This is a genomic window from Rhizobium sp. Leaf306 (assembly GCF_001423425.1).
Taxonomy (GTDB): Bacteria; Pseudomonadota; Alphaproteobacteria; order Rhizobiales; family Rhizobiaceae; genus Neorhizobium; species Neorhizobium soli.
Genome location: NZ_LMNX01000006.1, coordinates 57,672 through 158,295, shown reverse-complemented (window position 1 = coordinate 158,295; position 100,624 = coordinate 57,672). Strand labels below are relative to the sequence as shown.

Genomic DNA, 100,624 nt, shown 5'->3' with positions numbered 1-100,624 from the left:
GAGAACTCTCTCGATTAATTCCCGCATCACTGCGAAAACCAATCTGGTGTTCTCATATCAAAACGTGACCGTCATTTGTCTTCTAACAGATGAACCTAAGTCCATCYTGCGAGACCGCCGACCACGTTTCTCTTTCTTCTCATATTCAATTGTCAAAGAACCGACATTCCCACCTCAAAAGGCTAAAACGTCAAAAACCCAAGAGCCAAACCGYAACCCGGCCCCAATCAGCATCTGCCAATCTTTTTAGGTTTTCACCGAAACGAAGAAGTCCGTCGCTAGCAGCGCCGCCGCCCTCGTTCAGTGAGCGGGTTATAGATCCNCCAAGAGCCAAACCGTAACCCGGCCCCAATCAGCATCTGCCAATCTTTTTAGGTTTTCACCGAAACGAAGAAGTCCGTCGCTAGCAGCGCCGCCGCCCTCGTTCAGTGAGCGGGTTATAGATCCGAGGCCCAGAACAAGTCAACAGGGGTTTTTCAAAAATGTCATTTTTCTTTCACAAGTCAGCGGAAGCCTCTGATACGGCTTAGAATTTGGGCAGTGATGACAAAGAAGGCAACGCTTCCTCGATGGCCTGTCTTTGTCGAAGGGGCTATCCATTCTTAAGGACGGGTAGCTAGAAGAGGTCCGGCCCGGCCCGGCCGCCTCTGGTGCCTATAGGGGCTTCGCAGGCTAAGCGTCCGCTTTCGTGGCGCGTATCTGTCTCTATATAGAGAGCGGTCAAAAGCGAGTTCAGGAATGTCTGCGTCATTACCTTCTGCATCGTCAGGTGCGGCCCTCATCGCGGGACTGCCGAAGCTTCCGGTCTCGGATGTGCTTCCTCAGATCCTGTCGGCGCTCAGCAACGGCAACCGGGCCGTCATCTCCGCGCCACCCGGCGCCGGCAAGACGACACTGGTTCCGCTGGTACTTCTCTTTGAACCGTGGTGCGGGGGCAAGATCATCCTGCTTGAACCGCGGCGGCTTGCGGCGCGCGCCGCAGCAGCACGCATGGCGTCTCTTATAAGAGAAGAGGTGGGCGGTCGCGTCGGTTACCGGATGCGGCTCGACAACCGGGTGTCTTCGGCAACCCGGATCGAGGTAGTCACCGAAGGCGTGTTTGCACGCATGGTCCTCGACGATCCCGAACTTGCTGGCGTCTCCGCTGTCATCTTCGACGAATTCCACGAACGCTCGCTCGATGCGGATTTCGGGCTGGCGCTTGCGCTCGATGTCCAATCGGCGCTGCGGGAAGACCTTCGCATCCTCGTGATGTCGGCGACGCTCGATGTCGAGCGGGTCGCCGGGCTGCTTTCCGATCCGCCCGTTATAGTCAGCGAGGGACGAGGCCACCCGATCGAGATCCGCCATCAAGACAGGCCGGCGGGCGAGCGGATCGAGGATAAGGTCTCGCGCGCGATCATTGAAGCGCACCGATCGGAAACCGGCTCCATCCTTGTCTTTCTGCCGGGCCAAGGGGAAATCCTGCGCACGGCTGAGCGGCTGCAGGGTCGTTTCGGCCCGGAAACGCTGGTCGTGCCGCTCTACGGCAATCTTTCTCAGCGCGATCAGGATCTGGCGATCCGGCCCTGCCCTGCCGGACAGCGCAAGATCGTGCTCGCGACCTCGATCGCCGAGACCTCGATCACCATCGACGGGGTGCGCCTCGTGATCGACAGCGGTTTGCAGCGGCTGCCGGTGTTCGAGCCCTCGACCGGCATTACCAGACTGGAAACCGTGCGGGCTTCGCGCGCCTCGGCGGATCAGCGGGCCGGACGCGCCGGGCGAACCGAACCGGGTATCGCCATTCGTCTGTGGCATCCCGGCCAGACGGCGGCCCTGCCGGCATTCACGCCACCGCAGATCCTTGCGAGCGATCTCTCTAGCCTCGTCCTCGACCTTGCCCATTGGGGCGTGGAGGATCCGGCATCGCTGGCGTTTCTCGATCCGCCGCCTGCGGCCGCCTTCAAGGAAGCGAAAAGCCTTCTCACCCAGCTCGGGGCCTTCGATGAGCAGGGTCGGCTGACAGCGCGCGGCAAGACCATGCGCGACATGGCGCTGCCGCCGCGGCTTGCGGCGATGACGATTTCGGCGGCAGACGACGGCCATGGCCGTCAGGCTTGCCTGCTGGCAGTGCTCCTGACCGAACAGGGGCTTGGCGGATCGGATGTGGACCTCGATGAAAGACTGAGACGGTTCCGCAATGAGAAAGGTGAGCGTGCCGACGCCGCAAGGCGGCTTGCGGAGCGGATCGCCTCAGGCCTGCCCCGCAAGACGCAACCCGGTTTGCCAGCAACAGCCGGCCAGCTTCTGCTGCATGCCTATCCGGACCGGGTGGCGATCCAGCGCGGCGGGCGCGGGCGGTTCGTGATGGCAAACGGCCGGGGGGCGGAACTGCCGGAAACCGAGCGGCTTGCGGGTGCAACGATGCTTGTCATTGCCGATCTTTCCGGGCGGGCCGTCAAGGCGCGGATCCTTGCGGCGGCCGAAACCAGTCGTGCCGAGATCGAGGCCGAGCTCGACGATCTGATCGTGCGCCAGGACGAGACGGTGTTCGACCGCCAGAGCCTGAAGCTGCGGGCCCGCAAGGTGACGCGGCTTGGCGCCATCGTGTTCGAGGAAAAGCCCCTGCCCCGCAAAACGGGCGAAGCCGCTGCCTTGGCACTTGCCGAGGGTGTGCGGGAGCTTGGGCTTCAGGTCCTGCCGTTTTCCAAGGACGGCGCGCAGCTGCGCGAGAGGCTGGGCTTTCTTTACCGGACGATCGGAGCACCCTGGCCTGATATGGATGACGCGGCACTGCTCGATCGGCTTGCCGAGTGGTTCGTTCCGTTTCAGGGACAGGCCTCCGGCATCGATACGATCCAGCCCGGCAGTCTTTCGGACGGGCTGCGCTCGCTTGTTCCCTACGACATCCTGCAGGAGCTCGGCCGCTTGGCGCCGACGCATTTCGAAGCGCCGACCGGGCAGCGTCATCCGATCCGCTATTATGGAGACGAGCCGACCCTGTCGATCCGGGTTCAGGAACTGTTCGGACTGAAGACCCATCCGGCCGTGGCCGGCGGGCGCCTGCCGCTGCTGCTCGAACTGACATCGCCGGCGCACCGGCCGATCCAGACGACAAGAGACCTGCCCGGTTTCTGGTCAGGATCGTGGAAGGATGTGCGCGCCGACATGCGCGGACGCTATCCGAAACATCCGTGGCCGGAAGATCCGGCAGAGGCTCTGCCGACGGCGCGGGCGAAACCGCGCCGGACATGATAGGCAGACGTGACAGAATGCCGCCTGCGACCAAGAGGTGCGGCGCGCTATGAAAAGCGTCGTGACAGTCGAAGCGGAAAGCGGGACATAGAAGAGATGGCGACCAGAGACATGTCCGGCGACGAGATGGCGACCAGCGAAAGCGGCGTCATCGCCCTTTCCGATGCGGTGCGCAGCCGATCCAGCCGGCGGATGCGCCTGCAGACGCTGGTGCGGCTGCGCTGGCTTGCGGTTGCCGGACAGACGGCAACGGTGGTGATTGTCGCCTTCGTGCTGCAGTTCCCGCTGCCCCTGATGGAGGCCGCAATCCTGATCGCGGCGCTTGCCGTGGCAAACCTCACTCTGTCTGCTTGGTTTCCCGCGACGCATCGGCTCGGACCGCGGTCCGTCATTGCGCTTCTGGGCTTCGATCTTCTGCAGATGGCCTCGCTCCTGTTTATCACCGGTGGCCTTGCCAATCCCTTTGCGCCGCTGATCTGCGTGCCGGTGATCATTTCATTTGCGTCGCAACCCTTGCGCCATTCGATCATGCTGATCGTGTTTGCCCTGATCTGCACCACCACCATCGCCTTTTCGCCGTTCGACGTGCCCTGGTATGCGGGCCAGACGCTGGAGACGCAGCCGGTGATGCAGATTGGCGTCTGGTGCGCGATCGCCTCGATGATGATGTTTGCGGCCTTTTATGCCTACCGGGTGTCGAGCGAGGCGGCGCTGCTGGCGGATGCGCTGGCCGCGACCGAACTGGTGCTGGAGCGGGAAAAGCACCTCTCGCAGCTCGACGGACTGGCGGCAGCGGCCGCGCACGAGCTTGGAACGCCGCTTGCCACGATCAGCGTCGTTGCCAAGGAAATGCTGCGCGACCTGCGCGAAGACGACCGGTTTCGCGAGGACGTGCTTTTGCTGCGCAGCCAGAGCGAGCGCTGCCGCGATATCCTGCGCCGGCTGACATCGCTGTCGACCGAGAGCGAGGAGCATATGCGCCGTCTGCCGCTGTCGTCGCTAATCGAGGAAGTGATTGCGCCGCATCGGCAATTCGGCATCGATGTGGAACTCGTCGAAAATAGCGACATTGCCGGCGAGCCGGTCGGCAATCGCAACCCGGCAATTCTCTATGGTCTCGGCAACCTCGTCGAGAATGCCGTCGATTATGCCAGAGAGAAGGTCACGGTGACCACCGAACACACGGCTTCGCGGGTTGCCATCACGATCGAGGATGATGGTCCCGGTTATGCGCCGGATATACTCGCCCATATCGGCGAGCCCTATATGACCACGCGGTCTCGCGAAGACGAAAGCGCGGGTGGGCTCGGGCTCGGGCTCTTCATCGCCAAGACGCTGCTGGAGCGATCGGGGGCATCGCTCAAGTTCGGCAACCGCGATGCCGGCAAGGCAGGCGCCCGGATCCGGATCGAATGGCCGCGCAGCCTGATGGACCGGCCGGCGATAAAATGAGTGGCCGCTTTGCCAACGCGACCCATATTGAAGTGCAGCAACGGACCGTTGTCCGTGGAGACAGACGATGGATACGAATTCTGAAAACATGCCCGCCCTCGACGATGCTCAGCTCGGAGACGATCCGTTCCTGCTTCTCGTCGATGACGACGGTCCGTTCCTGCGGCGTCTGGCGCGCGCCATGGAAAGCCGCGGCTTTATCGTGGATGCAGCGGAATCGGTCGCCGAAGGGATCGCCAAGGCCGAAGCCCGGCCGCCGAAATATGCCGTGGTCGATTTGCGGCTGGGTGACGGCAACGGTCTCGATGTGATCGAAGCCATCCAGAAGTCCGGTTCGGACACCAAGATCGTGGTGCTGACCGGCTACGGCAATATCGCGACCGCGGTGACGGCTGTTAAGCTTGGAGCGCTCGACTATCTGTCCAAGCCTGCGGATGCGGACGATGTGTTCAACGCCTTGATGCAGCGCCCGGGCGAAAAGGCGGATGTGCCCGAGAACCCGATGTCTGCCGATCGGGTGCGCTGGGAACATATCCAGCGCGTCTACGAGGCCTGCGAGCGCAATGTTTCGGAAACCGCAAGGCGGCTGAACATGCACCGGCGTACGCTGCAGCGGATCCTTGCCAAGCGCGCACCGAAGTAAGTCTCGCCGGTCAGATGTCGTCGAAGCTTTTGCCGGTCGCCCATTCGGCCAGCATCAGCCTTCGCGCGGCGAGGCGGGAGAAATTCAGCATGATCGATTTGCGCGATGCCGGCGCCAGTCTGTGTTCCGGTGCCTCGCGCATCTGGTGCGCGCCGTAGCCATCGGACAGGAACAGGCCGCAATCCTCCGGGAAGATATCGAGCGGAACATCCTTGTGGGTGGCGAAGAACAGCCGGTCGCAGGAGGCACGGTAATCAGGCCATTTGCGATCCACCCGGAAGTCCTCGATGGACGTCTTGATCTCGATGATCCAGATCTCGCCCTTCTCCGACACCGTTATCAGATCGGCGCGGCGACCATTGGAAAGCGCCATTTCCGGAAGAATGGCGTGCCGCATGTCATGGAGCAGGATCTGCATGCCGCGGCGGACCATCATGGCCCGCGACGACTGACGGCCGTCGACCAGCGGGTTATTATTGGCAATGTTCAATATCGTCATGCACTTGACCTGTCACAGCCCCTCCGGGGGGTTACGGATGTTGCAAAAAGGACATTGCCTTTTGCATTCGTGGAAGCGCGATCCCCTGGCTCACTGCTATCGCTTGCCAAGCGCTGCGCTATGGAAAATAACGGGTCCGAAGGCGCCTGAGCGCCCATTTCAATCGATTCGTACATCAAGAGACATCCATGCGCTTTCGCAACAGCATGCTCGCATTCGGCCTGTTGGCAACCTCTGCCCTGACCGGCTGCTCCACCACGTCCGACACACCCCGGACGGTCGCCCAGGCCGATGCTCCGGTCCGTATCGAGACGGCGCAGATCTTTACCGATTCGTATGGGTCGATCACCGATGCAGGTTACACCCTGCCGGCGATCCCGATCAACCGGGTGAAGCCTCAGTTCGTTCGCCAGGTCGTCAATTACGAGACGAACGAACGCCCGGGCACGGTCATCGTCAATACCCGCGAACGTCATCTCTATTTCATCCTGCCGGGTGGTCGTGCGATGCGCTATGGTATCGGCGTCGGAAAGCAAGGCTTCGCATGGTCGGGCACAGCCTATGTTGCCTGGAAGCAGGAATGGCCGAACTGGCATCCGCCGAAGGAAATGGCAGTGCGCAAGCCGGACATCGCCCGTTATGTCGAAAACGGCATGGGCCCCGGTCTGTCGAATCCGCTTGGTGCACGCGCCATGTACCTGTTCAACGAAAAAGGCCAGGACACGCTGTTTCGCCTGCACGGCACGCCGGAATGGGCCTCGATCGGCACCGCCGCTTCGTCGGGCTGCATCCGTCTGATGAACCAGGACGTGATCGACCTCTACAGCCGCGTCCGTCCGGGCCGCAACACCAAGGTCGTCGTGATCCAGTAACGGTTCAACGCCTGCAAATGCAAAAGCCGCCGAGGATTTCCCGGCGGCTTTTTTGTGTCTGGGCGACGGGCCGGATTAACCGGCCTTTGCCTTGAGTTCCAGCCGGCGGCGATGCAGGACCGGTTCGGTATAGCCGTTCGGCTGTTCGCGACCCTTGAGCACCAGTTCGAGCGCTGCCTGAAAGGCGACCGAGGCTTCGAAGTTAGCTGCCATCGGCGTATATAGTGGATCGCCTTCGTTCTGGCCATCGACCACAGCCGCCATCCGCTTCAGCGTCTCGACGATCTGCTCTTCGGTGACGAGCTTGTGGTGCAGCCAGTTGGCCATATGCTGTGACGAGATGCGCAGGGTCGCCCGGTCTTCCATCAGCGCGATGTCGTTGATATCGGGCACCTTGGAGCAGCCGACGCCCTGGTCGATCCAGCGCACGACGTAGCCGAGAATGCCCTGCGCGTTGTTGTCGAGTTCGTGCTGGATTTCTTCCGGCGTCCAATTCGGCCGCGAGGCGACTGGCACCGACAGGATATCGGAGAGTTTTGCACGGGTGCGGGTCTTCAGCGCGTTCTGGACCTCGGCGACATCGACCTTGTGATAATGCGTGGCATGCAGGGTCGCCGCCGTCGGCGACGGCACCCAGGCGGTGTTCGCGCCCGCTTTCGGGTGACCGATCTTCTGCTCCAGCATCGCCGCCATCAGATCCGGCATGGCCCACATGCCCTTGCCGATCTGGGCATGGCCAGACAGGCCGCAGGCGAGGCCGATATCGACATTCCAGTTCTCATAGGCCGCAATCCAGGCTGCCTGCTTCATGTCGCCCTTGCGGATCATCGGGCCGGCTTCCATCGAGGTATGGATCTCGTCGCCGGTGCGGTCGAGGAAGCCGGTGTTGATAAACACGACGCGCTCCTTTGCGGCGCGGATCGCTTCCTTGAGGTTGATCGTGGTGCGGCGCTCTTCGTCCATGATGCCCATCTTCATGGCATTGTCGGCAAGGCCGAGCGCCTGTTCGACGCGCGTGAAGATCTCGGCTGCGAAGGCCACTTCTTCCGGCCCATGCATCTTCGGCTTGACCACATACATGGAACCGAGCTTCGAATTCTTGCGGCGGCCGGTGATCCCGCCATCCTTGCGACCGATGTCGTGAATGGCGATCAGGGCGGTTACGACAGCATCCATGATGCCTTCGGGCACTTCATGGCCGTCGCGATCGAGAATGGCCGGGTTGGTCATGAGGTGGCCGACATTGCGGATCAGCATCAGCGAGCGGGCTTTGACCTCGACGGTCGAGCCATCAGGCGCCGTATAGTCGAAATCCGGGTTGAGCGTGCGCAGGAAGCTCTTGCCGCCCTTGGCAACCTCTTCCGCGAGATCGCCCTTCATCAGGCCGAGCCAGTTGCGATAGACGGCGACCTTGTCCTCAGCGTCGACCGCGGCGACGGAATCCTCGCAGTCCATGATCGTAGTGATCGCGGATTCGATTCGCACATCGGAAATATGGGCCGGATCGTCCTTGCCGATCGCGGTTGCCGGATCGATGACGATTTCGACATGCAGGTTGTTGCGCACAAGCAGGATCCGGTTCGGTTCGCCCAGATAGCCGGCAAACTGCGTCGGATCGGTCAGGCCTGTCACTTCGCCGTTCGACAGCGTCACGAACAGGGCGGCATCTTCCACCTTGAAGGAGGCTGCATCCTTCCAGCTGGCACCGGAAAGCGGGGCCGACTGATCGAGGAAGTCGCGCACCCAGGCAATCACCTGTTTGCCGCGGACCGGATTGTAGCCCTTGCCCTTATCGGCACCATTGGCTTCCGGGATGGCGTCCGTGCCATAAAGCGCATCATAGAGCGAACCCCAGCGGGCATTGGCGGCGTTTAGTGCATAGCGTGCATTCATCACGGGGACGACGAGCTGCGGGCCGGCGATGCCGGCAATTTCCGGATCGACGTTTTCCGTCGAGACCCGGAAATCGGGTCCTTCGGGAAGAAGATAGCCGATCTCGCGCAGGAATTCCTCGTAGGCAGCCAGGTCGTTCGGTGCACCGTGCTTGCGGTACCACTCGTCGATCTCGAGCTGAAACGCATCGCGCCTGGACAGAAGCGCCCGGTTCTTCGGCGCAAGGTCGTGAACGATCGCGGAAAACTCGGCGAAGAAATGGTCGGCATCAATACCGGTCTCGGGAAGCGCTTCCGTAACCAGAAAGTCGTGCAGCTTCTGATCGATCTGCAGTCCGTTTTTTTCGATGCGAGTCATGCCGCGCCTCCCGTATGATTTTTTGGTGACATGCAGATTGCCCGCAAGACCCTGTCTGTCAATCGCCGACGATGCCATCGACCAGGAAATCATTGGCCGATATGGACCGCCTACAAGAGGTGTTTCACGTGGAGCGCCGACGGACCACCTTCATGGGTATTCCGTCCTGCGGCTGAGTGGTCAGTTTCTGGACGGGCCAGACCTTGGTGCCCGGAACCACATCGAACCGGTAGCGCTTCATCAGCACGGCAAGCGCGATCACCGCCTCCTGCATGGCAAAGACCGCACCGATACAAGTGCGCGGCCCCGCCCCAAACGGCAGGTACTGGAAGCGATTGATATTGCCGCGGTTTTCCGGAAGGAAGCGTTCCGGCATGAAAGCACGCGGCTTTTCCCAATAGAGTTCATGCCGATGCAGTGTCCATGGCATGACGAGAACCGTCACGCCCGCATCGATGGTCACGGTCTCGCCCGTCGGGCTGGTCCAGCGATCGCCACGGATTGCCGCGCGGTTGATGGAGGGCGCCGGCGGATAGAGCCGCAGCGCTTCCTCGAAAGCGGCTCTCACCCAGGGCATTCTCTCCAGCCAGTCGACCGGTTCGGCCCCTTCGCTCAAGACCTGATCGATCTCCGTTTCCATCGCATCGCGCACATGCGGCGACTGGCCGACGCAATACAGCGTCCAGGCGAGCGCCCTCGCCGTCGTTTCGTGGCCGGCGCCGATGAAGGTCAGGATATTGTCTTCGATTTCGGCCATCGTCAGGCCGTCGGGCCCTTCGAGCTGCAGCAGCAATGTTAGAAAATCCTGCGGTACGGCATCCGGCGTCTCGCGGATCCGCTTCTGGCGCTGGATCATGGTATCGGCGACGACCTTGCGGAACTTGTCCAGCACGCGCTGGCCACCGATCCGCGTCACGCGCGGTACCCAAGGAGGGGCGCGCAGAAGATCCATCGGATCGACACGGCCCATGCGATGCAGCAGGCTGTCGACGTCATCGGAAAATTTCTCGCTCTCGGTGACGATCTCGCCGGAAAACAGTGTCTCGGAAAGGATGGCGAACGCAAGTTCCGTCATGTCGACCGAGATGTCGTGGACCGCGCCCGAAGGATGGTCGGCCGCATACTTCTCGACATACTCCTCCGACTTCGCCAGCATCTGGCCGGCAAAACCGCGGGAGTGGCGCGGCGTGAACACCGGTGCCATCGCCTTGCGCGAGCGCTTCCACACGGGCCCTTCCGCCGTCAGCAATCCGTCACGCAGGATCGGCCGCAGGATGAGCTGACGGATCTCCGACATCTCGTAATTGGCGGAATTATCGACAAGAATGTGCCGGATAAGGCCCGGATCGTTGACGATGAGGGTGCGTTCCTTGAGGAACTTCGTCTCGATCCAGGGAAGCGTGTAGGACGGCTTTCCCCACAGTTCGAGCGGATTGCGCATCACGGTGCGGATGACTTCCAGCCGCGACGGCGGGACGGTGCGCGGCTCCGGTGCCGGTGGCACGAAAGGTTCGGGGCGCATGTCCATATGAAGGGTCCTCATCTTTAAGAGATGAAGAACATATCAGAACTCAGAAGAGCGATTTCAACTCGGCGATCTTGTCGTTGACCAGCCAGCCGTAATAATTCTCTTCCGGCAAACCGCCGCGCGCCCTCAAGGCTGCCGCCCGTTGTGCCGAGCCGCCGGTGTTATAGAGAGTGGCTGTGATGCCGGGATTGCGGGAGATATCGACATTCGCAATCGTCTTGTAGTCGTCGATCGAACGGCGGATGTTCGCCGCCATGTAGGCGAGCGATTTGTCCGGGTCCATGATCGCGTCATAGACTTCCGATGCCTTGTTCTCGTCCAGCTTCGGGTAACCGGAAACGCGGGCGACGGTGTCTGAAAACATCATCGCCGTCAGCGGATTGAGCTGGCCGAGGCCGAAGGTCTGGCCGGCATAGAAGGGCTGGAAGAAGACCGCGCTGAAACGATTGTCCGGAAACGCCTTGCCATCGACCTTGCGTCCCCGGAAAGCGTCTTCCCAGACATTTTCCCGGCAGGTCCAGAGACGGTAGGAGTCGAGCCCCGTGCTGCATTTTGCAAATTGCGGGCGGTCGAGAAAATCCTTGATCGATTCGTCGTCGTAGCCGAAGCGGAAACTGTTGCCGGCATAGGCGGCGGCCTTGATGTAATAGGTCTGCAACCGGTCATAGGCATCGACATTGTAGGTGTGCTCACCAACGATCGCGCCGACGATATGGATCGGATCGAAGCCGTAGGCCGCTGCCGCAGATCTGATCTTGCCGATCAGTTTCTTGTCGGTTGCGAGCAGATCGCGGATCTTTTCATACTTGTCGTCGAACGTGGTGCGGCCGGCGCGGGTTCGGCGCACGGAGGCACCCGGCACTTTCGGCTGCACCGTATTGCGGTTGCCTTCCGGCACGATGGTCACCGCGGCCGCGTAGGTCGTGGAAGCGGCCGTCCATGCGACGGTCATCAGAAATGCAAGCAGGAGGCGTTTCAAAATTGTCGTGTCCCAATTACGGTCTGCACCGATAACGCTCCAGACGCCGAAACAGTCAGGCGGTGGAGAACGGCGCATCACGAAAGCGCGTCACCCTTACGTGAAGAGATGCTGTAATGTCGAGAGAGTGGCATTCAAAATAGCGTCACTGCCAAGGCGAGCAGCAGCCGGACGTTGCCCGGCTGCCACGAATTCAAGGTCAGAGGATGTAACGCGACAGGTCGGTATCGTTTGCGAGATCGCCGACATGCTTGCGGACATATTCGGCATCGATCGTGATCGCCGTGCCGCCCTGATCGGGCGCGGTGAACGAAATCTCGTCCAGCACGCGCTCCATCACCGTCTGCAAGCGGCGGGCACCGATATTCTCGACGGTGGAGTTGAGATGCACCGCGACATCGGCCAGCGCGTCGAGCGCGTCATCGGTAAAGTCGAGCGTCAGATCTTCCGTGCCCATCAAGGCCTTGTACTGCCGGATCAGGCTTGCCTCGGTTTCTGTCAGGATGCGGCGGAAGTCTTCCTTGGTCAGCGGCTTCAGCTCGACGCGGATCGGCAGGCGGCCCTGCAGTTCCGGCAAAAGGTCCGATGGCTTCGACACATGGAAGGCACCGGAGGCGATGAACAGGATATGATCGGTCTTTACCGGTCCGTATTTGGTCGAGACCGTGGTGCCTTCGACGAGCGGCAACAGGTCGCGCTGCACGCCTTCACGTGAAACACCGGCACCCATGCCGCCGTCGCGGGCAGCGATCTTGTCGATCTCGTCGAGGAACACGATGCCATCATTCTCGACCGAACGCACCGCTTCGCGCTGAATCACCTCGTTGTCGATCAGCTTGTCGGATTCGTCGCGCACCAGTTCGCCGTAGGACTTGGCAACGGTGGTTTTCACCTTCTTGGTGCGCCCACCCATCGCCTTGCCGAACATGTCGGAGAGGTTGAGAACGCCGATATTGCCGCCCGGCATGCCGGGAATGTCAAAGCCGGGCATGCCCGAGCTGGTGTCGGCCACCTCGATCTCGATTTCCTTGTCGTCAAGCTCTCCGCTGCGCAGGCGCTTGCGGAAACTGTCGCGGGTGGCAGGAGAGGCCGTCGATCCAACGAGCGCATCGAGCACGCGCTCCTCGGCACTTGCCTGCGCCTTCGCCTGCACTTCGGTGCGTTTTTTCTCACGGATCAGGCCGATGCCGATCTCCACGAGATCGCGGATGATCTGTTCGACGTCACGTCCGACATAGCCGACCTCGGTGAACTTGGTAGCTTCCACCTTGATGAAGGGAGCGCCGGCAAGCTTTGCCAGGCGACGGGAGATCTCCGTCTTGCCGACGCCGGTCGGCCCGATCATCAGGATGTTCTTTGGCATGACTTCGTCGCGCAGGCTCTCATCTAGCTGGTGACGGCGCCAGCGGTTTCGAAGCGCAATGGCAACGGCGCGCTTGGCGTCGTGCTGGCCGATGATGTGGCGATCGAGCTCGGAAACGATTTCCCGGGGAGAAAAATTGGTCATGAGTTCCTCTTGGCGTCCCTCGTCAACCGTCCTGTCAGGCCCGGCCCGTGAGAGATCCTCTGGCTAGGATGGCGTTATTCGGCGTCGAGCGTTTCGACGACGAGATTGTGATTGGTGTAGACGCAGATATCGGCCGCGATATCGAGCCCCTTGCGGGCAACCTCTTCGGCCGACATGTCCGTGTCCATCAGTGCGCGGGCAGCGGCATAGGCATAGTTTCCGCCAGAGCCGATGGCGATCGTGCCGTGTTCGGGCTCCAGCACATCGCCGTTGCCGGTGACGGCGAGCGTAATCGACTTGTCGGCAACCAGCATCATCGCTTCGAGATTGCGCAGATACTTGTCGGTGCGCCAGTCCTTGGCAAGTTCGACGGCGGCGCGCATCAGCTGGCCGGGATACTGCTCGAGCTTCTTTTCGAGGCGGTCGAGAAGCGTGAAGGCATCGGCAGTGGCGCCAGCGAAACCGGCGATCACGTCACCGGTCTTGCCGATGCGGCGCACCTTGCGGGCATTGCCCTTCATCACCGTCTGGCCGAGGCTCACCTGACCGTCACCGGCCATCACCACCTTGCCGCCCTTTCGGACCGTAATAATCGTTGTCATTTCATCTACCTCTAAAAGCCCCTGGAGGGCGCCTTCGATTGCGAGCCCCAGCGACGTTCATGGCGGCTCCGTTGAGCCCTATGTAAGTGGGCATCCGCCGAATACAATCTTGCCGAAACGGCACAGCGTACCGGCCGCGCTTCGGCCGTGCTTTTGCTGGATATTTGATCTGCCGCCTGATATGGAGCGCGCAGAATAAGCATGGGTGACCTGATGGGCGATACGACAGCCACACGCACGGGAAGCGTTTCCCGCAAGACCAACGAGACCTCCGTTTCGGTTTCCGTCAATCTTGACGGCACCGGCACGTCAAAGATTTCGACGGGCGTCGGGTTTTTCGACCATATGCTGGACCAGCTGTCGCGCCATTCGTTGATCGACATGGAGATCGACGTGAAGGGCGACCTGCATGTCGACGATCACCATACGGTGGAAGACACCGGCATCGCGATTGGCCAGGCCATTTCCAAGGCGCTCGGCGACAGGCGCGGCATTGCCCGCTATGCCTCGCTCGATCTCGCCATGGACGAAACGATGACGAAGGCTGCGGTCGACGTATCGGGCCGGCCGTTCCTGGTCTGGAACGTCTCGTTCTCGGCCCCGAAGATCGGCACGTTCGATACGGAACTGGTGCGGGAATTCTTCAACGCGCTGGCGCAGAATGCCGGGATCACGCTGCATATCCTCAACCATTACGGCGCCAACAACCATCATATCGCCGAGACCTGCTTCAAATCCGTGGCGCGCGTGTTGCGCATCGCGACAGAAATCGATCCGCGGCAGGCCAATCGCGTTCCTTCGACCAAGGGTACGCTTGCCTGACGCTTCCAGGAGTTTCATCCTTGAGAAGCTATCTCGTTCTGACGCCGAAAAATGGCCCCGACAGGGAGCACCGTTCCACCATTATCATGACGGACGGATTTTCATGGCCGGCATTCCTGCTCTCCTGGATCTGGCTGTTCTGGCACCGGATGTGGATTGCCGGCGCGATTGCCCTTGCGATCCAGATCGGCAGCGGCGTTCTTTCGACCATGCCGGGCTTCGCGATCGGTGGCTGGCTGCTCGGCTTTGCGATGAACCTCATCGTTGCGCTGGAAGGCCGGCATCTCTATTCGCAGTCTCTGCAGCGCCGCGGCTACACGCTCGAAACCGTTGTGTTTGCGCAGGACAGAAGCACGGCCGAGGAGATGTATTTCTCCAATCTGCCGCAGCCGGAACCGAAGGCCATGCCTAGTCTTTCCGAGTGGGCGCCACAGACGAACACCCCTTCCCCCGCCGCTGCCGGATGGCAGAGTTCCGGCGCCGGACTTTTCGATCACGGAGGACGCTGATGCGCGTCGCAATCATCGACTACGGATCCGGCAATCTCCGATCCGCTACCAAGGCTTTCGAACGCGCCGCCCGCGAGGCCGGCATCGACGCTGAAATCGACCTTACCGACAAGCCTGACGCCGTCGCCTCGGCTGACCGCGTCGTTCTTCCAGGCGTTGGCGCCTATGCCGATTGCCGGGCGGGGCTTGATGCCGTTTCGGGGATGCACGAGGCGCTGATCGAAGCCGTCGAGACAAAGGCGCGGCCCTTCCTCGGGGTCTGCGTCGGCATGCAGTTGATGTCCTCGCGCGGGCTCGAAAAGACCACCAGCGAAGGGTTCGGCTGGATCAAGGGCGACGTCGTCGAGATGACGCCGTCCGATCCCGGCTTGAAGATCCCGCAGATCGGCTGGAACACGCTGGAGCTCGTCAACCCGCATCCTCTGTTCGATGGCATTCCGACCGGACCGGACGGGCTGCACGCCTATTTCGTGCACTCCTACCATCTGGCCGCCGCCAACCCTTCCGACGTGATTGCCACAACCGAATACGGTGGCGCGATGACGGCATTCGTCGGACGCGACAACATGGTGGGGGCGCAATTCCATCCGGAAAAGAGCCAGACACTTGGCCTCGCCCTGATTTCCAACTTCCTGCGCTGGAAGCCCTGAACATGATTCTTTTCCCGGCTATCGATCTCAAGGACGGCCAGTGCGTGCGTCTCAAGCTTGGCGACATGGAGCAGGCAACCGTCTACAATCCGGACCCTGCCGACCAGGCCAAGGCCTTTGAGGACCAGGGTTTCGAGTGGCTGCATGTGGTGGACCTCAACGGCGCCTTTGCCGGCGAAAGCGTCAATGGCGCGGCCGTCGATGCGATCCTGAAGGCAACGAAGAACCCGGTGCAGCTCGGCGGCGGTATCCGGACGCTCGAGCATATCGAGGCATGGCTCAGCCGCGGATTGGCGCGTGTCATTCTCGGCACTGTTGCGGTGCGCGATCCCGCCCTCGTCATCGAGGCATGCGAGAAGTTTCCGGGCCAGGTCGCCGTCGGCATCGATGCCAAGGGTGGCAAAGTGGCGGTGGAAGGCTGGGCTGAGGCGTCCGAGCTAGGCGTCATCGAGCTTGCGAAGAAATTCGAAGGCGCCGGTGTTTCGGCGATCATCTATACCGATATCGACCGCGACGGGATCCTGGCCGGCATCAACTGGGCCTCGACGCTGGAACTGGCGGATGCAGTTTCCATTCCCGTCATCGCGTCGGGCGGTCTTGCCTCGATGGACGATATCCACCGCATGCTGCAACCGGATGCAGCCCGTCTCGAAGGCGCGATTTCCGGGCGGGCGCTCTATGACGGCCGTATCGATCCTGACGAAGCGCTGTCGCTGATTCGCGCCGCGAGAGGAGAAGCCGCATGACGCTCAAAGCCCGTGTCATTCCCTGCCTCGACGTGAAGGACGGCCGTGTCGTCAAGGGCGTCAACTTCGTCGACCTGATCGATGCCGGCGATCCGGTCGAGGCCGCTAAGGCCTATGATGCTGCCGGTGCCGACGAACTCTGCTTCCTCGACATCACTGCTTCGTCAGACAATCGCGACACGATCTTCGACGTCGTCGCGCGCACCGCCGAACACTGCTTCATGCCGCTGACCGTCGGCGGCGGCGTTCGCGCCATTGCCGATATCCGCAAGCTGCTGCTGGCCGGGGCCGACAAGGTTTCGATCAACTCCGCTGCCGTGAACAATCCGGATTTCGTCTACGAAGCTGCCAACAAGTTCGGCAACCAGTGCATCGTCGTGTCGATCGATGCCAAGCGGGTGTCCTCCGCCGGCGAGAGCGACCGCTGGGAGATCTTCACCCATGGCGGCCGCACGGCAACCGGCATCGATGCCGTCGAGTTTGCGCGAAAAATGGTCGAGCGCGGCGCAGGCGAATTGCTCGTGACCTCGATGGACCGCGACGGCACGAAGATCGGCTACGATCTGGCGCTGACCCGCACGATTGCCGATTCGGTTCGCGTTCCCGTCATCGCCTCGGGCGGCGTCGGCACGCTCGACGATCTCGTTGCAGGCGTGACAGAGGGCCATGCGACGGCCGTTCTCGCCGCCTCGATTTTTCACTTCGGGACCTATTCGATTGGCGAAGCAAAGCGCTATATGGCCGACCATGGCATCGCCATGCGGCTCGACTGATATTCGGGACGGGAGGAGACGGTTTTGAGTGAATTCACCCTCGGCGATCTCGAGAAGATCGTTGCGCAGCGCGCGAAAGCCCCGCCGGAGGAATCCTGGACTGCGAAGCTCGTGGCGGCCGGCCAGACCAAGGCTGCCAAGAAGCTTGGCGAAGAGGCCGTGGAAACTGTGATCGCCGCGGTGGCGCAGGACCGGCACGACCTTGTGTCTGAAAGTGCCGACCTCCTCTATCACCTGATGGTCGTATTGAACATTGCCGACATCCCGTTGCAGGATGTGCTCGCTGAACTTCAGCGCAGGACAGGCCAGACAGGCCTGCAGGAAAAGGCGAGCCGAGCTCCTTGATGAACATCGTTTCGACGCCTGAAAAGCATGATGTGGATAGTCCGGAGAGCGGTGTGAACGCGGAATACTACTCGCCTTACCACCACTTCACCGCCGAGGAATGGGCGAAGTTCCGGGCCGATACGCCGCTGACGCTGAAGGCCGAGGAAATCGCCCGGCTGCGCTCGCTGGATGACCCGATCAACATCGACGAAGTCCGGCGCATCTATCTGTCGCTGTCGCGCCTGCTTTCGACCCATGTCGAGGCCTCGCAGCGGCTTTACCGGCAGCGCAACCGCTTTTTGACCCTGCCGGATGTATCAAAGACGCCGTTCATCATCGGCGTTGCCGGTTCGGTCGCGGTCGGCAAGTCGACCACCGCACGCGTGCTGAAGGAACTGCTTGCCCGCTGGCCGGCAAGCCCCAAGGTCGATCTCATCACGACCGACGGGTTTCTTTATCCCAACGCCGTCCTGCAGCGTGAGGACCTGATGCAGCGCAAGGGTTTTCCGGAGAGCTACGATATCGGCCAGATCCTGCGGTTTCTTTCGGCAATCAAGGCCGGCGAGAAAAACGTCAAGGCGCCGCGCTACTCGCATTTGACCTATGACGTGCTGCCGGACGAATACACGCTGGTCGACCGTCCCGACATCCTGATCTTCGAAGGCATCAATGTGCTGCAGTCGCGCGCATTGCCTGTTGATGGCAAGATCGTGCCGATTGTGTCTGACTTCTTCGACTTCTCGATCTATATCGATGCCGACGAGGAGCAGATCCACCAGTGGTATGTCCAGCGGTTCATGAAACTGCGGCAGACGGCCTTTCGTGAGCCGACATCCTTCTTCAACAAGTATGCGGCGATCAGCGAAGCGGAGGCGCTTGCGGTCGCCGAAGGGCTCTGGGAGAATATCAATCTCAAGAACCTGCGCCAGAACATCATCCCGACGCGGCCGCGTGCGGATATCATTCTTCGCAAGGGTCGCGACCACTTCATCGAGACGGTCGCCCTGAGAAAACTGTAGGCTGTCGATCGATACCCATCCTGCGATGGATCTTCGATCGTTAGCTATTGACCCTTCGCAGCGTCAGATTGATGCGGCCGCCGTTCTTGAGAAGCGTCGATGTGCCGGGATAGATCCGATCGACCCCGTGAAACGCCAGCCGCCCTTCCCCACCCAGCACCACGATATCGCCGCTCGACAGCTTGAATGAGCCCGTCGGATCCTTGCGGTCGACCCCACCGACCCGGAACAGGCAAGTATTGCCGAGCGAGATGGAAAGTACCGGCGCGTTCAGGTCTGATTCGTCCTTGTCCTGATGCAGGCCCATTTTCGCATCGTCGGAATAGAAATTGACGAGACAGGCCTGCGGCGGCTTGTCATAGCCGGCAAGGGTTTCCCAGAGCTCCAGCAGTTCCGAGGGAATGGCGGGCCATGGCCGGCCGGTCTGTGGATGGGTCTCCTGGTAGCGGTAGCCGCGCTCCTTGTCTGTCACCCAGCCGAGCTCGCCGCAATTCGTCATCCGGACCGACATCGGTTTTCCGGTGCCGGGCATGGCCGGGACGTAGAGCGGTGCCTGGGCGACGATGGCGCGGATGATCTCGACCAGACGTTCCTGGGCGGCGCGGTTCAGAAAGTCCGGCAGATGCCGGATGCCGTTTGCCAAAGTCGCCATATCGTTCCTCCCGTAGACCTGCCCGTCAGTCGCCGCTCGGCTTACCGCGCATCTTCTTGACATCGGAGCGGCCGGATTTTGCCTTGAGCCGCCGCTCGACCGAGCCTTTGGTGGGCTTGGTTTTCCGGCGTGGCGGTGGTGGCGGCTCGGCTGCCTTAAGGATCAGTTCCTTCAGCCGGTCGCGGGCATCTTCGCGGTTGCGCTCCTGGCTGCGAAACCGGTTGGCCTCTATCATCAGCACGCCGTCCTTCGACACTTTCCGGCCGGCGAGCTTGATCGCGGCTTCCTTAATCCGCTCGGGCAGCGACGGGGAATTGACGAGATCGAAGAACAGCTGGACCGCCGTCGAGACCTTGTTGACGTTCTGGCCGCCCGGCCCCCCCGCCAGCACGAACTGCTCGGTGAGTTCCCATCCGGCGATGGTGATGCGGGTGTTGATCTCGAGAGGACTGCTGGCCATGGCCGTATTTCCCACAAACCGGAGCAAAAGAAAACCGCCGGCTCAAGGAGAGCCGACGGCTATAATGTTCCACGTGAATCCTTAGGGTCCAGCTGGGACCAAAGGATTACTCGGCGGCGATCTTCAGGCCAGGTGCTGCGTCGCGGACCTTGCTATCGACATAGTCTTCGAACTTCTCAAAGCTCTTGATGAACATCGAGACCAGCTTGGCTGCCTGGTTGTCGTAGGCCTGGCCATCGGACCAGGTCGAACGCGGATCGAGAATGGACGTTTCGACGCCGTCGACGGCGACCGGAACGGCAAAGCCAAAATTGGCATCCGTGCGGAACTCGGCATCCTTCAGGCTGCCGTTCAAGGCTGCTGCCAGAAGCGCGCGGGTGGCCTTGATCGGCATACGACGACCGGTGCCGTATGCGCCGCCCGTCCAGCCGGTGTTGACCAGCCAGCAATCGACGCCGTGCTTGGCGATCAGGTCCTTCAGGAGGTTGCCGTATTCAGCTGGATGGCGGGGCATGAATGGCGCGCCAAAGCAGGTCGAGAACGTCGCTTCCGGCTCCGTGACACCCTTTTCCGTACCAGCCACCTTGGCTGTGTAGCCGGACAGGAAGTGGTACATGGCCTGTTCCGGGGACAGCCTCGCGATCGGTGGCATCACGCCGAACGCATCTGCCGTCAGCATGATGATCGTCTTCGGGTGCGGCGCGAGACCGGTTTCCGATGCGTTCGGAATGAAATGCAGCGGATAGGCACTGCGGGTGTTTTCCGTCAGCGAATTGTCGTCGAAATCGGGAACGCGGTTGTCGTCGAGCACGACGTTTTCCAGGACCGTGCCGAAACGGCGGGTTGCCGCGTAGATTTCGGGTTCGGCTTCAGCGGAAAGCTTGATCGCCTTGGCGTAACAGCCGCCTTCGAAGTTGAAGACGCCGTTTTCGCCCCAGCCATGCTCGTCGTCACCGATCAGCGTGCGGGTCGGGTCGGCGGAAAGCGTGGTCTTGCCGGTGCCCGAGAGACCGAAGAACACGGCGGTATCGCCTTCGCTGCCAACATTGGCGGAGCAATGCATCGGCATCACGCCCTTGGCCGGCAGGAGATAGTTGAGAACGGTAAAGACCGACTTCTTGTTTTCGCCGGCATAGGACGTGCCGCCGATCAGCACGAGACCGTTTTCCAGATCGCAGGCGATCACGGTTTCGGAGCGGCAGCCGTGACGGGCCGGATCGGCCTTGAAGCTCGGCAGGTTGATGATCGTCAGCTTCTGTTCGAAACCTTCCAACGTATCGCGCTTGGGGCGGATGAGGAGGTTGCGGATGAACAGCGCATGCCAGGCAAGCTCTGTGACGACGCGGGTCGGAAGCGCGTTTTCCTGGTCGGCGCCGCCGATCAGATCCTGGACGAACAGGGTCTTGCCGCTGGCATGGGCCAGCATGTCAGCCTTCAGCACGGCAAAGTGCTCGGGCGACATCGGCTTGTTGTTGTCCCACCAGATCTTGTCTTCGGTACCCGCGTCGCGGACGACGAATTTGTCCTTGGGCGACCGGCCGGTATGCTGTCCGGTGCGAGCCCTCAACGCGCCGTCGATCGTCAGATCGGCTTCGCCCCGGCGAATCGCTTCTTCGTAAAGCTCGACTTCGCTGAGATTGTAATTCACACGCGATGCATTGCCGAGACCGATGTCTGCGAGCCCGTTCGATGGGTTGTGAAGTCCAAACTGCTCCATACGCGCGCTCCTTTTTGTGGATTGAACCTGCGCGGAACCTAGAGCGGGTTTTTAAAAAGGGCAAGATAATTCTGAAATAGCGTAATAATATCAGTTATTTAATCGATTTAAAAAATTTTATTCTCGATTAAATCGGTTTACGAGGGTTTTCTGTTCGCCGTTTCTGAGGGTCTTTCACGACCTGCAGACTGTGTTTGGCTCATTGGGACAAAGGTCCCTACCGACCGTGCGCCTCTTGGCGTTGCCACAATTTGTTCCACCTTTATACTGAAGAAGCGCATGGCTTTCGCCAATTCTGGCTGGGGACATCCAGGAGATGCGCCTATATGACGATGGAGACGGAGAGAATGCAGACAATCGCGCTCGTAGATGACGACCGCAATATCCTGACTTCGGTGTCGATTGCACTGGAAGCCGAAGGGTATAAGGTCGAAACCTATACCGATGGCGCCTCCGCGCTCGACGGGCTGATCGCCCGCCCCCCGCACCTGGCCATCTTCGATATCAAAATGCCGCGCATGGACGGAATGGAGCTGTTGCGACGCCTGCGACAGAAATCCGATCTGCCTGTGATCTTCCTCACCTCCAAGGATGAAGAGATCGACGAGCTGTTCGGCCTCAAGATGGGCGCAGACGATTTCATCACCAAGCCGTTCTCGCAGCGATTGCTGGTCGAGCGCGTAAAGGCGATCCTGCGCCGCTCCAGCGCACGAGAAGCCCAGCAGGCAAGTGGCGGCGTCAAGCCGACCCCGGACCAGTTGGCGGCCCGCACACTGGAACGCGGCCAGCTGGCGATGGACCAGGAACGCCACACCTGCACCTGGAAGGGCGAAGCGGTAACCCTGACAGTCACGGAATTCCTGATCCTGCATTCGCTGGCGCAGCGTCCGGGCGTCGTAAAAAGCCGTGACGCGCTGATGGATGCCGCCTATGACGAACAGGTCTATGTGGACGACCGCACCATCGACAGCCACATCAAACGCCTGCGCAAGAAGTTCAAGATGGTTGACACGGATTTCGACATGATCGAGACGCTGTACGGCGTTGGCTACCGATTCCGCGAGGCTGCGTAACGGTTGCCAGCTCCGAGACCCGGGAGCCTCTAAAAATTCGATCGTGCGGATGCGTAACTTGAAGCCACCGCGGCACAGGGCTTAGACTGTAAGCTCTCTGGAAGGACTGCACGTGGCAGACCGATTGCATGAAACCGGAACGACCAGACCCGCGAGTGCCGGAATACGCCGCGCCTCACGGCGCTTCTGGTCGCGACCGTTCACGCTCATTCGCCGGGTGTTCGGCCACGCGGTGTTTTCCAGCCTCACCCGCCGCATTCTGTTCTTCAACATCGCGGCGACCGTCGTTCTCGTCGCCGGCATCCTCTATCTCAACCAGTTTCGCGAGGGGTTGATCGATGCCCGCGTCGAGAGCCTGCTGACCCAGGGCGAAATCATTGCCGGCGCGATCTCCGCATCCGCCTCCGTCGATACCAATTCGATCACCATCGATCCGCAGAAGCTTCTCGAACTGCAGGCGGGCCAGAGCATCACGCCGGTGCCGAACGACGAGGACCTCGATTTCCCGATCGACCCCGAGCGGGTCGCGCCCGTGCTGCGGCGGCTGATCTCGCCGACCCGCACCCGCGCCCGACTGTTCGATGCAGACGCAAACCTGCTGCTGGACTCGCGCCACCTCTATTCGCGCGGCCAGGTGCTGCGCTTCGATCTGCCGCCGGTTGAAGATCAGTCGCAGACATGGAGCGAATGGGTTGCCGGCCTGTTCAACCGTATGCTGCAGCCCGGCAACCTGCCGACCTACAAGGAAGCGCCCGGCGGCGATGGCTCGATCTATCCGGAAGTGATGAACGCGCTCACCGGCGTTCGCGGCGCGGTCGTGCGCATTACCGATCGCGGCGAACTGATCGTTTCCGTCGCAGTCCCGGTCCAGCGGTTCCGTGCCGTGCTCGGCGTCCTGCTTCTTTCCACCCAGGCCGGCGATATCGACAAGATCGTGCATGCGGAGCGGCTGGCGATCATGCGCGTCTTCGGTGTGGCGACGCTCGTGAACATTCTCCTGTCGCTGCTTCTATCCTCCACCATCGCCAATCCGCTGCGCCGGCTTGCGGCCGCTGCCGTTCGGGTGCGTCGCGGCGCCAAGCAGCGTGAAGAGATCCCGGACTTCTCATACCGCCAAGACGAGATCGGCAACCTTTCGATCGCGGTGCGCGACATGACCAACGCGCTCTACGACCGCATCGACGCGATCGAAAGTTTTGCAGCCGACGTGAGCCATGAGCTGAAGAACCCGCTGACGTCGTTGCGCAGCGCCGTCGAGACGCTGCCGCTCGCCAAGTCCGAGGCCTCGAAACAGAAACTCACCGATATCATTTTCCACGACGTCCGCCGACTCGACCGGCTGATCAGCGATATCTCCGATGCATCCCGGCTCGACGCGGAGCTTGCCCGGACCGATTCGGCACCTGTCGGCATGGATACGCTGCTCGGCAACCTCGTCGATATTTCCAGACAGATCCGCACCGGCCGCAAACCGGTCGAGATCGATCTGGTCATCGACGCGAAGGGCGGGCAGAAACCAAACTACCTCGTCAACGGCCACGACCTGCGGCTTGGCCAGATCATCACCAACCTTATCGAAAATGCCCGCTCCTTCGTGCCGGAAAAAGGCGGTCGCATTGCCATCCGCCTCGCCCGGGTCAAGGACAAGGTGGTCGTCACCGTGGATGACAACGGTCCGGGCATTCAGGCCGAAAACATCGATCGCATCTTCGAGCGGTTCTACACCGATCGCCCCGATGGCGAGAGCTTCGGCCAGAATTCGGGCCTGGGACTGTCGATCAGCCGTCAGATCGCCGTGGCGCATGGCGGCTCGCTACAGGCGGAAAACCTTGTCGATCCCCAGACGGAGACGCTCAATGGTGCGCGCTTCACGCTGTCGCTTCCTTCGGGCGAAGAGCCATGAGCGACACGCAACGGGTCAATATCCATGCCACGGCGATCGTCGTCGGGACCCGCGGCATCCTCTTCACCGGTCCTTCCGGCAGCGGCAAATCCATGCTGGCGTTTGCCTGTCTAAGTGCCGCCAGACGCCAGGGCGTCTTTTCGGCGCTGGTGGCCGACGACCAGGTGTTTGTCTCGCGCGAGAATGATCGCCTCGTCGCACACCGGCCGCAGACGATCGCCGGCCTCATCGAATTGCGCGGCAGTGGCATTATCGAAGTAGACTCCGCCCCGTCAGCTGCCCTCGATCTTGCCGTGCGCGTCCTGTCGTCTCCGAACGACGAACGGTATCCGCCGGACAACGAACGCTTTGCGCTTTTGGGTCTCGGAGACATTCCACTGGTGAGATTATGGTCGCTCTTTCCGGAGCCACTTTCCGCGCTTTCCGGCCTTTTCCCGGCATTTCGAGGGGAGCGACCCTTCTGACCCGATCCGGCTCGCGATTTTTTAACTTGAACTTGATGCGGACATGGCGAAGATGGCTCCCCACCGCTGGACGCCTGTATTGCGTTGCGATATTGGCCGCAAGTTTCCATAGCAGGGGGCAGTTTTCATGATCGGAATTGTGCTTGTCACTCATGGCAAGCTGGCTGAGGAATTTCGACAGGCCGTCGAGCACGTCGTCGGACCTCAGAAATTCATCGAAACCATTTGCATCGGCCCCGAAGACGATATGGACCAGCGGAGGCAGGATATCGTCGATGCGGTCGCGAAGGCCGATGACGGATACGGCGTCATCATCCTCACCGACATGTTCGGCGGTACGCCGTCGAACCTTTCGATCTCGGTGATGGAAAGCGGCAAGACGGAGGTCATCGCCGGCATGAACCTGCCGATGCTGATCAAGCTTGCCGGCGTCCGAAGCGACAACAACATGGAGCGCTCGCTGGTGGAGTCCTCCGAGGCCGGCCGCAAATATATCAACGTCGCAAGCCGCGTGCTCAGCGGAAAATAAGAAAGCACTGCAAACGCATGTCTCCCCTTGCCCCACGGCATTTCACAATCGTCAACAAGCGTGGTCTCCACGCGCGAGCATCGGCCAAGTTCGTGCAGATGGTGGAAAGTTTCGAAGCCGATGTGAAGGTTTCAAGGGATGGATCGACAGTCGGCGGCAATTCCATCATGGGCCTGATGATGCTAGCCGCCAGCACCGGCTGTTCGATCGAGGTTTCCGCAAGCGGCCCGCAGGCTGTTGAAGCGCTCGACGCTCTGGAGGCGCTGGTTGCCAACAAGTTCGGCGAAGAAGCTTGATAACCATAGCAACCGAACGGACATAAACATATAAAGACGTCTTTATGTGTTGGTTGCAAGTCAGCCCCAAGCCTGTTACACCGCTGGCGAGATTTTTCGTCGACGCCCGGATGAACGGAAATCCGTTCCCCTGCCTTCGACACACCACGCGGAGAGCTTTATGAGCACTGACAAGGATTACATCGTCGCGGATATCGAACTTGCTGCCTACGGCCGCAAGGAGCTCGACATCGCCGAAACCGAAATGCCGGGCCTGATGTCGTGCCGCGAGGAATTCGGTGCATCGCAGCCGCTCAAGGGCGCCCGCATCTCCGGTTCGCTGCACATGACGATCCAGACGGCGGTTCTGATCGAGACGCTGAAGGAACTCGGCGCCGACATTCGCTGGGCCTCCTGCAACATCTTCTCGACCCAGGATCATGCCGCTGCTGCCATTGCAGCGTCCGGCATCCCGGTATTTGCCGTGAAGGGTGAATCGCTCACCGAGTACTGGGAATACACCGACAAGATCTTTCAGTGGACGGATGGCGGCTTCTCCAACATGATCCTCGATGATGGTGGCGACGCCACCATGTACATCCTGCTCGGCGCCCGCGCCGAAGCCGGTGAGGACGTTCTTTCCGTGCCCACATCGGAAGAAGAAGAGATCCTGTTCGCGCAGATTAAGAAGCGTCTTGCCGCTTCGCCAGGCTGGTTCACCAAGCAGCGCGATGCGATCAAGGGTGTGACCGAAGAGACCACCACAGGCGTTCACCGCCTTTATGATCTTTCCAAGAAGGGCCTGCTGCCCTTCCCGGCCATCAACGTCAACGACTCCGTCACCAAGTCGAAGTTCGACAACAAGTACGGCTGCAAGGAATCGCTGGTCGACGGCATTCGCCGCGGCACCGACGTGATGATGGCCGGCAAGGTCGCCGTCGTCTGCGGTTACGGCGATGTCGGCAAGGGTTCGGCTGCTTCGCTCCAGGGCGCCGGTGCTCGCGTCAAGGTCACTGAAGTCGATCCGATCTGCGCCCTGCAGGCTGCCATGGACGGGTTTGAAGTCGTCGTGCTCGAAGACGTCGTCGCCTCGGCCGATATCTTCATCACCACTACCGGCAACAAGGACGTCATCCGCATCGAGCATATGCGCGAGATGAAGGATATGGCGATCGTCGGCAATATCGGCCATTTCGATAACGAGATCCAGGTTGCGGCGTTGAAGAACCTGAAGTGGACCAACGTGAAGCCGCAGGTCGACATGATCGAGTTCCCGAAGGGCAACCGGATGATCCTTCTGTCGGAAGGTCGCCTTCTCAACCTCGGAAATGCTACCGGCCATCCGTCCTTCGTCATGTCCGCCTCGTTCACCAACCAGACGCTGGCCCAGATCGAGCTGTTCACGAAGCAGGGCGAGTACAAGAACGAGGTCTATATCCTGCCCAAGCACCTCGACGAAAAAGTTGCCCGTCTTCACCTCGGAAGGCTCGGCGTGACGCTGACCAAACTTTCTGACGAACAGGCTGCTTATATCGGCGTCTCGTCGCAGGGTCCGTTCAAGGCTGAACACTACCGCTACTGATCCGTAGCCGAACAATCCACAACATCTTGTGGCCGCAGCCTTGACAAAGGCTGCGGCTTCTTTTTTGGCCCCGCGCCTTCCCGCTCTCTGCCGCGGCAGGTATTGTTACAGCTCTTGATTCGTACTCGTTCGAGCCTCCGGCTTCGGGCAAGGTGCGATGTGGTATGTCTTGTCGATAAGCGGCAATTGGACGGAGACAGACCGGTCATGTCGGTAAGAAAAACGAGCCTGCGAAAGCAGGCCGATCTCATTTGTGGCGTGGCGATGAGCTGCGGCCTGGACGCCTGCAAAGAGGCGGCAAATGGGCGGTGGAAGAAAGACCTTGCCCGGCTTGCGCCGGTGAGCTTGGCACGTCCGGCTGCAGCGTTCCTGGCGGGGACGGTGCTCTCAGGCGTGGCTGGGATGGCGCATGCACAGGAGGCCGGCACGGTCGGTCCGCACATGTTCTCGTCGACCCAGGTGATCTGGTCGTCGCTGCTGCTTGGCGCGCTGGGGGCTGCCCTGCTGTCGGCCGTCTGGCTGGTTCGCCAGCGCGGCAACATGGAAGCCGAAACCCAGGATATGCGCAGCGCGCTTTCGGATGCGCAGCAGCGGATTTCCAAGTACGAAGCGCTGATCGCCGACAAGAACCGCCGCATCGTGGTGTGGGAAAGCGGCTACTCCAAACCTGAGTTCCTGGGCCAGCTGCCGGCTGAAACCGGTGCGCCGCAGCAGGATCGCGATTTTCTCGCCTTCGGCCGCTGGCTGCGCTCTTCCTCGGCAATCGAGCTGGAAAAGGCGATCGACGCTCTGCGCGGCGAAGCCCGCAGCTTCGATCTGGTTCTTGAAACCAACCGCGACGAAATCCTTGAGGTGCAGGGCCGCGTTTCGGGCGGAAAGGCGTTTGTCCGCTTTATCGCGCTCAACAACCTGCGCGCCGAGCTTGCCGAACTGAAGATCGAACGCGAACGGCTGACCCACTCCATCTCGCTTTTCCACTCGCTGCTTGACACGATCGAACAGCCGGTCTGGCAGCGCGACGCACAGGGCAGGCTTGCCTGGGTCAACCACGCCTATAGCGATGCCGTCGAAGCCAAGGTTCCGACGCAGGCCGTTGACGAAAGCCGCGAATTCCTGGGCACGATCGCGCGTGAGAAAATCCGCGCCGTCGCAACAGCCAACTCGCCTTTCCACGACCGCATCTCCACTGTCGTGCGGGGCAATCGTACCGTGTTCGACGTTGTCGATGTCGTAGCAACGAACGGTTCCGTCGGCATTGCGATCGATGTGTCGGAAGCCGAATCGGTGCGCGAAGAGCTGAAGCGGACGCTCAACAGCCACGCCGAAACGCTGGACCACCTCGCGACACCCGTCGCGATCTTCGACGGCGAACGGCGGCTGCAATTCTACAACCAGGCCTTCGTCCAGCTGTGGGGCCTTTCCCTGCCCTTCCTCGAATCGCGGCCGGATAATTCCGAACTGCTCGACAAGCTGCGCGCCAACGGCAAGCTGCCGGAAGAGCTCAGCTGGCGCAACTGGAAGGAATCGGCGCTGTCGATCTACCAGGCGCTCGATACCAAGACCGATACCTGGCATCTGCCGAACGGCCAGACGCTGCGCGTCATCGCCACCGCGCACCCTCGCGGCGGCGCCACCTGGGTGTTCGAAAACCTCACCGAACAGGTCGATCTCGAAACCCGTTACAACACGCTGGTCAAGGTTCAGGGCGAAACGATCGACCACCTTGCAGAAGGCGTGGCCGTGTTCGGCCCGGACGGCCGAATCACACTGTCCAACCCCGCTTTCCGTGCGCTCTGGGGCGTGACCGCCGACGAGACCAAGCCGGGCACCCATATCAAGGCGATCGAGAAAGCCTGCGCGCCATCCTATGACGAGCCGGACGGCTGGCGTCATTTCGGGCAGATGCTGACCAATTTCGATGACGAACGGGCCTCGATTCAGGGAACGTTCGAGCTCTATTCCGGCCTGATCCTTGATTATGCCGCGACGCCTTTGCCGAATGCCCAGACGATGTTCACCTTCGTCGACATGACGGCCAGCGCGCGCGCCGAGCGGGCACTCAAGGAAAAGAACGAGGCGCTGCAGAAGGCAGACGAGCTGAAGAACGATTTCGTCCAGCATGTTTCCTACGAGCTGCGCTCGCCGCTGACCAACATCATTGGCTTCACGGATCTCCTGAAGACGCCCGGCATGGGCGAATTGAACGAGCGACAGGCCGAATATATCGACCACATCTCCACGTCCTCGTCGGTGCTTCTCACCATCGTCAACGATATCCTTGATCTCGCGACCGTCGATGCCGGCATCATGCAGCTGAACTATTCGCAGCTGGCCGTGGACGAGCTTTTGGACGACGTAGCGATGCAGATCGCCGACCGGCTCCACGAAAATACGGTGACGCTGGAAATCATCGCGCCGACGGCACTCGGAACCGTGTTTGCCGACGAGCAGCGGCTGAAGCAGATCCTGATCAAGCTTCTGATGAACGCCACCAATTTTGCGCCCGAGGGATCCGCAATCTCGCTGAATTGCTGGCGCGACGAGAGCAACGTGTTCTTCTCGGTAACTGACAGAGGCCCCGGCATTCCTCCTGACATGCTGAAAACGGTGTTTGACCGGTTCGAGGCAAACGCCAAGGGCGGCAAGCGCAGCGGTGCGGGCCTTGGCCTTTCGATCGTCGAAAGCTTTGTGACCCTCCACAACGGCGACGTCTCGATCGACAGCCGGGCCGGACAGGGAACGGTTGTCACCTGTCGCATTCCGGTTGGAGCCCGCACCCGATCGGTCGCTGCCGAATGATCGCTGCGCCTGGCGATAGCATTGTCGTGACACTGGCCGACGAGGCCGAGACAATTCTGTTCGGCGAGGATCTGGTGCTGGCGCTGAAGGCCGGCGACTGCCTGGCTCTTTCGGGCGATCTCGGCGCCGGCAAATCGACGCTGGCGCGGGCCTTTCTTCGGGCCATGGCGGACCAGGACGATCTGGAAGTGCCAAGCCCCACTTTCACGCTGGTCCAGATCTATGAACTGCGCATTCCCGTGGCGCATTTCGATCTCTATCGGCTGGCCGATCCGTCTGAGCTCGACGAACTCGGTTTCGACGAAGCGCTTTCTTCCGGTATCTGCCTTGTCGAATGGCCGGAAATGGGCGGCGACCTCCTGCCCGCGGATCGCATCACGCTGACGCTCGAGCATGAGACGAGCGGCCGACGGGCGACGATTACGGCACCGGAAGCAGCCCTTGCCCGCATTCGCCGGGTGATCGCCATCCGCGAGTTTCTGCGCACTCACGGTCATGCCGATGGCCGACGCCGGTTCCTGACCGGCGATGCCTCGATGCGGGCCTATGAAACCGTTCTGACCGAATCAGCCGAAAAGGTGATCCTGATGGACTGGCCGAAGCGGCCAGAGGGTCCGCCGGTTCTCGACGGCAAGCCCTATCCAAAAGTGGCGCATATCGCCGAGGACGCCTATCCCTTCGTGGCGATCTCCGACTATCTACGCGGCATAGGTCTTTGCGCCCCTGAAGTGCTTGCCGTGGATTACGACCAAGGCATTCTTCTCATCGAGAACCTCGGCCAAGATGGTGTGCTCGACGAAGACGGGCAGCCGATCGGCGAACGCTACCGCGAAAGCGTCGTGGCGCTGGCCTATTTGCACGGCCATGAGATCCGGCAGGACCTTCCCGTCGACGGCTCCCAGACGCATCACATCCCGGATTTCGATCCGGTCGCGATGAAGATGGAAGCACGGCTTCTTCTTGACTGGTATCTGCCGTGGAAGCGCGGCGGGCAACCTGGAGCGGACGAGCGAGAGGAGTATCTCTCGATCTGGGACGGGCTGATCGCAGAGCTCGGAAGCGCGGAGAAAAACCTGCTGCTGCGCGATTTTCATTCCCCGAACATCATCTGGCGTAGCCAAGCCTCCGGCGTGCACCAGGTGGGCCTGATCGATTTTCAGGATGCGATGATCGGCCCGACGGCTTACGACCTCGCGTCACTGGTTCAGGACGCCCGCGTCGATATTCCCAAGGTTCTGGCCGATCAGATGATGATCGACTACCTGACGCTGCGCCGCGCACTGGGCGGATTTGACGAAGCGGGTTTCCTCAAATCCTGGGCGATCATGGCGGCACAGCGCAACTGCAAGCTTGCCGGGCTCTGGGTTCGACTGCGCGAACGCGACGGCAAGCCGCAATATATGAAGCATATGCCGCGAACATTGCGCCATCTTTCGACGGCACTCGCGCATGAAGCACTCGCGCCCTTGCGCGATTGGTGCCACAGGGCTGGTATAGAGCTTCCCGAATCATAAATACGGTTGCATGGACATGACCAACACCCCGATCACGCAGGCTATGGTGCTGGCGGCAGGGCTCGGTACCCGGCTTCGCCCGATCACCGATACGATGCCGAAGCCACTGGTGCCCGTTGCCGGAAAGCCGATGATCGATTACGGGCTCGATGCCCTGGCCGACGTCGGGGTAACGCATGCGGTCGTCAACGTCCATCACTTCGCCGACCGGATGGAAGCGCATCTCGCCGCCTATCCGCGCCTTGAAATCATCGTGTCCGACGAGCGGGCGCAGCTGATGAACTCGGGTGGTGGCTTGAAGCAGGGTCTGTCCCTGCTTCAACGAGGCTTTGTCTTCGTCATGAACGCCGACCTGTTCTGGATCGGTGAAAAGCCAGGCGAGCCCACAAACCTTGAGCGTTTGGCCGAATTTTTCGATGCTGAGCGCATGGATATGGCGCTGCTTTGCGTGCCGCTGGAGTGCACCACCGGACACAACGGCAAGAAGGATTTCCAGCTTTCCTCCGACGGAAGACTGTCGCGCTACACCGAAGGGCAAGACAACCCGGTCGTCTATGCGGGTGCGATCGTCATGCACACGTCGCTTCTCGACGACGCGCCTGATGATGCCTTCAACCTCAACATCTATTTCGACCGCGCCATCAAGAACGACCGGCTGTTCGGCCTCGTGATGGATGGCGAATGGATCACCGTCGGCACGCCGGAAGCGCTGCCTGAAGCCGAAGCCGTGATTGCCCGCCACAAAGCAGGGGCCTGATCCGATGTCGGATGCATCGCCGAACCGCCTCTTCTCCATCCCGTCAGGTGCGCCTTTCCTGAAGACGCTAGCCGCAGCACTCTGCGACGGTCGGCTGAACGAGACGTTTCGCTATAACCCGGACAATCCGCTCTCGCTGGCCGATGTCACCATTTTCGTGCCGACCCGACGTTCGGCCCGCGTGCTGCGCTCGGAATTCGTCGATCTTCTCGGCGGTCGCGCCGCGATCCTGCCGGTCATCCGGCCGCTTGGCGAAACCGACGACGATCAGGGGTTTTTCGATCTCGTGGCGCCCGAGGAAATGGATCTGGCCCTGCCGATCGGCGGCACGGCGCGACTGCTCGAACTCGGCCGGCTGATCCTAGCCTGGCGCAACCAGTTGCCGAAGATCGTGCTGGATGTGCATTCGGAATCGCCGCTTGTCGCGCCCGCAAGTCCTGCGGATGCGATCTGGCTTGCCCGTGCGCTGGCGGAACTGATTGATGCGATCGAAACCGAGGAACGCGACTGGAAGGATCTCGACAATCTCCAGACCGGCGAACATGCGCTGTGGTGGCAGCTGACCGCCGAATTTCTGAAGATCGCCAGCGGCTTCTGGCCGACGCGGCTTGAAGAGCTGAAACGCTCTTCGCCGGCAAAGCATCGCGCTTCGATCCTGCGCGGCGAAGCGCGACGGATTACCGAGCGGGAGCACAAAGGCCCCGTGATCGTTGCCGGCTCCACCGGGTCGGTGCCGGCAGCGGCCGAGCTGATCGCAGCGATCTCCAGGCTTGCCGAAGGTACTGTCGTCCTGCCGGGCCTCGACATGACGATGCCGCAGGACCAGTGGGACATGGTGGGCGAGGAAACCTTCGACGGCAAGCCCGACCCTTCGAGCCGCAGCCATCCGCAATTCGGTTTGTCCCGCCTGTTGAAGAAGATCGGTGCCACGCGCGAGGATGTCACTGTCATCGGCGAGACAGAGGCTGATCTTGCCTTTCGCGCCGAGGCGATCTCGCAGGCGCTGGTGCCCGCCAAGGCGACCGATCGCTGGAGTACATGGCGCCAGGAGGCCGACCCTGAAAGGCTGCGCGCGGCCTTTGCCGATGTTTCGCTGATCGAAGCTGCCAACGAGCGCGAGGAAGCGGTGGCGATTGCCATCGCCTTACGGCTGGCGCTGGAGAAACCCGGACGCAACGGTGGCGAGGCCCAGGCGGCGCTAATCACGCCCGACCGCGCGCTTGGCCGCCGCGTCACCGCAGAGCTTGCCCGTTTCGGCATCCTCGCCGATGATTCGGCCGGTTCGGCGCTTTCGGGCACGCCGCAGGGCACGTTGACCCAGCTTCTGCTGGAAGCGACGCTTCGGCCAGGCGATCCGGTGGCGATCGTCGGCCTGTTGAAACACCCACTGATACGGCTTGGCCTTCCGCCTGCCGAATTGCGCGCCGCGATCGATGCGCTGGAAGTGCTGGCGCTGCGCGGTGGCGTCGGCGACATGGATATCGCCGCTCTCGAGCCGCTTCTCGATGCACAGCTGACCGCAATCCTTGAAGATCGCCACATGCCGCATTGGCGCAGCTCGTTGCCTGAAGGTGCGGTTGCTCAGGCAAAGGATATCGCAAAGCGGATATCGGCGGCGGTGGAACCGCTGGTCAGCGCGTTTATCCGCCGCCGTCCCGATGGACGCGGGTTGACGGCAAGACTGACGCTGTCCGATTGGGCGACGCGCACCGGGCGTGCGCTCGAAGCCCTTTGCATCGACGAGCGCGGTGATCTCTCGGTACTCTGGTCCGGAGAGCCGGGCGAACGTCTCTCGGGCCTGCTCGGCGAAGTCATCGAGACGGAAGGCCAGATCGAGGCCGACGGACCGCAGTGGATCGACATCGTCATGGCGCTGACGACAGGCGAAGCGGTAAAGCCGCGGTCGCTGGCGCATCCGCGGGTGTTCATCTTCGGCACGCTGGAAGCGCGGCTGCAGAGCGTCGATACAATGATCCTCGGCGGTCTCAACGAAGGCTCCTGGCCGGGACAGACGGTCAACAATCCGTTCCTGTCGCGCTCGATGAAGACCGATATGGGGCTGGAACCGCCCGAACGTCGCATCGGCCAGCTGGCGCACGATTTCGAAATGGCCTGCGGCACCCGCAACCTGATCTTTTCCCGCTCCACACGACAGGGATCGACACCGACGGTCGCCTCCCGCTGGCTGCAGAGACTGCTGGCGCTGGGCGGCAAAAGTTTTGCCGACGAATTGAAGGCGCGCGGCAAGGATATCCTGCATTGGGCATCACTGATCGATCGTGGCGACAACCAGCAGCAGGCCAGGCGCCCTGCCCCCAAACCGCCGGCGGAGCTGCAGCCGGTCAAATATTCGTTCAGCGAAGTCGGACGGCTGCGTCGCGACCCCTATTCGATCTATGCACGGCGTATCCTCAAACTCGATCCGCTGGCGCCGTTCAACGAAGATCCGGGTGCGGCACAGCGCGGCACGCTCTACCACGCCATCATCGATCACTATACGCGCGAAGGACACAAGCCCGGCACACCGGTTTCACGTGAAGCAATGCAGCGCATCACGCGGGAGCTGTTCGACGCCGAACAGCTCCCGCCGCATATAGACCGGGTCTGGCGGCCGCGCTTTGTCGAGGTGGCGCGGGCCTTTCTCGACTGGGAAGAACGGCGCGCACCGGAAGTGCGCAGCAGCGTGACGGAAGCCGGTGCCGGTTTCGACGTCGAGAGCGCTGGCATTCGCGTTACCGGCATTGCCGACCGGATCGACATCAAGCGCTCCGGCGAGGCCGATATCATTGACTATAAGACCGGCCTCAACCCCTCAATATTGCAGGCGAGGTCGCTGCTCGATCCGCAACTTGCCTTGGAGGCAGCGGCGCTGCAGGCAGGCGCCTTCAAGACGATGGGCATCCAGCGGCCCGGCGATCTTCTTTATGTCCGGCTTCGACCCGGCGACCGGTTCAAGGAAGACCGGATCAACAATGAGGGCGCAACCGCGAATGCCAAACGCCAGCCGAAATCGGCGATCGATCTGGCGCAGGAATCGATCGACCAGTTGACCAAGTTCGTCATCAAGCTGCGTCAGGGCGATGCGGGGTTCGCCTCGCGGCTGGTGCCGTTTGCCCAGGGCGATTTCGGCGGCGAATACGATCACCTCGCCCGCGTTGCCGAGTGGTCGACCGCCGATGACGATGGAGAGGCAGACGCCGATGAGTGATCTTTTCACCGACCTTCCGGATAACCCGGCTTCGGACCTGCCGGATGGAGACGACCCGCTTCATTGGATCGACTGGACGACGGTTCAGCAATCGCGTGCCTCGGACCCGGCCAGTTCCGCCTGGGTGTCGGCCAATGCCGGCTCCGGCAAGACGCATGTGCTGACCCAGCGGGTGATCCGGCTTCTACTTGCCGGATGCCGTCCCTCCGCCATCCTCTGCCTCACCTATACCAAGGCCGCAGCGTCAGAAATGTCGAACCGTGTGTTTCAGCGATTGTCGGAATGGACGGTTCTTTCCGACGAGGAGTTGCGCGCGCGGATCGCGGCTATCGAAGGTCATGAGCCGGATTCCCTGAAGATTGCCGAGGCGCGGCGGCTGTTTGCGAAGGCGCTGGAAACGCCGGGTGGTCTCAAGATCCAGACGATCCACGCCTTCTGCGAAGCTCTGCTGCACCAGTTTCCGCTGGAGGCCAATGTGGCCGGCCATTTTTCGGTGCTCGATGACCGCGCCGCCACCGCCCTCCTCTCCGAAGCGCGGCGGTCGTTGCTGACGGCCACATCCGCCGAGGACGATCCGGATCTGGCGGAAGCCTTTGCCCACGTGCTCGATCTCGGCGACGAGTTCGGGCTGGAGACGCTGCTCTCCGATATCGTTGCCAGACGAACCGCGATCCGCAAGTTCACCGCGCAGGCGGAAAAGAACGGCGGCATCGGCCCGGAACTGAAGCGGGTCTTAGGGCTCGATCCTGCCGATAGCGAAGACAGCATTGCCGCTACCTATTGGCCGCTGCCCCAGCTTTCCGGCATCACGCTCGATCTCTATCTGTCGCTTGCCGATCAGAAGGGCGGCTCGACCGTGCATGAGGTGGCTTATGGTTTGCGCCTGGTCGCCAAGGAGACGGATGTCTTCAAGCGCGCCGCTTATCTCGATTCCATCTTCCTGACCGCCAAGGGAACGGTGAAGGCGGATCGCAGCCTGATCGCCAGCGCCATGACCAAGATCGCACCGGAGCTTGCCAACGCGATCGATGCGGCGCGGGAGCATGTTCTGAGCTGCCGGAACCGGTTGCGGCTGTTCCGGCTGTTTGCGGCCACCAAGGCGGCGCTGACACTTGCCGCACGTCTCACCGACGACTACGAGGACCTGAAAAGGGGCCGCAGCCTGCTCGATTTTGAGGATTTGATCGCCCGGACCGCAGATCTTCTGACGCGCGACGGCGTCGGCGCTTGGGTGCATTACAAGCTCGACCAGGGGATCGATCACATCCTGGTCGACGAGGCGCAGGATACCAGCCCGATCCAGTGGACCGTGATCAAGTCGCTGGCGGAGGACTTTTATTCCGGCAACAGCGCGCGCGATACACGTCGGACGATGTTTGCCGTCGGCGACGAGAAACAGTCGATCTATTCGTTCCAGGGCGCGCGTCCCGAGCGATTTGCCGAGGAACGCAGCGCGACGCAGAGGCAGGTTGCGGCCAGCGGCCAGCCGTTCCACGCGATCCGCCTGCCGCTGTCCTTCCGGTCGACAGCCGACATTCTTTCTGCCGTCGATCAGGTGTTCTCGATCGAGGAAAATGCCAAGGGCCTGTCCGCGATCGGCGATCCGGTGCAGCACCGTTCCAACCGCATGGGTCATCCCGGCGCGGTCGATCTGTGGGACGTGGTGGCGCCGGAGGTTTCCGAACAGGAAGACGACTGGACGGCGCCGTTCGATTCGACCCCGGACAAGGCACCGGCTGCCATTCTCGCCTCTCGCATCGCCGCCCGGATCGGCGAGATGATCGGCCGCGAGACGATCATCGAAAAGGGCGTGGAACGGCCGATCGAGCCTGGCGACATTCTCGTTCTCGTGAGAAAGCGCGACGCCTTCGTTAACGCGCTGACGCGGGCGCTGAAACGTCGCGACAACATTCCCGTAGCAGGCGCCGACCGGTTGAAGCTGACGAGCCATATCGCGGTGCAGGATCTGCTGGCGCTTGGCCGCTTTCTGCTTCTGCCGCAGGACGACCTGTCGCTGGCGGCGCTGCTCAAAAGCCCGTTGTTCGATCTGTCCGAGGAGGATGTCTTCGAGGTTGCGGCGCTCAGAGCCGAAGACGACAGCGCCTGGGCGCAGCTGAAGCGTCTTGCCGAGGAACAGCCGCTGCGGTTTCGTGATGCAGCGGAGCGATTGCAGCATCTGCTGACGCTGTCGCGCCTGCTCAGCCCGCATGATCTCTACGCCCGTATTCTCGGACAATATGGCGGACGGCGGAAGTTTCTCGGACGGCTCGGCACCGAGGCGGGCGATATTCTCGATGAATTGCTCACCTTCGCGCTCGATCACGAGACATCCGGCCTGCCTGGCCTGCAGGCTTTCGTATCCACGCTGGAGCTGGAAAGCCCCGAGGTGAAGCGCGAACAGGATGGTGGCCGCAACGAGGTGCGGATCATGACCGTACATGCTTCCAAGGGCCTCGAAGCGCCGGTCGTGTTCCTCGTCGACAGCAACTCAAAATCCTTCATTCCGTCGCATGTCCCGAAATTCCGGTTGCTGAAGACCGTCCATGGCGATGTTCCGGCCTGGCTTGCGGGAAAGACTTTGTCCAACCCGCTGACGGCGGCGGACGACGAGCGGTTGAAGACATCTGCCGAAGAAGAGTACCGGCGACTTCTCTATGTGGGTATGACCCGCGCTGCCGATCATCTGGTGATTTGCGGCTATCGTGGCAGCCGCGACAATCCTGACAGCTGGCAGGCGATGATCGCACGTGCCTTGTCGGCGAGCGGTCAGCATTGCAGCCCGACTACATTCTCCGGACCCGAGGGCGAGTGGAACGGCCTGTCCTGGCGTTTGCCCCAGGCGCCCGGCAAGGCTGCTGCCAAAGCGGACCACGCAGGTGCAGGCGGCTCGGAACGGGAGGCATTCGCCCCTACCCTGCCCACTGCCCTCTCCCGGCCGCTTCCCCCACGAAAAATCCTGCCGAGGCCACTTAGCCCGTCTGGTGCCGGCACGATGATCGATGACGACGATGATGATCTGATCGTCACATCGCCGCTGTTCGGCGACAAGGCGACCGGTAGCCTGGCGCTGCAAAAGGGCAAACTCGTGCATCGGATGCTGCAGATGCTGACCGACTTCCCGGACGGTGAACGCGAGGGTGCAGCCCGGCGTTATGCCGACCGCGCCGCCCGCTTCTGGCCGCCGGCTGAGCGACAGAAGCTAGTTGAGAGCGTCATGTCTGTTCTGTCCCTTCCCGAGCTCGCGCCGGTATTTTCTGCGCGCAGCCAGTCGGAGGTCTCGATCATGGGAACGCTGACGCTGGAGGGCCAGGACTACGCGATCTCGGGCCGGATCGACCGGCTGGTCGAGATGGAAGACCGCGTCATCATCCTCGATTACAAGACCAACCGCTTTCCGCCGGGCACTGCGGAAGACGTGCCATTGACCCACAGGGCACAGCTCTCCATCTACCGCGAAATCCTCACGCCTCTTTATCCGGGCAAAGCGATCGACTGCGTGCTCGTCTACACCGAGACGGCAAAGGTAATCCCGCTGGGTGTGGAGCTGATGTCCCGTTCGCTTGCAGAACTTAAGACAAAGTGACATGACGGACATTGAAAATAGTGAGTGCCGATCTCACATCTGGGTCAACAAGAATCGAAGGAGAGCCCAATGGCTACCGTGAAAGTCGATACAAACAATTTTCAGGCTGAAGTTCTGGACGCCGTAGAGCCGGTCGTCGTCGATTTCTGGGCCGAATGGTGCGGCCCCTGCAAGATGATCGCTCCGAGCCTTGAAGAAATTTCGACGGAACTCGCTGGCAAGGTGAAAGTCGTCAAGCTGAACATCGACGAGAACCCGGAACTGGCTGCCCAGTTCGGCGTGCGCTCGATCCCGACCCTCGCCATGTTCAAGGGCGGCGAAGTGGCCGACATCAAGGTTGGCGCTGCGCCGAAGACGGCTCTCGCAGCCTGGATCTCCAGCGCCGCTTAAGCGTCTGTTTCACGTGAATCCAAAAACCCGGCTGAGCGATCAGCCGGGTTTTTTGTTATCTGCTGTTGATAGATCCTGTCCGTTATCAGACCGGTGGCGTGCCATTGTCGGCCAGCACATTGCCGGCGAAATAGAGCGAGCCGCCGATCAGGATACGGGGTGGGGGACTGCCGGGCAGCTGGCGGCGGGTGATTTCCTGCAAGGCTTCGATGGTGGAACCCGCGGGCTCGGCCACCAGACCAGCATCGAACGCCGCATTGGCCAGCACGACCGGATCGAGGCCTGCCTCGCTATCGCGGATGCGGACGGTAAAGACGTGTTCGCCGAGATCCGCAAAGGCCCGGAAATAGCCGACGGGATCCTTTGTATTGATCATGCCGGTGACGAGGTAGAGCGGCCGGGGCTGGCGTTCCTCGAAGGCGGCCATGGCTTCGGCAATCACTTCGCCTCCGGCCGGGTTGTGCCCGCCGTCAAGCCAGATTTCCGAACCCGGGGGCGCGAATTCGAGCAGTTTGCCTTCGACCAGCTTTTGCAGGCGGGCCGGCCATTCGACCATGCCCATTGCCTTTTCCATCGTCGCATCCGTTACCGTGAAACCGGCGGCCTTAACGGCGCGGATGGCAGCAGCGGCGTTGGCGAACTGGTGGCGACCGGGAAGACGCGGCAGCGGCAGGTCCTGCAGGCCGTCTTCGTCCTGGTAGATTAGCCGGCCGAATTCCTCGTGAGCTGAGAAATCCTGGCCATAGATGGAGAGCGGACAGCCCAGCCGTTCGGCAGTCGCAACCAGAACCTCGCGGGCCGCGTCGAATTCCTGGGCGCCGACCACGACCGGGCGACGGCGCTTCATGATGCCGGCTTTTTCCGCTGCGATCAGTTCGACCTTGTCGCCCAGATAAGCTTGGTGATCGAGCGCGATCGGCATGATCACCGAGACGGCGGGGTCGGTGATGACGTTGGTCGCATCGAAGCGACCGCCTAAGCCCACTTCCAGCACTACGGCATCGGCGGGCTGCTCGGAAAAGATCAGGAAGGTTGCCGCTGTCAGGATCTCGAACACGGTGATCATCTGGCCGGCATTGGCATCGCCGACGCGGCGCAGCGCATCCGCCAGCAGGGCATCGTCGACAAGCTGGCCCCGGCCGCCCTTCACGCCGATGCGAAAGCGTTCGTGCCAGCGCACCAGATGCGGCGATGTGTGGACGTGCACGGCATAGCCACCCGCTTCGAGAAGCGCGCGGCAAAAGGCGGTGCAGGACCCCTTGCCGTTGGTGCCGGCCACATGAATGACCGGCGGCAGTTTCAGATGTGGATTGCCGAGCATCTCAAGGAGGCGGGTAATGCGCTCGAGCGACAGATCGAAACCCTTCGGGTGAAGGGTCATCAGCCGCTCGATTTCCTGCTCGGCCGCACTTGCCACGGGCTGGTTCATCGTCGTCATCCCGAAGCTCCGGCTCCGATCACGTTAGGTCAGAACCGGTGTTCAGGCGCTGACGGCGACAGGGGCGGGAAGGAATTCCTGATCAGGCTGTCTCATCAGCATCTTCAGGATCCGCGCCAGCGTTGCCGGGATATCGTGGCGCTTGACGACCATATCTACCATGCCATGCTCAAGCAGGTATTCTGCGGTCTGGAAGCCTTCCGGCAGCTTTTCGCGCAGGGTCTGTTCGATCACGCGCTTGCCGGCAAAGCCGATCTCGGCGCCCGGTTCGGCGATATGGACATCACCCAGCATGGCATAGGAAGCGGTCACGCCGCCGGTGGTCGGGTTGGTCAGCACACAAATATAGGGAAGGCCTGCTTCCTTCAGCATGTCGACGGCAACCGTGGTGCGGGGCAGCTGCATCAGCGACAGGATGCCTTCCTGCATGCGGGCGCCGCCAGAAGCCGGGAAGATCACCAGCGGGCACTTTTCCTTCAGCGCACGCTCGGCCGCCTTGACGATCGCTTCGCCGGCCGCCATGCCGAGCGAACCGCCGATGAAGTTGAATTCGTGCACGACGGCGACGAGTTTAACGCCATGGACGGAACCGAGACCGGCGAGGATAGTGTCCTCCTGATCGGTCTTGATACGGCTGTCCTTCAAGCGGTCAGCATATTTCTTGGAGTCGCGAAACTTGAGCGGATCCTGGGCGACCTTCGGCTGCACCAGCGATTCGAACTCGCCGTCGTCGAACATGTCTCTCAGACGCGCCTTGGCCGGCATCTTCATGTGGAAGCCGGAGGCGGGGATGACCCACTTGTTCTCTTCGAGATCCTTGTGGAAGACCATTTCCCCGGTTTCCGGGCATTTGATCCAGAGATTTTCCGGAACGTCCCGATCGGGACGGCCGAGCATGGAGTTGATGCGCGGCCGGACGTAATTGGTGATCCAGTTCACTGGGCGTACTCCGAGTTTGGACTTGTCAGGCCTATCTGGGCCAGTTATTCGGCGGCAACAAGGCGGGCGGAACGCACACCGGTGGCCAGGCCGCGGACGAAGGTGGAAACGGCAGATACCGTATCTGGTGTCGCAGCGCCATCCTTGGTGAGACTGCCGGCGACCTGCGCGACGATCGCGCTGCCGACGACAACACCGTCAGCCGCAGCGCCGATGGCTTGTGCATGGTCGGCAGTCTTGACGCCGAAGCCGACGCAGACCGGCAGGTCGGTATGACCCTTGATGCGGGAGACAGCGCCCGAGATCAGCGACAGATCCGGCAGAGCGGATCCGGTAATGCCGTTCATCGAGACGTAATAGACGAAGCCGGACGTGTTGTGCAAAACGGTCGGAAGGCGCTTTTCGTCCGTGGTCGGCGTGGTCAGACGGATGAAGTTCAGCCCCTTGGCGATCGCCGGGATGCAAAGCTCATCATCCATTTCAGGCGGCAGGTCGACGATGATCAGGCCGTCGATTCCGGCTTCCAGCGCGTCATCAACAAACCTGTCGACGCCGTAGATATAGATCGGATTGTAGTAGCCCATCATGACGATCGGCGTCGCGGCATCGGTCTTGCGGAATTCGCGGGCGAGATCCAGCGTCTTGGCAAGTGTCTGGCCGCCTTTCAGCGCGCGCTGCCCCGCCATCTGGATTGCCGGACCATCGGCCATCGGGTCGGAAAACGGCATGCCGAGTTCGATCACGTCGGCGCCGGCATCCGGCAGGGCCTTCATGATGGCCAGCGACGTGGCAAAATCGGGATCGCCGCCCATGAAGTAGGTGATCAGTGCCGGGCGGCCTTCGGCCTTCAGATCGGCAAAACGCTTGTCCATCCGTGCGGTCATGTTCAGAGCCCCATTCCAAGGATTTTGCCGACAGTGAAGATGTCCTTGTCGCCGCGACCGCACAGGTTCATGACGATAATTTCGTCCTTGGACATCTTTGGTGCGCGCTTCATGACTTCGGCCAGTGCGTGCGAGGGTTCGAGCGCGGGGATGATGCCCTCGGTGCGTGTCAGGAACTGGAAGGCTTCGAGCGCTTCTGTATCCATTATCGGGACGTATTCGACACGTCCCATGTCTTTCAGCCAGGAATGCTCCGGGCCGATGCCGGGATAGTCGAGACCGGCCGAGATCGAATGACCTTCCTTGATCTGGCCATCGCCATCCTGCAGCAGATAGGTGCGGTTGCCATGCAGAACGCCAGGCGAGCCTGCCGTCAGCGAGGCGCAGTGCTCCTCGCCGTTGAGGCCCTTGCCGCCGGCTTCGACGCCGACGATCTTGACGCTGTCATCATCGAGGAACGGATGGAACAGGCCGATCGCATTCGATCCACCGCCAACGGCTGCTACCAGCATGTCGGGCAGACGTCCCTCGGCTTCCAGCATCTGTTCCTTGGTTTCGCGACCGATGACCGACTGGAAGTCGCGGACCATTTCCGGATAGGGATGCGGACCGGCCGCGGTGCCGATCATGTAATAGGTGTCATCGACATTGGTGACCCAGTCGCGCAATGCCTCGTTCATGGCATCCTTGAGCGTGCCGTGGCCTGACGTGACCGGGATCACCTCGGCGCCCAAAAGCTTCATGCGGAAGACATTGGGTGCCTGGCGCTCGACATCTGTGGCGCCCATGTAGACGACGCAGGGCAGGCCGAAGCGGGCAGCGACCGTGGCCGAAGCCACGCCATGCTGGCCGGCACCGGTTTCAGCGATGATGCGGGTCTTGCCCATGCGCTTGGCAAGCAGGATCTGGCCAATGCAGTTGTTGATCTTGTGGGAGCCGGTATGATTGAGCTCGTCGCGCTTGAAATAGATCTTGGCGCCACCGAGTTCTGCCGTCATGCGCTCGGCGAAATAGAGCGGGCTGGGGCGGCCGACATAGTGTTTGCCGAGATCGGTGAGCTGCTTTTGAAATGCGGGGTCGGTCTTGGCCTTTTCCCATTCGCCCTGCAGATCCAGGATCAGGGGCATCAGGGTTTCCGCGACAAAGCGGCCGCCGAAAATACCGAAGAGGCCGTCCTCGTCGGGACCGGAACGGAACGAATTCAGTTTTGGGGTCTCGTTCACTTTCAACTCCTTCAGCGTTTCGTAGCGGCGTCTGCCGCATCGAAGAACGCATCGATCATGCCCAGATCCTTGGCGCCTGGCGCGCTTTCGACACCGGACGATACATCTATGCCGCTTGCCCGCGTCGATGAGAGCGCAGTCGCGACATTATCCTTGTTCAGGCCCCCGGAAAGCATGTAATCCACGCTCTGGTCAAGCGACGCCATGGCCTTCCAGTCGAAGGAAATGCCGTTGCCGCCCGGAAGATCGGAGCCCGCCGGTGCCTTCGCGTCGAACAGAAAACGGTCAGCTACACCTATATAGGCATCGACCCCTGCAAGATCATCCGCGGACTTGACAGAAAACGCCTTCATGACAGGCAGACCGTAGAGCGCCTTGACGTGCAAAATCCGTTCCGGGCTCTCGTGACCGTGGAGCTGAAGCATGTCCGGGCGAAGCAGCGAGACGATATCGTCCAGTTCCTCGTCATCGGCATCCACCGTGACCGCAACGATCTTAGCTCTGCCACGCACCCGGTCCGCCAGTTCGCCGGCGATCTCGGGCGCGATGTTACGCGGGCTCTTGGGGAAGAAGATAAAGCCGATATGGGTTGCGCCGCGCGTCACCGCACGATCGACCGCTTCTTCAGTCTTGAGGCCGCAGATCTTGATATCCGGTTTCATGTGCGCGGATTGGCACGAAACGCGCCCGGAGTCGAGCCCTTCAGCGGTTTGGTGGCGTGACAGTTCGGCACGGACTCCTCTTCTCAAGACCTCAGGCAATCTTCCGGGGTGTGATTCGGTTCTCCACCACGATCCTGCACGCGCAAGGACATGCTCGCCGACATCATCACAACCAGAACCTCGGGCAAAAGAGCAGGTTTTTCCGGAAAAATAGACGTTCTCGATTCAGGTTTGATTTATTAGGGTTTTGCCAGTAACTTATTCCACAGCAAATTGTTTCTTGAAATGTTTTCGCAGGGGGTAGTCATGGCGGCAAGAGGTGCGAACTTTGTGCGCGCTGCAATGTGCCTTGCCGCGGTGAGCGCTCTTTCAGCCTGCACTCAGACGACTGCGTCGCTCGATTCCAAGTCTTCGAAGACACGAACTGCCCAGGTCAATGTGGGTTCGGCAAAGCAGGTCTACACCTATTCGTCCAGCGACCGCGAATGCCTCAAGCGCGCGATGTATTTCGAATCAAGGCGCAGCAGCCCCGATGGTTTCATGGCTGTCGGCAGCGTCATCATGAACCGCCTGACCTCAGGTCTTTACCCTGAGACGATCTGTGGTGTCGTGGGGCAGGAAAGGCAGTTCGCGCCGGGTGTGATGACCCGCAAGATGGACGAAAACACTGCGCCGCAGCTGAATGAAGCAGCGGAAGCCGTGCTGAAGGGCAAGCGCCACCCCGATGTGAAGGAAGCGATGTTCTTCCACACGAAGGGCCTGCGTTTCCCCTACAAGAACATGCATTACGTGGCTGATGCCGGCGGCAACGTGTTTTACGAAAAGCGCGACGAGGACGGCAACTTGCAGACGCCAGAGCCGAAGCCTGCCGGGGCCTATGTCATGATGGCTGAAGGGACGATCGTACCAACGCCGGGAGCGATGAGCATGATCGCACGGGCCGAGCCTGTTCGTGAACAGACAACAAGCCCCGTTGCCGTTGCGTCCGCAGCAACGCAGCAGCCCTTGCCGGGCGTTGCCGCTGTCACAACGGTTGCCGACACATCTTCCGCCGCTGTCGCAACAGTGCAGCCTGTTTCCCATTCGCCCAGCATGATGCAGGCCTACCAGGCCGGCGCTGGCATGGATGCGGCAAGTGCCGCCATTCTTTCGACTGAAGCCTTGCCCAATAGCGGGCCTCTGCCGAAACGGCGCCCGGCGGGTGCCAAGACCGACACAGCCGGCGACATGGTAACGGTCGCGCCGACTCCGCGTCAGTTCCCGGCTCGCACAGCTACACCTTGATCTCTTCGTCCAGTTTCCGTTTGTTTTAGCCGGGCTTCAGCTGAAATCCAGCGCGTGAAGCTGCGAGCCATTCTGCTTCAGCCATTTGCGCGCCTCTTCCATCCTCGGGCAAAGCTGGTGGCAGAGAGCCCAGAACTTTGGCCCGTGGTTCATTTCCTTCAGATGCGCCACTTCGTGGGCTGCGAGGTAATCGATCACCAGCGGCGGCGCCATGACGATGCGCCAGGAAAAGCTCAGGTTTCCATCCCAGGAACAGGATCCCCACCGGCTTCTCGTGTCTTTCAGCGTGACTGATGCGACCGGCTTGCGGATCGATGCGGCATGGCGAAAAGCCAGCAACTCCATATCTCGACGTGCTTCCTTTTTCAGAAATGTCGCGACCCGCCGGCCGAGATGATCCTCCAGCCCGCTTACCCTTACCACCGGCACACCATCGACCACGGCGATTTCTGTCAGGCCGCGAAGCGTTCCGGTATGGTCGATGCGGTGCTGAACGCCGCGAATCGGCACGAAGCCGCCTGAGCGGATGGGATTGTCGGTGGAGAATTTCGAGAGCTTCGTGAGCAGCCAACCCTGATGGCGCTCGAGAAATTCCTCGATCTCGCTTTTCCGAAGGCCTGCCGGCACAGTGAGATTAAGCGCGCGGCCGCCGGGTTCGATGCGCAGCGTGATACGAGTGGCGCGACTGTTTTCCTTGATCGTCAGCGGCAAAGCGCGGTTTCCGACTTCAAGCGTGCGCTTCACGGTTTCGAGCGGTTTCGAGCGGGCGCGAAGGGGCTTTTTGAGGAGCGCGAACATGTAGCCTTTCTAGCCGATTCGAGAGCACCGTTCTCATGAAAAAGCCGGCGTCGCAAGGACGCCGGCTCGTTACGTTTTCAGAAGATCCGTTTGACCGATCAGACGTCGACGACCGGGTTCTGACCGGAAGCGTTGCTGTTACGGCGCTCGCGCATGAAACGATCGAACTCTTCCTGATCCTTGGCACGGCGAAGCTCGCGGGAATAGTTGTCGAACTCATCGCGCATCTCGTCGAGCTTGCGGCGTTCTTCATCCATGCGGTTGAGTTCGGCCTTGCGCCAATCGTCGAAGGCAACGTTGCCTGTCGAGAAATGCGTGTTGTAGCCAGCGGCGCGGCTTCTGGAAAACCATCGGCTGGTCCTGCCGGCCCATTCGTCGGCGCGATTGTTCGCATCGCGCTTGAAGCCGCGGAGCCGATCCCCGAAGATGATATAGGCAAGCATGGCAAGGCCAAGAGGCCAGAAGACCACGAAACCGAGCACCATTAAACCAATGGTGGCCGGCGTCCATTCCGGACGAATCAATGCAGACTGGTTCATGGGTTACACCCTTCAGTTCAATGCGGAGTGGCCTGATGCCAGCCCGATGATATCCGATTTGGTGAGCCTCAGACCCGCCTTCAAGAAGACAGGTCGCTAAATCCAAGAACATGCTGAAATACCTTGGAGAAATCCAGATACTGGCATCGAACCGGATCCACTCTCAGGTCGGCGAATCACCCTTGGTATTACGCTTCCGGGATGCGGGCTTGGCAGTCTTGGTATCGGCAATGGCATGCTTGCGGGTGAATTCGATGATGCGGGGGGCGATTTCACTGCGGAAACGCGAGCCGTTGAAGACGCCGTAATGCCCGACATCGGGCTGCATGTAATGCTGGCGCTTGTCATCCGGGATATTCGGACAGATCGTGTGTGCCGCCTTTGTCTGGCCGACGCCGGAAATATCGTCGTTTTCGCCTTCTACCGTCAAAAGAGCGACGGAGCGGATCGCCTTCGTATCGACAGGCATCGCGCGATGCATCATCTCGCCCTTCGGCAAGGAATGACGGATAAAGACGGCATCGACGGTCTGCAGATAGAATTCTTCCGTCAGATCCATCACCGCGAGATATTCGTCGTAGAATTCGCGGTGTTTTTCGGCGGGCTCGCCATCGTTCTTGACGAGGTGCTCGTAGAACTCCTTGTGAGCGGTGACGTGGCGGTCAAGATTCATCGACATGAAGCCGGAAAGCTGCAGGAAGCCCGGATAGACACGCCGCATGAAGCCCGGCTGCGGAAACGGCACGCTCATGATGACATTGTCGCGAAACCATTCGAGTGGGTGATCTCCGGCAAGTTTGTTGACGGCTGTCGGATTGCTGCGGGTATCGATCGGTCCGCCCATCAGCGTCATCGAGGCGGGCGCCATCCGATCACCGCGGGTTTCCATCACCGCAACGGCGGCAAGCACAGGCACCGACGGCTGGCAGACGCCGACCACGTGGGTGCCGGGACCGATCTGATGCAGCATCTCGATCAGGTAGTCGATGTAATCGTCGAGATCGAAGCTGCCCTCGGTGACCGGAACCATGCGGGCATCGATCCAGTCGGTGATGTAGAGATCCGCATGCGGAAGCAACGCCTCGACTGTGCCACGCAGCAAGGTGGCATAGTGACCAGACATCGGCGCGACGAGCAGGATCTTCTGGTCGGCCGGGCGCGCGGCGGGCAGATCGCGGCGAAAATGCAGGAGATTGCAAAAGGGCTTTGCCCAGACGATCTCTTCGGTGACCATGACCGGCTTACCGTCGATCACCGTTTCCGGAAGATTGAAGCTCGGCTTCCCATAGCGTCGCGTCATCCGCTCGAACACTTCGAGACTGGCCGACATGGAGCGACCAAGTGCTGTCTGGGCGAACGGGTTCATCGGATTGTCGGACATGAAGCGCATGGCATCTGCGGCGGCCCGGAACGGCGCCATGGCGGCATGGTTCAACTCATAGAGCTGGTAGAACATGAATTCGGGCTCTCCTCATCCCTGGTCCGATATCCGTCAAAGCGGTGGCGGGCAAAACGTTCCGCCATCGGAATGCAGCAAGGCTAGCACTTGTGGAGGGAGTTCTGAAAGGGCGGCCGTTTACCACCGCCCTTCCCTCGCTGCAGCACGCGTTGCCGATGCCCGCGATCGATCAGATATCGGCAACGAATGTCTGTTTCTGGGTTCCGAGACCATCGATTCCAAGTTCGACAACGTCGCCCGCTTTCAGGAAGCGCGGGGGCTTGAGGCCGAGGCCGACGCCCGGAGGCGTACCCGTGGAGATGACGTCTCCCGGATGCAGCGACATGAACTGGCTGAGATAGGAGACGAGGAAGGCGACGCCGTAGACCATCGTCTTGGATGAGCCGTTCTGCATCTTTTCGCCGTTGACCGTCAGCCACATTCCAAGGTTCTGCGGATCCGCGACCTCGTCCTTGGTGACAAGCCATGGGCCAATCGGTCCGAACGTGTCGCAGGACTTACCCTTGGTCCACTGGCCTGCGCGTTCCGTCTGGAAGGCGCGCTCAGAAACGTCGTTGGTGAGGCAGTAACCGGCAACGTATTCCAGCGCCTCGGCTTCCGACACGTATTTCGCGGTCTTTCCAATCACGACACCGAGTTCAACTTCCCAGTCGGTCTTTTCCGATGTGCGCGGAATGACGACGTCGTCGTTGGGTCCGACGATGGCGGAGGTGGCCTTCATGAAGATGATCGGTTCCGGCGGCACGGTGGCGCCGGTTTCGGCTGCATGGTCGGAATAGTTGAGGCCGATGCAGATGAACTTGCCGGTGCCCGTCACGCAGGCGCCGATCCGATCGCCAGACAGTTCCGGCAATGTCGACGCGTCGATCGCGGCAATCTTCGTCAAACCCTCGGGCGAAATCGCCTCCCCGCCGATATCCGCGACATGGCCAGACAGATCACGGATCTTGCCATCCTGATCGAGCAATGCCGGCTTCTCCTGGCCCACAGGTCCTACACGCATCAATTTCAAGGTCTTATTCCTCCAGTTGTCAGACAAGTGTTTATGCAAAAAAGAGTCGCGATTGTCACCCCTCTTTCTGCCATCTGCGGTTCATTGCAAAGCAGCCCTAACTGCCTAGATTGGGTAAGACCCAAACTTGAGAGGACACTATGACGACCAGCAACAGCCGGACCTCGGAATTTCCAATCGACGCTTTCTTTCTGGATCGCTGGTCGCCGCGGGCCTTCGAGAAGGAAGCCATCGATCGGGAAACGATGCTGACCATTCTGGATGCCGCGCATTGGGCACCCTCTTCCGGCAACAGCCAGCCTTGGCGCTTTATCTACGCGCTACAAGGCACCGAGGATTTCACCAGACTTGCGGATCTACTCGTTCCGGGCAATCGGCGCTGGGCAGAAAACGCGGGTGCGCTGGTCTTCTTCGTGTCGAAAACCTATCGCGTTTCCAAGGATGGCGAACGTCGCGAGGGCTATACGCATTCTTTCGACACGGGCGCCGCGTGGTTCTCAATCATCTGCCAGGCGATGAAGCTTGGGTATCATGCACATGGCATGGAAGGGTTCGACAAGGAAAAGGCTGTTGGCGAACTTGGACTTCCGGAAGGTTTCAGGGTCGAGGCTGCCGCGGCGATCGGGCGGATGGCCGCTAAAGATGCACTGCCGGAAGATTTGCGCGAGCGTGAAGTTCCCAGCCAGCGCAAGCCCGTCTCGGAAGTCGCTTTCGAGGGAAGGTTTGCCGGCGAAGAATAATGTTTCACGTGAATCCTCCATCCACAGGTAAGATTCACGTGAAACAGATTTCTAATGGACAAACAAAAACGGCGGCCGAGAGGCCGCCGTTTTTGCACGACGAAAGATTGCTAGATATCGAGGTTGGCGACGTTCAGCGCGTTCTCTTGAATGAACTCGCGCCGGGGCTCAACCTCGTCGCCCATCAGACGCGAGAACAAACCGTCTGCATCCGTCGCATCGGGAATCTTGACCTGAAGCAGCGAGCGAACGTTGGGATCAAGCGTTGTTTCCCACAGCTGCTCGGCATTCATTTCACCAAGCCCCTTATAGCGCTGCATGGACAGGCCCTTGCGTCCCGCCGCAAAGATCGCGTCGAGAAGGGCGCGTGGACCTGAAATATCCTGCTCGCTATCCTTGCGAGCGAGGACTGGCGACGTGCTGTAGATCTCCTGCAGACGCGACGACATCTGGTCGATATGGCGGGCATCGGCAGAGCCGATCAGGGCCACATCGATCACGGCGACTTCCTTGACGCCACGAACCATCCGCTCGAAGCGCATACCGCCTTCGTCGGTGACGTGACCCGACCAGCCACGCTCCGTTTCCTCAGCGATCATATCGAGACGCTTGGCGACTTCGTTAGCCGTCTGCTGGGCCCGTTCGGGATTGTCCGTCAGATCTGGATGAAGCGCGCCGGCAATGGCTGCCTGCTCGATGATCGAGCGGTTGTAGCGAGAATGCAGTCCCTCGATGATCGAGCGGATGCGCAATGCATCCTGGATGACTTCGCGCATATCCTGGCCGGCACGGACTTCACCGGAGCCGAGGGTCAGGGTCGTATCTTCCAGCCCCATGCCGATCAGATACTCTTCCAGAGCCTGCTCGTTCTTCAGGTACTGGATCGACTTGCCGCGCGTCACCTTATAAAGCGGCGGCTGGGCAATGTAGATGTGGCCACGCTCGATCAGTTCCGGCATCTGACGGAAGAAGAAGGTCAGCAACAGGGTTCTGATATGGGCGCCGTCGACGTCGGCGTCCGTCATGATGATGATCTTGTGATAGCGCAGCTTGTCAGCGTTGAACTCATCCTTGCCGATCGATGTGCCCAGAGCGGTAATCAGCGTGCCGATTTCCTGGCTGGACAGCATCTTGTCGAAACGGGCGCGCTCGACGTTCAGGATCTTGCCGCGGAGCGGTAGGATAGCCTGGGTATCACGCGAACGGCCCTGCTTGGCGGAACCGCCGGCGGAGTCACCCTCGACGAGGAAGACTTCGGACTTGGCCGGATCACGTTCGGAGCAATCGGCGAGCTTGCCGGGAAGCGAGGCGATATCGAGCACGCCCTTGCGGCGGGTGAGTTCACGAGCCTTGCGGGCCGCTTCGCGGGCAACGGCAGCTTCCACTACCTTGCCGACCAGGATCTTCGCTTCTGCCGGATGCTCTTCAAGCCAGGAGCTCAGCGCTTCGTTGACGAGGCTTTCGACAACCGGGCGAACTTCCGAGGACACGAGTTTGTCCTTGGTCTGCGACGAGAACTTCGGATCCGGCACCTTTACCGAAAGAACTGCGGTCAGGCCTTCTCGGCAGTCGTCACCGGTGAGCGAAACCTTTTCCTTTTTCATGATGCCGGACGAATCCGCATAGGATGTGATCTGGCGAGTCAGCGCACCACGGAAGCCTGCCATATGCGTTCCGCCATCGCGCTGCGGAATGTTGTTGGTGAAGCAGAGAACGTTCTCGTGGTAGCTGTCATTCCACCACATCGCGACTTCAACCGTCATGCCATCCTTCTCGCCCTTGATGGCGACAGGCTTTTCGACGAGCGGCTTCTTGGAACGATCAAGATATTTGACGAAAGCCTCGAGGCCGCCGTCATACAGCATTTCCTCTTCCTTCACGTCGGGCTTGCGCCGATCCGTGAGCCGGATTCGAACGCCGGAGTTGAGGAAGGCGAGTTCGCGAAGGCGGTGCTCGAGTGTGCCGTAATCGAACTCGGTCATAGTGAAGGTTTCGGTGCTGGCGAGGAAGGTAACTTCCGTGCCGGAGCGACCTTCATAATCCCCGATGACCTTCAGCGGCGCATCGGCGACGCCGTGCGTGAACGAGATCTCGTGAACCTTGCCTGAGCGACGGATCTTCAGCTTGAGCCAGACCGAAAGCGCATTGACGACCGAGACGCCAACGCCGTGCAGGCCGCCCGAGACCTTGTAGGAATTCTGGTCGAACTTACCGCCGGCGTGGAGCTGGGTCATAATGACCTCAGCTGCCGAGACGCCTTCGCCGGTGTGGATATCCGTCGGAATGCCGCGACCGTTGTCGGTGACGCTGACCGAGCCATCCGCATTGAGCGTGACCGTGACGATATCTGCATGGCCGGCCAAGGCTTCGTCGATCGCGTTGTCGACGACCTCGTAGACCATGTGATGCAGACCCGAGCCGTCGTCTGTGTCGCCGATATACATGCCTGGGCGCTTTCGCACCGCATCCAGGCCCTTTAGAACCTTGATGGAATCGGCACCGTATTCGGCACTCGCGCCGTGATCGCTGACGGGTGTGTCGGTCATTCAGTCTCTTCCAGTTGGTTAAAATACCGGCGAGCGAATCACCGGAGTCTCCGCCTTGAATATAGGGAATTCAGGGCGGTTTCTAAAGGTTGGTGCCTCGCAAAATGCCTGGAAAGGCGTGGATGCGCAGAGATTTCCAGGGCAATTCAAGCCTTTTGCAGAAGTCTTCGCATTTCCTCTAGCACGTCCGGCGGCAAAGAGCGAATCCGTGCCGCCAAGGCGTTGGCAAATGCGGTGTATGCAGGCGCCAGGCCTGTCGTGTCGAGGACCACTTTCGGGCGCGAGGCTTCTGCGACCTGAAACAATTCTTCCGCTTCATCCCAGATGATGTTGAAATAGCCGGTGATACGCTGGAGCAACTCAAATGTGGGCCGGCCCCGTTTGCCATGTTCCAAGGCCGACAGATAGGCAGGCGTAACCCCGATCGCCTCTGCCAGTTGCCTCTGGGTAACTCCCTTTTTGGCGCGCAGCTGTCGAAGGGCTTCACCAAAGGGCGTCACAGGACCGATCCCCTATAATCCGCACGGCTCTTCGAAAGCCGCACGTACATGGCGCCCTCGCCACCATGGTTTTGGGCTGCCCATTCGTAGGACGAGATCAGGAAACGAAATTCGGCCTTGGAGAACCAAAGTGGAACTGCACGGCGTAGGACCCCTTCGCCGCCTACAGAGCGGCCCTTGCCCGTAATAACAAGAACATGGCGCAGACCGCGATCATGGGCACTGTAGAGAAAATCGAGCAGCAGGTCGTGGGCGGCGTCCTGGTAGAGACCATGCAGATCGAGCCGCGCATCGATCGCAAGGCGACCCTTGGCGAGCTTCTTCCGGGTGGGTTTTTCCAGCGGATGATGAATGCCGGCAGGCTTTTTTACCTTCGGCGCGACTGCCGCGAAGGCATCGCTGACACGCTGGGTTGGCGGTACCGGGGGCTTGGAGACTTCATCCTCTGCCGCCAGTCGTGCCGCCATTTCCTCTTCGAAGGCAGCGATCTCTTTCATGCGCCCAGGCAGAGCACGGGCGGATTTCGCCACCTTGCCCCAAAGGATGCGTTCATCTGAACTGAGTTTTCGATCCTTCATGCGCCATATCCTACCCGGCATAACGGCCGGCGGCCGCGTTTGGAACGAGGATATAGAAATCCGCATCGTTTCGCACCGTGCCGGCAAGCTCGCCTGCGTGATAGCCGGAACCGGTGAAGATATCGCCCCTTGCAGGCCCAATAATGGCTGAACCCGTATCGAGCGCCAGCATCAGCCGCGCGAACGGCTTGCCGTCGTCGAGATGTGTCAGCCGTTCCGCACGGATGAAAAAGGGGTAGCCGAATGTGTGAATGGAGCGATCCACGGCGAGCGAGCGTCCCGCGATCAGCGGCACCTTGGCGGCAGCGATAGGACCGAGGTCAGGGTCGCTGACATCGGCCTCACGGAAGAAGATGTAGGACTTGTTGTGCCATAAGACTTCATCAACCTTAGCCGGATTCAACACCAGAGCTTCGGCGAGCCACGCCCGAATGCTCTGCATGGAAATGTCTTCGCGAGCGATTTCGCCACGATCGATCAGAAGCTTGCCGATCGGCGAAAACGGATGGCCTGCCTTTGCCGCGTAGGTGATGCGACGGACGCGGCCATCGGGGTAGACCAGCCGAGCTGCGCCCTGAACATGGGCAAAGAAGACGTCGATCCGCGACCGTGCAAAGGCTATCTCCAGCCCCCGGCCGTTGAGACAGCCGCGATCGATTTCACCGCGATCCGGATAAGCGACGATACCATCCGGCGTCTGACGGCCGAACATGTAGCCGGAGTCGAGATCCGCAGGGCGATTGCTGTCGTCGAGATCGACGAGATCGTCAGGCCGGAAATAGAAGGGATGGGTGAAAAGACCTTCGCTCACATCGGAGACGTCGACTTCCGGTTCGTAGAAGGCGGTGACGAATCCTTGTTCGTCATTGTGCTTCAGGATCCGGAAGGGTGTGCAGCGTTGTTCGAAGAAGGTGCGAGCTGCAGAGGCATCGGCAAATGGTGCGGCCTGCTCGAAGAGGTCCGCCAGTTCCATGGCCTCCAGGCCGAGAGAACCCTTGCGATAGGGCTTAACGTTGCGGATATGGGCCGCGCAAGCATGCATCGCCTCATACAGCGGGCTCGGATCGTCGGCAGCCCAACCGGGGAGATCCGCGAAGTCGACCCTCTCGAGGCGGAAGTCAGAGAGGGTCGGAGACGCGGAAATCATTGTTCGGATTCGGTGGCGACCAGCTTCCAGTTCGGGTCGCGGGAGCCGATGTCGCGGGCAAAGGTCCAGATGTCGATGACGTCGGCTACGGTTTCCTGATCGCCGTCGATCAGCGTGCCGGCCTTGTCGAAGGTTGCGGAGATCAACTGGCTGACAATGCGGACGGTAACCTGAGATTCGCCGTCCTTGATCGAAACCTGTGTCATGTCGCATTTGTCGATGCCGACAAAGGTGGACTTGATCACCTCGCCCTTGGCCTCGCGCTCGGCGATCGCCGCTTCGAAGCCGTCATAGACCTCATTGGAGAGAAGCCCCTTCAAGGTCTTCCGATCACCATCGGCAAAAGCCATGACGATCATTTCGTACGCCATCCGCACGCCGTTGAGGAATTCCTTCGGGCGGAACGACGGATCTTCCTTCACGAGGGCACGAAGCGATGCGTTGAGCGGCGTATCAGGCTTTGCGACGGCATCGATATCGGCATTGCGTTGTTCCTCATCGACATTGTCGCGGCGAGGAAGCGTCACTACCTTGCTATCGTCCTCGACGGGACCGCGGGCAACATCGCGAGGGCTGACTGTCTCAGTCGGCGGCTTCTCATGTCCCGTGCGCCGGCCGAGGACGCTGCGCAATTGCAGGAATATCAGCACTGCTGCGACGAGGAAAAACAGTGTTATCAAGTCGTTCGAGCCCATTTTATCCCGCAATTGTCGTTTAAAAGTTCTATGCAGCTTTTCATATAGTCTCCTACCGCCCATCTTCAAATAGCAACGGCGTGAGATGAACCCATATCCGCCAATTAGATACAGGCAATGATTATGCGCTTACCATTCCTTCCGGTTGTTCTCCTGGCTTGGCCGCTGGCCGAAATCGCTGGTTTTGTTTTGGTCGGAAGAGCGATCGGACTTTGGGGAACGCTTGGCCTCGTCCTCGGAACGGGCCTCCTGGGCGCATTGATGATCCGCGGCCAGGGGATGACTATGCTGCGGCGGCTTTCGACAGAAGGGCGCGAAGGTCGGATGCCTGCAGCCGAACTGGTGAGCGGAGCGATGGTCGTGGTGGCTGGCATCCTGCTGATGCTGCCGGGGTTTCTGACCGACATCGTTGGTCTCGCGCTGCTTGTGCCCTTTATCCGCAAGCTGATCTGGTCGGCCATCGGCAGCCGCGTGGTCGTCGTGAATTCGGGCGATCGCAGAAGCCCGGGCGGTTTTCGCGCCGGTCCCGGCCCTGGCCCCGGTCCTGCGCCTGTTCATCCGGTTGGATCCGGCCCGGTGGTCGATCTCGATGACGACGATTATCGCCGCGAACCGAACCCGTCCTCGCCTTGGGCGGACAAGGATAAGCGGATCGAACCTTAAGGCTAAGATCTCGCAGGGTTGTAAGCCCCGGAGCGAAATGTTAAGTGCCCCCAACGCTTTTCAGCCACCCTTTCCAGCCTTGAGGAATTTTTATGGCAGACGATAACGAACAGGCTTCCGCCCCCTCGCTCAATATTCTGGCGCAGTACACCAAGGATCTTTCGTTCGAAAATCCCGGCGCGCCACGCTCGCTGCAGTCGCGCGACAAGGCTCCAGCGATCAATATCAGCGTCAACGTCAACGCCAATCCGCTTTCGGAAAACGACTTCGACGTCGTTCTATCGCTCAGTGCCGAAGCCCGCGAAGACGACAAGATCGTGTTTGCGGCTGAGCTGGTATACGGCGGCGTTTTCCGCATCACCGGTTTCCCGCAGGAGCACATGCTGCCGCTTCTGTTTATCGAATGCCCGCGTCTTCTCTTCCCGTTCGCACGCCAGATCATTTCCGACGTGACTCGCAACGGTGGCTTCCCGCCGCTGATGATCGATCCGATCGATTTCGGTCAGATGTTCTCGCAGCGTATGGCCGAAGAACAGACCAAGTCGCAGGTTCAGCCGCTCAACAGCTGAGCGAGCAACGGATAGAATATAAAAAGCCCGGTCACAGCCGGGCTTTTTTCATGTTTGGACTTCAGCAGAAATCAGTCGGCTGCATATTTCAGCCAGACGGCCTTATCCTTCAGTCCAATCACCATCGCGGCATGGGCGGCGATGTCGTCTTCGCTGATACGCGGTGGCAAAGGGCGTGGCCGTGCGGCGATCGCGGTTACCACCACATCATCGATCTCGATGACGTTTCTCGGCTGATCAGCACCGACCAGACCGAGAGCCGCCTGCCGGCCGCCGGTCATCTCGATATACACTTCCGCCAGGAGTTCGGAGTCGAGCAGCGCGCCGTGCTTGGTGCGATGGCCATTGTCGATGCCGTAGCGACGGCACAGTGCGTCGAGGGAGTTAGGACCCATCGGATGCTTTCGGCGGGCCATCGAAAGCGTATCGACCACGTTTTCCGGTGGGACCGGCGGCAGGCCTATGCGTTCAAATTCGGCATTGATAAAGCCGATATCGAAATTGGCATTGTGGGCGATCCACCGGGCGCCATCGAAGAAGTCGATGATCTGTTGCGCCACCTGGGCGAAGGGCGGCTTGTCTTTCAGCGACTCATCGGTAATGCCATGGACGGCCAGCGCATCCGGATGAACCTTGCGATCGCCCGGGTTGATATAGAGGTGCAACGTTCTCCCCGTCGGGAAGTTGTTGATGAGCTCTATGCCGCCGATTTCGATAATCCGGTCGGCCTTGGATTCAAGGCCGGTGGTTTCGGTATCGAAGATGATTTCACGCATGGGTATTTCCGTTCCTGCTGCCGGCTTTTAGAGTGGCGATGATGTCGCGCACGCTTGATCTGGCTGGCTCCAGTCCGGCGCCGGTGTCGATGACGAAATCGGCACGCGCCCGCTTTTCGGCATCCGGAACCTGCCGCGCCAAGATCATCGACAACTTCTCCTCTGTCATGCCGGGCCGCGCAAGTACCCTCTGGCGCTGCACCTGTGGATCGCAGCTGACGACGACGACAAAATCGACCCTTTTCTCGCCGCCGGTCTCGAACAGCAAGGGAATGTCGAGCACGACGAGCGCTGCGCCGGCGCTTTTGTGTTTATCGAGAAATTCCGTTTCGCGTTTGCGCACCAGCGGGTGGACGATGGATTCCAGCAGTTTGAATTTTTCAGGTGCTACCGAAAGCTGGCGCGACAGTTCCTGTCGGTCGACGACACCGTCTCTGACCGCATTCGGGAACGCCTCCGCGATCGGATCGACCGCTTCACCGTGATAGAGATCGTGGACCACCTGGTCGGCATCGTTGACCGGGATACCCTCTTGCGCAAACATTTCTGCGGTGGTGGATTTCCCCATGCCGATGGAGCCGGTGAGGCCGATAACGATCATCCGTGAATATCCATATCTGCGATGACAAGATCCCGCAGCGTCTGATCGACGACAGGGCGGAGGCCGAACCATTTCTCGAAACCCGGCACGGCCTGATGCAGAAGCATGCCGAGACCATCCACGGTCACGAAGCCCTGCTCCTCAGCCTGTTTCAGAATGTCCGTTTGCAGCGGGATATAAACGATATCGGTAACGACTGCGTTCGTGAGCATGGTCGAGAAGTCGAACTGCGGTATCGGCGCGCGGTCCATGCCGAGCGATGTTGTATTCACAAAGAGACCTGCGCCGGACATGACCTCGCCCAGTGCTTCCATCGCATGCGCGTGCACGTTTTGTCCGAACCGGTCGGCAAGTTCTTGCGCACGCGCCACGGTCCGGTTGACGACGTGGATTTCTCCGACGCCCTGATCCCTGACGGCTTGAATGATAGCACGGCTGGCACCGCCGGCACCGAGAATGACGGCGCGATCGACATTTCCCCAACCGGGCGACTGTTCGTCGAGGTTGGCGGTAAAGCCGTAGACATCGGAGTTCGAGGCGTGAAGAACACCGTCCTCCATCCACAGCGTGTTGGCGGCACCGAGTTCTTCGGCGATCGCATCTGGACGATCAGCGAGCGCAAAAGCCATTTCCTTGTGGGGAATGGTGACATTGCCGCCGCGATAGCCCGATGATCCGTCTTTGAGCTTGCTGATGAAAGCTGGAAAATCCTCAGGTGCCACCGCTTCACGTGTGTAGCGGCCAGCAATACCGAACTTAGCCAGCCAATGACCGTGGATGATCGGCGAACGCGAGTGCTTGATCGGCCAGCCCGTTACGAAAGCGTTAACCAAAAGTGTTTCACGTGAATCAGCCATCGATCGCTCCGATCGCGCGCAAGGTGTCGAGAAGCGGCAGCATGGGTAGGCCGAGAATGGTAAAGTAATCTCCCTTGATCCGCGAGAAGAGCTGAATGCCCTCACCTTCCAACTGGTAGGCGCCGACGCTTCCGAACACGGTTTCGCCCACCCTATCCAGATAGCGATCCACGAATATCTCGCTGAGCGGTCTGACGGTAAGATCGGCGTGTGCAACATGCTCCCAAAGGGTTTCGCCATCGCGTACAAGAGCGACGGCGCTGTTCAGCCTATGCGTCCTATCCGACAGAGAGAGCAGGCTTTCGCGCGCCTCTTCCCGTGATTTCGGCTTGTGATAAACGCGATGATCAAGCGACATGGTCTGATCCGACCCGATGACGATGGCGGAAGGATAGTGTCTGCTGACATCGAGCGCCTTGGCCTTTGCCAAGGTCAGCGCGACGATATCTGGGCTGGCGCCCACCAGTCCCGCCTCGATCTGACGTTCATCGATATCGGCGGCCCGGCTTTCGAAACTCAGCCCCGCATTTTCCATCAACATGCGTCTGAACTTGCTGGATGAGGCCAGTATGAGTGGCCTGAAGTGAGACATTGTCACGGCAGATCTCCGGATGGAATTAGTGCCGAATTACCGTAGCTTCGGGCGGAGCGCAACGATGGCCGCCGCCGTCTCCTCGATCGACCGACGGGTGACGTCGATGACCGGCCAGCCGTGGCGCGAGCAGAGCGCTCGTGCATATTTCAGTTCCTCGTTGATCGTTGCCCGATCCGTATAATGACCGCGATCGAAATTTTGCGTGGTTCCGAGTTCGCGGTGTTCGCGCACCTGTGAAATGCGGTCCGTCGTCGCGACCAGCCCGACGATCAGGGGCCGGGTTGCAGACAGAAGTGCGTGCGGAAGGTCGACGCCCGGCACGATCGGGATATTGGCCGTCTTGATTCCGCGGTTGGCGAGATAGATGCTGGTCGGCGTCTTCGAGGTGCGGCTGATCCCGACCAGTACGACATCGGCCTCGTCGTACCCTTCGGGCATCTGGCCATCGTCATGATCCATGGTGAAGTTCAGCGCTTCGATGCGGGCGAAATATTCCGCGTTGAGCGCATGCTGCGCGCCGACGCGGTATTTAGACGGTGCTCCGAGATAGGTCTGGAATGTCGCCATAACCGGTTCCAGCACGTTGACGCACGGTGTTCCTATCTGACGGCAGCGGTCGTCCAGCAGTTTCGCAAGCTCGCGATCAACGATCGTATAGAGGACGATCCCCGGTTCACGATCGATCGCCTCCAGCACGGCGAGAACCTGCTTGCGGTTTCGCACCAGCGGATAGACGTGCTCGACGGCGAGCGAGGTCTGGAACTGGGCTGCCGCCGCGCGTCCTGTCGAGATCAGGGTCTCGCCGGTGGAGTCAGATATGAGGTGGAGATGGAAGAAGTTTTTTCTGTTCTCCACGTTGTTCTTCGTCCTCTGTTGATAACCGGGGAGAGACTGACCGCCTTTCGAGGGCCGAGCCAGACTCCTGGGATAACCTCCGAGTTGTCCACAATCGCATATTTCGAGGAAGCCGTTTCAGGCCCCCTGTTCAAAGCGGGGATAACCGGATGAACCTATCGCTGGATTCACAAGATATCCACAAGAGAGCTTCACCAAGCGCCAGGCACAAGCGATTGATATCCCTGATCGAAATATGGTTATCCAGAAGCTCTGCCAAGAATGCCCGGAAGTTTTCCTTTTCAACGGTACGGAGCGGCAGATCGTCGCGTCTTCTGTGCAGGAGTTTTAATCCTTGCTACTCACCGACTCTAAGAAATAGAAGATCTTAAGAATCTTATTTTCTTTATTTGGAGAACCCATTGGCCGGTCCGACCAGGAAGATCGTTGAGGTGCTGAACGGCAGGACGATCACCCCACCGCCGATATGGCTTATGAGGCAGGCAGGTCGATATCTGCCCGAGTACCGCGAAGTCCGTGCGGCAGCCGGTTCGTTTCTCGATCTCTGTTATACGCCGGATCTGGCTGTCGAAGTGACGCTTCAGCCTATCCGGCGCTACCAGTTCGACGCAGCCATCCTGTTTTCCGATATCCTCGTCATTCCCGATGCCTTGAAGCGCAATGTTCGCTTCGTGCAGGGAGAGGGTCCAAGGATGGATCCGATCGACGAAGCAGGGATTGCAGCGCTCGATGGCAGCACGATGCTTTCCCACCTTGCACCGGTGCTGGAGACGGTTCGGAGGCTTCGGCTGGAGCTACCCCCTGAAACTGCCCTGATCGGCTTCTGCGGGGCTCCCTGGACCGTTGCGACCTATATGATCGCCGGTCAGGGAACACCGGACCAAGCGCCGGCACGTCTGTTCGCCTACCGCTACCCCGAGGCCTTCGACAAACTGCTGGCTCTGCTGGCGGAAATGTCTGCCGAATATCTGATCGGTCAGATCGATGCGGGCGCAGATGTCGTGCAGATCTTCGATTCCTGGGCCGGCGTGCTCGGGGAGAAGGAATTCGAGGAATTTTCGATCAAGCCCGTGCGGCGGATCATCGATATCATCAAGGCAGCGCGACCTGGCGCGAAGGTGATTGCTTTCGCCAAGGGTGCAGGCATGAACCTCAAACACTACCGGGCCCGGACGGGCGCAGATGCAATCGGGCTCGATTGGTCGGTGCCGATGTCGTTTGCGCAGGAGCTGCAGAAGGACGGGCCCGTCCAGGGCAATCTCGATCCAATGCGCGTGGTGGCGGGCGGAAAGTCCCTAGACGACGGGATCGATGCTATCCTCCAGGGGCTTGGACAGGGACCGCTGATCTTCAATCTCGGCCACGGCATCACACCGCAGGCGGATCCGCAGACTGTTGCGCATCTTGTGAAACGGGTCAGAGGATCGGGCGTATGACGCCGGACGACCGCACCGGTGCCGGAAATGGGCGGCGTGTCGCGTTCCGGGCGGGGACGGCGCTTTCGGTTTTCGTCGTCGTGCTGTTTTTTATCTACTGGCTGCGGCCGGATGATTTCCTGCTCTACATCAAGGCCTTTCACGTCATCGCCGTGATTTCCTGGATGGCCGGGCTGCTCTACCTTCCCAGGCTTTTCATCTATCACACGGAAGCCGAACCCGGCTCCGCCCAGTCGGAAACCTTCAAAGTGATGGAGGGGCGGCTCCTGAAAATCATCATGAACCCGGCGATGATGATCAGCTGGGCGCTCGGGCTTTATCTCGCTTGGGCAGTCTACGGTTTCCAGGGCGGCTGGCTTCATACCAAGATACTGTTTGTCCTGCTGCTCACCATGGCGCATATGCGGTTCAGTGCCGCAGTTCGGGCTTTTGCCATAGACGGGCCGCGCAAAACTGCCCGCTACTGGCGGTTGATGAACGAAATCCCGACGGTTTTGATGATTGCCATCGTAATCATGGTCATCGTTAAGCCATTTTGATGGTGTCTTGAGCTTTTTCTTAACTCCGCCTGCCCCTCCCCCTTGCAGGCGTGCTCGTGAACAGCTATTTTCCCAGCCATCTCATCTCGTGGCATGTGTGTAATCGTCTGTCCTACCCCGGTGTCTTCCGCGGTAGCGAATTTCACCGACACGCCTGTTTCCCCAAAAAATTCTGAATATGGTCCCCTCTTCATGGCTGAAATGAAGCTTCAAGAACTCAAGAGCAAATCGCCGACCGATTTGCTGACATTCGCCGAATCGCTGGAGGTGGAAAACGCCAGCACCATGCGCAAGCAGGAATTGATGTTTGCGATTCTCAAGATTCTGGCCAGCCAGGATGTCGAGATCATCGGCGAAGGTGTCGTTGAAGTTCTGCAGGATGGCTTCGGATTTCTCCGTTCGGCCAACGCCAATTACCTGCCTGGCCCGGATGATATCTACATCTCTCCCTCGCAGATCCGCCGCTTTTCGCTGAAGACCGGCGACACCGTCGAGGGACCGATCCGCGGGCCGAAGGAAGGCGAGCGCTATTTCGCGCTGCTAAAGGTCAACACGATCAACTTCGACGACCCGGAAAAAATCCGCCACAAGGTGCATTTCGACAATCTGACGCCGCTCTACCCGAATGAGCGCTTCAAGATGGAACTCGACGTCCCGACGTCGAAGGACAATTCGGCGCGCGTGATCGATCTCGTCGCACCGCTCGGCAAGGGCCAGCGCGGCCTGATCGTCGCGCCGCCGCGCACGGGTAAGACCGTTCTCTTGCAGAACATCGCGCATTCGATTACGGCAAACCACCCCGAGTGCTATCTCATCGTTCTCCTGATCGACGAGCGGCCGGAAGAAGTGACGGACATGCAGCGCTCGGTGAAGGGCGAAGTTGTTTCCTCGACCTTCGACGAACCCGCCATCCGCCACGTTCAGGTTGCGGAAATGGTCATCGAGAAGGCGAAGCGCCTCGTCGAACACGGCCGCGATGTCGTCATTCTGCTCGACTCCATCACCCGTCTCGGCCGCGCCTACAACACGGTCGTTCCGTCATCCGGCAAGGTTCTGACCGGTGGTGTGGATGCCAACGCCCTGCAGCGCCCGAAGCGCTTCTTCGGTGCCGCCCGTAATATTGAAGAAGGCGGCTCGCTGACAATCATCGCTACGGCGCTGATCGATACGGGCAGTCGTATGGACGAAGTCATCTTCGAAGAGTTCAAGGGGACCGGCAACTCGGAAATCGTGCTCGACCGAAAGGTTGCCGACAAGCGCATCTTCCCGGCCATGGATATTCTGAAATCCGGCACGCGCAAGGAAGACCTCCTCGTCCAGCGCCAGGACCTGCAGAAGATCTTTGTTCTCCGTCGCATTCTTGCGCCGATGGGAACGACGGATGCAATCGAGTTCCTGATCGACAAGCTGAAGCAGACCAAGAGCAACAGCGACTTCTTCGACTCGATGAACACCTGATCCTTAGCCGGATTCACTGCTACCGAGAGGCGCTCGTCATAAAGACGGGCGCTTTCGAGTTTCTGGGACACAGTCGGAAAGCCGCACCATGAACCCTGATACGATCTTTGCCCTTTCGAGTGGAGCACTGCCCGCAGGTCTCGCCGTTATCAGGCTAAGCGGCAACCAAGCCTTCACCGCGGCTGAGACGCTTGCTGGTCGTTTAGCGACAGACCGTAAAGCATCGCTCAGAACGATTCGCGGCCGAAACGGCGCGATCATCGATCAGGGACTGGTGGTCGGCTTCCCGGGGCCAAACTCGTTTACGGGAGAAGACTGCGTCGAACTGCATGTGCATGGCAGCCGCGCCGTTGTTACAGCTCTCATCCTGGAGCTCGAGCAAATCGACGGACTGAGGTTGGCCGAGGCGGGAGAGTTTTCAAGGCGAGCGTTTGAGAACGGTAAGCTGGATCTGGTCGAGATTGAAGGTCTTGCGGATCTCATCTCTGCCGAAACGGAAATGCAGCGCCGTCTTGCGGTCGAGCAAAGCTTTGGCGGCCAGTCAGCGCTCTATATCGACTGGGCTGAGCGTCTGACGCGGTCGCGTGCTCTGATCGAGGCCGAGCTGGATTTCGCTGACGAGGACGACGTGCCGGGTTCCGTATCGGAGCGGGTCTGGAGCGAGGTGGGACAGATTTATCTGGAACTTCTCCAGCATCTGGAAACCGCAAAGTCTGGCGAAATCATCCGGGATGGCTACAAGATCGTCATCGCCGGACCTCCGAACGCGGGCAAAAGCAGCCTTTTAAACGCGCTTGCGAATCGGGATGTGGCGATTGTGACGGAACGTGCTGGAACGACCCGGGATATCCTGCACGTCGATCTCGATATATCGGGTTATCTCGTCCGGTTCTTCGATACGGCTGGCCTGCGGGAAAGCGACGATATTGTCGAAGTCGAAGGGATCCGTCGGGCCCGTGTTGCGATCGAGCAAGCCGACATGATCCTCTCTCTCAACGAGATCGATTCGCCGGCGTTACAAAACCATGAGTTTAGTCACGCTAACGTTCTGACTGTCGGAACGAAGCTGGATGCGCACGCACCTTCGGACGACTTTGACCTTTGCATCTCAACAAAAACTGGCGACGGGCTCGAGCTCCTCAGGGAGACCATCCTCCGAAAGATCACAGCGCTGTGGACCGGTTCGCTGGTTCCGAACAGAGCTCGGCAAGTCGACGCACTGAAAGATGCTTCCAATTTTATCGCAGAGGCGTTAAACGGCACGGAACTTGACTTGAGAGCCGAAAGCCTTCGAGCAGCCGCATCCGCCTTGGGGCGCATTACGGGCCGCGTCGATGTCGAGCAGTTGCTGGATGTTATCTTCTCGCAGTTCTGTATCGGAAAATGATTCACGTGAAACACTCGGCTGACGTGGGACAATGAATATGGACCAAAATTTCGATGTCATCGTCATTGGTGGTGGTCATGCCGGTTGCGAGGCCGCGAGCGCTGCGGCGCGGATGGGCGCGAGGACGGCCTTAATCACCCACAAACGTGAAACGATTGGTGTCATGTCCTGCAATCCCGCGATCGGCGGGCTGGGCAAAGGTCACCTCGTGCGCGAGGTCGATGCGCTTGACGGTCTGATGGGCCGCGTCGCAGACGTTTCTGGAATCCAGTTCCGTTTGCTCAACCGGAAAAAGGGTCCCGCCGTTCGTGGTCCCCGTACGCAGGCCGACCGGCGCCTTTACCGTGAAGCGATGCAGAAGGAAATCTTCAATCACCTGAGCCTCACTGTCATCGAGGGTGACGCATTCGACCTCATCACGGACACTGGTCGAGTGTCAGCTGTCATCATGAGGGATGGCCGTCGATTCGGATGCGGAACGGCTGTACTCACGACCGGTACGTTCCTGCGCGGGCTTATTCATATCGGGCAGGAAAAGATACCGGCCGGTCGGGTGGGTGAGGAACCATCGCTCGGGCTATCAGCGACGCTTCTTGGACTTGGCGTTGCCCTGGGGCGCCTGAAAACCGGTACACCGGCACGGCTTGATGGGCGGACCATCGCTTGGGACCAGCTTGACAAGCAGGAAGCCGATGAGCAGCCAGTTCCATTCTCGTTCATGACCGATAAAATCGTAACGCCGCAGATCAGCTGTGGAGTGACCCGCACGAACGAGGCGACCCATCGGATCATCTCCGACAACATCCACCTGTCCGCAATGTATTCCGGCCAGATCGAGGGCGTGGGCCCGCGTTATTGTCCGTCAATCGAAGACAAGATCGTGCGGTTCGGTGAGCGTGACGGGCACCAGATCTTCCTAGAGCCCGAAGGGCTTGATGATCCAACTGTTTATCCAAATGGAATATCGACGTCCCTCCCCGCATCAGTCCAGGAAGCTTTCATCCGCACTATCCCGGGCCTCGAGCAGGTCGAGATTATTCAGCCCGGCTATGCGATCGAGTATGACTATGTTGATCCTCGGGAATTGACACCCACGCTGGAAGTCAAGAAATTGCCGGGGCTGTTCCTGGCTGGCCAGATAAATGGCACGACGGGTTACGAGGAAGCCGCCGCGCAAGGAATGGTCGCTGGCCTTTCAGCAGCGGTCACGGCTTCGGGCGGCCAGCCGGAGCCGTTCAGCCGAGCCGAATCCTATATCGGTGTCATGGTCGATGACCTCACGTCGAAGGGCGTGACGGAACCTTATCGGATGTTTACATCACGTGCTGAATACCGTCTTTCGCTACGAGCCGACAACGCCGATATCAGGCTCACTCAGAAGGGCATTGAACTGGGCTGCGTGGGCGCAGATCGTGCAGCGAACTTCGCGGCCTACTCCAAAGCAGTCGACGAAACCCGTGCGATGCTGAAATCCCTCTCGCTGACGCCTAAACAGGGTGCAGCTCACGGATTGTCCCTCAACCAGGACGGCCAGCGGCGTACGGCGTACGAGCTGCTCGCCTACCCCAACCAATCGATGGCTGGTCTGGCCGGTGTCTGGGGAGAACTCCATGAAGTCAATGCGAAGGTAGCGGAAGCTCTCGAGATCGAATCCACCTACTCTGTCTACATGAATAGACAGGCTGCAGATATTGGCTCAACGATCCGCGATGAGTCAAAAACCATCCCCCTGTCCTTCGATTATTCTACAGTGCCCGGTCTTTCAAACGAGCTACGAATAAAGCTCGCGAAGCATCAGCCCAGCAATATGGCGCAGGCCGCAAAAGTTGACGGTATGACGCCGGCAGCGTTGGCACTTATTCTTGCGCTTGTAAAAAAAGAAGCCGCGGTCGCGGATCGCGTAAAACGAGTCTCGGCATGATGTTAAACGGCAGAAGTGTTTCACGTGAAACGCAGGAGAGGCTTGAGCATTTTGCTACGCTCTTCTCCAAGTGGGCGAAAACAATCAACCTTGTCGCTCCCTCGACCCTGAACGAGATTTGGCAGCGCCATATCGCTGATAGTGCGCAAATCTTTCAACTATCCCCGGGGCCATCAAAATGGATCGATCTTGGCTCGGGCGGTGGCTTTCCAGGAATCGTGACCTCGATTTTCCTCGCTGAGCTTGAAGATGGTTGGGTTCACTTGGTCGAAAGCAACCATAAAAAGGCTGCTTTCCTCCGCGTCGCTCTAAACGAAACCGGAGCTCGGGGTTCGGTTCACCCTCTCCGGATCGAGCAGGCGGCACATGAGTTGCCTGAATGCCAGCGCGTTTCCGCTCGCGCTCTGGCTGATCTTGACCAACTTCTATGCTATTCCTCCGATTGGATGGTCGAGACGGAAGCCAGAGGCTTCTTCCACAAAGGCCGGGATTATCGCCGTGAAGTCAGCGAAGCCCGTAGTCGCTGGGATTTCGATCTGCTAGAACACCAAAGCGTTGTCGAGCAGGACTCGGTTATTCTTGAGATCAGCAACCTCCGACGCAAGGACCCGTAAAGTCAGGTGCGATATGTTCGAAAAGAACCGTATTATTACCATCGCTAATCAAAAAGGCGGCGTCGGTAAGACGACGACAGCGATCAACCTGGCGACGGCGCTCGCCGCAATCGGCGAAAACGTCCTCATCATCGACCTTGATCCTCAGGGAAACGCCAGCACTGGCCTCGGTATTAACCGCAAGGATCGCGTTCATTCGTCTTATGACGTGCTGATGGGTGAAAGCGATGTTGGCGAAACTGCCGTTCCGACTGCTGTTCCGAACCTGTCCATCGTTCCCTCCACCATGGATCTTCTCGGTTTCGAGATGGAGATTTCGCAGGCCACGGACCGCGCTTTCCGGTTAAAGCGGGCGCTTGATACTGATGTCGCGCGTGCATACTCTTATATCCTCGTCGACTGCCCACCCTCTTTCAATCTGCTGACGATGAATGCGATGGCCGCAGCGCATTCGGTGCTCGTACCTCTGCAGTGCGAGTTCTTTGCGCTCGAGGGTTTGAGCCAGCTCCTCGAAACGGTTGACCAGGTCCGCCGGACGGTCAATCCTCTGCTCGATATCCAGGGTATCGTTCTGACGATGTTCGATGCGCGCAACAATCTGGCCCAACAGGTCGTCAGCGACGTCAGGACATATCTCGGTGATAAGGTGTACCACACGCTGATTCCGCGCAACGTTCGGGTATCCGAAGCGCCTTCATATGGTAAGCCGGCTATTCTTTACGATCTCAAATGCGCTGGGAGCCAGGCCTACCTCCAGCTCGCCTCCGAGGTGATCCAGCGGGAACGTCGGCGCAAGGCGGCTTGAAACCCTTCTTTGATTACGCGAAATAACAGGTGACAGGATGAACGAAGATCCCTCGAAAAGGCGGCTGGGCCGCGGGCTTGCTGCGCTTATCGGTGAGATGGATCAGCCTGTGCAGGTCAATACACCTGCGAAAAACGTCAATCCAGACCGTATGGTGCCGATCGAGCATGTTTCGCGCAGTCCCAAAAACCCCAGGCGCCATTTCGATGAGGCCGAGCTGCAGGATCTCGCCAGCTCGATCAGGCAGCATGGCATTGTCCAGCCGGTCGTTGTTCGGACAGTCGACGGTCGCCTTGAGATCATTGCCGGTGAGCGGCGGTGGCGTGCAGCGCAACTGGCGGGACTGACTGAGATCCCGGTCATCGTCCGCGACGTAGACGATCGGACTGCACTTGAAATAGCAATCGTTGAAAACGTTCAGCGGTCCGACCTCAATCCGCTCGAAGAGGCGCTCGGTTACGAGCAGTTGATTGCCGAACATGGCTATACCCAGAACGATCTGGGTGAAATCATCGGCAAGAGCCGCAGTCACGTCGCAAACAGCCTTCGCCTACTGAAATTGCCGGACCCGGTTCGCGACATGCTGTCTGCCGGAAGCCTTTCGGCTGGTCACGCGCGTGCCTTGATCACCACGTCTGATCCCTCGTCCCTCGCGCGCACGATCGTGTCCAAAGGCATGTCGGTACGCGATGCAGAGCGGCTTGCTCAAAACGATATCAAGTCCCAGGGCATGCCCCAGCTTGAAACCAAGTCGGTCGAAAAAGATTCTGATACGCTGGCCTTGGAGCGCACGTTGACCGATGCTCTCGGATTGGATGTGAAGATCAATCACCGCGGGGGCAGCGGCCAGGTTCGGATCAACTACCGCAATCTCGAGCAGCTTGAAGAGGTTTGCCGGTTGCTGGAGCGGCGCGGTTAGCGCCTTCCCAGATCGTCTTCAGCGATATCGCGATGACTGTATCGCGATTGCCATCAGGCTGTGGAAGGCGATGCTGGGCTCGAGACTCTGTCTCTGCCGGGACTGAAGGACGGCCGCCTGCAGGCGCTCGGTTTCGCGGGCAAGTGCCGCCGCGGTCCAGGATCGCAGCGCCTTTTCGATAATCGGCTTGCGCTTGAAATGGATATGGCGGCCGAGCGTCATCATGACCTGTGCGGCCTGCAGCTTCTTGTCGTCCATTTCCGCCCGCATCACATCCAGCAACTGGAACTGTCTGAGGCAGGATTGCAGGATCAGAAAGATCGGCGTCTTGGATACCAACACCTTCTGAAAAGCGCGCTGAAGAGACGCTACGTCCCCGGAGAGAATGGCGTCGACGGCCTCGTCCGCGGAGACGCTGCTCGCATCGCCGATGATTTCATCGACGTGATCTTCGGTAACAGTCCCCGCACCGCGACAATAGAGCGCCAGCTTCTTCACTTCGTTGCGGGATGCGATTCGATCGCCGCCGAGAAGCTCCATCAGGCGCTGGCGGGCAGCGCCGCTGATGGTGAGGCCTTCGGCCGACAGTTCGGTATCGATCAGGCCAGCAAGGGCCCGTGCATCGTCCGCATAGCAGGGAATGACGGCGATGGAGCGGACCGGCTCCACCACCTTGCGAAGGCCGCTGCCCTTCTTCAGGTCACCAGCCTCGATGATCAAGATATTGGCGGGAGGCTCATCCTTGGCGAGCGCCTGCATGGCATCCAGCAGCGGCTTCTCGTTCATTGCGCCACGGAGCCAGACGAGCTTGGCGCCTCCGAAAAGGCCGAGTGAGTTGACCTCATCGAGAAGACGGCCGGGATCGCCCTGGAGATCGGATACATCAAGCTTGAGCATCGCGAATGGGTCGTCCTGCGCGACACCGGTCTTGGCTGCGATCTGCGCAGCCCGCTCGGAAACGAGCCCGCGATCGGGCCCATAGATGACGAAGATCTTGAAGAGGCCGACCGACTTGTCAAGAAACCGGTCGAACTCGTGGGATTTTATTTCTGCCATACGGGAGGCGACTGGGGCTCGCGGGCAAGGGCAATGGCGATTTCACCACGCAGGAACTCGGCTGTCTCGCGGGCAGCACGGTTTTCAGCGTCGCGGATTGCGCGCAATTTTGCAAAGCTCTGTCCCGGGACATCGATCAAGGCGACAACTTCGCGCTTGGCCGATTTCAGGATCTTGCTGTCGCTGATACGGGTCAGCGTATAGGTGACATCCACCTGAACGCGGCCGGCAACAGGGATGTTGCTGACAGACACGGTGTCATCGTCGCTGGTAAGGTCGAGAATGCTCGAGGCGGAGCTCGTGGCCGTCATCTTCACTTCGTAGAGCGGATGCGCCGTCTCGCCTGCACCATGACCGGTGAGGAAGACGAGATTGTTGCGGATCACCTGCTCGATACGGGTCTTCGGATCCGCAAACTCCACGGATGCGAGCTTCTGACCGGTGCTTTCCTGTTCGGAATAGAGAGGCCGTGCCTGGCATCCCGCCAGAAGGGCAAGGCCGGCGATGCCAAGTGCGATGCCAAAGCGGCGGAATGAACGATCAGGCAACAATGTTCACGATCCTCTGTGGGACGACGATGATCTTCTTCGGTGGCTTGCCATCGAGAGCGGCTTTTACCACGTCGAGTGCGAGGGCTGCAGCCTCGACGGCAGTTTGATCCGCGTCGCGCGCGATTGTCAATTCGGCGCGCTTCTTGCCGTTGATCTGGACCGGCATCGTGACGTCGTTTTCAACCACGAGAGCCTGGTCGAACTGTGGCCATGCAGTTGTTGATACCATCTCGCCATTGCCGAGCACGGCCCAGCATTCCTCGGCCAGATGCGGCGTCATTGGCGCGACGATCTGGATGAGGATTTCCGAGGCGTTGCGAACAGCGGCACGGTAGGCGGCGTCGCCCTTGCCGGCTGCAACATCGGTCAGCGGCGCTGCAAGCGCGTTGACCAGTTCGTAGATGCGGGCCACGGCCTTGTTGAAGGACAGCTTGTCGAGATCGCCCTGAACGGCCTGCAGCGTCTTGTGGGCAAGCTGCGAGATTGCCAGTCCATCACCATCCTTAGCCGGAGTCGGATCGACCGTTTTGAGGTTTTCGGCAGCTTCAGAAATCAGGCGCCACAGGCGCTGGGTAAAGCGGTAGGCACCTTCGACACCCGCTTCCGACCAGATCACGTCGCGATCCGGCGGGCTATCGGACAGAACGAAGAAGCGGGCCGTATCGGCGCCGTAGGATGCGATAATGTCATCGGGATCGACGACGTTCTTTTTCGACTTCGACATTTTTTCGATCGAGCCGATGGTGACGTCGGCGCCGCTTGTCAGCAGCGTCGCAGTGCGCTTGCCGTCGACTTCCTCGATACGGATATCGGCGGGGGCGACCCATTCACCGTTCTGGCCGGACTCGCCGAGACGGTAGGTTTCGTGCACGACCATGCCTTGCGTGAACAGGCCCTTGAACGGTTCCTTCACGGCCACATGGCCGGTCTCGCGCATGGCACGGGTGAAGAAGCGCGAATAGAGCAGATGCAGGATCGCGTGCTCGATGCCGCCGATATACTGATCGACCGGCAGCCAGTGATCGGCAACGGCCGGGTTTGTCGGCTCGTTCAGCCAAGGGGCTGTGAAGCGCGTGAAATACCAGCTGGAATCGACAAACGTATCCATCGTGTCCGTCTCGCGACGGGCATCGTGGCCGCATTTCGGGCAGCTGACATGGCGCCAGGTCGGGTGGCGGTCGAGCGGGTTGCCCGGCAGGTCGAAGGTGACGTCGTCGGGCAACTGCACCGGCAGGTCCTTCTTCGGCACCGGCACGACGCCGCAGACTTCGCAATGGATGACCGGGATCGGGCAACCCCAGTAGCGCTGGCGGGAAATGCCCCAGTCGCGCAGGCGGAAGTTCACCTTGCGCTCGCCCTGCGGTGCATTGCCGAGCGTCTGTTCGGACAGCCTATCGGCAATGATCTGAAACGCTTCGTCCGTGGAATTGCCGTCCAGGAAGCGGGAATTGATCATCACGCCGTCGTCGACGAAAGCGGTATCGCCGATCTCAAACGTGGCGGCATCACCATCCCTGGGCATCACCACGGCAACGACTGGAAGATTGTATTTGCGGGCAAAATCCAGGTCGCGCTGGTCGCCGGCCGGGCAGCCGAAGATTGCGCCTGTGCCGTATTCCATCAGCACGAAGTTCGCGACATAGACCGGCAGTTCCCACGAGGGATCGAGCGGATGCTTGACGCGGACGCCTGTGTCGATGCCCTTTTTCTCGGCCGTTTCCAGCGCAGCGAGAGACGTGCCCTGCCGCCGGCATTCCTCGGCGAAGGATTCGATCTCAGGGTTGTTCGCAGCCGCGGCCTTCGCCAGCGGATGGTCGGCAGCGATCGCCAGGAACGATGCGCCGAACAGCGTGTCGGGACGAGTCGTATAGACCGTTACGTCCTTGTCGACGCCGGCGGGTGCGGTTTCCGCTACGATTTCCCAGCGCAGGGTCATGCCTTCGGAGCGGCCGATCCAGTTTTTCTGCATCAGGCGGACCTTTTCAGGCCACTGGTCCAGGTTATCCAGCTCGTCGAGCAGATCCTGGCTGAAATCGGTGATCTTGAAGAACCACTGCACAAGCTCGCGCTGCTCGACCAGCGCGCCCGAACGCCAGCCGCGACCGTCGATCACCTGCTCGTTGGCCAGAACCGTCTGGTCGACCGGATCCCAGTTGACCTTGGATTGCTTGCGATAGACCAGGCCCTTTTCCATCATGTCGAGGAAGAGGTGCTGCTGCTGCTGGTAATATGCCACGTCGCAGGTGGCGAACTCGCGCGACCAGTCCAGCGAAAGGCCCATCGCCTTCAGCTGCTTTTTCATGGATTCGATGTTCTGGTAGGTCCAGGCCTTCGGGTGGGTCTTGTTGTCACGCGCGGCGTTTTCTGCCGGCATGCCGAACGCGTCCCAGCCCATCGGGTGCAGAACGTTGAAGCCGCGGGCGCGCTTGTAGCGGGCGACAACGTCACCCATCGCATAATTGCGCACGTGACCCATGTGAATGCGGCCGGACGGATAGGGGAACATCTCGAGGACGTAATACTTTTCCCGCGGATCGGCATTGTCGGTTTCGAAAACCTTCGCCTCGTTCCAGGTCTGCTGCCAACGGGGCTCGGCATCGCGCGGGTTGTAACGTTCAGTCGCCATCTGGATGATATTCCGGGAAATCAGGATATAGGAGTCGGGCAGACCTTCACCATGAATGGCCGCAAGCGTCAAGTTTTTGAGGCCTGACACGTGCCAAACTTTGATGGGACATGCCCTTGGCAGAGCCTCATATGGGCTTTAATCGCTTGCATCACAAGAATAGCGAAAGGTGACGGACAATGAGCGTCGAAGAACGGCTCCAGGAAGTCAGGACAAGGATCGGCAAGGCGGAAGAGACGGCCAATCGCTCCGCGGGCTCTGTCTCGCTCGTCGCTGTCTCCAAGACATTCGATGCCGGTGACATTAGGCCGGTCATCGCGTCGGGCCAGCGTGTGTTCGGCGAAAACCGGGTGCAGGAGAGTCAGGGCAAGTGGCCGGAGCTCAAGGCGGAGACGCCGGGCATCACGCTGCATCTGATCGGTCCGCTGCAATCCAACAAGGCGGCCGATGCGGTGGCTCTGTTCGACGTGATCGAGACGGTGGACCGCGAGAAGATTGCACGAGCCCTGGCAGACGAAATGGCTAAGCAGGGCAAGTCGCCGAAGCTCTATGTGCAGGTGAATACCGGACTCGAACCGCAAAAGGCAGGCATCGAGCCGAAAGAGACGGTGGCGTTCGTCGCGCTTTGCCGAAACGAACTGGGGCTCGCCGTCGAAGGGCTGATGTGCATTCCGCCGGCGGATGAAAATCCGGGACCGCATTTCGCGCTTCTGGCCAAGCTTGCCAAAGAATGCGGCGTGGACAAGCTTTCCATGGGCATGTCCGGCGATTTCGAGACGGCGGTGGAATTTGGCGCCACCAGCGTGCGAGTCGGTTCGGCAATCTTCGGCGCGCGCTGAAGTCTAACCCGTTGGTCGGGCTTCCCGCCCGATCGTCCCTCCCCTACACTCGCCCGATCAGGCTATGCGGTTGTGTTGGGAGGTACAGATGCAAAGCCAATATTTCGACGTTTACAGCAGCTGGGAAAACAACCCAGAGGCCTTCTGGAAGTCCGCGTCAGAGGCGATCGACTGGTTCAAAGAACCGGACGCGGTCTTTGATGCCAATGCCGGTGTCTATGGTCGGTGGTTCGTGGGGGGTGAAACCAACACCTGCTACAATTGCCTCGACCGCCATGTCGCGGCGGGTAACGGCGATCGGCTCGCCTTCATCCACGACAGCGCGATGACCGGTGCGCAACGGTCCTTCACCTATGCCGAGGTTCTGGCGGAGGTGAAGGCGATTGCAACTGTCATGCGCGATCTCGGCGTCGGTTACGGCGACCGGGTCGTCATCTACATGCCGATGGTGCCGGAAGCGATCTTCTCGATGCTCGCCTGCGCGCGGATCGGTGCTGTGCATTCCGTGGTGTTCGGCGGTTTCGCGGCACAGGAACTGGCAGCACGTCTCAACGATTCACAGGCGAAACTCGTTATCTCCGCGAGCTGCGGACTGGAGCCCGGTCGGGTCGTCGCCTACAAGCCGCTGCTCGACAAGGCAATCGAGCTCGCAACCGTGAAGCCGGAGCACTGCCTCATCGTGCAGAGGCCGGAATTGCAAGCCCAGCTCAGGCCGGAAAAGGGCGAGCTAGACTTTGCCGATCTGGTCGGCAAGGCGCTTGGGCGGGATATCGAATGCGTGGCGGTCAAATCAACCGATCCGCTCTACATTCTCTACACATCCGGTACGACGGGAAAGCCTAAGGGCGTGGTGCGCGACAACGGCGGTTACATGGTGGCGCTCGCCTGGAGTATGCCGAATATTTTCGGGATCAAGCCGGGCGAGGTGTTCTGGACCGCGTCCGATATCGGCTGGGTGGTCGGTCACTCCTATATCGTCTACGCGCCGCTGCTTGCCGGCAATACCAGCGTCATCTTCGAGGGAAAGCCCGTCGGAACACCGGATGCAGGGACCTTCTGGCGCGTCATCGCCGACCATGACGTCAAGGTCTTCTTCACGGCGCCAACGGCGTTCCGCGCTATCCGCCGCGAAGACCCGGACGGCGAGCTCATGGCGCATTACGATCTCAATGGTCTGCGCGCTCTTTTTCTGGCCGGCGAAAGGGCGGATCCGGAAACGCTGAAATGGGCGGAACAGAAGCTGAAAGTGCCGGTGATCGACCACTGGTGGCAGACCGAGACCGGCTGGCCGATTGCTGCCAATCCGATGGGGCTGGGGCTGATGCCGTTCAAGCACGGATCTCCCACACGACCGATGCCCGGCTACGCCATCGATGTTCTTGATGATTCCGGACTGCCGGTGCCGGCGGGGACGCTCGGCAACCTCGCCATCCGGCTGCCGCTGCCGCCCGGATGCCTGCCGACCTTCTGGAGCGCAGATGAGCGTTTCCGCGAGACCTGTCTCAGCACCTTCCCTGGGTACTATACGACCGCAGATGCAGGCGTGATCGACGAGGACGGCTATGTCTTCGTGATGGCGCGCACGGATGACATCATCAACTGCGCCGGGCATCGCCTTTCGACCGGCTCGATGGAAGAGGTCTGTGCGAAACATCCTGATGTGGCGGAATGCGCCGTGATCGGCATCAGCGATACGGTGAAGGGGCAGATCCCCTGCGGCTTCCTTGTCCTGAAGCACAATGTTTCACGGGAAACGGAGAAGATCTCGTCGGAAGTCGCAGAAATGGTGCGCTCGCAGATCGGCCCGGTCGCCGCGTTCAAGACGGTCATGATTGTGCCGAAACTGCCCAAAACACGCTCGGGCAAAATCCTGCGGGGCACGATGCAGAAAATCGCGGACGGGATGCCCTGGACCATGCCGGCAACGATCGAGGATCCGGGCGCACTGGATGCGGTGACAGCCGCGCTCACCGCGAAAGGCTATGGAGGGGGCATGCGGGCTGTATCGCGCACAGGCGACACCTAGGCTGGCGACTGAGCGCCCAAATAAAAAGCCCCGGGCTGTGGCCCAGGGCTTTCGTAAAATCGTATCTCGAAGATCGCGGCTTAGAAGCGGCCGTCGTCTTCTTCGTCGTCGTCCTTGCGGGTCGACTTGAGGGAGGAAAGCTTGGCGAACACGGCGTTCGCATCGATTTCCTTTTCCTTCTCTTCTTCACGTTCGCTGCGGAAACCGCCGAAGCCGATGTTTTCGGCTTCTGCAGCCGGCTGCAGGGATGCACCGAGTTCGGCAGCGGTGGGCAGCGGACGACCCTTCGAGGCCTTTTCGACTTCAAGGTCGAGATCGATCTGGCTGCAGAGGCCGAGCGTGACCGGGTCCATCGGCGCCAGGTTTGCGGCGTTCCAGTGGGTGCGCTCGCGGATCTGCTCGATGGTCGACTTGGTGGTGCCGACGAGGCGCGAAATCTGCGCGTCCTTCAGTTCCGCGTGATTGCGCACCAGCCAGAGAATGGCGTTGGGGCGATCCTGGCGCTTCGAGACCGGCGTGTAACGCGGGCCGCGGCGCTTGGATTCAGGAACGCGAACTTTCGGCTCGGAAAGCTTGAGCTTGTAGTTGATATCCTTTTCAGCGCGTTCGATCTCGTCGCGGGACAGCTGGCCGGTGGCGATCGGGTCGAGGCCCTTGATACCCTGCGCTGCTTCGCCGTCTGCAATCGCCTTCACCTCAAGCGGGTGAAGTTTGCAGAACTGGGCGATCTGGTCGAACGAAAGCGCGGTGTTGTCGACGAGCCAGACGGCTGTCGCTTTCGGCATGAGCAGTGTTTGAGCCATAGATATAGTTCCTCTGTCCGTCCGCGCCGGTGTCGCGGGCGTGGGTATCAACCACAATTTCCGGGAATTTATTGCCCTATATTCGATTTGCGTCGGAATTGCAAATCGTCCAGCACCTTACCCTTTGTCTAATTGCGGCCCATGTTCCAAGTGTTAGATATGGGTGAAAGCAGGGAGGAGCACATGTCCGAAAAAATTTATCCGGTCGAGAAAGCCACCAAGGCAAAGGCGCTCATCGACAAGGACAAGTATGACAAGTGGTATGAGGAAAGCATTGAAAACCCCGACAAGTTCTGGGGCAAGCATGGCAAGCGGATCGACTGGTTCAAGCCTTTCACCAAGGTAAAAAACACGTCGTTCAAGGGCAAGGTCTCGATCAAGTGGTTCGAGGATGGCCAGACCAACGTTTCCTACAATTGCATCGATCGGCACCTGAAGACGCATGGCGAGCGCACTGCGATCATCTGGGAAGGTGACAACCCGTATATCGACAAGAAGATCACCTACAACCAGCTCTACGATCAGGTCTGCCGCATGGCGAACGTGCTGAAGAAGCACGGCGTCAAGAAGGGCGACCGGGTGACGATCTACATGCCGATGATCCCGGAGGCAGCCTATGCGATGCTGGCCTGCGCCCGTATCGGCGCGGTTCATTCGGTCGTGTTCGGCGGATTTTCGCCGGAAGCGCTGGCTGGCCGCATCATCGACTGCCAGTCGACATTCGTGATCACCTGTGACGAGGGCGTGCGCGGCGGCAAACCGGTGCCGCTCAAGGAAAATACCGATACCGCTATCCGCATCGCAGCCAAGCAGTATGTCACGGTCAACAAGGTTCTGGTCGTCCGCCGTACCGGCGGCAAGACGAACTGGGCGCCCGGCCGCGACCTCTGGTATCACCAGGAAATCGCCACCGTGAAAGAGCATTGCGAACCGGTGAAGATGAAGGCGGAAGACCCGCTGTTCATTCTCTACACGTCCGGTTCCACCGGCAAGCCGAAAGGCGTTCTGCACACGACCGGCGGCTATCTCGTCTATGCGGCCATGACGCATGAATACACGTTCGATTACCATGATGGGGATATCTACTGGTGCACGGCCGATGTGGGCTGGGTGACCGGGCATTCCTATCTCGTCTACGGACCGCTCGCGAACTGCGCGACAACGCTGATGTTCGAAGGCGTGCCGAATTTCCCCGATCAGGGCCGGTTCTGGGAAATTGTCGACAAGCACAAGGTCAACATCTTCTACACGGCGCCGACCGCCATCCGTTCGCTGATGGGGGCCGGCGACGAGTTCGTGACGCGGTCGTCAAGGGCCAGCCTGCGGTTGCTGGGAACGGTCGGCGAGCCAATCAATCCGGAAGCCTGGAACTGGTACCACGAAGTGGTCGGAAACAAGCGCTGCCCGATCGTCGATACCTGGTGGCAGACGGAAACCGGCGGCCACATGATCACCCCGCTCCCGGGTGCCACGGCGCTCAAGCCGGGTTCGGCGACGAAACCGTTTTTCGGCGTGCAGCCGCAGCTGGTGGACAATGAAGGCAATGTTCTCGAAGGGGCTGCCGACGGCAATCTCTGCATCATCGACAGCTGGCCGGGCCAGATGCGCACGCTCTACGGCGATCACGACCGCTTCGTCGAGGCCTACTTCACCACCTACAAGGGCAAGTACTTCACCGGCGACGGCTGCCGGCGTGACGAGGACGGCTATTACTGGATCACGGGCCGCGTCGACGACGTGCTTAACGTCTCCGGCCATCGTCTCGGTACGGCGGAAGTGGAATCGGCGCTGGTGTCGCACAATCTCGTGTCGGAGGCTGCCGTGGTCGGCTATCCGCACAACATCAAGGGCCAGGGCATCTATTGCTACGTGACGCTGATGGCGGGCAACGAGGGGACGGAGGAGCTTCGCCAGCAGCTGGTCAAGCATGTGCGCCAGGAGATCGGCCCGATAGCGGCACCCGACAAAATCCAGTTCTCGCCCGGCCTGCCCAAGACCCGATCCGGCAAGATCATGCGACGCATTCTGCGCAAGATTGCCGAGGATGATTTCGGTGCACTGGGAGATACGTCGACACTCGCCGATCCAGGCGTTGTGGACGATCTGATCGCCAACCGCCAGAACAGGGCGGACTGATCCGATAACCCAGGTGGGATGTCAGCGTAGCCGGCATCCCACCTGGGACTGGATTTCTTGAACGTCTCTCAGCGAATGGCATACGGTTTCGCACGGGATGCTGTCGTGGTCGGCATCGGCCCGGCTATACCCCTCGCACCAGAGGATGACGGCCTGTTCGCAGCTTGAAACGTCCTTGCAGGTTTTCGCCTGCGCTCCCGCGCCAAGCAAAACCGCCGCAACCAGAATTACAAATCTCTTCATTTCCACCCCCGCATGCGAGGGTATATGTGCGTATTCTCTAACTCAAGCGGCCAATACAGGCTCAGTCACCACAGACCGGCACCATTTTCCGCCCGCCGTCATAGGGTTGAACCAGTCCAGCGAGAAGCAGGTCCGAGCCAGCGCTGCGGCCATCGGGCAGCACGACGTCAGCGACGATGCGGCCGAAATATTTGTCTCCGGTAATGTTGACGAGCTCGATCGTCGCGGACGCTTTTGTCAGTGCCTCCAGGGCCTGCCGCGCGTCGCCGCCGGCTTGCTGGACGGAATGGCACTTCGACTTGAGCTCCGGCGCATCGATGCCCCTGATGCGGACATAGACTTCAACCCGCTGCTGCGGCCAAGGCCGCGCCTCGACCAGGATGGTATCGCCATCGATGACGCGTAGGATCTCGGCAGCAACAGGTCCCGAGATTTCTTCGCGCGCGCTCGCCTCAGCCGCAGGGGCTCCAAAGAGAACAGCAATGAGCGCGAGATATCTGACCATGAAAGGAATAAATTCCGATCATTGGTTGAAGTCAATAGGAATATTTGCTTACGGTTTTACCGCTCAGAAATCGATGGCGCGGCCGTTGATTTCCCAGTCGCCGAAGCGGGCGGGATCGGCGCCGCCGCGGCCGCCGAATTCTTCCGGGGTGTCCGTCTTTGCGGCTGCCTGCCGGCGCTCCTCGGCTTCCTTCAGCGCGCGCTGGGCAGCCGGCGAGAGCGGTTTGCTTGGCGCTGCGGTCTCGATCTGCGTTTCGCTATTGTCGTTGTCGGGCGTCTGCATTTCATTCACCGGATGGTTTATTGAAAGTCTGAGCGAATTCACCACATTATAGGGCGTTCTGAAGATTTCGAAAACCCTTACACGGGTTGAATTGGCAACGGGAGATATGACGATGAATGTGATGCGCACCGCCATGCTTCTGGCCTTCATGACGGCGTTGTTCATGGGCATCGGCTTCCTGATCGGCGGCAAGGGCGGGATGATGATCGCTCTGGTGATCGCGGCCGGCATGAACCTGTTTTCCTACTGGAACTCCGACAAGATGGTGCTGTCGGCCTATCATGCGCAGGAAGTGAATGCGCAGTCGGCGCCGGAATTTTACCTGATGGTGCAATCGCTTGCGGCCAATGCGGGCCTGCCGATGCCGAAGGTCTATATCTACGACAACCCGCAGCCGAATGCGTTTGCGACCGGCCGCAATCCGGAAAATGCCGCCGTTGCCGCCTCGACCGGTCTGTTGCAAAGCCTGACGCATGACGAAGTGGCCGGCGTCATGGCGCATGAGCTCGCGCATGTGCAAAACCGCGACACGCTGATCATGACAATCACCGCGACACTTGCCGGTGCAATTTCCATGCTCGGCAATTTTGCGTTTCTGTTCGGCGGAAATCGCGGTAACAACAGCAATCCGTTCGGTTTTATCGGTGTGATAGTCGCCATGGTTGTTGCGCCGTTTGCGGCGATGCTGGTGCAGATGGCGATCAGCAGGACGCGCGAATATTCGGCCGACCGTCGCGGCGCCGAGATCTGCGGCAAACCGCTGGCGCTTGCTTCCGCGCTCTCCAAGATTGCCGGCACGGCGCGGCAGGTTCCGAATTACGAAGCGGAGCGCAACCCGGCGACGGCGCATATGTTCATTATCAACCCGCTTTCGGGCGAGCGGATGGATAACCTGTTTTCGACCCATCCGAATACGGACAACCGGATCGCAGCACTTCAGCAGATGGCTGGTGAGTTCCGGGGGGACATCGGCGGCGGTGGCTCGACGGGGCAGTCTTCGGCTGCTAGACCGCAGCGAAGCGCGCGCTCCGTTCCGAATTCCGGCTCCGACAGCCGGTGGGGCCGCAGTTCGAACGAACCGCCCAAGGGTCCATGGTCTTGAACGACAAGAAAAACAACAAGCCTTCCAGATCAACTGGCGCGCGGGAAAACCCGACATCCCATGCGCCAGGCTCACGCCGTGAAGCCGGACCGGGAAAGCCTGGGCTCGAAGTCCGCATGACGGCCGCAAAGCTTTTGTCGGCGGCCATCGACAAGAAAATTTCGCTCGACGGGATGCTCGACCTGTCCCACGGCAACCCGGCCTACAAGGCATTGGGCGATGCCGACCAGGCGCTGACGCGTGCCATCCTGACCACCGCCCTTCGCCATCTGACCCGGCTCGAAGCAGCGATCTCCTCGATGATCGATACGCCGCTGCCGCATGGGGCAAAATCGCTGCACCATGTTCTGGTGGTTGCGGCCGCGCAGATCCTGCATCTCGACGTCCCCTCGCATGCGGCAGTCGACTTGGCCGTCGAGCAGGCCAATCGCGATCCGCGCAACCGTCGCTTTGCCAAGCTGGTGAATGCCGTTCTGCGCCGCATGGTGCGCGAAAAGGAAGAGATCCTCGCGGCCACCGCTTCGGTGTCGCCGGTACCGGACTGGTTCCGCAAGCGTCTGGTTGCCGCCTACGGCGAGACCGAGGCCGACAAGATTGCGGAAGCGCAGCTGACGCCGGCCGCGATTGATCTGACAGTGAAAAGCGATGCCAAGGGCTGGGCGGAAAAGCTCGGCGGCAAGCTGTTGCCAACAGGCAGCATCCGCCTCCAGGCTTTCCAGGGATCGGTGACCGGTCTCGAGGGCTTCGAGGACGGTGAATGGTGGGTGCAGGACGTTGCCGCATCCATTCCGGCACAGTTGTTCGGTGACCTCACGGGCAAGCGCATCGCGGATCTGTGTGCCGCCCCCGGCGGAAAGACGGCGCAGCTGGTTGTGGCCGGCGCGCACGTGATTGCCGTCGAGCAATCCGCCAACCGGCTGGCGCGGCTGAAGGAAAACCTGGCACGGCTCGGTCTCGAAGCGGAGCTTTCGAGCGGCGATCTGTTCGAATTCAAACCGGACGAATTGCTTGATGGCGTGCTGCTTGATGCACCCTGCTCGTCCACCGGCACCACCCGCCGCCATCCCGATGTGCTCTGGACCAAGGGACCCGAGGATATCGGCAAGCTTGCCGTGCTGCAGGAACGCATGCTGCGGTATGCGGTGACGCTGGTAAAACCGGGTGGGCTCATCGTGTTTTCGAACTGCTCGCTCGATCCGCTGGAGGGCGAGAAGCTGGTGGCCAAGGTGCTGGCGGATACGCCGACACTGGAACGGCAGCCGGTCAGCCCGAGCGATTGGCCGGGTCTGGAATCCGCGATTTCAGATCTCGGTGAATTTCGGACCACGCCGGCCATGCTGCCGGGGGATGAGACCTTTGCCGGTGGCATGGATGGCTTCTTCGCGAGCGTGCTCCGCGTCAGGTAAGTCTTTATTCACTATAACCTTACATAGTTTCGGTTGATCCATAATCGATTCCGGGCGCTCGGGGAGAGCATCCGGCCCTGCGGAGAATATCTCAAGTGACGATGGGGCTTGCCGATCGCCGAAGGCTTCTCGCCTTCGGCATGCGGGAGATCTGGCGACGCATGTGTCGCCGGTCCGCCGGCATGCGCCTTGCTCTGACACCGCTGCCGGTGCCGGACAGGTTGATCGTGGCGCCCACCGACCTGCGATCGATCGATCCGTTCATTGCCGAGGAAATACTCGAAGGACGCTATCCGCTGGCCGGCCGCGTTCTCGAAACCTTCGGTCATTCGCCGTTCCAGGTCGAGCTTCCGTCCAAGGCGTTTGCCGAGCGGCTGCATTCGTTTGCCTGGCTGCGGCATGTTCGCGCAAACAAGACGGAAGAGGCCTGCGACCACGCCCGTGACGTGGTGGCGGACTGGATCACGCTGCATGGCCGTCGCCAGAGGGGCATCGGCTGGGAACCGAGCGTGGTGGCCGAGCGGGTGGTCGCGTGGCTGTCCCACTCGACCGTCCTCTTGCAGGGCGCGGAGGCCGGCTTCTACCGCCGCTTCATGAAGAGCCTGGCGTTTCAGGTGCGCTACCTGCGCAAGATCGCCGGCTGCATTCCCGCCGACGAGACCCGGCTTCGCATCCGCATCGCGCTCGCCATGGCGTCGGTTTCCATGCCCACACGCGCGGCCTTCATCCGCCGCGAAGGTGCGCGGCTCGACCGTGAACTGGAATTCCAGATCCTCGCCGATGGCGGCCATCTCTCGCGCAATCCGCGCTCGATGCTGGATGCGCTGCTCGATCTTCTGCCCCTGCGGCAGACCTATATCAATCTCGGTCACGATCTGCCGCAAAAGCTGATCCCGACGATCGACCGGATCTATCCGGCGCTGCGCTTCTTCCGGCATCAGGATGGTGATCTGGCGCTGTTCAACGGTGCGACGGCGACACCGGCAAGCGAGCTGATGTCGGTGCTGCGGTATGACGAAAGCGGTGGCAAGCCGTTCAAGGCGCTGCCGCATATGAACTATCACCGGCTGACAGCCGAAGACACGACGCTGATCGTCGATACGGGCTGGTCGGAGCCGGAATTCTCGCGCACGGCGCATGCGGGTTGCCTCGCCTTCGAGCTCTCGTCGGGCCGCAACAGGTTTATCGTCAACTCGGGCTCACCTAAATTTTCCGGGCGCGGCCACCGCAAGATGGCGCGCTCGACAGCGGCACATTCGACGCTGACGCTGTCGGAGACGTCATCGAGCCGGATCGCCAAGTCGAAGCTTGCCGGCCCCATCCTGCTTCCCGGCGTTTCGGATGTCACCATCGACCGACGTGACGATGCGCATGGCAACGACTGGCTGCGGGCGACCCATGACGGGTATCTCAAGGAGTTCGGCTATCTCTACCATCGCGAGATCGGCCTCAACACGACCGGCAACAAGATCAAGGGCCATGACCGGCTGTTCGTGCCGGATGGCGAGGAGCCGGGAGACGAGAGACTGGTGGCTGTGGTTCGCTTTCACATCCACCCGGCCATTCGGCTGGTGCGGCGCGACCCGGAAAGCGTCGTGATGCAGGCGAGTGATGGCGAGAAATGGCTGTTTTCGGCGCCGGGTCTCGAGGTCATGATCGACGAGGACATCTTCTTTGCAGATGTTTCCGGCCCTCGCCCGAGCCAGCAGCTGGCGATCGAATTTACCCTGCCAGAGGTCACCGAAATCCGCTGGATGCTGCGGCGCGCCGATTAGCCCTGGTTGGAATAGGGTTTCCCTGAAGGGGTAGCTGTGCTAACCGGCGCCCAATCCCTTTTAGCCCTTTCGGGGCACCCTCTTTCAGGAGAGACCGATGGCCGTCGCATCCAAGAAAATCCCAGCGCCCGACCGCGTCAAGATCCGCACAGCGCTTCTTTCCGTGTCCGACAAGGCCGGCATCATCGAGCTCGCCAAGGCGCTGACCGAACAGGGTGTAAAGCTTCTGTCCACCGGCGGCACGCACAAGGCGATCGCGGCCGCGGGTCTTGCCGTCACCGACGTCTCCGAAGTCACGGGTTTTCCTGAAATCATGGACGGTCGCGTCAAGACGCTGCATCCGACCGTGCATGGCGGCCTTCTCGCCATCCGCGACGACGAGGAGCATGTCGCCGCGATGCAGAAACACGGCATCGAGAGTATCGATCTTTCGGTCATCAACCTCTATCCGTTCGAGGAAGTGCGCGCGGCAGGCGGCGACTATCCGACGACGGTCGAGAATATCGATATCGGCGGCCCGGCGATGATCCGTGCGTCTGCCAAGAACCATGCCTATGTCACGATCGTCACCGATCCCTCTGATTACACTGCCCTGATCGAGGCGCTGCAGGCCAATGGCGGCGAGACGGACTATGCGTTTCGCCAGAAGCTTGCCGCCAAGGCCTATGCCCGCACCGCAGCCTATGACACGGCGATCTCCAACTGGTTTGCCGAAGCGCTCGAGATCGAGACGCCGAGCTATCGGACGATCGGCGGCGTGCTGAAGGAAGCCATGCGCTACGGCGAGAACCCGCACCAGAGCGCCGGCTTCTACGTGACTGGCGAGAACCGCCCCGGCGTTGCCACGGCGGTGCTGCTGCAGGGTAAGCAGCTGTCCTACAACAACATCAACGATACCGATGGCGCCTTCGAGCTGATCGGTGAATTTGCGGCCGATCAGGGACCGGCTTGTGCCATCATCAAGCACGCCAACCCTTGCGGCGTCGCGACCGGCTCGACGCTGAGGGACGCCTATCTGCGGGCGCTTGCCTGCGACAGCACCTCTGCCTTCGGCGGCATCATTGCGCTCAACCAGTTGCTCGATGCCGAGACAGCGGAAGAGATCGTCAAGCTGTTTACCGAAGTGATCATCGCGCCCGAGGTTTCCGACGAGGCAAAGGCGATCATCGCTTCCAAGAAGAACCTGCGCCTGCTGGTGACCGGCGGTCTGCCGGACCCGCGTTCGCGCGGCATTACGGCAAAGACCGTTGCCGGCGGCCTTCTGGTGCAAAGCCGCGACAACGGTGTCATCGAGGATGTCGATCTGAAGGTCGTGACCAAGCGCGCACCGACGCCGACCGAGCTTGAAGACATGAAGTTCGCCTACAAGGTGGCAAAGCACGTCAAGTCCAACGCCATCGTCTATGCCAAGGACGGCCAGACGGCAGGCATTGGCGCCGGCCAGATGAGCCGCATCGATTCCGCTCGCATCGCCGGCCTTAAGGCCGAAGATGCGGCGAAGGCGATGGGCTGGGCCGAGCCGATGACCAAGGGGTCAGCGGTCGCTTCGGAAGCCTTCTTCCCGTTTGCCGATGGTCTGCTTTCGGCGATTGCTGCCGGCGCAACCGCTGTCATCCAGCCCGGCGGGTCGATGCGCGATGCGGAAGTGATTGCGGCCGCCGATGAGCATGGTGTGGCGATGGTGTTTACCGGCATGCGTCACTTCCGGCACTAATCCGAGCCGAAAACTTTCTATCCGGCCGATCTGTCGGCCGGATAGGGCACGGTCAGAAGCAGGATAAGGCCGGTGCCGAGAAAGACTGTCAGCGTCGCCATACCAAGATGGGCCGAGCCCGTTGCATAGGTGACGATGGAAAATGACAGCGTTGCGAGAAAGCTCGTGGCGCGTCCAGACAGCGCGTAAATGCCGAAATAGCGGCCGGCCTCCGACACATCGATGCTGCGGGCAAGGTATGACCGCGACGAGGCCTGGACCGGGCCGAAGGCGGCACCGATCAGAAGCCCGAACAGAATGTAGGCCTTTTCCGCCGCGGTGCCGAACATACCGCCTGAATCCTCCATGGAAAGCGGCATCAGGCCGAAGAAGACCTCACCCGGGCTGGTGGAAACGATGCCGAGCGTTGCGATCAACAGCAGGACTAGACTTGTAACCACGACAGTCTTTGATCCGAGCACGCGGTCGAGGACCCCGGCGGCGATACAACCGAAGATCGCCACGACATTCAGGATGATGCCGTAGATGCCGATCTCAATGGTCGCCCAGCCGAACATTGCGGCCGCAAACGTGCCGCCGAGAATGATCAGGCCGTTGACGCCATCCTGATAGAGCATGCGGGCAATCAGGAAACGGATGATGCCGGGGCGATGCTTAAGTTCACGCAAGGTGCCTGCAAGTTCACGGAAGCCGGAGCCGACGGCCTTTGCGAGAGGCAGCCCTTTCGGGGCGTCCGGCGTGAAGAGGAACATCGGCAAGATGAACAGAAGATACCAGATCGCCGCGATCGGGCCGGTGATGCGGGCGTCCTCGCCGAGCGTCGGATCAAGACCGAACAGCGGCGGAATGCCGATCAGCGTCAGGCCCGTTTCCGGATTGGCTGCAAGCAGCGCGACGACCGCGATCAGCACGGTCATGCCGCCGAGATAACCCAGACCCCAGGCGATGTTCGAGACCCTGCCGATATCGACCTTGGACACCAGACGCGGCATCATGGAATCGTTGAAGACGATCGAAAATTCGGCCGCGATCGAGGCAAGGATGATGCAGGTGACCGGCAGGGTGAGCGGCGAGCCGGGTGCCGCCTGCCAAAGCATGACGAGGCTTGCGACCTTGATCAGTGCAAAGCTTGCGATCCATGGCTTTCTGGCGCCCGACTGATCGGCGATCGAGCCCAGGATCGGAGACAGGATGGCGATGACGACGGAGGATGCCGTCGCCATGTTGCTCCAGGTGGTCTGGGCGGAGATCGGGTCGTCGGTGAGGCGCGCGACGAAATACGGGCCGAAGATGAAGGTGATGACAACGGTAAAGAACGGCTGTGCTGCCCAGTCGAACAGCATCCAGCCCCAGATGCCGCGCCGGCCTGGTTTAGCCGGCGCCTCGTCAAGTCCTGTCTCGGCCATCTTGTTTTCCCCGAAGCCCCTGCCCTCAAGCCGACCGTGCGTGCGCCAGATCTCCCAGCAGGCCGGCGGCGACGGAGATCTTAGAGAGCGTCAGATCGCCGCTTTCGCTGAGGCTCATCAGTTCGGCGCCGATGCGGTTGACGCGCAGTCGATCGCCAGCGATCCAGGCCTCCACCGGCTTCTTGTCCTTGCGGTGCTCGGTCAAGACGGCAATGACGATGTCCCGGCGGGCCGAGGCAAGCTGTTGCAGGCTGCGTGACAGCGCCAGGCTTTCGTAATGGTCGCTTGTGCCGATCCGCTCGCCGGCCACAATCAGCCGGTTGACGCGGAACGTCTCGGTGACGGCGAAATAGCTCTCGATAGCGCGCGCCATGCTTTCGCCCGTCCGGTCGGCAATCCGCATGATCTCCGGCACGATGACGAGTGCCGATAGCAGGCGTATCTCTTTCACGAGACCGGACGGCGCACCTTCGGCCTCAAGTTCTGCGGCAAGCGGGCCCGTTTCGGCGATGATATCGTCGGTCACGGTGGCGCGCAGCCCCTTGATGGCGGCCCTGAGCCTGGCGATGGCATCAGTCAGTTCCGTCGTGCCGATCTGCGTCTGGAGCGCGAGATAGGTGCCGATGCCGATGATGCGGGTAACCTGGGCGTAGAGATCATTCTGAACCCGGCCGGAGATCTTGCCATCCAGCTGGTCGATTTCGGCCCAGATATTCTCCAGATCGAAGCCGTCGCGAACGAGGAAGAGTGCCTTCACGACATTGGCCGCGGTGGCGCCCGTCATGTCGCTCATCATGTGGATAAAGCCCGGTCCTCCGCGGTTGATGGCTTCGTTTGCCAGCGCCGTCGCGACGATCTCGCGGTGCAGGCGGTGGCCGGCAATATCGGCGGCATAAGCCTTCTGCATCTTCGCCGGGAAATAGGCTTTCAGCACGGATGCGAAATACGGGTCGTCGGGGATGGTGCTGTCGATCAGGGCGTCGAACAGGACGATCTTCGAGTAGGAGACGAGCACGCCGATCTCCGGTCGTGTCAGCGGCCGGCCGCTGGCATAGCGCTCGGCAAGTTCGACATCGTCGGGCAGCGTTTCGACCTTGCGGTTCAGCCGCCCTTCGCTTTCGAGGACCGACATCAGGCGGGCTAGCTGCTCGCGATTGGCGGCACCCTTGCGCTCGACGAGCGAAATCGCCAGCGGTTGCAGGTAGTTGTTGCGCAAGACGAGATGACCCACGTCTTCCGTCATGGAGGCGAGCAGCGTGTTGCGCTTGGCGCGAGTCAGCCTGCCGTCCTGCATGGCCGGATTGAGCGCGATCTTGATATTGACCTCGACGTCGGACGAATTGACGCCCGCGGAATTGTCGATCGCGTCGGAATTGCAGCGCCCGCCGGCAAGCGAATAGGCGATGCGGCCCTTCTGGGTGACGCCAAGATTGGCACCCTCGCCGATGACGCTGGCACCGACTTCCGCGGCCGTGATGCGGATCGGATCATTGGCGCGGTCGCCCACTTCGGTATCGGTTTCGGACGCGGCCTTGATATAGGTGCCGATGCCGCCGAACCAGAGAAGATCCACCTTGCTTTTCAGGATCGCCGTCAGAATCTCGAAGGGCGAGGCCGTCATCTTGTCGAAGCCGATCGCCGCTGCCGCCTGTTTGGTCAGCTTTACGGATTTTTCCGTGCGCGAGATGATCATCGCGCCTTCAGAGAGCGTCGAGCGGTCGTAATCCTGCCAGCTGGAGCGGGCAAGGGCGAACATGCGGCTTCGCTCGGCGAAGGATTTTTCGATATCCGGATCCGGATCGATAAAGATGTCGCGGTGGTCGAAGGCGGCGATCAGGCGGATCTTTTCCGACAGAAGCATGCCGTTGCCGAACACGTCGCCCGACATGTCGCCGACACCGGCGACCGAGAACGGCGTCGTCTGGATGTCGATGTCCTTTTCGCGGAAATGCCGCTTGACCGCTTCCCAGGCGCCGCGGGCGGTGATGCCCATCTTCTTGTGGTCGTAGCCGGCCGAGCCGCCCGATGCGAAGGCGTCATCCAGCCAGAAGCCGGCTTCCTGCGCCAGTCCGTTGGCGGTGTCGGAGAAGGTTGCCGTTCCCTTATCGGCAGCGACGACGAAGTAAGGATCGTCCCCGTCGATGCGCAGCGTGTTTTCGGGCGGGACGACTTCTCCGTCGATGATGTTGTCGGTAACCGATAGAAGCGTGCGGATATAGGTCTTGTAGGCTTCCTTGCCGGCGTTGAAGAAGGCGTCGCGCGAGGCGGCTGAGGGAAGCATCTTCGGGAAGAAGCCGCCCTTTGCGCCGACGGGAACGATGACGGCATTCTTGACCTGCTGTGCCTTCACAAGGCCCAGCACTTCGGTGCGATAATCCTCGCCGCGGTCCGACCAGCGGATGCCGCCTCGTGCGACCTTGCCAAAGCGCAGGTGAACGCCTTCTACTTCGGTGCCGTAGACGAAGATTTCGCGGAACGGGCGCGGCTCCGGCAGGCCGTCGAGCATGTCAGGATCAAGCTTGAACGCCAGCATCGGCTTTGCGCCGCCGTTCTCGTCCACCTGGAAGTAATTGGTGCGAAGCGTCGCGTCGATCGCGTTGACGAACCGGCGCAGTGTGCGGTCCTCGTCAAGGTTCGGCACGTTGCCGAGTGCTTCCTCGATCGTCTCGTGCAGCTCGGTCAGCTTCTTGATGCGGGTCTTTTCGGCAATCTTCGGATCGAACCCGTCGCGGAACAGGCGGAAGACGGCGGCGGAGATTTCCGGATACTTGTTGAGCGTATCGGCAATGTAGGTCTGCGAGTAGACGATGCCGGCCTGGCGCAAATAGCGGGCATAGGCGCGCAGCACGGTCACTTCGCGGGCGGAAAGACCGGCAAGCAGAACGAGTCGGTTGAAGCCGTCATTGTCGATCAATCCCTCGAAGGCTTTGAGGAACGCGTCTTCGAGCCGCTGTCCTTCGCGCGCGAGATCGATCTCACGGGCGCCTTCGAGCTGCAGTTCCATGTCGTGCAGCACGATCCGGTCCGCCTGGGGGCCGGCGTGGATTTCGAATGTCTGCTCGCTGACCACGTGAAAGCCGAGATTTTCGAGAAGCGGCACGCGGCGCGACAGGGAAAGATGCTGGTCGCGGTGGAAGATCTTTAGCGAAACGGTATTGGCATCGTCACCGGGGCGCCGGTAGAAGTCGATGCGGATTGTTTCACCCGCCGCGCAGGCGGCAATATCGGGAAGGTCGGCAAAGGTCTCTTCCGGCGAGAACGCTTCCTGGAAAGCGCGGGTGACGGACAGGCGGGGTCCGTCTTCCGCAAGCAATGCGAACCTGTCTTCCCACGGCGTCGCGATAAGGCGCACAGCCTCCTCGAGCTTTGCCTGCGCGACACGCGGCGTCTTGCCGCCGCTGCGACCAATGATCATATGGACGCGGGCAACGCGGGCTTCCGGGAAGGCCGGGTAATAGGCCGAGACGTGGCCGTCGAAGATCTCGCAGAGATATGCGCCGACCTTTTCGCGGACGATCGAATTATAATCCTCGCGCGGCACGTAGACGATGACCGAAACGAAACGGTCGAAATGGTCGATACGCGGCAGCACGCGCACGCGCGGCCTCTCGCTCAGCTCCATGATCTGTTCGCAGAAGCTCGAGAGCACGTCGAGATCGATCTGGAAGAGATCGTCGCGCGGGTAGGATTCCAGCGTGTTTTCGAGCATGCGGCCCGAATGGCTTTCCGGATCGAACCCGAAATTCTTTTCAATACGGGCGATCTTTGCGCGCAGCAGCGGCACGTCGCGGACGGACTGGGTATAGGCAGTGGAGGTGAACAGGCCGACGATGCGCAGTTCGCCGACCACATTGCCCTTCTCATCGAAGCGCTTCACCCCGACGTAATCCATATAGGCGCGACGGTGCACGACGGATTTGACGTTGGCCTTGGCGACGATGAGGAAATCCGGGCCGTCGAGAAATTCGAGGATTTCTGGCGTCGTCGTGACCTGATCCTTGCCCTGACGCAGGACGAGCACATCCGGATCGGACAGAATGCCGAGGCCCCTGCCCTTGCCGCGCTCCACCTTGGCATCGGCGCCCTTGCCCGAATAGGTGTATTCGCGCATGCCGAGGAAGGTGAAATTGTCGTTCCTGAGCCAGTCGAGAAAAGCATACGCCTCGTCGGCATCGGCCTTCTTGCCTTTTTTAGCGTTGACGAGTTGGGCCTGGGCGTCTTTGAGAACGCCGAGCATCGCGGACCAGCCGGTAATGGCCTGGTGCACCTGGTTAAGAACAAAGCGGATTCGCTCGACCAGCCCGTCGGCTTGCTCGTCGTTGAGCTGAGGCACATGGATCTGGATCAGGCTGACGTGATGGGCCGGGTCGCCGGGTCGCTCGCTCGAGTGAAGCGTCGGCTGCTTGCCGGGTTCGATGACGAGGATCGGATGGACGGCCATCGTGAGGTCGCGATAGGCCGTCGTCACCTCACCCATGACCGAATCGAACAGGAAGGGCATGTTGCGATCGATCACCGTAATGATCGAAACGGGCATTCCATCGGGCTCGACGCCATCGAGTGTCTCGATCGTGACGTCGGCCTTCATGCGCGTCCAGGCTTTCAGCCGTCTGGCGGCATGCCCGGCGCAGAGTGCGAGCATTTCGGGCGTGTAGTTTTCGAGATCGTCACTGCTGGCGCGGCTGAAGATCAGGAAGGGATCGAGATGGTCCTCCATGCCGGAAGCGGCCGCAATCTTGCCCGCCTTCTCGATCTGCTTGTCCCGCTTCGGGTTTTGCCGGCCTGCCATCTGTCTCTCCCTAAATTTTTTCTCAACGTGCGATAAAACGCAGCCAATGTCATTATGCTTTGCCGCGGTGTCTCACCGGTGCTTGCGGCTGGAATTTGTCATAGGCGTGTCACGTCTTGTTGACATGCCGACACAGAGATCCGATCAACGGTTCGATAACGTCGAAAGCAAGCATCATGCAGGGTAATTCAGGCGCGGTCATCGTCATTTCCAGCCATGTGATCCGTGGCTCGGTCGGTAACCGGGCCGCCGTCTTCGCGCTCGAGACCCTGGGATATCCCGTCTGGGCCATGCCGACCGTCGTGCTGCCCTGGCATCCAGGGCACGGTCCTTCGACGCGCCTGACGTTTCCCGAATCGGATTTCGACAAGGCTATAGACGATCTTATCCGGGCGCCATGGCTCGGCGAAGTGAAGGCGGTGCTGACCGGGTATTTCGGAAATGCCGCGCAGCCGCGCGCCGTGGCACGACTGATCGAGGCGCTGCGGAGAAACAACCCGGACCTTATCTATGTCTGCGATCCCGTGATGGGTGATCTCGGCGGGCTCTATATCCCGCAGCCGACAGCCGAAGCGATCCGCGACGAGCTTCTGCCGCTTGCCACCATCGCCACGCCGAACCGATACGAGCTTGCCTGGCTCTCGGGTGCACCGCTCGATGACAACAATGCGATCATGGAGGCGGCAATCGCGCTCGGGCCGCCGCGGATGCTGGTGACCTCGGCCGTGCCGATGATGACCGGCAGTACCGGCAATCTCTATCTAACAGGCAATCATGCGCTTCTGGCTGAACACCGGCTGATCGACCACGCCCCCAACGGGCTCGGAGACCTGCTTTCAGCGGTTTTCCTTGCCCGCGTCATGTCCGGCATGGATGAGGAGAAGGCCCTACAGACCACGACTGCCAGCGTGTTCGAAGTGCTGGCGCGCTCGGTAAAACGCGGCGCTAACGAGCTGACGCTGGAAATGGATGCCGCCAGCCTCTCGATGCCGATGGCGATGGTCCAGATGCGCCGGCTCGTGCATCCCCTTAAGAGGCGCAAGCCGTAAGCTCAAACAGCATGCGCATCCACACAATGGCCGTTGATTCTCGTCTGGCTGCACGATAATCGTGAGCCATGAGCGAATTTCCAGAAAAACTGCTTTCGGGCTACCGTAACTTCATGAGTGGTCGCTACAGCGACGAGCGGGAGCGCTATCGCGCGCTTGCCGATACCGGCCAGAAGCCGCATACGCTCTTGGTTGCCTGTTGCGACAGTCGCGCGGCGCCCGAGACGATCTTCGACTGCGGTCCGGGAGAACTCTTCGTGGTCCGCAACGTCGCCAACATGGTACCGCGCTACGAGCCCGACAGCCAGTTTCACGGGACATCGGCTGCGGTTGAATACGCGGTGCAGGTGCTCGAGATCCGCAATATCGTAGTGATGGGCCACGGCCGCTGCGGCGGTATCCAGGCAGCGCTCGACGCTTCCATGAAGCCGCTGTCGGAGGGGGATTTCATCGGCAAGTGGATGGGTTTGGTCAGGCCTGCGGCCACGCAGATCCAGAGCAACGACCTGATGACCCAGAGCGAGCGTCAGACAGCGCTCGAACGGGTGTCGATCCGCAATTCGATCGCCAATCTGCAGACCTTCCCCTTCGTCCGCAATCTCACGGAAAAGGGAGAACTCGACATTCACGGCGCCTGGTTCGATATCTCGACCGGCGAGTTGTGGGTGATGAACGAGAAGGGCGATTTCACCCGGCCAGACATCAGTGTACCGGCGATCGAGGCCGAGCAGAGCCCGGCCTGATCATTTCAACGGTGTAACGGCTCAGCCGCCGTCGATCTGGGCGCCCATGTATGCGATCGCCTGCTGGTAGACGGTTGCCGCGTTCCAGCCCTGGATGGCGACGAAATTCGGCTCGCCCTGCTGGTAACCGGCGCCTGTACGCCAGCCATGACCCTTGAGGAAGTTGGCGGTCGATGCCAGGGCATCGGCGCGCGAACGGACCATGTCGATATGGCCGTCACCGTCGCCATCGGCGCCGTAGCGGATGACGTTGAGCGGCAGGAACTGGGTCTGGCCGATTTCGCCATGCGCTGCACCCTTTGCAGTGGTGCTGAGATCACCGCGGGCAACGAGCTGCAGGGCAGCGTAAAGCTGTTCGGTAAAGTAGGCCGAGCGGCGGCAGTCATAGGAAAGCGTTGCGACGGCTGACAGCGTATGCTGGTCGCCCATGTAATTGCCGAAACCGGTTTCCATGCCCCAGATTGCCAGGATCGGGCCGGCCGGAACGCCGTAGCGGCGCTCAATCGACGCAAACAGCGCTGCGTTGGATTTCTTCATGGACTTGCCGCGCGAGATGATCGTTGCGCCACCGCGCTTTTTCATGAACTCGTCGAAGGAAAGCTTGAAGCTTTTCTGGCCGCGGTCGGCGCGAATGGTCGGGCGGTTGTAGACGACGTTGGCAAAGGCGCGGTCGAGAACTGCAGGGCTGATACCCTTGGACGGTGCCTGCTGCTTGAAATCGGCGACCCAGCGGTCGAAACCGGCTCCATCATTGCCGCAGGCGGCGGCAAAGGCCGGGGCTGCGGTTGCAAGCGTTGCTGCTGCGATCAATCCTGCCAGAATAGTCTTCATCATGCGGTCAAACCCGTCGAAAGTCCGGATTGCTTGGCCGAAAGCTTCCGGAAGAATTGCGCTATATTCGGCCTTATGACCCCAGTGGCGGATAATCGCAATTCATCTTCCCATGAATAGTTCGTGAAGAGAGACGAATCGAAAAAACCCCGTCATTTCTGACGGGGCTTTCTAAGCGGATTTGCTTAATAAAGTACGTTACTTATTAAGCAGCAACCTTGCGTGGCTTGATGAGACCGCGATTGACCAGAAGTTCGGCAATCTGGATCGCGTTTAGCGCGGCACCCTTGCGCAGGTTGTCGGAGACGACCCAGATGTTGAGTCCGTTTTCGATGGTTGCGTCTTCGCGGATACGCGAAATGTAGGTCGCATCTTCACCGGCGCATTCGAGAGGCGTGATGTAGCCGCCGTCTTCGTGCTTGTCGATGACAAGGCAACCCGGCGCTTCGCGCAGGATATCGCGGGCCTGATCGGCTGTGATCTCGTTTTCGAACTCGATGTTGACGGATTCGGAGTGGCCGATAAAGACCGGAACGCGCACGGCCGTGCAGGTAACGCGGATCTTCGGGTCGAGCATCTTCTTGGTCTCGGCCAGAACCTTCCACTCTTCCTTCGTGTAGCCGTCTTCCATGAAGCTATCTATATGCGGGATGACGTTGAAGGCGATGCGCTTGGTGAACTTCTTCGATTCGACCGGATCGGCGACGAACACGGCGCGGGTCTGGGTGAAGAGTTCGTCCATGCCTTCCTTGCCGGCACCGGACACCGACTGGTAGGTGGAAACGACGACGCGCTTGATCTTGGCAAAGTCATGCAGCGGCTTCAGCGCGACGACGAGCTGGGCCGTCGAGCAGTTCGGATTGGCAATGATGTTCTTCTTGGAGAAACCGACGATGGCGTCGGGGTTCACTTCCGGAACGATCAGCGGCACTTCCGAATCGTAGCGCCAGGCGGACGAGTTGTCGATGACGACGCAGCCCTGCGCACCGATCTTCGGCGACCACTTCTTGGAGGCATCGCCGCCGGCGGACATCAGGCAGATGTCGGTATCGGAGAAATCGTAGTTCTCGAGGTTGGAAACCTTGAGCGTCTTGTCGCCGAAGGAAACTTCCGTTCCCTGGCTGCGGGCGGAGGCGAGTGCGACGACTTCATCAGCCGGAAAACCACGTTCCGCGAGAATGTTCAGCATTTCCCTGCCGACATTGCCGGTTGCACCGGCGACTGCGATCTTGAAACCCATTTCTTTGCTCTCTTTCTGTCTCTCCTCGGTTTTCTGAGGGGGAAGCCCGTGTCGCGCGCGACGCGGTGTTCCTTGTCCCCGGCCGTACCGGGGAGAGAGCGGTGGCCAGAGACGTCAGACGATAATTTTCGTCGTCGTTTTGGCCGTGGTTTTGTCGGAAACCGAAAGGGCAACATCCAGCCGCCCGGCAGATACTGCCAGGTCATAGCACGCAGCAAAGCGAAAGTCGCGGCGAAGCATGGACACTCCTTTTCCAAAGCTGCTCATAAAAGATTTTGCCGCAGAGTCAAGGTTGATGCGATCGGACCTCGGCGCCGTTATCACGTTTCTGTCATTGCACTGTCATGGCATGGGGCTATCCCCGAACCTCTATGCGACGCAACGACGGGGGTTTTCCATGCGTATGCTTCTTGCTGCCTTTGCAGCCACCACAATTCTTTCCGGCGGCGTGCAAGCCGCCCACGCCGCGAACGTCTTTCCGCTTGATCGGGCGACGATCCTGACCGGCTCTCCATTCGATTTCAAGGTCGAGTTCAGCTCGGTCGTAAAGCCTGAGGACGTCAAGATCACCGTCAACGGCCAGGACTACAAGTCTGTGTTCGGCAAGGATGTCGAGTTCGTTGCAGAAGAGAAAAACAAGGACAAGGTTCTCGGTTCCGCCGTCGTGCTGCGCGCACTGACGATCGCGAATGCCGGCGACTACAAGGTTGAAGTCTCTGCTGGTCCGGAAACCAAGAGCGTGACCTGGAACGTTTATGGCACCGCGGCGCAGCCAAAGGCCAAGAACGTGATCTTCCTGATCGGTGACGGTCTTTCCGTGGCGCATCGCACCGCTGCCCGCATCATGGCCAAGGGCATGACCGAGGGCAAGGCAAACGGACGTCTCGCAATGGACGACATCCCGCCGGCAGCCTTTATCGGCACGTCTGCGACGGACGCCGTTGCCACCGACAGCGCCAACACGATGTCGGCATATATGACCGGCCACAAGACAGCCGTGAACGCAATCGGCGTCTATGCCGACCGCACGCCTGACTCGCTGGACGATCCGAAGGTTGAAACATATGCGGAGGCGGTCCGCCGCCAGACGAAGAAGTCGATCGGCATCGTCACGACCGCAGAAGTTCAGGACGCAACACCCGCAGCCGTCGTCGCCCATACCCGCAAGCGCGGCGACAAGGCGGAAATCAACGGCATGCTCTTCGACGTCAAGCCGGACGTCCTACTCGGCGGCGGTTCCGCCTACTTCCTGCCCCAGGCGACGCCTGGATCCAAGCGCAAGGACGACAAGGACTACATCGCCCTGTTCAAGGACGCCGGCTACATGCTTGCGACCAGCAAGGCTGAACTGGCAACGGCATCCGGCACCAATACCGGCAAGATCCTCGGCCTGTTCCACACCGGCAACATGGACACGACGCTTGACCGCGAATTCCTGAAAAAGGGCACGACCGCGAAGTTCCCGGACCAGCCGGGCCTCGTCGACATGACCAAGGTTGCGCTCGACACGCTGTCGAAGAACCCGGACGGCTTCTTCCTGATGGTCGAAGCTGCCAATATCGACAAGATGTCCCATCCGCTGGACTGGGACCGTGCCGTCGTCGATACGATCGAGTTCGACAAGGCAATCGCCGCTGCCCGCGAATTCGCCGACAAGAACCCTGACACGCTGATCGTCGTCTCCGGCGACCATACCCACGGTGTTTCGATCATCGGTACGGTCAACGATGAAAAGCCGGGCGACGACATGCGCGAAAAGGTCGGGACCTATGCCGAGGCAGGCTTCCCGAACTATACGGACGAGAATAAGGACGGTTATCCTGACAAGGTCGATGTTACCAAGCGCCTTTTCCTGAACGCGAATAACGGTCCTGATCATTACGAGACCTTCCGTCCGAAGCTCGAAAATCCCTTCGTTCCCGCCATCCAGAACGAAAAGAAGGAATATGTCGCCAACGAAGCCTACAAGGATGTCCCAGGTGCCGTTCTCGTGACCGGCATCATCCCGAAGAGCGCTGACAGCGGCGTCCATGCGGTTGACGACGTGGTGCTTCAGGCTGCCGGCCCGGGTTCGGAAGGCTTCCGCGGCTACATGGAGCAGAGCGACGTCTACAAGGTTCTCGCGGAAACTTTCGCGCTGGGCGCCAAGCAGACCAACTAATCAGACCTATCGGGCATGAACGACAAGACTGAAAGAGGGGGCATGTCCTGTGGCATGCCCCCTGTCCAATGAGATATCGCGGGACTTGAAGATATGACTCACCTGCTGGATGATGACTGTGATCAACGCGGGAGAGTGATCATGGGAGCGCTCGAGATGGTCGACCGTCGCCAGATGCTCAAGACCTCGCTTGGCATCATTGCCGGCCTGCCGCTGCTGATATCAGGCGCAACCGCCCGCGCAGAAAACGGGCTTTCCTTCGACGAACTCTATGGCAAGGTCAGCGTTCTTGGTCTGGAATTTTCCGACAAGGTCAAGTGGCTGAACGGCCAGGAGATCGCCATGCGCGGTTTCATGGCGCCACCGCTGAGGGCGGAAGCCTCGTTCTTCGTTCTGACCGAAGTGCCGATGTCGATCTGCCCGTTCTGCTCCACCGATGCGGACTGGCCGGACAATATCGTCGTTGTCTATCTCGATGAGAAGCAGACATTCACCCAGCCAAGCCAGACGATCGAGGTGCGCGGCACGCTCGAGATGGGCTCGTGGACCGATCCGGACACCGGCTTCGTGAGCCTGCTGCGGATCCGACAGGCGGAATACGGTACGGTCTGAAGACATGATGCCTCTGAAGGTGCAATCCCTCGCCGTCTCGTTTCCCGGTCTGGCGACACCGGTTCTTTCCATCGCGAACCTTGAGATCGCCGCCGGTAGCCGCGTTGCGCTGACGGGCGGGTCGGGATCGGGCAAGAGCACGCTTCTCAATATCATTGCGGGGCTGGAGCGTGTCGGTAGCGGCCATGTGGTCTGGGGCGGGCAGGATATCGCCAGACTGTCGGAAGGCCGGCGAGACCGCTGGCGGGCCGAAAATGTGGGCCTCGTGATGCAGGATTTCCATCTGTTTGCGGGCCTCTCCGCGCTGGATAACGTGCTGCTGCCGGCAAGGCTTTCGCGGGTCTCGACCCCGGATTTGGTGAAAAGAGCACATGAGCTGATCGAGACCGTGGGGTTGAAGCGTACCGGCCAGCCCGTCGAGACCATGTCGCGCGGAGAGATGCAGCGGGTAGCGATCGCCCGGGCGTTGCTGCGCAAGCCGGGTGTCATCATTGCCGACGAGCCGACGGCAAGCCTCGATGTCGAAAACGGCGAGGCGGTGGGGGATCTGCTTTTGTCGGTCGCGGCCGGTGCCGGCAGCACGCTTGTTGTGGCGACGCACGACCAACGCATGATCGAACGCCTCGACCGGCGCATCGTGCTCAGGGGCGGGTGCATCGTCGGCGATGATGTTGTCGGGAAGGTGCCGGTATGATCCGTTTTATCATCGCCGACCTGCGGCGTCTCTGGCTGGGCTGCGCCGTCGTGGTGCTTCTGGTTGCCTTAGCTACGGCGCTCGGGGTTGCCGTGACCCTGCAGGAACGGTCGCTGCGTCTCGGCAGTGCGCGTGCCGCCGACAAGTTCGATCTCGTGATCGGCGCCTCCGGCAGCGAAACGCAGCTGATCCTCTCCTCGATCTTTCTCCAGCCCGCGCCGCTGCCGCTGGTCGATGGAGAGCTACTTTCGAAACTTGCCGCCGATCCGCGCGTC

General features: G+C 60.4%; 87 protein-coding genes (1 of these 87 running past the window's edge). 48 read left to right on the top strand and 39 right to left on the bottom strand.

Features of this window, described 5'->3' with window-relative positions; translation table 11 throughout:
* The first annotated feature begins 738 nt into the window (after positions 1 to 738).
* The 3 genes from hrpB (at position 739) to ASG19_RS22325 (ending at position 5,332) form a co-directional block, all read left to right on the top strand.
* Positions 739 to 3,237, top strand: a complete 2,499-nt coding sequence (gene hrpB / locus ASG19_RS22335) for an ATP-dependent helicase HrpB (RefSeq protein ID WP_062463035.1) — start codon at positions 739 to 741, stop codon at positions 3,235 to 3,237.
* Positions 3,238 to 3,363: 126 nt separating this feature from the next.
* On the top strand, positions 3,364 to 4,689 hold the full coding sequence (locus tag ASG19_RS22330; RefSeq protein ID WP_062463079.1) for an ActS/PrrB/RegB family redox-sensitive histidine kinase: 1,326 nt from the start codon (positions 3,364 to 3,366) through the stop codon (positions 4,687 to 4,689).
* A gap of 88 nt (positions 4,690 to 4,777) precedes the next feature.
* The gene (locus tag ASG19_RS22325) at positions 4,778 to 5,332 is read left to right on the top strand and encodes an ActR/PrrA/RegA family redox response regulator transcription factor (protein ID WP_174197349.1); all 555 of its coding nucleotides are present in this window, start codon (positions 4,778 to 4,780) and stop codon (positions 5,330 to 5,332) included.
* Positions 5,333 to 5,342: 10 nt separating this feature from the next.
* Here the strand turns inward: ASG19_RS22325 and ASG19_RS22320 are convergent, their stop codons facing one another.
* Positions 5,343 to 5,831 carry an MmcB family DNA repair protein gene (locus ASG19_RS22320; protein WP_062463029.1) on the bottom strand — a complete coding sequence of 163 codons (489 nt, stop codon included), beginning with the start codon at positions 5,829 to 5,831 and terminating at the stop codon, positions 5,343 to 5,345.
* 188 nt (positions 5,832 to 6,019) lie between these two features.
* On the opposite strand from ASG19_RS22320, the gene ASG19_RS22315 reads away from it, so the two are divergent.
* Positions 6,020 to 6,703, top strand: coding sequence for a L,D-transpeptidase (locus ASG19_RS22315; RefSeq protein ID WP_062463025.1), 684 nt, complete (start codon positions 6,020 to 6,022; stop codon positions 6,701 to 6,703).
* A gap of 75 nt (positions 6,704 to 6,778) precedes the next feature.
* On the opposite strand, the gene ASG19_RS22310 is transcribed toward ASG19_RS22315, so the two are convergent.
* From ASG19_RS22310 to hslV, 5 genes are all read right to left on the bottom strand, one after another.
* Positions 6,779 to 8,953 carry a malate synthase G gene (locus tag ASG19_RS22310; protein WP_062463076.1) on the bottom strand — a complete coding sequence of 725 codons (2,175 nt, stop codon included), beginning with the start codon at positions 8,951 to 8,953 and terminating at the stop codon, positions 6,779 to 6,781.
* A gap of 124 nt (positions 8,954 to 9,077) precedes the next feature.
* Positions 9,078 to 10,481, bottom strand: a complete 1,404-nt coding sequence (locus ASG19_RS22305; protein WP_062463022.1) for a cytochrome P450 — start codon at positions 10,479 to 10,481, stop codon at positions 9,078 to 9,080.
* A gap of 43 nt (positions 10,482 to 10,524) precedes the next feature.
* Positions 10,525 to 11,460 (bottom strand): DUF1402 family protein, encoded by a 936-nt coding sequence (locus tag ASG19_RS22300; protein ID WP_062463019.1) that lies wholly within the window; start codon positions 11,458 to 11,460, stop codon positions 10,525 to 10,527.
* 199 nt (positions 11,461 to 11,659) lie between these two features.
* Positions 11,660 to 12,967 (bottom strand): ATP-dependent protease ATPase subunit HslU, encoded by a 1,308-nt coding sequence (hslU, locus tag ASG19_RS22295; protein WP_062463016.1) that lies wholly within the window; start codon positions 12,965 to 12,967, stop codon positions 11,660 to 11,662.
* A gap of 74 nt (positions 12,968 to 13,041) precedes the next feature.
* Positions 13,042 to 13,569, bottom strand: coding sequence for an ATP-dependent protease subunit HslV (hslV, locus tag ASG19_RS22290; protein ID WP_062463013.1), 528 nt, complete (start codon positions 13,567 to 13,569; stop codon positions 13,042 to 13,044).
* Positions 13,570 to 13,782: 213 nt separating this feature from the next.
* Between hslV and hisB the strand changes: the two genes are divergently transcribed.
* The 7 genes from hisB to coaA are packed head-to-tail and all read left to right on the top strand — an operon-like array spanning position 13,783 to position 18,415.
* Positions 13,783 to 14,391, top strand: coding sequence for an imidazoleglycerol-phosphate dehydratase HisB (gene hisB, locus ASG19_RS22285; protein WP_062463073.1), 609 nt, complete (start codon positions 13,783 to 13,785; stop codon positions 14,389 to 14,391).
* A 20-nt stretch (positions 14,392 to 14,411) separates the two neighbouring features.
* On the top strand, positions 14,412 to 14,900 hold the full coding sequence (locus tag ASG19_RS22280; protein ID WP_062463010.1) for a DUF2628 domain-containing protein: 489 nt from the start codon (positions 14,412 to 14,414) through the stop codon (positions 14,898 to 14,900).
* Positions 14,900 to 15,550 (top strand): imidazole glycerol phosphate synthase subunit HisH, encoded by a 651-nt coding sequence (gene hisH, locus ASG19_RS22275; RefSeq protein ID WP_062463007.1) that lies wholly within the window; start codon positions 14,900 to 14,902, stop codon positions 15,548 to 15,550. The genes ASG19_RS22280 and hisH overlap by 1 nt, the downstream gene beginning before the upstream one ends.
* A 2-nt stretch (positions 15,551 to 15,552) precedes the next feature.
* Positions 15,553 to 16,296, top strand: coding sequence for a 1-(5-phosphoribosyl)-5-[(5-phosphoribosylamino)methylideneamino]imidazole-4-carboxamide isomerase (gene hisA / locus ASG19_RS22270; protein WP_062463004.1), 744 nt, complete (start codon positions 15,553 to 15,555; stop codon positions 16,294 to 16,296).
* The gene (gene hisF, locus ASG19_RS22265) at positions 16,293 to 17,069 is read left to right on the top strand and encodes an imidazole glycerol phosphate synthase subunit HisF (protein ID WP_062463001.1); all 777 of its coding nucleotides are present in this window, start codon (positions 16,293 to 16,295) and stop codon (positions 17,067 to 17,069) included. The genes hisA and hisF overlap by 4 nt, the downstream gene beginning before the upstream one ends.
* A gap of 24 nt (positions 17,070 to 17,093) precedes the next feature.
* Entirely contained in the window at positions 17,094 to 17,414 is a 321-nt protein-coding gene (locus tag ASG19_RS22260; RefSeq protein ID WP_062462998.1) for a phosphoribosyl-ATP diphosphatase, read from the top strand.
* On the top strand, positions 17,414 to 18,415 hold the full coding sequence (coaA, locus tag ASG19_RS22255; RefSeq protein ID WP_082476502.1) for a type I pantothenate kinase: 1,002 nt from the start codon (positions 17,414 to 17,416) through the stop codon (positions 18,413 to 18,415). Before ASG19_RS22260 ends, coaA begins: the two co-directional genes overlap by 1 nt.
* Before the next feature lie 40 nt (positions 18,416 to 18,455).
* On the opposite strand, the gene ASG19_RS22250 is transcribed toward coaA, so the two are convergent.
* The 3 genes from ASG19_RS22250 to ASG19_RS22240 all read right to left on the bottom strand — a co-directional run bounded on the left by ASG19_RS22250 (position 18,456) and on the right by ASG19_RS22240 (position 21,244).
* Positions 18,456 to 19,067 (bottom strand): alpha-ketoglutarate-dependent dioxygenase AlkB, encoded by a 612-nt coding sequence (locus ASG19_RS22250; protein WP_062462995.1) that lies wholly within the window; start codon positions 19,065 to 19,067, stop codon positions 18,456 to 18,458.
* 25 nt (positions 19,068 to 19,092) lie between these two features.
* Positions 19,093 to 19,527: an alternative ribosome rescue aminoacyl-tRNA hydrolase ArfB gene (arfB, locus tag ASG19_RS22245; RefSeq protein ID WP_062462992.1), complete on the bottom strand. Its 435-nt coding sequence runs from the start codon at positions 19,525 to 19,527 to the stop codon at positions 19,093 to 19,095.
* A gap of 106 nt (positions 19,528 to 19,633) precedes the next feature.
* Complete coding sequence (locus ASG19_RS22240) at positions 19,634 to 21,244, bottom strand: phosphoenolpyruvate carboxykinase (RefSeq protein ID WP_062462989.1); 1,611 nt, start codon at positions 21,242 to 21,244, stop codon at positions 19,634 to 19,636.
* A 347-nt stretch (positions 21,245 to 21,591) separates the two neighbouring features.
* Here ASG19_RS22240 and ASG19_RS22235 point away from each other — a divergent pair, with 347 nt between their 5' ends.
* The 12 genes from ASG19_RS22235 (at position 21,592) to trxA (ending at position 39,321) form a co-directional block, all read left to right on the top strand.
* Positions 21,592 to 22,317, top strand: a complete 726-nt coding sequence (locus ASG19_RS22235; RefSeq protein ID WP_092665285.1) for a response regulator transcription factor — start codon at positions 21,592 to 21,594, stop codon at positions 22,315 to 22,317.
* Positions 22,318 to 22,480: 163 nt separating this feature from the next.
* The gene (locus tag ASG19_RS22230) at positions 22,481 to 24,220 is read left to right on the top strand and encodes a sensor histidine kinase (protein WP_156466591.1); all 1,740 of its coding nucleotides are present in this window, start codon (positions 22,481 to 22,483) and stop codon (positions 24,218 to 24,220) included.
* On the top strand, positions 24,217 to 24,684 hold the full coding sequence (locus ASG19_RS22225) for a serine kinase (protein ID WP_062462980.1): 468 nt from the start codon (positions 24,217 to 24,219) through the stop codon (positions 24,682 to 24,684). The genes ASG19_RS22230 and ASG19_RS22225 overlap by 4 nt, the downstream gene beginning before the upstream one ends.
* A 127-nt stretch (positions 24,685 to 24,811) precedes the next feature.
* The gene (locus ASG19_RS22220) at positions 24,812 to 25,213 is read left to right on the top strand and encodes a PTS sugar transporter subunit IIA (RefSeq protein WP_062462977.1); all 402 of its coding nucleotides are present in this window, start codon (positions 24,812 to 24,814) and stop codon (positions 25,211 to 25,213) included.
* 17 nt (positions 25,214 to 25,230) lie between these two features.
* Positions 25,231 to 25,509 (top strand): HPr family phosphocarrier protein, encoded by a 279-nt coding sequence (locus ASG19_RS22215; protein ID WP_062462974.1) that lies wholly within the window; start codon positions 25,231 to 25,233, stop codon positions 25,507 to 25,509.
* A gap of 160 nt (positions 25,510 to 25,669) precedes the next feature.
* Complete coding sequence (gene ahcY, locus ASG19_RS22210) at positions 25,670 to 27,070, top strand: adenosylhomocysteinase (RefSeq protein ID WP_062462971.1); 1,401 nt, start codon at positions 25,670 to 25,672, stop codon at positions 27,068 to 27,070.
* Positions 27,071 to 27,277: 207 nt separating this feature from the next.
* Positions 27,278 to 29,869 carry an ATP-binding protein gene (locus ASG19_RS22205; protein ID WP_062462968.1) on the top strand — a complete coding sequence of 864 codons (2,592 nt, stop codon included), beginning with the start codon at positions 27,278 to 27,280 and terminating at the stop codon, positions 29,867 to 29,869.
* Positions 29,866 to 31,383, top strand: a complete 1,518-nt coding sequence (tsaE, locus tag ASG19_RS22200) for a tRNA (adenosine(37)-N6)-threonylcarbamoyltransferase complex ATPase subunit type 1 TsaE (protein ID WP_062462965.1) — start codon at positions 29,866 to 29,868, stop codon at positions 31,381 to 31,383. Before ASG19_RS22205 ends, tsaE begins: the two co-directional genes overlap by 4 nt.
* Positions 31,384 to 31,399: 16 nt before the next feature.
* Positions 31,400 to 32,140, top strand: a complete 741-nt coding sequence (locus ASG19_RS22195; protein WP_062463067.1) for a nucleotidyltransferase family protein — start codon at positions 31,400 to 31,402, stop codon at positions 32,138 to 32,140.
* 4 nt (positions 32,141 to 32,144) lie between these two features.
* Positions 32,145 to 35,348: a double-strand break repair protein AddB gene (addB, locus tag ASG19_RS22190; RefSeq protein ID WP_062462962.1), complete on the top strand. Its 3,204-nt coding sequence runs from the start codon at positions 32,145 to 32,147 to the stop codon at positions 35,346 to 35,348.
* A complete protein-coding gene (gene addA / locus ASG19_RS22185; protein WP_062462959.1) occupies positions 35,341 to 38,931 on the top strand; it encodes a double-strand break repair helicase AddA in 3,591 nt (1,196 codons plus the stop codon). Before addB ends, addA begins: the two co-directional genes overlap by 8 nt.
* 69 nt (positions 38,932 to 39,000) lie before the next feature.
* Positions 39,001 to 39,321 (top strand): thioredoxin, encoded by a 321-nt coding sequence (gene trxA / locus ASG19_RS22180; protein ID WP_062462956.1) that lies wholly within the window; start codon positions 39,001 to 39,003, stop codon positions 39,319 to 39,321.
* Positions 39,322 to 39,406: 85 nt separating this feature from the next.
* Here the strand turns inward: trxA and ASG19_RS22175 are convergent, their stop codons facing one another.
* Genes ASG19_RS22175 through ASG19_RS22155 form a run of 5 tightly spaced genes read right to left on the bottom strand, consistent with a single transcriptional unit; the run spans position 39,407 to position 44,467 of the window.
* Entirely contained in the window at positions 39,407 to 40,759 is a 1,353-nt protein-coding gene (locus ASG19_RS22175; RefSeq protein WP_062462953.1) for a folylpolyglutamate synthase/dihydrofolate synthase family protein, read from the bottom strand.
* Positions 40,760 to 40,801: 42 nt separating this feature from the next.
* A complete protein-coding gene (gene accD / locus ASG19_RS22170; protein WP_062462950.1) occupies positions 40,802 to 41,698 on the bottom strand; it encodes an acetyl-CoA carboxylase, carboxyltransferase subunit beta in 897 nt (298 codons plus the stop codon).
* 44 nt (positions 41,699 to 41,742) lie between these two features.
* Complete coding sequence (trpA, locus tag ASG19_RS22165) at positions 41,743 to 42,582, bottom strand: tryptophan synthase subunit alpha (RefSeq protein WP_062462946.1); 840 nt, start codon at positions 42,580 to 42,582, stop codon at positions 41,743 to 41,745.
* A 2-nt stretch (positions 42,583 to 42,584) separates the two neighbouring features.
* Entirely contained in the window at positions 42,585 to 43,805 is a 1,221-nt protein-coding gene (gene trpB, locus ASG19_RS22160; RefSeq protein WP_062463064.1) for a tryptophan synthase subunit beta, read from the bottom strand.
* A gap of 11 nt (positions 43,806 to 43,816) precedes the next feature.
* Positions 43,817 to 44,467 carry a phosphoribosylanthranilate isomerase gene (locus ASG19_RS22155; RefSeq protein WP_062462942.1) on the bottom strand — a complete coding sequence of 217 codons (651 nt, stop codon included), beginning with the start codon at positions 44,465 to 44,467 and terminating at the stop codon, positions 43,817 to 43,819.
* Positions 44,468 to 44,773: 306 nt separating this feature from the next.
* Between ASG19_RS22155 and ASG19_RS22150 the strand changes: the two genes are divergently transcribed.
* Complete coding sequence (locus ASG19_RS22150) at positions 44,774 to 45,751, top strand: cell wall hydrolase (protein WP_062462939.1); 978 nt, start codon at positions 44,774 to 44,776, stop codon at positions 45,749 to 45,751.
* Between the two features lie 36 nt (positions 45,752 to 45,787).
* Here the strand turns inward: ASG19_RS22150 and ASG19_RS22145 are convergent, their stop codons facing one another.
* The 4 genes from ASG19_RS22145 to ASG19_RS22130 all read right to left on the bottom strand — a co-directional run bounded on the left by ASG19_RS22145 (position 45,788) and on the right by ASG19_RS22130 (position 49,559).
* Entirely contained in the window at positions 45,788 to 46,549 is a 762-nt protein-coding gene (locus ASG19_RS22145; RefSeq protein ID WP_062462935.1) for a SprT family zinc-dependent metalloprotease, read from the bottom strand.
* A gap of 98 nt (positions 46,550 to 46,647) precedes the next feature.
* A complete protein-coding gene (locus ASG19_RS22140) occupies positions 46,648 to 47,088 on the bottom strand; it encodes a DUF2852 domain-containing protein (protein WP_062462932.1) in 441 nt (146 codons plus the stop codon).
* A gap of 163 nt (positions 47,089 to 47,251) precedes the next feature.
* Positions 47,252 to 48,544 carry a polyhydroxyalkanoate depolymerase gene (gene phaZ, locus ASG19_RS22135; RefSeq protein ID WP_062462929.1) on the bottom strand — a complete coding sequence of 431 codons (1,293 nt, stop codon included), beginning with the start codon at positions 48,542 to 48,544 and terminating at the stop codon, positions 47,252 to 47,254.
* 172 nt (positions 48,545 to 48,716) lie between these two features.
* Positions 48,717 to 49,559 carry a fumarylacetoacetate hydrolase family protein gene (locus tag ASG19_RS22130; protein WP_062462926.1) on the bottom strand — a complete coding sequence of 281 codons (843 nt, stop codon included), beginning with the start codon at positions 49,557 to 49,559 and terminating at the stop codon, positions 48,717 to 48,719.
* Between the two features lie 140 nt (positions 49,560 to 49,699).
* Between ASG19_RS22130 and ASG19_RS22125 the strand changes: the two genes are divergently transcribed.
* Positions 49,700 to 50,299, top strand: coding sequence for a nitroreductase family protein (locus ASG19_RS22125; RefSeq protein ID WP_062462923.1), 600 nt, complete (start codon positions 49,700 to 49,702; stop codon positions 50,297 to 50,299).
* 110 nt (positions 50,300 to 50,409) lie between these two features.
* Here the strand turns inward: ASG19_RS22125 and gyrB are convergent, their stop codons facing one another.
* The 5 genes from gyrB to ASG19_RS22100 all read right to left on the bottom strand — a co-directional run bounded on the left by gyrB (position 50,410) and on the right by ASG19_RS22100 (position 55,765).
* A complete protein-coding gene (gene gyrB / locus ASG19_RS22120; RefSeq protein WP_062462920.1) occupies positions 50,410 to 52,845 on the bottom strand; it encodes a DNA topoisomerase (ATP-hydrolyzing) subunit B in 2,436 nt (811 codons plus the stop codon).
* A 146-nt stretch (positions 52,846 to 52,991) separates the two neighbouring features.
* Positions 52,992 to 53,345 carry a helix-turn-helix transcriptional regulator gene (locus ASG19_RS22115; RefSeq protein WP_062462917.1) on the bottom strand — a complete coding sequence of 118 codons (354 nt, stop codon included), beginning with the start codon at positions 53,343 to 53,345 and terminating at the stop codon, positions 52,992 to 52,994.
* Positions 53,342 to 53,923, bottom strand: a complete 582-nt coding sequence (locus ASG19_RS22110) for a Smr/MutS family protein (RefSeq protein ID WP_082471708.1) — start codon at positions 53,921 to 53,923, stop codon at positions 53,342 to 53,344. The genes ASG19_RS22115 and ASG19_RS22110 overlap by 4 nt, the downstream gene beginning before the upstream one ends.
* Positions 53,924 to 53,933: 10 nt before the next feature.
* The gene (locus tag ASG19_RS22105; protein WP_062462911.1) at positions 53,934 to 55,070 is read right to left on the bottom strand and encodes a murein transglycosylase A; all 1,137 of its coding nucleotides are present in this window, start codon (positions 55,068 to 55,070) and stop codon (positions 53,934 to 53,936) included.
* Positions 55,067 to 55,765: a Tim44/TimA family putative adaptor protein gene (locus ASG19_RS22100; RefSeq protein ID WP_062462907.1), complete on the bottom strand. Its 699-nt coding sequence runs from the start codon at positions 55,763 to 55,765 to the stop codon at positions 55,067 to 55,069. Before ASG19_RS22100 ends, ASG19_RS22105 begins: the two co-directional genes overlap by 4 nt.
* A 123-nt stretch (positions 55,766 to 55,888) precedes the next feature.
* Between ASG19_RS22100 and ASG19_RS22095 the strand changes: the two genes are divergently transcribed.
* Both ASG19_RS22095 and secB read left to right on the top strand, forming a co-directional pair.
* Positions 55,889 to 56,428: an FxsA family protein gene (locus ASG19_RS22095; protein WP_062463061.1), complete on the top strand. Its 540-nt coding sequence runs from the start codon at positions 55,889 to 55,891 to the stop codon at positions 56,426 to 56,428.
* Positions 56,429 to 56,520: 92 nt separating this feature from the next.
* Positions 56,521 to 56,997 carry a protein-export chaperone SecB gene (gene secB, locus ASG19_RS22090; RefSeq protein WP_062462904.1) on the top strand — a complete coding sequence of 159 codons (477 nt, stop codon included), beginning with the start codon at positions 56,521 to 56,523 and terminating at the stop codon, positions 56,995 to 56,997.
* A 71-nt stretch (positions 56,998 to 57,068) separates the two neighbouring features.
* Here secB and dnaQ read toward each other — a convergent pair whose 3' ends face one another.
* Genes dnaQ through ASG19_RS22065 form a run of 5 tightly spaced genes read right to left on the bottom strand, consistent with a single transcriptional unit; the run spans position 57,069 to position 60,681 of the window.
* Positions 57,069 to 57,773, bottom strand: coding sequence for a DNA polymerase III subunit epsilon (gene dnaQ / locus ASG19_RS22085; protein ID WP_062462901.1), 705 nt, complete (start codon positions 57,771 to 57,773; stop codon positions 57,069 to 57,071).
* Positions 57,766 to 58,374 (bottom strand): dephospho-CoA kinase, encoded by a 609-nt coding sequence (coaE, locus tag ASG19_RS22080; protein ID WP_062462898.1) that lies wholly within the window; start codon positions 58,372 to 58,374, stop codon positions 57,766 to 57,768. Before coaE ends, dnaQ begins: the two co-directional genes overlap by 8 nt.
* Entirely contained in the window at positions 58,371 to 59,231 is an 861-nt protein-coding gene (locus ASG19_RS22075) for a shikimate dehydrogenase (RefSeq protein ID WP_062462894.1), read from the bottom strand. Before ASG19_RS22075 ends, coaE begins: the two co-directional genes overlap by 4 nt.
* Entirely contained in the window at positions 59,224 to 59,823 is a 600-nt protein-coding gene (locus ASG19_RS22070; protein ID WP_082476500.1) for a Maf-like protein, read from the bottom strand. The genes ASG19_RS22075 and ASG19_RS22070 overlap by 8 nt, the downstream gene beginning before the upstream one ends.
* 36 nt (positions 59,824 to 59,859) lie before the next feature.
* On the bottom strand, positions 59,860 to 60,681 hold the full coding sequence (locus tag ASG19_RS22065; RefSeq protein WP_062462887.1) for a pyruvate, water dikinase regulatory protein: 822 nt from the start codon (positions 60,679 to 60,681) through the stop codon (positions 59,860 to 59,862).
* 401 nt (positions 60,682 to 61,082) lie between these two features.
* Here ASG19_RS22065 and hemE point away from each other — a divergent pair, with 401 nt between their 5' ends.
* From hemE to ASG19_RS22025, 8 genes are all read left to right on the top strand, one after another.
* Entirely contained in the window at positions 61,083 to 62,117 is a 1,035-nt protein-coding gene (gene hemE / locus ASG19_RS22060; protein ID WP_062462885.1) for a uroporphyrinogen decarboxylase, read from the top strand.
* Positions 62,114 to 62,656 (top strand): protoporphyrinogen oxidase HemJ, encoded by a 543-nt coding sequence (gene hemJ / locus ASG19_RS22055; RefSeq protein ID WP_062462882.1) that lies wholly within the window; start codon positions 62,114 to 62,116, stop codon positions 62,654 to 62,656. The genes hemE and hemJ overlap by 4 nt, the downstream gene beginning before the upstream one ends.
* 192 nt (positions 62,657 to 62,848) lie before the next feature.
* Complete coding sequence (gene rho, locus ASG19_RS22050; RefSeq protein WP_092665173.1) at positions 62,849 to 64,114, top strand: transcription termination factor Rho; 1,266 nt, start codon at positions 62,849 to 62,851, stop codon at positions 64,112 to 64,114.
* A gap of 88 nt (positions 64,115 to 64,202) precedes the next feature.
* Positions 64,203 to 65,501 carry a tRNA uridine-5-carboxymethylaminomethyl(34) synthesis GTPase MnmE gene (gene mnmE, locus ASG19_RS22045; RefSeq protein WP_062462879.1) on the top strand — a complete coding sequence of 433 codons (1,299 nt, stop codon included), beginning with the start codon at positions 64,203 to 64,205 and terminating at the stop codon, positions 65,499 to 65,501.
* Between the two features lie 37 nt (positions 65,502 to 65,538).
* Positions 65,539 to 67,422 (top strand): tRNA uridine-5-carboxymethylaminomethyl(34) synthesis enzyme MnmG, encoded by a 1,884-nt coding sequence (gene mnmG, locus ASG19_RS22040; protein WP_062463055.1) that lies wholly within the window; start codon positions 65,539 to 65,541, stop codon positions 67,420 to 67,422.
* Positions 67,419 to 68,036: a 16S rRNA (guanine(527)-N(7))-methyltransferase RsmG gene (gene rsmG / locus ASG19_RS22035; RefSeq protein ID WP_062462876.1), complete on the top strand. Its 618-nt coding sequence runs from the start codon at positions 67,419 to 67,421 to the stop codon at positions 68,034 to 68,036. Before mnmG ends, rsmG begins: the two co-directional genes overlap by 4 nt.
* A 13-nt stretch (positions 68,037 to 68,049) precedes the next feature.
* Complete coding sequence (locus ASG19_RS22030) at positions 68,050 to 68,841, top strand: ParA family protein (RefSeq protein WP_062462873.1); 792 nt, start codon at positions 68,050 to 68,052, stop codon at positions 68,839 to 68,841.
* 37 nt (positions 68,842 to 68,878) lie between these two features.
* Positions 68,879 to 69,760 carry a ParB/RepB/Spo0J family partition protein gene (locus ASG19_RS22025; RefSeq protein ID WP_062462870.1) on the top strand — a complete coding sequence of 294 codons (882 nt, stop codon included), beginning with the start codon at positions 68,879 to 68,881 and terminating at the stop codon, positions 69,758 to 69,760.
* 18 nt (positions 69,761 to 69,778) lie between these two features.
* Here the strand turns inward: ASG19_RS22025 and holA are convergent, their stop codons facing one another.
* The 3 genes from holA to leuS are packed head-to-tail and all read right to left on the bottom strand — an operon-like array spanning position 69,779 to position 73,993.
* Entirely contained in the window at positions 69,779 to 70,816 is a 1,038-nt protein-coding gene (gene holA, locus ASG19_RS22020; RefSeq protein WP_062462868.1) for a DNA polymerase III subunit delta, read from the bottom strand.
* The gene (locus ASG19_RS22015) at positions 70,804 to 71,364 is read right to left on the bottom strand and encodes a hypothetical protein (protein ID WP_244476256.1); all 561 of its coding nucleotides are present in this window, start codon (positions 71,362 to 71,364) and stop codon (positions 70,804 to 70,806) included. The genes holA and ASG19_RS22015 overlap by 13 nt, the downstream gene beginning before the upstream one ends.
* Positions 71,357 to 73,993: a leucine--tRNA ligase gene (leuS, locus tag ASG19_RS22010; RefSeq protein ID WP_062463052.1), complete on the bottom strand. Its 2,637-nt coding sequence runs from the start codon at positions 73,991 to 73,993 to the stop codon at positions 71,357 to 71,359. The genes ASG19_RS22015 and leuS overlap by 8 nt, the downstream gene beginning before the upstream one ends.
* A 179-nt stretch (positions 73,994 to 74,172) precedes the next feature.
* Between leuS and ASG19_RS22005 the strand changes: the two genes are divergently transcribed.
* Entirely contained in the window at positions 74,173 to 74,832 is a 660-nt protein-coding gene (locus ASG19_RS22005) for a YggS family pyridoxal phosphate-dependent enzyme (protein WP_062462862.1), read from the top strand.
* An 88-nt stretch (positions 74,833 to 74,920) separates the two neighbouring features.
* Positions 74,921 to 76,858 (top strand): propionyl-CoA synthetase, encoded by a 1,938-nt coding sequence (locus ASG19_RS22000; RefSeq protein WP_062462859.1) that lies wholly within the window; start codon positions 74,921 to 74,923, stop codon positions 76,856 to 76,858.
* Between the two features lie 80 nt (positions 76,859 to 76,938).
* Here the strand turns inward: ASG19_RS22000 and ASG19_RS21995 are convergent, their stop codons facing one another.
* Positions 76,939 to 77,661: a DUF1013 domain-containing protein gene (locus ASG19_RS21995; protein WP_062462856.1), complete on the bottom strand. Its 723-nt coding sequence runs from the start codon at positions 77,659 to 77,661 to the stop codon at positions 76,939 to 76,941.
* Positions 77,662 to 77,844: 183 nt separating this feature from the next.
* Here ASG19_RS21995 and acs point away from each other — a divergent pair, with 183 nt between their 5' ends.
* Positions 77,845 to 79,797: an acetate--CoA ligase gene (gene acs / locus ASG19_RS21990; RefSeq protein WP_062462853.1), complete on the top strand. Its 1,953-nt coding sequence runs from the start codon at positions 77,845 to 77,847 to the stop codon at positions 79,795 to 79,797.
* A 304-nt stretch (positions 79,798 to 80,101) separates the two neighbouring features.
* Here the strand turns inward: acs and ASG19_RS21985 are convergent, their stop codons facing one another.
* Both ASG19_RS21985 and ASG19_RS21980 read right to left on the bottom strand, forming a co-directional pair.
* Positions 80,102 to 80,545: a thermonuclease family protein gene (locus ASG19_RS21985; RefSeq protein ID WP_062462849.1), complete on the bottom strand. Its 444-nt coding sequence runs from the start codon at positions 80,543 to 80,545 to the stop codon at positions 80,102 to 80,104.
* Positions 80,546 to 80,608: 63 nt separating this feature from the next.
* Positions 80,609 to 80,827, bottom strand: a complete 219-nt coding sequence (locus tag ASG19_RS21980; RefSeq protein WP_062462846.1) for a DUF1674 domain-containing protein — start codon at positions 80,825 to 80,827, stop codon at positions 80,609 to 80,611.
* Positions 80,828 to 80,939: 112 nt separating this feature from the next.
* Here ASG19_RS21980 and htpX point away from each other — a divergent pair, with 112 nt between their 5' ends.
* The 4 genes from htpX (at position 80,940) to purH (ending at position 86,824) form a co-directional block, all read left to right on the top strand.
* Positions 80,940 to 81,929, top strand: coding sequence for a zinc metalloprotease HtpX (gene htpX / locus ASG19_RS21975; RefSeq protein WP_062463049.1), 990 nt, complete (start codon positions 80,940 to 80,942; stop codon positions 81,927 to 81,929).
* The gene (locus ASG19_RS21970) at positions 81,920 to 83,335 is read left to right on the top strand and encodes a transcription antitermination factor NusB (protein WP_062462843.1); all 1,416 of its coding nucleotides are present in this window, start codon (positions 81,920 to 81,922) and stop codon (positions 83,333 to 83,335) included. The genes htpX and ASG19_RS21970 overlap by 10 nt, the downstream gene beginning before the upstream one ends.
* 101 nt (positions 83,336 to 83,436) lie before the next feature.
* Positions 83,437 to 85,110: a heparinase II/III family protein gene (locus ASG19_RS21965; protein ID WP_062462840.1), complete on the top strand. Its 1,674-nt coding sequence runs from the start codon at positions 83,437 to 83,439 to the stop codon at positions 85,108 to 85,110.
* 97 nt (positions 85,111 to 85,207) lie between these two features.
* A complete protein-coding gene (gene purH / locus ASG19_RS21960; protein WP_062462837.1) occupies positions 85,208 to 86,824 on the top strand; it encodes a bifunctional phosphoribosylaminoimidazolecarboxamide formyltransferase/IMP cyclohydrolase in 1,617 nt (538 codons plus the stop codon).
* Positions 86,825 to 86,841: 17 nt separating this feature from the next.
* Here the strand turns inward: purH and ASG19_RS21955 are convergent, their stop codons facing one another.
* Positions 86,842 to 88,230 carry an MFS transporter gene (locus tag ASG19_RS21955; RefSeq protein WP_062462833.1) on the bottom strand — a complete coding sequence of 463 codons (1,389 nt, stop codon included), beginning with the start codon at positions 88,228 to 88,230 and terminating at the stop codon, positions 86,842 to 86,844.
* Between the two features lie 25 nt (positions 88,231 to 88,255).
* Positions 88,256 to 93,019, bottom strand: coding sequence for an NAD-glutamate dehydrogenase (locus ASG19_RS21950; protein WP_062462831.1), 4,764 nt, complete (start codon positions 93,017 to 93,019; stop codon positions 88,256 to 88,258).
* Between the two features lie 173 nt (positions 93,020 to 93,192).
* Between ASG19_RS21950 and pdxY the strand changes: the two genes are divergently transcribed.
* Positions 93,193 to 94,068, top strand: coding sequence for a pyridoxal kinase PdxY (gene pdxY, locus ASG19_RS21945; RefSeq protein WP_062463045.1), 876 nt, complete (start codon positions 93,193 to 93,195; stop codon positions 94,066 to 94,068).
* A gap of 68 nt (positions 94,069 to 94,136) precedes the next feature.
* Entirely contained in the window at positions 94,137 to 94,811 is a 675-nt protein-coding gene (locus ASG19_RS21940) for a carbonic anhydrase (protein ID WP_062462828.1), read from the top strand.
* Between the two features lie 21 nt (positions 94,812 to 94,832).
* Here the strand turns inward: ASG19_RS21940 and ASG19_RS21935 are convergent, their stop codons facing one another.
* The 3 genes from ASG19_RS21935 to ASG19_RS24655 all read right to left on the bottom strand — a co-directional run bounded on the left by ASG19_RS21935 (position 94,833) and on the right by ASG19_RS24655 (position 97,122).
* A complete protein-coding gene (locus ASG19_RS21935) occupies positions 94,833 to 95,645 on the bottom strand; it encodes a lytic murein transglycosylase (RefSeq protein ID WP_062462825.1) in 813 nt (270 codons plus the stop codon).
* A 202-nt stretch (positions 95,646 to 95,847) separates the two neighbouring features.
* A complete protein-coding gene (locus tag ASG19_RS21930) occupies positions 95,848 to 96,882 on the bottom strand; it encodes an aspartate-semialdehyde dehydrogenase (protein WP_062462822.1) in 1,035 nt (344 codons plus the stop codon).
* Between the two features lie 114 nt (positions 96,883 to 96,996).
* Positions 96,997 to 97,122 carry a hypothetical protein gene (locus ASG19_RS24655; RefSeq protein WP_274604908.1) on the bottom strand — a complete coding sequence of 42 codons (126 nt, stop codon included), beginning with the start codon at positions 97,120 to 97,122 and terminating at the stop codon, positions 96,997 to 96,999.
* Between the two features lie 157 nt (positions 97,123 to 97,279).
* On the opposite strand from ASG19_RS24655, the gene ASG19_RS21925 reads away from it, so the two are divergent.
* From ASG19_RS21925 to ASG19_RS21910, 4 genes are all read left to right on the top strand, one after another.
* Positions 97,280 to 99,043, top strand: coding sequence for an alkaline phosphatase (locus ASG19_RS21925; RefSeq protein WP_062462819.1), 1,764 nt, complete (start codon positions 97,280 to 97,282; stop codon positions 99,041 to 99,043).
* Positions 99,044 to 99,184: 141 nt separating this feature from the next.
* Positions 99,185 to 99,655, top strand: coding sequence for a hypothetical protein (locus ASG19_RS21920; protein WP_244476255.1), 471 nt, complete (start codon positions 99,185 to 99,187; stop codon positions 99,653 to 99,655).
* Positions 99,656 to 99,659: 4 nt separating this feature from the next.
* Positions 99,660 to 100,349 carry an ABC transporter ATP-binding protein gene (locus ASG19_RS21915; protein WP_062462815.1) on the top strand — a complete coding sequence of 230 codons (690 nt, stop codon included), beginning with the start codon at positions 99,660 to 99,662 and terminating at the stop codon, positions 100,347 to 100,349.
* Positions 100,346 to 100,624: the 5' portion of an ABC transporter permease gene (locus tag ASG19_RS21910; RefSeq protein ID WP_062462810.1), read on the top strand. Its footprint extends 990 nt past the window's final position; 279 of the gene's 1,269 nt are visible here — the first part of the coding sequence; it begins with the start codon at positions 100,346 to 100,348; its stop codon lies beyond the right edge, outside the window. Before ASG19_RS21915 ends, ASG19_RS21910 begins: the two co-directional genes overlap by 4 nt.

Coding starts and splice junctions, on each gene's coding strand:
- ahcY (WP_062462971.1), top strand. CDS start 25,670: ATGAGCACTGACAAGGATTACATCGTCGCGGATATCGAACTTGCTGCC.
- hisB (WP_062463073.1), top strand. CDS start 13,783: ATGGGCGATACGACAGCCACACGCACGGGAAGCGTTTCCCGCAAGACC.
- ASG19_RS22140 (WP_062462932.1), bottom strand. CDS start 47,088: ATGAACCAGTCTGCATTGATTCGTCCGGAATGGACGCCGGCCACCATT.
- trxA (WP_062462956.1), top strand. CDS start 39,001: ATGGCTACCGTGAAAGTCGATACAAACAATTTTCAGGCTGAAGTTCTG.
- ASG19_RS22025 (WP_062462870.1), top strand. CDS start 68,879: ATGAACGAAGATCCCTCGAAAAGGCGGCTGGGCCGCGGGCTTGCTGCG.
- ASG19_RS22075 (WP_062462894.1), bottom strand. CDS start 59,231: ATGGCTGATTCACGTGAAACACTTTTGGTTAACGCTTTCGTAACGGGC.
- ASG19_RS22070 (WP_082476500.1), bottom strand. CDS start 59,823: ATGTCTCACTTCAGGCCACTCATACTGGCCTCATCCAGCAAGTTCAGA.
- ASG19_RS22310 (WP_062463076.1), bottom strand. CDS start 8,953: ATGACTCGCATCGAAAAAAACGGACTGCAGATCGATCAGAAGCTGCAC.
- phaZ (WP_062462929.1), bottom strand. CDS start 48,544: ATGTTCTACCAGCTCTATGAGTTGAACCATGCCGCCATGGCGCCGTTC.
- ASG19_RS22325 (WP_174197349.1), top strand. CDS start 4,778: ATGCCCGCCCTCGACGATGCTCAGCTCGGAGACGATCCGTTCCTGCTT.
- ASG19_RS22305 (WP_062463022.1), bottom strand. CDS start 10,481: ATGGACATGCGCCCCGAACCTTTCGTGCCACCGGCACCGGAGCCGCGC.
- ASG19_RS21915 (WP_062462815.1), top strand. CDS start 99,660: ATGATGCCTCTGAAGGTGCAATCCCTCGCCGTCTCGTTTCCCGGTCTG.
- purH (WP_062462837.1), top strand. CDS start 85,208: ATGGCCGTCGCATCCAAGAAAATCCCAGCGCCCGACCGCGTCAAGATC.
- ASG19_RS21985 (WP_062462849.1), bottom strand. CDS start 80,545: ATGGTCAGATATCTCGCGCTCATTGCTGTTCTCTTTGGAGCCCCTGCG.
- arfB (WP_062462992.1), bottom strand. CDS start 19,527: ATGGCCAGCAGTCCTCTCGAGATCAACACCCGCATCACCATCGCCGGA.
- ASG19_RS22100 (WP_062462907.1), bottom strand. CDS start 55,765: ATGGGCTCGAACGACTTGATAACACTGTTTTTCCTCGTCGCAGCAGTG.
- hemJ (WP_062462882.1), top strand. CDS start 62,114: ATGACGCCGGACGACCGCACCGGTGCCGGAAATGGGCGGCGTGTCGCG.
- ASG19_RS22240 (WP_062462989.1), bottom strand. CDS start 21,244: ATGGAGCAGTTTGGACTTCACAACCCATCGAACGGGCTCGCAGACATC.
- leuS (WP_062463052.1), bottom strand. CDS start 73,993: ATGGCGACTGAACGTTACAACCCGCGCGATGCCGAGCCCCGTTGGCAG.
- ASG19_RS22095 (WP_062463061.1), top strand. CDS start 55,889: ATGCGCTTACCATTCCTTCCGGTTGTTCTCCTGGCTTGGCCGCTGGCC.
- ASG19_RS22005 (WP_062462862.1), top strand. CDS start 74,173: ATGAGCGTCGAAGAACGGCTCCAGGAAGTCAGGACAAGGATCGGCAAG.
- ASG19_RS22125 (WP_062462923.1), top strand. CDS start 49,700: ATGACGACCAGCAACAGCCGGACCTCGGAATTTCCAATCGACGCTTTC.
- trpA (WP_062462946.1), bottom strand. CDS start 42,582: ATGACCGCACGGATGGACAAGCGTTTTGCCGATCTGAAGGCCGAAGGC.
- ASG19_RS22205 (WP_062462968.1), top strand. CDS start 27,278: ATGTCGGTAAGAAAAACGAGCCTGCGAAAGCAGGCCGATCTCATTTGT.
- ASG19_RS24655 (WP_274604908.1), bottom strand. CDS start 97,122: ATGCTTCGCCGCGACTTTCGCTTTGCTGCGTGCTATGACCTGGCAGTA.
- ASG19_RS21965 (WP_062462840.1), top strand. CDS start 83,437: ATGGGGCTTGCCGATCGCCGAAGGCTTCTCGCCTTCGGCATGCGGGAG.
- ASG19_RS21980 (WP_062462846.1), bottom strand. CDS start 80,827: ATGCAGACGCCCGACAACGACAATAGCGAAACGCAGATCGAGACCGCA.
- ASG19_RS21940 (WP_062462828.1), top strand. CDS start 94,137: ATGAGCGAATTTCCAGAAAAACTGCTTTCGGGCTACCGTAACTTCATG.
- ASG19_RS22225 (WP_062462980.1), top strand. CDS start 24,217: ATGAGCGACACGCAACGGGTCAATATCCATGCCACGGCGATCGTCGTC.
- ASG19_RS22000 (WP_062462859.1), top strand. CDS start 74,921: ATGCAAAGCCAATATTTCGACGTTTACAGCAGCTGGGAAAACAACCCA.
- htpX (WP_062463049.1), top strand. CDS start 80,940: ATGAATGTGATGCGCACCGCCATGCTTCTGGCCTTCATGACGGCGTTG.
- ASG19_RS21935 (WP_062462825.1), bottom strand. CDS start 95,645: ATGATGAAGACTATTCTGGCAGGATTGATCGCAGCAGCAACGCTTGCA.
- ASG19_RS22315 (WP_062463025.1), top strand. CDS start 6,020: ATGCGCTTTCGCAACAGCATGCTCGCATTCGGCCTGTTGGCAACCTCT.
- dnaQ (WP_062462901.1), bottom strand. CDS start 57,773: ATGCGTGAAATCATCTTCGATACCGAAACCACCGGCCTTGAATCCAAG.
- ASG19_RS22155 (WP_062462942.1), bottom strand. CDS start 44,467: ATGAAACCGGATATCAAGATCTGCGGCCTCAAGACTGAAGAAGCGGTC.
- ASG19_RS22105 (WP_062462911.1), bottom strand. CDS start 55,070: ATGATTTCCGCGTCTCCGACCCTCTCTGACTTCCGCCTCGAGAGGGTC.
- ASG19_RS22320 (WP_062463029.1), bottom strand. CDS start 5,831: ATGACGATATTGAACATTGCCAATAATAACCCGCTGGTCGACGGCCGT.
- ASG19_RS21950 (WP_062462831.1), bottom strand. CDS start 93,019: ATGGCAGGCCGGCAAAACCCGAAGCGGGACAAGCAGATCGAGAAGGCG.
- ASG19_RS22250 (WP_062462995.1), bottom strand. CDS start 19,067: ATGGCGACTTTGGCAAACGGCATCCGGCATCTGCCGGACTTTCTGAAC.
- ASG19_RS22220 (WP_062462977.1), top strand. CDS start 24,812: ATGATCGGAATTGTGCTTGTCACTCATGGCAAGCTGGCTGAGGAATTT.
- rho (WP_092665173.1), top strand. CDS start 62,849: ATGGCTGAAATGAAGCTTCAAGAACTCAAGAGCAAATCGCCGACCGAT.
- gyrB (WP_062462920.1), bottom strand. CDS start 52,845: ATGACCGACACACCCGTCAGCGATCACGGCGCGAGTGCCGAATACGGT.
- addA (WP_062462959.1), top strand. CDS start 35,341: ATGAGTGATCTTTTCACCGACCTTCCGGATAACCCGGCTTCGGACCTG.
- ASG19_RS22145 (WP_062462935.1), bottom strand. CDS start 46,549: ATGTTCGCGCTCCTCAAAAAGCCCCTTCGCGCCCGCTCGAAACCGCTC.
- hisA (WP_062463004.1), top strand. CDS start 15,553: ATGATTCTTTTCCCGGCTATCGATCTCAAGGACGGCCAGTGCGTGCGT.
- hisH (WP_062463007.1), top strand. CDS start 14,900: ATGCGCGTCGCAATCATCGACTACGGATCCGGCAATCTCCGATCCGCT.
- hrpB (WP_062463035.1), top strand. CDS start 739: ATGTCTGCGTCATTACCTTCTGCATCGTCAGGTGCGGCCCTCATCGCG.
- ASG19_RS22330 (WP_062463079.1), top strand. CDS start 3,364: ATGGCGACCAGCGAAAGCGGCGTCATCGCCCTTTCCGATGCGGTGCGC.
- ASG19_RS21930 (WP_062462822.1), bottom strand. CDS start 96,882: ATGGGTTTCAAGATCGCAGTCGCCGGTGCAACCGGCAATGTCGGCAGG.
- hslV (WP_062463013.1), bottom strand. CDS start 13,569: ATGACAACGATTATTACGGTCCGAAAGGGCGGCAAGGTGGTGATGGCC.
- ASG19_RS21955 (WP_062462833.1), bottom strand. CDS start 88,230: ATGGCCGAGACAGGACTTGACGAGGCGCCGGCTAAACCAGGCCGGCGC.
- hisF (WP_062463001.1), top strand. CDS start 16,293: ATGACGCTCAAAGCCCGTGTCATTCCCTGCCTCGACGTGAAGGACGGC.
- ASG19_RS22195 (WP_062463067.1), top strand. CDS start 31,400: ATGACCAACACCCCGATCACGCAGGCTATGGTGCTGGCGGCAGGGCTC.
- coaE (WP_062462898.1), bottom strand. CDS start 58,374: ATGATCGTTATCGGCCTCACCGGCTCCATCGGCATGGGGAAATCCACC.
- secB (WP_062462904.1), top strand. CDS start 56,521: ATGGCAGACGATAACGAACAGGCTTCCGCCCCCTCGCTCAATATTCTG.
- rsmG (WP_062462876.1), top strand. CDS start 67,419: ATGATGTTAAACGGCAGAAGTGTTTCACGTGAAACGCAGGAGAGGCTT.
- ASG19_RS21925 (WP_062462819.1), top strand. CDS start 97,280: ATGCGTATGCTTCTTGCTGCCTTTGCAGCCACCACAATTCTTTCCGGC.
- hslU (WP_062463016.1), bottom strand. CDS start 12,967: ATGACCAATTTTTCTCCCCGGGAAATCGTTTCCGAGCTCGATCGCCAC.
- ASG19_RS22235 (WP_092665285.1), top strand. CDS start 21,592: ATGCAGACAATCGCGCTCGTAGATGACGACCGCAATATCCTGACTTCG.
- ASG19_RS22150 (WP_062462939.1), top strand. CDS start 44,774: ATGGCGGCAAGAGGTGCGAACTTTGTGCGCGCTGCAATGTGCCTTGCC.
- ASG19_RS22215 (WP_062462974.1), top strand. CDS start 25,231: ATGTCTCCCCTTGCCCCACGGCATTTCACAATCGTCAACAAGCGTGGT.
- ASG19_RS22030 (WP_062462873.1), top strand. CDS start 68,050: ATGTTCGAAAAGAACCGTATTATTACCATCGCTAATCAAAAAGGCGGC.
- ASG19_RS22175 (WP_062462953.1), bottom strand. CDS start 40,759: ATGACGACGATGAACCAGCCCGTGGCAAGTGCGGCCGAGCAGGAAATC.
- ASG19_RS22110 (WP_082471708.1), bottom strand. CDS start 53,923: ATGAAGGATCGAAAACTCAGTTCAGATGAACGCATCCTTTGGGGCAAG.
- holA (WP_062462868.1), bottom strand. CDS start 70,816: ATGGCAGAAATAAAATCCCACGAGTTCGACCGGTTTCTTGACAAGTCG.
- tsaE (WP_062462965.1), top strand. CDS start 29,866: ATGATCGCTGCGCCTGGCGATAGCATTGTCGTGACACTGGCCGACGAG.
- mnmE (WP_062462879.1), top strand. CDS start 64,203: ATGAACCCTGATACGATCTTTGCCCTTTCGAGTGGAGCACTGCCCGCA.
- ASG19_RS21995 (WP_062462856.1), bottom strand. CDS start 77,661: ATGGCTCAAACACTGCTCATGCCGAAAGCGACAGCCGTCTGGCTCGTC.
- mnmG (WP_062463055.1), top strand. CDS start 65,539: ATGGACCAAAATTTCGATGTCATCGTCATTGGTGGTGGTCATGCCGGT.
- acs (WP_062462853.1), top strand. CDS start 77,845: ATGTCCGAAAAAATTTATCCGGTCGAGAAAGCCACCAAGGCAAAGGCG.
- coaA (WP_082476502.1), top strand. CDS start 17,414: ATGAACATCGTTTCGACGCCTGAAAAGCATGATGTGGATAGTCCGGAG.
- ASG19_RS21920 (WP_244476255.1), top strand. CDS start 99,185: ATGGGAGCGCTCGAGATGGTCGACCGTCGCCAGATGCTCAAGACCTCG.
- ASG19_RS21970 (WP_062462843.1), top strand. CDS start 81,920: ATGGTCTTGAACGACAAGAAAAACAACAAGCCTTCCAGATCAACTGGC.
- addB (WP_062462962.1), top strand. CDS start 32,145: ATGTCGGATGCATCGCCGAACCGCCTCTTCTCCATCCCGTCAGGTGCG.